The following is a 115,343-nucleotide window of genomic DNA, read 5'->3' as shown; positions in this document are numbered from 1 at the left end:
CTGGAATCTAACGACACACTTAAATATCCTTTATTTATAAGTGCTATTATAGACCTCATACCTTGAGTTATGGAAATATACACTACAAATATCCCAGATATGATTAAAAATACATAAAATGATATATAGTAAAGGCTGTAAAATCTTCTGTTTACAAATTCTATTACTCCAAATATTATAAAGAGTACTCCCATGGCTCCAAGCATAACCCACCTTTTAACTTTTATGCCAGGTCTAAGCCAATCTACAATCTTCATAATTTTTTACCACCTTTATTAACATCTTCTTCTATATCTCTATGATCAATATTAACCTTGTGTCCATTGTTTTTTAGTCTATTATAAATGGCATTTGCAATAAATACAGAACGATGCCTTCCCCCGGTGCATCCTATAGAGATAATCAGTTGTCTCTTTCCTTCTTTTAGATAATTTGGAATTAAAAATTCTAACATGTTTTCCAGTTTATTTATAAATTCATTAGTTTCCTTAAAACTCATTATATATTTCATTACAGAGGTATCCTTGCCCGAATATTCTTTTAACTCAGGTATATAGAAAGGATTTGGTAAAAATCTCACATCAAATACTAGATCTGAATCAACAGGTATGCCATATTTAAATCCAAAAGAGAGTACAGTAATCATAAGCTCTGTTTCCATCTGTCCTTCTTCTGAATATATCTTAGTTATCTCTTCTCTAAGTTCCCTAGTTACTAAGTTAGATGTATCTATTATGTTGTCTGCCCTGTCTTTCAATTCCCTAAGTTTGTTTCTTTCCATAATTATACCATTTAAAATTCTTCCGTCAGGTGCTAGGGGATGTTTTCTCCTGGATTCTTTGAATCTTTTAATAAGTACTTCCTCTGAAGCATCTAAAAACAATATTTCATATTTATAACCCTGCTTCTTTAGATAATTCAAGCTTTCAAATATGTCATTAAAAAATTGACCTCCTCTTATATCTATTACCAGGGCTATTTTATCTATTTTCCCATCAGTTTTATAGCATGCTTCCGCAAATTTCGGTATTAGTGTAGGAGGAAGATTATCTACACAAAAGTACCCTAAATCTTCTAAACTTCTTATAGCCTGAGTTTTTCCCGCTCCAGATAATCCTGTCACTATAACAAATCTCATAGTCACATCCCTCCATTTAAAAATATTTTTACTTTTTCTAATTATATCACAACAAACTACAACAATAAATATAACCTAAAAAGGGGAACCAGTGCAATACACAGCACCAATTCTCCGCTCTCTACTCTTCCCCTATAACTCTAACTTCAGTATACAAGTCTACATTAAATTTTTCCTTAACTTTATGCTGTACAATAGCTATTAAATCTAAAATATCTTTTGCTGTTGCACTCCCTTTATTTATTATAAATCCTGAATGCTTTTCAGATACTTGAGCGTCACCTACACTCTTCCCCTTTAATCCACTGTCTTCTATAAGTTTTGCAGCAAAATAACCTTCTGGCCTTTTAAAGGTGCTTCCTGCAGATGGATATTCTAGAGGTTGTTTTTCATTTCTCCTTCTATTCAAATCTTCTACACGGTTTTTTATCTTCTCATAATCTCCATGCTCCAAATTAAAGGTTACTTCTAGGACAGTATATTTGTATTTTAAAATGGAACTGCTTCTATATTCTAACTCTAATTGTTTTCTATCTAATACTTTGATTTTTCCTTCACTATCTATAACTTTTGCACCTTCTACAACATGTGAAATTTCACCATTATAAGCACCTGCATTCATTGTAACTGCCCCACCTACGCTTCCAGGTATACCACAGGCAAATTCAAAACCTGATAATTTGTTATTAAGAGCAGTAGCTGAAATATCCTTCAGCGATACGCCGCTTCCTGTAATAATCTTATTGTCCTCAACTTTAACTTCATTTAGTTTTATAAGTTTAATCATTATGCCTCTTATTCCGCCATCTTTAACAAGTAAATTAGAACCATTTCCCATTATATAATAAGGTATATTATGTTCTTTACATAACGTTATAACATCTACTACTTCCTGAAATTTTTTAGGAGTAACTAATATATCTACAGGACCTCCTACTCTAAAAGAAGTATGTTCCTTCATAGGTTCGTCTATTTTTATGTCTTCTTTATCTAATATTTTCTCTAAATTTGTAGCAAAATCTTTAAACTTATTCATTATAAATATTCTCCTTGAAAATTAAAATTAAGCGTTACACTATGTAATTATAATATACAATGCAATTACAAATTGTATCATATTTTCTTTTATCTATCAAACTAAATTTTTTATTTAAAATAAAGTTAAAAATATAGGATTTAATTTTCACTCTTTTTAAAATATGAAATTATACTTTCGGCAGTACGTCTATCTATTGAAGGCGTATCCATAAGTTCATTCATGGCAGCCTTTTTTATATTCTCTATACTCTCAAATTTTTTTAACAATTCTTTTCTTCTCTTGTTACCTACATTAGGTATGTCTTCTAATACAGAATGAAGTACTCTTTTGTTTCTCAAACTCCTATGATAGGTTATTGCAAACCTATGAACTTCATCCTGTATTCTAGCAATGAGTTTAATTACATTGGAATGAGGAGATATCAAAACTTCCTCATTTTTATATATAAGTCCCCTAGTCCTATGTCTATCATCTTTTACCATTCCACACACAGGTATGCCTATATTAAATTTTCTTAACACCTCTAAGGCCGCATTTACCTGGCCCTTTCCACCATCCATAAGAATTAAATCTGGAAAGGCACAAAACTTTCCTGCACTAAACTTCAAATTTTTTTTCTTTATTCTCTCTATTTCATCAAAGCCATGCTTAAATCTTCTAGTCAGTATTTCCCTCATACTATCGTAGTCGTTGGCTCCTTTTACAGAATTTATTTTGAATCTTCTATAATCACTGTTTTTAGCTCTTCCATCTTCAAACACTACCATAGTGCCTACTGAGTCCACGCCCTGAATGTTAGATATATCATATGCTTCTATTCTGTGGGGTATATCTTCCATATCTAATACTTCTGTAAGTTCTTCGAGAGAAGTATTATACATCTTCTTATCTTGAATTAATTTCAATTTAAAATTTTTTAAAGTTGTCCTGGCATTTTCCTCCACCATATTTAAAGTAGCCCTTTTTTCTCCTTTTTGAGGTATTTTAATATATACCCGGGCATCTTTTTTCATACTAAGCCAATTCTGGAGAAGTTCAATTTCATCAGCTTCAGGCACATATATTGTTTTTGCTATATATGCAGTTCCCCCATAAAATCCCTCTATAAAATTTGACACTATTTCGCCCTTAGGCAAATCCTGTGTATTTTCTAAAATAAAATGCTCTCTTCCTACTATTTTTCCAGATCTAGAGAAAAATACTTGAACACAGCTGTCCACATTATCTGAATACATATTTATAAAATCTTCATCTTCAAATCCTCCAGTGGTTATCTTTTGTTTTTCAATTATCTTTTGCACTGCTATAATTTTATCTCTCAGTTCTGCAGCTTTTTCAAATTCAAGTTTTTTCGAGGCAATTTCCATATCTTCTTTAAGCTTTTTACTTATGTCTCTATTTTTTCCTGATAAAAAATCCATAACTCCACTTACGATTTTTCCGTATTCTTGTTTAGTAATGTATCCAGTACAAGGAGCTTTACACAATCCTATATAGTAGTTTAAGCAAGGCCTTCCCTTCATTTCTCCTTCTTTTATTGATAGTCTACAAGTCCTAATTGGAAATATCTTTTTTATAATTTCCATAGTTTCATATACAGCAGAAGGACTAATATAAGGTCCAAAGTATTTACAGCCATCCTTTACCATATTTCTAGCAGATATTATTCTCGGGAAATCCTCATTTACTGTTATTTTTATAAGAGGATATCCTTTATCATCTTTTAAAAGGATATTATACCTAGGTCTATATTTTTTAATTAGGTTACATTCTAAAATAAGAGCTTCCATTTCTGAATCTGTAACTATATATTCAAATTCAGCAATATGCTTCACCATAGCCTTTACCTTTTCAGAATGATTCTTAGAATTTTGAAAGTACTGCCTAACTCTATTCTTTAAAATTTTTGCCTTTCCAACGTATATTACCTCACCTAAAGAGTTTTTCATTAAATATACTCCCGGTTTATCCGGTAATACCTTTAATTGATATTCAAAATCAAACACTACATCCACTCCTAAAACTACTTACAAAATATAATTGGAAGCTTATATATTGTAAATAAAAGTCCAAATATCATTAAAAAATCCTCTATTACACAACCAATTTTAGAATTAGTATTATAAGTTAACGGCAGTTTAAATTTTTTATTCTTAAAAGGGTAAAAAAGGGGTACCCCTCTATTCGTAACCATGTCACAAAGTAGATGCATTCCATATCCTATCATAAAATAGTACACCAAATAGTGTATATTATACATGTTTCCTAAATATCCTATAATAAAAGAAAACAATATCATCCCCATCAAGCTGTGAGTCAATCCATTTCTATGAGAAGATACAGCTATTATTATAAACGATATACCAATAGCTTTAATAATAGGTGCATTAGTATGAAGATAATCGTACCAAAGTAGTCCTATCCCTAAAGAGCTATACACCATAATCTTACTTGTCTTATTCCTAAATGGAAGTATATATTTGTTTATTATACTTTTAGGGTGATCCACATCTGGAAGTATTGATGAAAACGCTACTATTAAAAGGCCAATATAATTAAATTTCCCCGGAAGTACGTTGTAAACGGACAAAAAAGTAACTATTCCCACTTCTGCATGAGTTTTCCCCTTCATATTTTCTCCTTTTTATCTTGTCATAATGTTAAATATTTTTGCATATAATTCGATAATCCGCTTATTGCCTATATTATAACATTAAATTTACAACAAATTTACTTTTTACAACAAAATTTCCCGGGGAATTTTAAAATTTCAATTATTTTCGTAATGCTGTTCTTATAACTTCCGAAGCTATAGAAGCTGCTAACTTTCCTCCCTGTCCTCCATTTTCTACAATTACCGCCACAGCTATCTGTGGATCATCATAAGGTGCAAAACCTATAAACCAGGAATGAGGTGGTGAACCAGGTCCTTCTGTCTGATTATCTGCTGTTCCCGTTTTTCCTGCTACTTCTACACCTTCCACAGAAGCATTAGTTCCTGTTCCAGATTCTACAACAGATTTCATAAGGTCTTTCATAGTATTTGCTGTATTTGAAGAAATTATTTGGCCCACTTGTTCTGCTTGTATGTTCTTTACTTCTTCACCTGTACTTGTAAGTACATCGCTTACCAAATGAGGTTTCATCAAGACACCACCATTGGCTATAGTGCTTGTAACTACTGCCATTTGAAGTGGACTTGCCAAATCACTGCTCTGCCCTATAGCACTCTGGGCTATACTTCCCTTTTCATAGGATTTTAGCACTGGAAATTTGCTAGGTTCTACAGGTATTCCGTCTGTAGGTATTTCCTTGTTAAAGAAAAACTTTTCAGCAGTTTGTTTTAACCTGTCATTTCCAAGCTCAATTCCAAGTGATCCAAAATAAACATTACTGGAATGAGTATATGCTTGTTTAAAATTAATACTTCCAAAAACCTCTCCTTCAAAATTGTGCAGAGAATATCCTCCGCCTAAAGGAAGTTCACCATTATCCTGAAAATATCTATTTTCAATTCCTGATATATTTTCTAATCCACTTACAGCAGTTACAGTTTTAAAAGTAGATCCAGGTGGATAAAGTCCTGCCGTAGCTCTATTTAAAAGAGGTTTATTTTTATCCTGATTTAACTGCTGCCACGTATTTGCAAGGTCATTAGGATCAAAAGAAGGTCTTGACACAAGTGCTATTACTTCACCAGTCTTAGGGTTTAACGCCACAACTGCCCCCTTGTTTCCATCAAGCAAGTCATAAGCCATTTTTTGAGTTTCCAAATCCAAAGTTGTTTTTAAACTATTTCCCACTTTTTTTTGAGATTTCCCCTTATTCTGAATAAGGCTCTTTATACTATCCTGAATATTACTGGACATTAACTGTTCATCATATTTCTTCTCAAGCCCTGTAATTCCATATTTTTGATCCACATAACCAAGTACATGGGCAAACATTGCACCCCCTGTGTATTCTCTTTTCTGAGTTTCAGAATTTATAGGATCGCTCTTAGTAAGTGCATTACCATTTCTATCATATATCGTTCCCCTAAGCACCTCATTTCTCTTTATCCATAATCTTCTATTATAAGGACTATTCTCTATCTTAGGTCCCACTACCATTTCAAAATAAGTCATATAAGAAATAAGTGCTATAAAACATATTAAGAAGACCATCATCACTTTCTTTATATTGTTCACTATGTTATTCATAATGCTACCTACCCTCTTCTGATATCTTCTGAATTATACCCAGCGAAAAAAATGTTATTAGCATAGAACTTCCTCCCCTACTTACAAGAGGTAATGTTATACCTGTAAGTGGGATAGCATTCATAACACCACCAACTATAACTAAAACCTGCGATGCAATCATTGCACTATAGCCTACTGCCAAAAGTCTTGAGAATTTATCACTTCCATACACAGCAGCTCTCATACATCTATAAAACAACAAAAAATACAATATTATTATGGCAAATCCTATAAGTATTCCAAGTTCTTCGCACAACACCGCAAATATAAAATCCGTAGTATTAATAGGCACATATTCCGGATGTCCTAGTCCTAGTCCCGTTCCGGTAAGTCCTCCAGATGCTATAGAAAACATAGATTGAACAATTTGATAACTCTGATTATTAGCATAAGGCCAAGGATTTTTCCATATCATAACCCTTGTTCTAACGTGATTAAACAATCTATAGCTTATTACTGACCCTGCAGCTGAAAGCAAAAAACATATAGCTACATACCTAAATTTAGAGGTAGCTATATACAGCATGGTCACAGATATGCCAAAAAATATAAGAGCAGATCCAAGATCCCTCTGAATTACCATAAATACTAAGGACATCATTACTACTGCACAAGGTATTATTAAATTTTTAAAATTTTTATAATCCTTTAATTCCGCCGCCAGGTAGGCTACCAAAAATAGTTTTCCAAATTCAGATGGCTGAAACTGAATTCCACCCAGGCTAACCCAGTTTTTTGAACCATTAATTTCAGTACCTGAAAAAGTACCCATTGCCATAAATATTAATGTAACTACCAAATATATATATTTATACTTGCTGAATCCACTAGTATCCGGCATTAATACAACAATGAGTATGAATCCAGTAACTCCGATTGCAAACCAAATTATTTGTTTAATAGAGGCTGCAGTATCTATTCTATATATCATTACCATACCTATAACTGACAGTATACTAGAAAAAATAAATATATATTTATCTCCGTCGGAGAAAAATTTTCTTATTACAAAGTAAGAATATCCTATAAGAAGACAAGTTACCAGTGCCATTATCATAGCACCTTTATCAAAAGGCTGCTTTATAATTGCCAAATTCAAGAAACATACAAAACATAAAAAATATGTATATCTTAATAACTTTTTTTCATCTCTAGTAGTATCCAATATTCCACCACCCACTTATTTATGATAGTTTTTAAAAACTAATTATATTTAATCATCCTATAACTTTAAAGGATGTGTTTCCAATTTTAATTTCATCGCCAGAAGCCAAATAATGCTTGCCTCTTAATTTTTTACCATTTAAAAGAGTACCATTAGTACTTCCCATGTCCTCTAATATACACTCTTTTCCATTTTTTACGTAAATTCTTGCATGATGTCCCGAGGTATATGGATCCTCTAGCATAAGTTGATTATCGCCTTTTCTTCCTATGGTTATCTCCCTTCGCACTGGAATTACAGCACCTCTCCTAAGATTTGCATTTTCACCTGGATTAACTACTTCAAGCCCAAAGGATTTCCTATTGATATTTCTACCTTTCTTGCTTCCATTTTTAACATCCTTGTACATTATTTTCAGTGCCCAAAATATTATAATATATACTATGCCTATGATAACAATTTTAAAAACTATACTCAATTTACTAAGATCCATTTAAATATCCTCCCTTAATACATGGAAAGACTAGCATTATAGGTGTGGTTATGCTAGTCTTTATGTAAATTATAACATCTTTTTTAAGTATTGTCCTGTGTAAGAACCCTTATTTTCAGATATTTGTTCTGGAGTACCCATGCAGAGAATGTTTCCCCCTTTTTCTCCACCTTCAGGTCCAAGATCAATGATATAATCCGCACACTTTATAACATCTAAGTTGTGTTCTATAACCACAATTGTATTACCTACATCTACAATTCTCTGAAGTATATTTATAAGTTTGTTTACATCATCTATGTGAAGTCCTGTAGTAGGTTCGTCAAGTATATACATTGTCTTTCCCGTACTTCTTTTAGATAATTCATGGGCAAGCTTTATTCTCTGTGCCTCTCCACCAGATAATTGTGTGGAAGGTTGACCTAATCTGATATATCCTAGTCCTACATCCATAAGAGTTTGCAGCTTATTTTTTATTCTTGGTATATTTTCAAAGAATTTTAATGCTTCTTCTACAGTCATATTTAGCACATCATCAATATTTCTATTTTTATACTTTACTTGGAGAGTTTCTCTATTGTATCTTTTGCCCTTGCAGACTTCACAAGGCACGTATACATCTGATAAAAATTGCATTTCTATTTTTATTATTCCATCTCCACTGCAAGCCTCGCATCTTCCTCCTTTTACATTAAAACTGAATCGTCCAGGTTTGTATCCTCTCACCTTGGATTCAGAAGTACTTGCAAACACTTCTCTTATTATATCAAATACTCCTGTATAAGTTGCAGGATTGGATCTTGGAGTCCTTCCTATAGGACTTTGGTCTATATTTATAATTTTATCTACATTTTCTGTTCCCAAAATATTTTTATAATGTCCCGGCCTATCTTTTGAATTGTTTAATTCTTTATGTAGTGCTTTGTATAATATTTCATTTACCAAAGTACTTTTTCCAGATCCAGATACACCGGTAACACAAGTAAATATCCCTAAGGGGAAGGAAACATCTATATTTTTCAAATTGTTCTCTGCAGCACCTATTACTTTTATATATTTTCCGCTGCATTCTCTTCTATGTTCAGGTATTTCTATTTTTTTCTTTCCGCTTAAATACTGTCCTGTTATGGATCTATCACATTTTATAATATCCGAAATAGGCCCTGCAGCTACTACCTCTCCACCATGTTCTCCTGCTCCCGGTCCTATATCTACTATAAAATCTGACTGTTTCATTGTATCCTCATCATGTTCTACTACTATCAATGTATTTCCAATGTCTCTTAAATGTTTTAAAGTAGCTATAAGTCTGTCGTTATCTCTTTGGTGAAGCCCTATACTTGGCTCATCCAATATATAAAGCACTCCAACCAAACTTGAACCTATTTGGGTTGCAAGTCTTATTCTTTGGGACTCTCCTCCGGATAAAGTTCCGGCAGTTCTGGACAATGTCAAATAGTCCAATCCTACATCTATTAAAAATTGCAACCTACCACTTATTTCTTTCAATACTTGGTCACTTATAATCTTATCTTTTTCCGAAAGCTGTATCTCCTTAAAAAATTTCAATTCATCTTTTATAGACATGTTACACAGCTCAAATATGTTTTTTTCTCCTACTGTAATTGCTAATACCTCAGGCTTTAATCTGGCGCCCTTACATTTTGGACATGGATTATCACTCATATAATTTTCTATTTCTTTTTTTATATAGTCGGAATTTGTCTCCATATACCTTCTCTTCAAAGTATTGACTATTCCTTCATAAGAATGATTAAATTCCATCATTCTGTTTTCTTTTCTGTATTTAACTCTTATTTTTCCACCTCTTAATCCATAAAGTAATATGTCTACTACTTTAGGATCTAATTTTTCTATAGGTGTATCCAATTTGAATTTAAATGTACTCGAAAGAGCCTTCAGTATACTAAAAGTCCAGGAACCTTCCTTTAAACTTCCTTCTCCCCAAGCCGTAATAGCACCTTCTAATATACTCTTTTTTCTATCAGGTATTACTAAATTCTCATCTATCTCAAGCAAGGTACCAAGCCCATCACAAGTATCACATTTTCCAAAAGGTGAATTGAAAGAAAAAGTTCTAGGAGTAATCTCTCCTATACTTATACCACATTCCGGACATGCAAATTTCTCACTGAAAAGTATATCCTCTCCACCCAATATATTTACAATAAGTATCCCATCGGACAATTTTAAGGAGGTTTCTATAGAATCTGCAAGTCTGCTCCTTATTTCACTTTTAATTACCAACCTATCTACTACTATTTCAATAGTATGCTTTTTATTTTTTTCTAATTTTATCTCTTCATCTTGAAGATCTACTATCTCTCCATCAATTCTAGCTCTTACAAACCCATTTTTGACTATACTCTCCAGTATCTTTATGTGTTCTCCTTTTTTCCCCTTTATTACAGGTGAAAGTATCTGTATCTTAGTTCTCTCTGGCATCTCCATAATTTTATCTACCATTTGATCCACTGTCTGCTGGGTTATTTCCTTGCCGCACTTTGGACAATGTGGCACCCCTATACGTGCATACAATAGCCTCAAATAATCATATATCTCTGTAACTGTTCCTACTGTAGAACGTGGATTTCTACTTGTAGTTTTCTGATCTATAGATATAGCAGGTGATAAGCCTTCAATATATTCCACATCTGGTTTATCCATCTGACCCAAGAATTGCCTTGCATATGCAGATAATGATTCAACGTATCTTCTCTGACCTTCTGCATAAAGAGTATCAAATGCTAATGAAGATTTTCCCGAACCTGAAAGCCCAGTAAAAACTATTAACTTATCTCTTGGTATAGTCAAACTTATATTTTTTAAATTGTGAACTTTAGCACCTTTTATTACTATGCTATCTTTCATAAACTTAACTCCTTAGTTATCTAATTCTTTTATCCATATTATTTATTTTTCTGTTTTTTTAACTTAAGTATTGCATCTCTGAGTTTAGCAGCTTCTTCAAATCTAAGCTCTTTTGCTGCCTTTTTCATTTGTCTTTCATGAGCTTCAATGAGTTCATCTATTTTTTCATTGTCCGCCTTTACTGCTTCTTCTAGACTATTATATTCTTCTTTTTCTTCTAAAACCATAGTTGACTCTATAACTTCTCTAATTGCCTTATTAATTGTTTTTGGAACTATTCCATTCTTCTTATTATACTCAATTTGTATTTTTCTTCTTCTTTTAGTTTCACTTATAGCTTTATCCATAGATTTTGTAATAACATCAGCATACATTATAACTTTGCTTTCAGAGTTTCTTGCAGCCCTTCCTATAGTTTGAATAAGAGATCTCTCTGACCTTAAAAATCCCTCCTTATCTGCATCTAAGATTGCAACTAATGCAACTTCGGGTATATCAAGTCCCTCTCTTAGAAGATTAATTCCCACTAAGACATCAAATTCTCCTTTTCTCAAATCCCTTATTATCTTCATCCTATCTATAGTAGCTATACTGGAATGAAGATATCTCGCCTTGACATTCATGTCTTTAAAATAATCTGTTAAATCTTCTGCCATCTTTTTAGTAAGCGTAGTAACAAGTATCCTATATCCTCTTGATATAGTTTTTTGTATACTATTATACAAATCATCTATTTGTCTTTTAATTGGTTTCACTACAATTTCAGGATCTAAAAGTCCTGTAGGTCTTAATATTTGTTCTGCCACATTTTCAGAATGTTCCAATTCATAGTCTGCTGGTGTAGCACTTACAAATACAACCTGATTTATCTTTTTTTCAAATTCTTGAAATTTTAAAGGTCTGTTATCGTAGGCAGAAGGAAGTCTAAAACCATACTCCACTAATGAATCTTTCCTGGATTTGTCTCCTGCATACATGGCTTTTACCTGAGGAAGAGTAACATGACTTTCGTCTATAAAAAGCAAAAAATCATCTGGAAAATAATCAATAAGGGTTTGTGGAGGACTTCCCTTAGCTCTTCCATCCATTATTCTAGAATAATTTTCAATTCCACTGCAATATCCTACTTCTCTCATCATTTCTATATCAAAATTAGTTCTCTGTTTTAATCTCTGTGCTTCAAGCAATTTATCCTGAGATGTAAGTTCTTTAAGTCTGTATTCTAACTCTTCTTCTATCTTTTCTATAGCTAATTCCATTTTTTCTCTTGAAGTGGCAAAATGAGATGCTGGAAATATATTTGCATGTTTTCTAAGTCCAATGGTATCTCCTGTGAGCACATCAAATTCCCTTATCTTATCAATTTCATCTCCAAAAAACTCTACCCTTATAGCATGATCTGTAGATGCCGCTGGAAATATGTCCACTATATCCCCTTTTACCCTAAAGGTCCCTCTTACAAAATTTATATCATTTCTTTCATACTGTATTTCTACTAACTTTTTTAGGACTTCATCTCTATTTTTTATCATCCCCGGCCTTAGAGACAAAGTTAATTTTTTATATTCTTCAGGGTTTCCAAGTCCATAAATGCAAGATACTGATGCCACTACAACTACATCTTTTCTTTCCAGGAGTGCAGAAGTAGCAGAATGCCTTAATTTATCAATTTCATCATTTATGGATGCATCTTTTTCTATGTACGTATCTGTCTGAGGTATATATGCTTCTGGTTGATAATAATCATAATATGATACAAAATATTCTACAGAATTATTCGGAAAGAAATCTCTGAATTCTGAACATAACTGTGCTGCCAAAGTTTTATTATGTGCAAGCACCAGTGTAGGCTTTTGTACTTTTTCTATTATGTTGGCCATGGTAAACGTCTTACCTGATCCAGTTACTCCTAGTAATGTTTGAAATTTATTTCCTTTTAAAACACCACCCGCTATACTATCTATAGCTTTTGGTTGATCTCCAGTAGGTTTAAATTTAGAATGTATTTTAAAAACTCCCATTTCCTAATCATCCTTATCTTTATCTTTATCCTTATTTTTCATATCATTTAGCATTTGAGAAAATCGGCTTTTATCAAACTTTACAACCATACTGTCCTTAGGCACCTCTCTGGGTACAAAAACTATTCCAAGCCTCTTATCTTTGTTCATCTTGTTATAACTAACCTGTTCTAAAGCTCCAGATACATCTTTTACTTTAAAGCAAATAAAATTTGAATATTCCTTTACTATTTCAGTTATTCTATCTTCACTTTCAACTTTTTCACCATTCACTTCCACCAACAAATCTCCAGTTTTTATTCCCATTTCACTTGCAGGTGAATTAGGTGCCACAGCAAGTACCATAATCCCTTCACTGCTGCTTATGTATTTAGGTGCCCCTTTATTTTCCAAATACCTCTGCAGGATAATAATTCCTTCATGAGCTAAAGGTGCAAATATAACTACAAAGAATTTCAACACAATATTTAAAACTGCCAATTGTGCTACCCCAAATAAAATAATACCGTATAGCATTACAATAACACCAGATATTCGACTCTTTTCCTTTACACTTTTAGTAAAAGTCACACTATTGTATCCCACTACAGCATAAAATGGCATTAATGTAAGAACTGCATTTTTTAAAATATTAAACGGTATAGAAGTTTTTACTATAGGCCACCATCCAGGAAGAGACACCTGCCATGAACTTGCTATTGCAGATTTATCATGAATCATAAAAAATATAGCAACTGGAACTATCCAATATCTTCGCAGGGCAAATCCACCTATTATACTGCCACCTTTACTTGTAAAAACCGGAATAGATCCTGTCTTTCCGTCCAATATAATTAAAATTCCCTCTACAAAATGTATTACAGCTACCATACTCATGAGGGCAACTACATCTATCTTTAAGAAATCCAAATTTGGAAGGTTAAACCTTGAAGATAATATAGCCATCGTAAGACTTAAAAATCCAAGTACTGCACCAGAGTAAGAAAAACATATGAACCTTGGATTAAAAAACATAAATATTATAGATGCTAAAAATACTAAATCTACAGAGGAACTTTCATCAAAAACTATTCCTAAATAGGACATAATAGTAGTAATGAGAACCCCTGCAAAAATTCCTATTACGATTTGTGATATTGTAAGTTCAAAAGGAGAGTTAATTCTTTCTCCAATTATCATCTTTTGCATTACAGTTATCTGTTTATTTTTTCTGTATAACATAAGTGCAAGAACAGCTAAAATAATTATTAAATACGGTTCTGTCAATGCAAAAGCTATGGACTTCAATGTATACAATAATATCATTAAGATTAGTTCCCCTCTCCATAAATTAAGTTAGACAGAACCAATCTGTCTAACTTAAAACTTCAAATACAATTATATTCGCTTAAGGCATTTTCAAAGAAATAACTAGTCAGTATGCTAGCCTATTTTCTTTCAAATGCCTAAATGTTTTCCTAGTTCGTCAGAATTTAAATCTATTTTATTTTGCTTTTTGCTATTTCAAGCGCTTTGCTAAATTGAGGATCTTTGTTCCTATCATAAGCAGCTTTCTTAAGTTCTTCAGGATATATCACTTCTACATTAGGTTTTATCCCTTTCTTGTGTATGTTTTCTCCATTTGGAGTATAATATTTTGATATAGTAACTTTGAGTGCAGTGCCACTTCCTGTATCAAGTATAGTTTGAACTACTCCTTTTCCATAGGTTTTTTCTCCAACTAAAGTCCCAATTTTATAATCTCTAATGGCTCCTGAAAATATTTCCGATGCACTGGCACTATTTCCATTAGTCAATACTGTCAAAGGCAAATTAGTAAAATCCCCACCTTTTGATTTATACTCTTTTTTATTGCTGTATTTATCAACTGTAGAAACTATAACCTTACCACTAGGTACAAAATTAGACACCATATCAACACATTGATCTAAAAGTCCACCTGGATTATCTCTTAAATCTATAATTAATGATTTCATACCCTGATTCTTCAATTTATTCAACTGATCTTTAAAGTTTTTTGCAGTATTTTCGTCAAACATACTTACCTGAATATATCCTACATTATCCTGCAGCATTTCACCTTTTACAGTGGCAATGTCTATTTTCTGTCTTTTAACTTTTACATCGAAATTTCCTTTGCTCTCTCTATATAATGTCAGCGTAACTTCCGTATTCTCTTGACCTTTCATTAAAGATACAGCTTTATCTAGATCTTTTCCACTAACACTGGTTCCATTTACTTTCTCAATTATATCATTTTTTATTATTCCCGCTTTTTTTGAAGGGGAATTATCAAATACATCCATTACAACAATATTATTGTCTTTTGCTGCAACCTGAATTCCAACACCACTATAATTTCCCTGAGTTTGAACATTAAACTCTTCAAATTCTTTTTTATTCATAAATACAGTATAAGGATCATTCAGCGATGAAGTCATTCCCTTAATGGCACCTTCAACTAAAGTTGAATCATTTATAGGTCCATCATAATATTTATATAATTGACTTCTAATTTCAAATAGCTTTCCAAAATTTCCTACAGTATTTCCCTGAGCACTTGTTATAAAACTAGTAGTTCCAAACATTGTAAGGATATTTGTTATAAGTACAATTGCTATAGTCCATAATATCCATTTTCTCTTATTATTCAATTTGCTCACCTCATTTTTTGAAACATTCACTATTATAGTATTTATGTAAATCTTAAATAATTATAACACTAAAAAAAATAAATTTGTAAAACTATTATAAAACTAGCATGCAAAAATAAAATTTCTGCATGCTATATATAGCTTTAAAATTTAATTAATTATCCTACTAATTTAAACTTCTAAGAATTTTCTAATGGATAGTGCACTTCCTACAGCACCTATAATAACACCCACCAAGACAAATATTCCCAAAATACTAGTAATTACATAAGTAGGACTAATTAACTGCATTATTACAAGGGCAGACGCCGCTTTAACGTATACTATTTTATACAGATAATAAAGTATTATATCTGAAACTATTCCCCCTGCAACGCCTATTATAATACCTTCTATAATAAAAGGCCATCTTATAAACCAGTCTGTAGCTCCAATGTATTTCATTATTTCTATTTCTTTTCTTCTAGAATAAACAGTTATCTTTATTGTATTTCCTATTAAAAATAGTGAAACTCCTATTAATATTATAAATATAATAGTTCCTACCCATTTTATAGTTCTAGTTATAGCTATAATTTTATCCACAATTTCTCTGGCATCTTGTACACTATATATTCCGGGCATTCCCTGTACATTTTTAACTACCCGGGACACAACTTGGGGATCTGAAACCTTCACTATGTATGCACTTGGAATTGGATTGTCCTTCTCAAGTCCCTCTACTAAAGATTTATTTTCCTTTCCCAACTGATTTCTAAACTTATCTAGTGCCTGAGATTTTGTTTCGTAACTTACATCCACTACTCCAGCTGTAGTATTTATTTTATCCTCGATATTTCTCTTCTGAATTCTAGTTATATTGTCCTGAAGATATATCTTTACCTCTACTTTAGATTGCACTTCCAATATACCTTGTTTGATATTTATCATAGCAAGTAGATATATACCGAAAATAAAAAGCGTAGCTGCTACCGTAGTTGCAGATGCTATACTTATAGTTTTATTTCTATTTAAATTTCTAAATGCATCCTTAATAGAAAAACTTACAGTACTAATCCTCATATCCGTATGCACCCCTTTGCTCATCTCTTACTATAATACCTTTTTCCAGTGCTATAACTCTTTTTCTCATAGAATCAACTATATCGCTTGCATGAGTTGCCATTAGTACTGTTGTTCCAGCCTCATTTATATCATTTATTGTTTCCATTATGTCCATAGAAGTATCCGGATCCAAGTTTCCTGTAGGTTCATCAGCTATTAATATAGATGGGTTGTTTACTATAGCCCTTGCCAGTGAAATTCTCTGCTGTTCTCCTCCTGAAAGTTCATGTGGAAACGACTTGTATTTATCTGCCAGCCCAACTAAAGAAAGTACAACAGGTACTTTTTTTCTTATTTCTTTTGGATTAGCTTCAATAACCCTCATTGCAAATGCTACATTTTCATAAACATTTAAAGTAGGTATCAGTCTAAAGTCTTGAAAAACTACTCCTAATTTTCTTCTATATAAAGGTATCTTACTCCTTTTTAATTTTGTAATATTGAGATTGTTAACTATAATGTCTCCTGATGTAGGTTGAACTTCTTTCAAAAGTGCCTTTACAAAAGTAGTTTTTCCCGCTCCACTAGGTCCAACTAAAAAAACAAATTCCCCTTTTTCAATTTTTAAATTTATATTTGACAGTGCGAATATGTTATTATTGTAAACCTTGCTTACGTTTTTGAACTGTATCATTTAAATCTCTCCTTATATTTAACAAGTTTTTCAGCTTGCTACATTACAAAATTCATTATATCATACCGAAGGATGAAACCAAGAATTAAATATATGAAATTATTATTAACAAACTAAGGCTTAAAGTTTACTTTATTAAAAAGACGATGTTATATGAAATCATAACATCGTCTTCTACAAATTGCTATTTTAAAGCTATACACTTCTTAACAGCTTTCACTATATCCTCTGCTGTAAGTTTATAGGCTTTTAAGAGTTCTGCAGGCTTTCCACTTTGACCAAAAGTATCTTTTATGCCCACCCTTACTACTGGAGTAGGTAAATTTTCACTTAAAACTTCACATACAGCTGATCCAAGTCCCCCAATAACACTGTGTTCTTCTGCAGTTATAACCGCACCAGTTTGTCTTGCTGCATTTATTATTGCTTCCTTGTCTATAGGTTTTATTGTATGTATGTTTAAGACTGATACTTTAATACCTTCTTCTGCTAGATTATTATATGCTTCCAGTGCTGCATCAACCATTATACCAGTTGCAATAATAACTGCATTTTTTCCTTCTCTAAGCTGTACTGCTTTTCCTATTTCAAATTTATAATCTACATTGTCATTTATAACAGATACTCCTGACCTGCCCAGTCTTACATAACAAGGTCCATCCATTTCAGCTACAGCTTTAACTGCAGCTTCTGCTTCTACTGCATCACTTGGACATATAACTGTCATATTAGGTATGCTTCTCATAAGCGATATATCTTCTACAGACTGATGAGATGCTCCATCTTCCCCTACTGTAATACCAGCATGAGTAGCACATATTTTAACATTTAATTTAGGATAGCATATAGAATTTCTTACCTGCTCAAATGCTCTTCCCGTTGCAAACATAGCAAAAGTACTTACAAAAGGTATCTTATCACAAGTAGATAAACCTGCCGCTACTGCCATCATATTACCTTCTGCTATTCCCATGTCCATAAATCTATCTGGATATGCATCCTTAAACTTAGCAGTCTTAGTAGATTTTGAAAGGTCCGCATCAAGGACTACTACTTTTTTATTTTCAGCTCCTAATTCCACTAATGCTTTTCCGTAAGCTTCTCTAGTTGCTATTTTATTTGACATTACTCCTCACCTCCAAGTTCAGCTAATGCTTTCTCACATTGTTCTATATTTGGTGCTGAACCATGCCAGCCAACTTCATTTTCCATGAAAGAAACTCCCTTACCTTTAATAGTCTTACATACTATCATAGTTGGTTTGTTTCTAACTGTTTTTGCTTTTTCAATAGCATCTATTAGTTCTTCAAAACTATGTCCATTTACTTCTATAACATTCCACTTAAATGCCTTAAACTTATCCCCAATTGGGTATGCTGACATTACTTCTTCGCAAGGTCCGTCTATTTGAAGTCCATTAGCATCTACAAAAGCTGTAAGATTATCTAGTTTATAATGTCCTGCAGCCATAGCTGCTTCCCAAACTTCACCTTCTTCAAGTTCTCCATCACCTAGTAAAGTATAAACTCTGTAATCCTTTTTATCTATTTTCCCAGCTAATGCCATTCCTACAGCTGCAGATATGCCCTGTCCTAAAGAACCTGTAGACATATCTATTCCTGGTACTTCATTCATATTAGGATGTCCTTGAAGCATTGATCCAATCTTTCTAAGTGACTTTAACTCCTCTACATTAAAATATCCTTTTCTTGCAAGGGTACTATATAATGCAGGTGCTGCGTGTCCTTTTGATAATACAAATCTATCCCTATTTAAATCTCTAGGTTGCTCTGGATTAATATTCATTTCATAAAAATATAAAGTGGTTAAAACCTCTACTGCAGATAATGAACCACCTGGATGACCTGAACTAGATTCGGTTAACATTTTTATTATGTCTTTTCTTATAGTTACAGCAATCTTCTTAAGTTCTTCTATATTTCTTTTCACACCCTTAACCTCCTAAACTATATAAACAGAATTCTTGGCATCAGATATAGTTTTAACTCCATCTGATGCTTATTAACAAGCTTCTTAGTGCTTCAGCACTTAGAAGCCGTTATCCTTTAGGGAAAATCGTTATCCAGGGACGTACCTGCTCTTTACTTCCACTTGGAGACGTGAGAGTATTAGAGCAGGTAGTCATCGGATAAACAAAAACTATACTTATTATTTTAACACAAAATTTTATTTTTATATATAATCCTGGACATAAAATTTCACCCCTACATTTAAGATGCAGGGGCCCATAGTTCACAATATTAACTATAAAATTCATAAAATATTAGATGAAATTGGAATACTTACTGTAGTCCTACACTCACTAGAAGTGCACCATCTACCTTTTTCATATCTACATCTGTCATATGCCCAATTTTTTCCTTTAATCTTCTTTTATCTAAAGTTCTTATTTGTTCAAGCAGCACTACCGAATCTTTATTTAGCCCATAGGCTTCTGAAGAAATTTCAACATGAGTAGGTAGTTTTGCTTTATTTATCTGAGAAGTAATAGCCGCAACAATTACAGTGGGACTGTACTTATTACCTACATCATTTTGTAGAATAATAACCGGCCTTACCCCTCCTTGTTCAGACCCAACTACAGGGCTCAAATCAGCATAAAATATATCTCCTCTTTTCACTACTGTTGTCATCTGACAAATCACTCTCCGAAAGCTTCGCTTCATATTCTTTTAATTCCTTTATGTCACTTGCAAAGCCCATTTCTGCGAATTCAAGATTAAGCTGCGCCATTTCCCTATATCCTTTTTCCATTTCTGATATTCTATTTAACCTTTTTTTCTCATTAATATATAATATGATAACTTCCCTAATAAATTCACTTCTTTTTTTGCAATCTTCTTTAAGTGCTTTGTTAAATTCATTGTATAGTGTTTCTGAGAGGTTTACCACCAATCTTTTAGAATTTGACATATACAAATTAATACCTCCTATTACCCTAAGCGAAAGATATATACAACGTAATTATATTACCAAATCCACAAGTGTGTCAAAGAAATTATCTTTAATTTCAACATTTTTCTACTTGTATTTTTTACATAGGGCTTTTCATATCTATATTGATTTAATATAACTTTTCCCATATTTCTATTTAAGTCTATTATAATTTTATATGTAACAATTTCAGATATTAATTAAATATATATGTAATAATTCATTGTAGTTATTTGCATATTGTATAATTTACTTTTTACACTCAATTACTAACTTTATGTTAATCATCTGTAATGCAAATCAACTTTATGAATAAAATTTTCATTCATTAACCTTATTATTATCCTATACCAATTTCTAAGCTTATATTCATAATTTTCTGGTGTGTATATGTCTATATATCGGATTGGAAAATATGTTTTAAGAAATGTTTCAGTCTTTTCATATACATAATTATTGAAAACGCAGTTTGTTAAAAGCCATATGCAAGTATCCCTTTCTAAATATGTAATTAATTTAATTCTATGATTTTATTTATTAAAATTTATTTACAATTAAGATATAACCGCTGCATATAGCAATTATCCTAACTTAAAAAACAGAATACATATGACAGTTTTAAAAAATATATATATGAACTTGTTATCTTCTGTAATTTTAACTACTTTACTATCTTTTGTATTAAACTTCAATCAATTTTTCAATCATGAGCATGAGTTTATTGCCTGCATTTCCTTTATAATCATTTGAACTTTTGTGATTAATCAGCTCTTGTCCACATCATCTGATTGAAGATACCTATTATATACGACATCACTTTAAATTAACTTTTACTATAAATGCCTATAATGCTTAACTATAAATATATCACCCCCCAAATACACTAAGCACCTGTATACGTTCCTCAATAAAATTATGAGATTATTGATTAAAAATGTTACTTATATGTTCTTATGCTAGAACTAGTTTATCTTAAACATATCCTCTTTTAATTCCACATTGGCTTTAAAATCGGTATATTTAATTTCTATCCGTTTTTTATATTTAGAATCATATATTATGACATATGCAGGAACATTATCTTTTATATTTACATACAACTGGGCTTTATACATATTTTTATTATTGCCAGGTATATCTAAATTTATAACTTGATATTCCTCATTCCCAACCTTTTTAAATGAATTTTCAATCTTTTCATTCGTATAAAGGAGAGAGATGTATTCTTTTATAAAACTAAACTTAAATAAGCTTTGAAAATTTTTATCTATATTATAGGAATTTCCTCGCTTAATATCCTTAACATATATCTTGCTTTCTTTATAAATAATTATTCTATTGTTGTCTAAATCAAATCTCTCTCCATATCTACTATCATAAAATTGCTTTCCATTGTAATTTATCTGCTGTTTGTCATTTTTTATTAAAATATTTACATTGCAGCTGTAGCTGTTCAAATTCTTTAAATAATAAATTATTTTTTCTGTATTTTGAGGGTCTTTACCACAAGATGAAAAAATTACACTTAAAATAAAAAACATAATTCCTAATATCAGTAGTCTTTTTCTCACTTCATTCCTCCAGTTTTCACAACTTTTTACTACTAATCTATTCTATTATGTTTTTCTATATTACTTTTTTATGAAATAATTATATGAAAATAAGATTATTTTGTTAATTTTTTTATTGAAAAAGGCAATTGATGCAAAACATGACTGGCATTTACAGAATACATATCTTTCGATAATTCTTCTCCCACATATCCATGTATAAATGCAGCAATAGAAGCTGCTTCAAAAGGACCTTGTTTTTGTGCAGAAAAAGAAGCTATGATTCCCGTTAGACAATCTCCCATGCCACCTGAAGCCATAGCTGAATTTCCTGTAGAATTTATGGCAACTGAGTTTCCATCTGTAATAACCGTGTTATATCCTTTTAAAAGTACAATTACATTATACTCCTTCGCAAAGTCTTTGGCTACTTTAATTCTATTTTCGCTTATATATTCAATTCCTAAACCGGTAATTTTAGACATCTCTCCCAAATGAGGTGTTAAAATTATATCACATTTTTTCTCTCTTAAAATGTGAAGATTTCCACTTAAAACATTGATCCCATCTGCATCTATTACTACCGTTTTTCTGAAAGTAGTAATAACTTTCTTCACCAAGTTTAAAGTACTATCATTAACCCCCATACCTGGTCCTATGGCAATAGCATCGCTTTTTTCTATAGTCTTTTCTAATTTTAGATTTTCTTCCAAATCTATAGTCATACCTTCAACAAGTTTTTCACTAAGTATAGGTTGTATATCTTTATAACATCCTAAAGTGACAAGTCCTGCGCCACTTCTTACTGCTCCCTGAGTACATATATAAGCTGCTCCTGTAAATCCTCTAGATCCAGCTATAACAAGTACCCTTCCATAATCTCCTTTATGACTAAACTTATCTCTAACTTTTAGTTTTCCTTTTATAAAATTTTGATCCACTATAAATTCAGATCCAGAAAATTTTTCAACAGCTAAATTTGGAATTCCTATGTTCTCTACTATCACTTCACCTGTAAATTTATCACTTCCATATTTTAAAAACCCTATTTTATATAGCTGAAAAGTAATAGTTTTATTAGCTCTCACGCAATTACCCATAACATTTCCAGTATCACCATTAAGCCCTGAGGGAATATCTATAGAAATAACATAGCTGCTATACTCATTAATAAGGGTTATTACCGAATCTTGTATTCCCAGTATATTTCTAGAAATTCCTGTTCCAAACAAAGCATCTATAGTAACATCACTTTCCTTTATACACTCTTTAAGTTGTACAAGACTTTCTTCTGAATCCACTACATTCAAATTAATCTTTAAATTTTTTAAAATATTGTAATTTATGCTGCAATCTTCACTCATTCCGCTTTCTTTTCCAACTAAAAATACATGAACCTTTTTGTTTAAATTATAAAGATGTCTTGCTACTGCAAAGCCATCTCCACCATTATTTCCCTTTGTACAAATTACACAAAAAGAATCACATTTTTTTAAATCTATATTTTTCACTACCTTTAGTGCTGCATTTTCCATAAGTACAATCCCTGGTATTTTTAATTCATTTATACTATACCCATCTACATCCCTAGCTGTTTTTACAGTCGCTATCTTCAACTCCATCTACCTCCATTACGGCATAAGCTATAGCATTATCCATTCCATGAGATATACTGAGATGAATCTTGTAATTCCCACATTTATTAGCTATTAACTTTGCCTTTCCCTTTAATACTACAATTGGTTTACCCAAAGCAGTTCTATCTACTTCTATATCTCTAAAATCAAAACCACTAAATCCAGTTCCTAGTGCCTTTACTATTGCTTCTTTAGCAGCAAACCTTCCTGCTATAAATTCAGGTCTTAAATTTTTATTTTTAAGATATTCTACTTCATTTTTGCTAAAAATTCTATCTATAAAATTTGAATGTTTACTAACAGCCTGTTCTATTCTCCTGATTTCAACTATATCAACCCCAACCCCAAATATCAAAATATAACACCTCCAATTTTAATACCTTTAATTATATACCTATTATACCTATATTATATTAATTTTTTAATATAATATAGGTATAATAGGTATATAATTTTTTATATAAAAAAAGAGGATTTCTCCCCTCTTCTATAAAATTAATATGCTGCATAATTTTTTTGGTTGTCAAAGTCCATAATGTAGTCATCTACATAATCACCTATTACATCAACCAAGTGAATAGGTGAAACTTTATTGTCATATAGTAATTTCAGTAAATTATGTACTTTATACCTTTCAGGACTTATATTTTGAATACTATTTCTTTGCACATTTATCAATTTTCCATCTAATATGTCCTGTCTCTCAACTTCAATTCCATAAGCCTGCACCTCTTCAACATCCTTATGGGAATATGAAATAGCTATTTTCCCTTTAAGTAATCTATAAAAGTATACATACTTAATTTGTTCTACTTTCTCATTACTAATAAAATTCTCTATTATCATAAATTCTTTCCCCCCATAACATAGCTCATTATTGTCTTAAAAATATATTAGCACACACAGGGAAAAAAATGTGTCACTTCCTGATTAGCTTTTCTTAGAAATTATCCCTTATATATGACAATAAAAATCTATTGCTCACTTATCTTAAAAGCATATATATTTTTATCCTATTTACTAACAATTTTTATTAAATGATTCTGTCGAAAGCTCATTTATTTTGACTATCTATTTTTAAACTATCTGCAAAATCTATGTTTACCTATAATTTTAATAAGAGGTCTCGACCATATCCATGAGCTTGTTGCTGTAGAGGGATTAAAATAGTATATTGCTCCTCCTGAAGGATCCCATCCATTTAAAGCATCTCTTGCTGCGTTTATAGAGCTCTGTTTCATATTTGCATGTATTTGTCCATCCACCACAGCAGTAAAAGCTCCTGGCTGATATATAACTCCTGCTACAGTAGATGGGAACCTAGGATCCCTAGTTCTATTTAGTATTACAGCTCCTACTGCTACCTGTCCTTCATAAGGTTCTCCCCTAGCCTCTCCATTTATCAATCTAGCTATTAATGTTACATTTTGGCTATTTCCACCAGTATTGTTTCCGGTATTTATTGCAAGGGCTGCTAAAGTTGCATCTCCAACTATACCATCAGATTTTAGTCCATTTTTTGATTGAAAATATTTTACTGCAGTATAAGTTTGATACCCGTATACTCCATCTACGCTGCCATTGTAATACCCCCAACTTCTGAGTTTTTGCTGTATTTGTATTACCATATTTCCTCTTGAGCCATAGTAGTATGTCACAGCTTTTACTGCATTATTATAGGGGAGCAAGAATAGAGAAGTTGATGCATATGTAACCACTATAGCAAGTATTAATACTAATTCTCTTTTAAATCTCATAATTTTCTTACCCATATGACCATCTCCTTTTTAAGGTTCGTTCTCCTAAATGTAGTCTGTACACAAACGAAGTAAAAAATACATAAAAAAAATTCTATCAATTCCACTTATTCAAAGTGAAATTGATAGAATTTCTTACCCTACTTTTCTTAACCTTTTTCTCCAATTTGGTATTAATATGTCTTCTACTAAGTCATTCATTATAACTATGCCACACAGCTTTTCTTCATCATCTATTACAGGTAATGAAATAAGATTATATTTTGAACACATCTCTATGGCCTCATCTATATTTTCATTATGATTTATACTTACTACATCCTTGATCATTATCGCCTTTAATGTATCTTCAAGATCTGACAATATCAAGTCTTTCAGGGACACCACACCTTCAAGCTGCTTTTGATCATTGATAATATATATATAGTGTGATACCTCATCTTCCGGATTAATTTCTTTTAAAAACTCAATAGTATCTTTAACGGTTATATTTATATTAAAACAGATAAAATCCTTATTCATTATACTTCCTACAGTTTCTTCCTTATATTCCATAAGTGATCTTACTTCATCCGCATCATTTTTTTCATATTTATAAGTATTTTTTCTGCAGTATCTTTATCTACTTCATCTAAAATGTCTGCTATTTCATCATTAGGCATATTGTATAATACTTCGTCCCTTTTAGACTGACTCAAATTTTCCAGAATATCTAGCTGTACTTCTGGATCTATTTCCTCTAATGTATCCGCTGCTAGATCCTCATCTAAACTTTCAAAAACTTTTTTTCTGTAGTTTACATCCATATCTTCTAATATATCTGCTAAATCAGCAGGATGAAGCTTAGATAATTTTTTATATGGTACGGAAAGTTTTAAATTGTTATTTACCATTTCTAGTGATTCTACATTATCCCAAATTATAAGGCTATCTTCAGGTTTTTTGTTAAATAAATCATAAAACTTTTTTATGATTTTTTCTATACCAAGCCTTCTTCCTAAAGCAAGAACTCCTGTATCTACTGCTACAACCCGATACTCTCCTGCCATTTCTGCAATTCTGAGGTCATTAACTCTTACAAGTTTTTTCCCATTTATATCCACTATCTGTCTATCTAAAAGATGTTTTGATAAAAGATAGGAATAACTTTGAAGTATTATTTCCCTTATGCCTTCTCCTTTAATTATAACCTTGTCGTTATCGTCATAAAAGTTTATGTTCCTACACTCACAATTAAGTATTTCTTTGCCCTTTTTTATCTTATATCCTATGGCTCTTGGCATTCCATGATCAGAAGATACATAAACGTCCCAAAGTTTCCCTACATATTCGTTAAATTCATTATAAACCTTTTTATAAAGAACTTTACTCAACAAGAAACTAGATAACTTTTTCATAAATATTCCTCCTTATATGCAGAGAAATATTTATAGAATCTACATCAACGTTTTAAAAGTTATCAATAGCATTGCCATCACCAATTAGATCTAATACTTCCCTGCATTCCTTCTATTAAATTTTCTTCTAAGATGCACCGACCTCCATAAGGTCCGTTTTCCATTTAACACACCACCTAAATTAAAAAATTTAAACATATGCAAACAACTAAAAAAAGCCCATAGGGCTCTTAAACTAAAACTTTTTAAATCGTACGAGTTTTAGCACTATATAGCTTTAGATTTTCATCCAGCTGCATTAAGTAAAACCTTACTACGGTAATACCTGTTCACCCATTGGCATCTCTCGATGTTTCGGGGCAGCAGCATATGTCTATATAGGAGCCTCACCTAACATAATTAAACATAAACATTTACTTTCATATTATAATTATATTACAAATTCACTATAATGCAACTAGTAAATATTAAATTTATTTATATTTACCTGTTACAATACTTTAATTTCATTTTGCTCATTTTAATGTAAAATATCATAATTTATCTTTGCATATTTATATTATTTAGTGTGTGTCCTATTCTTCTTATCACCATTCAAAATCTACATATTCCTAAATATTTATCTCATAATATAATATGTTATACTAAAAATAAGTGAAACTAAATCTGAAATATAAGAACGGAGAATGTAAATTGAATTTAAATACTACTTTTTTACCTATATGTAAAAATGACATGAACGCAAGAAATATAAACCAGTTAGATTTTGTCCTTATAACAGGAGATGCTTACGTAGATCATCCTTCTTTCGGCTCAGCTATAATATCAAGAGTTTTGGAAAAAGAAGGCTTTAAAGTAGGAATAATAGCTCAGCCTAACTGGAAAAATGCAAATGATTTTATGAAACTTGGAAAACCTAAATTGGCTTTTTTAATAAACTCTGGAAATATAGATTCCATGGTTAATCACTACACCGCGTCAAAGAAAAAAAGACATGATGATCTTTACTCCCCAGGAGGTAAATCTGGTTACAGACCCGACAGGGCTGTAATAGTATACTGCAACAGGGCAAGAGAAGCCTATAAGGATGTTCCAATAGTGATTGGTGGAATAGAAGCCAGCTTAAGGAGATTTGCACATTATGATTACTGGAGCGATAACGTAAGAAGAAGTATACTTTTAGATTCAAAAGCAGATCTACTCATATATGGTATGGGAGAAAAAACCATAGTACAAGTGGCAAACCTATTAAAATACGGAATGGATATCCATAAAATTACAGATGTAAGAGGTACAGTGTACCCTTGTAAAAATAAATCGCTCATAAAGGATTATGTGGAAGTACCTTCTTTTGAAAAAGTAACACAAGAAAAAAACGCTTATGCCGAAAGCTATAAACTAGAATATTACGAACAAGACGCATTAAGGGGAAAAACCTTAATACAAAAACATGGAGATCATTATATTGTTCAAAACCCACCACAATTTCCATTAACAGAAGAGGAAATGGATATAGTATATGATTTACCCTACATGAGAACATACCACCCTATATACGAAAAATTTGGTGGAATACCTGCTATAAAAGAAGTAAGTTTCTCCATTACAAGTCATAGGGGTTGTTATGGAGGCTGCTCTTTTTGCGCTCTTACTTTTCACCAAGGTAGAACTATCCAAAATAGGAGCCAAAAGTCTATAATTGATGAGGCCAAATTATTAACTACTTTAGATGACTTTAAAGGATACATACATGATGTAGGAGGTCCTACTGCAAATTTTAGGCATAAGGCGTGCAAAATACAAGAAAAAGTGGGGGTGTGTAAAAATAGACAATGTCTCTTCCCTTCTCCCTGCAAAAACTTAATTATAGATCATAGTGAATACTTAAATCTATTGAGAAAAATAAGAAAAATCCCTGGTATAAAAAAGGTATTTATACGTTCAGGAATAAGATATGACTATCTAATAAATGATAAAAATACGGATTTTTTTGAAGACTTATGTAAATATCACATAAGTGGACAATTAAAAGTAGCTCCAGAACATATAAGTGGCAGGGTTCTAAATCAAATGGGAAAACCTAAGATGGACGTATACAATAAATTTGTAAAAAAATATTTTGAAATAAACAAAAAAATAAATAAAAAACAATATCTAGTTCCTTACCTCATGTCCAGTCACCCAGGAAGTGACTTAAATGCAGCTATAGAACTAGCTGAGTATATAAAAAGCATGGGATATACTCCTGAACAAGTCCAGGACTTTTATCCTACACCTGGTAGTTTATCTACAACTATGTACTATACAGGCATTAATCCTTTAAGTGGTGAGAAAGTATATGTACCTAAATCACAAAAAGAGAAAAATGAGCAAAGAGCACTTTTACAATTTTCTGTTCCGAAAAATTACAATTTAGTAAAAGAGGCTTTAATCAAATGTGGTCGTGAAGATCTAATTGGATCTGGTCCTCACTGCTTAATACCGAAAAATCCTCCAAAAAGGCGTCATCGTAAAATCAGTCATAAGAGTTCTAAGTAAGAAATTTCATAGAATTTTTCGATTAGAAGTCAAACTTATACCAAACTATATAATAACAAATTTCACCACGTAAAAAACTTTTACTAAGTCTAAAGCTCGGTATTTTGAAAATCTAAGAACCTTAGCTAAACTCATACCTCAAACATATCTAAGCTTCTAAGATTTTCTAAAATACCTCGCTAAGACTTATGGAAAAGTTTTTTAATGTGCCTTCAATTTTGTTATTATATGTTATGTATAAGATGAAACTTCTATTAGAATAATTACATATAAAATTTCTAGCTTAAAAAATAACTTATGCGCAGAAACATTTTTACAATAATGAAGCACTTTTAAATATTTTGCATATAAGTCTTAGTAAAAAATTTCTAAAAAAATCTTAGAACTTTCGAATTGTTTGAGGTACGAGTTTTCAAAAGTTCTTAGATTTTTAGGATTTTTTGCTTAGACTTATCAAAATATTTAACGTACTGAATGTTGTAAAAATGTTCGGAGCATAAGTTATTTTTTATCTAGATACTTTACTAGGAGCTTTATAATTAAGTCTGTCAGCTGTTTTTTTCACTTTATTCAAAGCATATATAAAAACAACAATCCAACTTACATCTCCAAGTATATTTTCTGCTAAAACTCTAATACCCATAAGCCACGCTATGAGCTCTGATATAGTTATGCAAGCTGCCAACAATACCATGTATATACCAAGTTTATTGGCATTATTTTTATTAACAAATCCCAAAACAAAAAATATTACTAAAGTATTAAATACCAAATACCCCCAGTATATATATTGATTTGATAAAGCAAGAGTATATCCTAAAATAAACTTGTACTCCTCTAAGTTTTGCAGTACAGCCTCACACTTATACATCATCATAGCATATGCAGCACAAAGTACTGCAGTTATTATAAATATGTAATAAAATTTAACATTATCTTTTCTTACAAAAATATAAAGCACTGTAAAAACTATAATTGGAACTGATAGTAAATTCAAGAAAAAAGGCACTTTCAGCAAATATAAATATTTCATACTGCTTGAAAAGTACATAATAAAAATAGAAATGTACCTTAACAACATAGCCCCTATAATAATAAACGCTATAACTTTTATTTTATCTGATAAAAATCTAATTAAAATAGCTCCTCTAAAGAGCATTATAAACATGATAAGTAATAAAAAAACATAAACGTAGAATGCCATATATTCTCCTTCTTTATTAATAGTATTCTAATTATATTTATTAATATTGCTTATCTTATATTACTGTTTTAAATAAATTTATAATTTTATCTCATCTTTTAATCCTAAAACTTCCATTCCGCCTTTAATACACTCTATAACAAGTGGAAAATCCGGTCCCCTTTCACCATCTATATCAGTGACTATATCTTCATCACAATACACTTCTATTTTATTTGATTTAAAGTATATAAGTCCAGAAGTATCTTCCAAGTGATCTCCTTTTAACATTTTTATAAATAGTGATATAATGTCCTTTATCATTCCTGCTTTTATTATAATTACATCTAAAAGTCCATCTTGAATTTCAGCTTTATATGCAAACTTAAAATTTCCTGCCATCTGTCCATTAAATATGAGCATAAGGTACATGTCCCCATCAAAAATTGCATTTTCAGACTTGACTTTCACCTTAATTTTTCTTAAATTTGGAAGTTGTTCTAATCCTTTAACATAATAAGCTAACTTTCCCATAGTATTTTTCAAATTTACATCTGTTTTTTGAGATACATCCGTAAACAGTCCCGTACTAGCAACATTTATGAAATATTTGTCGTTTACCTTTCCTAAATCTAATTTTTTAGGAACACTATTTAATATCTGTTGACATGCCTTTTTAATGTTTTGCGACATTCCTATAAATTTAGCAAAATCATTGGCAGTTCCTACTGGAAGTATAGCTATAGGCATATCTATATTTAACTTTTTCATACAGTTTACAACATTGTCTACTGTTCCATCCCCTCCAGCTATCAGTATGTATTTGTAAGTTTCATCTATATCTTCAAATGCCTTTTTTATGTCAAATTCAAAACTTATTCTAAAAGGAACTATTTCATAACCATATTTTTGATGTATCATAATAACTTTATCTATATTTGATATTATTGTATTTTCTCCTGAATATGGATTATAAATAAATTTCACTTTATTCATGTTAAACTCCTCTAATTATATAAATTACAAACCTAGATTCTTTATTTAAATATGTCACCTGATATTATATCACCTAAAGTAATAAATCCACAAGATTACTTGTAAATCTTGTGGATTTATTTACAAATTATTAAATTCTAAAATGCTGAGTAGTTATTTTCCGATATACTACTCAAGGCATCTCCTGCCTGAGTATTTGACTTAGGATTTACTGCTAGATCTCCTAAAGATACCATTCCAACTACATTTTTATTTTCAACAATAGGTAACCTTCTTATTTGCTTATCACTCATTATTCTAGATGCATCTTCTAAATTCATATCAGGTGATCCGGTTACAGGATTTGCCGACATAATATCTCTTACAAATTTGGATTCAGTGCCTCCACTCTGAGATGCTGATCTTATAGCTATATCCCTATCTGTGACAATTCCTATAACTTTCCCATTTTTACAAACTGGAACAGCTCCTACATTATTTTGCTGCATAATTTGTGCTGCTTTTTCCACAGTATCGTCATCATTTAAACTTATTACAGATTTAGTCATTATATCTTTAACTTTCATTTCAAACACCCCTTTAGGCATCTTCAAAGAAATAACTAGTTAGTATGCTAGCCTATTTTCTTTCAAATACCTTAGATTTAATTTCATATTTATTATGTCCTAATCTAAAGATTATGTTACTTATAAATTATTGGTATCTTTAGACTTTTTTTTATGCATATATATAGAAATACATGCTATAATAAATAAAACTATTATGGGCAATATAAATTTAAATGAAAACGGCTTTGTCAAATTTCCTCCTATTAAGGAATAAGTCACCATTTCAGGTAAAATTCCTACTAAAGTGCCAAAAATAAAATCTCTATATTTAATTTTTGTAAGTCCTGCAGCATAACTAAGTGGATCATAGGGGAATACAAAACTTAATCTCATTGCAGTCATAATCCTAAATCCATACTTTTCTATATTGTCATTTAATGTTAAAGCTTTCCCTTTAAGAATTTTATTTACAAAAGATCGTCCTAAAAATCTAGATAAAAAGAAAGCTAGTGTAGCTGATCCAAAGCAGCCAATCATACTGAGGAAAAGAGCCATATATAAATTAAATATGCTCCCTGCAATTATTGACATAAGAGATGCGGGCAATATAAGCACTACAGGCCTTATAGTATAAATTAAAATAAAAATAATATCTGAAAATTTCCCATAACTCTGTATATAACTTCTAATACTATCCATACTTATCTTATACAAACTTCCTTTATATTTGTATAGAATAAATACAATAGTAAAAATCAAAAAAGATACTATCAAACACTTAAAAATACTTTCTTTACTATTTCTCATAAATTCACAACTATCCTTTTTTTTAATTTTAAAAGACAAATTAAATTACTAAATATATAATAAAATAAAGAGTAAATTCTGTATATAGTTTTTAGCATTATAACTTATATATGTAATATTTACATATTTTTGATGAATATTCAATAGAAAATATATGACCTATTTATTACATTAAACGCTTTTCCAAAATGATTTTAGTTGTGAATTGAAATTTCTTGTATGTTTTTAACAGAAAATTTACAAGTTTGTCATAGAAAAGACACAGACTATGTACTTAACTATTTTCATAAAATGAGGTATAATTAACTTATGCAATTATATACTTTTTAGTAAATTAGGGGAGTATAATTTAATTTTGTTATTTTTAAGGAGTGGTCACAGTGGCTAAAATAGCTAGAAGTTCAGTGCCTAATGCGTTTACATTTGCTAATCTTAGTTGTGGTGTAATGTCTCTAATGATGTCCTTTCAGGAAAATTATTTATGGGCCAGTATATTTATATTACTTGCATGTTTAGCTGATAGATATGATGGAAGAGTTGCTAGATTTTTAAAAGTATCCAGTGAATTAGGTAAACAGCTAGATTCGCTTGCAGATTTAGTTTCTTTTGGAGTTGCCCCATCAGTTCTTACATTTAATATCTATAATTTTTCTACTTTTGGACTATTAGGTTATATGTTAGTATTGTTATTACCAATATGCGGAGCATATAGACTGGCAAGATTTAATATTACTGATTTTGATGGACAATTTTTTGGTATTCCAATAACTTTTGCAGGTATGTTTATGGCTTTATATTGTCTGATTACATTTAGACATCCTGTTCCTGCAGAATTTACTATTTTACTTGTAATAATACTTTCTTACCTTATGATTTGTAAATATAGGTTTAAGAAGTTCTAATTTTAGTAAATAACTACATTTTATAAAGGAGATTAAGTAAAAATATATTTTACTTAATCTCCTTTTGTATCATCGTCTTCATCCATATCATCTAAATCATTTAGAAACAATTCTTCATCTATTTCTGTTTCCACATATTTAATTTGCATTTTTTCTTTTATAACTTCAGTAGTAAGTTTACAGTATTCTGAGTATACTTCAGTAGACTCCTTTAATGTATCTACAACTTTATCAATTGCATTTCCAAGCTTATACACTCTTTTTAAAGAATCTTTAACTTCACCTTTATGCACTCCTGATATAGAATTTAATTCTCCAGCTCCACCTATTAGCAGTCTGTAGGAATTAGTTAATTTAGATAATAGCTCTGCTAAATTATTTACATCACAATAATAATCTTCAATTATTTTTCTATGGGACAATATTTATCACCCTGCCTCAAATTTAAGATTTTCGCAACATGGTGAAGAAAAATCTCATTCATTTTGGTCTTTAACTATTAGTTATTGACTCAGCCTTCGCAGTTTAAAAATAATGGGATCTATATTAAATCCAACCTCCACTTAGGAAACCTATAGTATACTATATTATTATTTAATAAAATTAATGCACTAATTATAAAAATTTATAATTTTAGTTAAAACTAATTTTACTCTTACATATATCAATTTAACAATATTGAATTTATTGTAAACATATTCATTTAATTCTTATTAGTGAAATTAAATACAATATAGCTTTAAAAAAACATATACTTATTGTATCATTAGAGTATATCATTTATATTGGTAATATTCAGTACCATAATTTTGAAAAATCATTTTTATTATTTAGTGTGTACAGAGGTGGTATACTTTGAACTATAAATCAGGAGAAAGTGAACTTTATCACAAAGAAACACTTTACCCAGATAGTTTAAAACGCTTTGCTAAACGTAAGGCAAATAAAGAAAATTATAACTTATGGATATTAGAAGGAGTCTTAAAAGGTATTACTGATATTATAAAGGTGTTTGACTCCAATGGTAGGATTCTATTTTTTAATGAAGCTGGATGTAAGTTTTATAAAAAAACTAAAGATGAAGTTAAAGGTAAAAGGTGTTTTGAAATTTTAAATATGAAAGGGAACTGCAAAGACTGCGGTGTAAAAGAAGCCCTTAGAACCAAAAAACTAATAAAAATGGAAAAGTATTTTCCAGAGCATAACAAATTTATGGATTGTACTTATAACCCTGTCATGGACAATTTAGGAGAAGTAGCATTTATTGTAGAACAGCAAAAAGATATTACCAAGAAAAAAATATTGGCAAATACAATTAGAGAAAGTGAAGAAAGATATCGCAAAATTATTAATCTTTCACCAGAAGCAATCATTATAACAGTAGATAGTAAAATCGTACTGGCAAATCACAAAGCTTGTAATTTAGTTGGTACAGACTATGATAAAATCATTGGAGAAAATATTTATAAATATATATCAAAGGAATTTATAAAAACTGCTCACAGGCGGATGAAACAGATATTAGAAGGTAAAAAGTCTAAATCCATATCTGACTATAAAATTGTACGTTATGGTAATACTCTAATGGATGTAGAAATATCAGCAAGTTATTTAATGTATAAAGGCAGCCCTGCGATTCAAGCAATAATTAGAAATATTTCCGATATGAAAAGGAGACTAAATGAAGCCTCTAAACTTCAAAGAAAATACATCGAAGATGTATCTCCTATACCTGAAAAACTTCAATTAGAAAGTTTGTACATGCCTGCTAAGACAGTAAGTGGAGACTTTTTTAGGTTATACAAAGTAAATGAAGACTTAATTCTTGGAATAATTGGAGATGTTAGCGGCAAAGGAATTACAGCAGCTCTTAACGTACTAGCATTTTTTGTTTTATTTCGCGAAGCAATTTTAATAAGCTGTGATCCACTTGAAATAGTTAAGATTTTAAATAAAAAAATTGCTGACTATTTAAGTGATAACCACTGCATTGCTGCTTGCTGTTTTAGTTTAGATTTTAAGAAAAATGAAGCAAGAGTAGCAGGTGCTGGGATAAGCCAGTTTATGTTTCAAAAAAGCAACTGCAATCCACAAGAATTTATAGTTAAAGGTCCTTTTCTAGGTATGTTTCAAGATGCAGTATTTGATGAAGATGTGATTTTATTTAAAGAAGGTGATAGATTTTATTTTCCCACGGATGGGTTGGACTTCATATTTGATGATAATGAAATTAGAAAAAGTTATCTTAAATCACACACATTAACTGAATTTATAACTTACTTGAAAGCTAAATTAAATAACATAATCAATGAAACCGGAGCATTAAAAGATGACAGTACAGTAATCGCTTTGGAAATAAAATGATTTTGGAGGATAGATATGAAAAGTAATGAATTTATTTTATATGGTTTGTCCAAGCACAAACAGATTATCGATAAAATCACTGCTGAGTTAAATGCTTCAAAGTACAATTTTGATATTAAGCTAATACTTACAGAAGCTTTAACCAATGCCTTTAAGCATGGTAACAATATGAGCATGGACAAACCTATTTATTTAAAATATGTATATGATGATTCAAATGTTCAATTTGAAATTAAGGATTGCGGTACTGGATTTAAAGATACAATAATTAACAAACAATTAGATAATGAAAATATACTAGAAGATGAAGGAAGAGGATTATTTCTCATTAAAAATCTTTCAGATCATATTGAATTAAAACAAAATACTCTAATTATAGAAAAATCCTTGGCTAGCTAGGAAATAACAATAATATTCATTATTATAACTATTTTAAAAACTTACTCAAGTACAAAATTTATTTATCTCCCATTTTTATAGAAGATGGGAGTTTTAGCGATTAAACAAGAATATGAAAGTTTGGAGGCATTTTAATGAAAAAAAGTTTAAAAAATAAATTAGGTTTAATGTTCTTTATATTTATAACTGTTCCTCTTATTATTTTAGGAAGTTTCTCTTATATTAGGACTTCTAGTTTATTGCAAAATACAATTAAAAACCAATTGGAAAGTACTTCAAGTCAAACAGTGCAGTCTATAAATGAAAAAATAGATTCGGTAGACGAGTATATTAAAATTTTAAGTTCTGATGAGCGTATGGCAAAAATCGCCTCAGGCGATACCACTTACAATAATGAAGTCTATAATTATCTACAAAAAATACAAAAAGAAAACAATAGTACAATAGAAAGTTTAGTTATCGCAAATACGTCAGCTAAAGGAATTGTTAGTAACTCAAGTGAAAATTATAACGTTGACTATAGTGACAGAGACTACGTGAAAGACGCCTTAGAAGGCTCTAAAAACACTAATAAAAAAACTGTTTTAATATCAAAAGTTACAGGTAAACCTGTAATAGGAATTGCACATCCTTTAAAAATTGATAATAAAATTGTAGGCACATTAATCGGAATAATACCTTTTAAAGGAGTATCTAACGTCAAATTGGGTAACTTTGGATATGCATATATGATTAATAAAGATGGGCTTATTATCTCCCATCCTAAAACAGACAAAGTATTTAAAGAAAATCTTTTAAATAGCACTAATAACCAATTAAAATCTTTAATAAATGAAGCTAAATCAAGTGGAACTTCTGAAGGATACTATAGCTATAACGGATCACGTAAGTTTGGGAAATTTGTTTCCACTAATAATTGGATTATAGCAGTAGAAGCTGACTATGACACATATATGTCTCCTGCTTCAAGTATTAGAAATTTTACAATTATAATAGCTATATTATCTTTACTTATTACAATATTTTTAGCCTATAGATTTTCTATAAGAGATATAATAAATCCAATTAAACAATTGGAAAGTTTAATGACCAAGGCTGGTGAGGGTAATTTAACTGTAAGGTCTAAAATAAGTACAGAAGACGAATTGCAGACATTAGGTGAATACTTTAATAAAATGATTGAACATCAGCATAATACAATACGTAATGTCAGAGATGCATCAGAAAATTTGGCTGCTTCTTCAGAAGAACTAGCCTCTTCTAATGAGGAAATAAGTTCTACAACAGAACAAATGACCGGCACTATAGAAAAAGTTGCAAAGGATGCTGAAACTCAGAATAGCTCTATTGTAGAAGTATCAGAAGTTTTGGTTCAACTATCAAGCTTGGTTCAAATATCTCAAAATAGGGCACTCACAGCTAAAAAGAATTCCAAACATACCATGGACACTGCAGAAGAAGGAAGAAATAAAATCGAAAATACAGTTGATGCTATTGAAAATATCCGTAAATCATCAACGGCAACAGAAACTACTTTAAAAGTTCTGCAGGAACTTTCCAAAAAAGTAAGTGGAATCATTGATACCATAAACAGTATTTCATCTCAAACTAACTTACTAGCACTAAACGCAGCTATTGAAGCAGCAAGAGCCGGAGAACATGGGAAAGGCTTTACCGTGGTGGCAGAAGAAGTTCGTAAGCTTTCAGAAGAAACTAACACTGGAGCAAATGAAATATCTTCATTAGTAAGCGAAATGGTAAATGAAATAAGCAAAGCTGTAAAAAACATGAATTCAAGCAAAGATGCCGTTGAATCTGGTGTAGTAATAGCAAAAGATGCCGATAAATCTTTTGTAAGTATCATAGACGCCGTAAATCAAATATCAAGCAGTGTAAATGAAATAGTGGATGTTACAAAAGATGAAGTTGCTACTTCTGATAAAATAGTAAATCTTATTAATACAGTTGCTACTATTACTGAAAACACTGCAGCTAGCAGTGAAGAAGTTGCCGCATCTGCTGAAGAACAAAACTCAGCAATTGAAAATGTGGCAGCTAGTGCTGAGGAATCTAGTGCATTAGCCGTATCCTTAAACAATCTTGTGGAAAAATTTACAATTTGAGGTGATTTAAAATGAAGGATCTAAATATCGAAATACCAGAAAACTTTGCTGTTGACGAAGCAGATGATCTTAGACAAAAACTTAATTCTCTAATAGATAAAGGTGAAAAAAATTTTTCATTGGATTTTAGCAAGTGTACCTTTATTGATAGTACTGGACTTGGAGTTTTAGTCTCAATTTATAAAAAGTGTAAGAACATGAACGGAAGCTTTAAACTTTATTCAGTTAGAAATGCAGATGTTATGAAAATTTTTAATATGACACGATTAGATAAGGTATTTGAAATAAATAATTAACTAAAAAGGGCCTGTTACATAGACTAGTTTCTTAGTGCAACAGGCCCTTTTTAACTTATATCCACAAAATATAATAAGCAAACTTTTACTAAAGCTTGTTTATAATACTAGCAATATATCCTGCTCCAAATCCATTATCAATATTTACTACACTTACTCCGCTAGCACAACTATTAAGCATTGAAAGAAGAGCAGCTACTCCTCCAAAACTTGCTCCATATCCCACACTTGTAGGTACTGCAATAACAGGTTTGTCAACAAGGCCTCCTATGACACTAGCAAGTGCACCTTCCATACCTGCAACTACTATAATTACTTTAGCTTTTCTTATAATATCTAATTTACTAAACATTCTGTGTATTCCCGCTACGCCTACATCAAAAATCTTTTCTACTCTATTTCCAAAAATATTAGCAGTTTCAAAAGCCTCTTCTGCTACAGGTATATCTGATGTTCCTGCTGTAACTATAGCTATATATGATTCTGTCTTCTCTTTAGAGTTTTTTACTATAGTTATAGTTCTCCCTGATTCATTATACTTTGCATAAGGGCAAATTTCTTTTACAGCTTTATACATTTCTTTACTAGCTCTAGTTCCCAATATATTATTATCCTTGGTAAGCATAAACTCAACAATTCCCTTTACCTGATCTACAGTCTTACCTTCACAATATATTACTTCAGGGTAACCAACTCGTATCTCCCTATGGTTGTCTACCATAGCATATCCTAAATCTTTAAACGGAAGATCCTTCAGTTTTTCAATTCCCTCTTCAACTCCTATTTTGTTGTCTTTAACATCTTTTAACAAATTTCTAAGTTCTAATTCATCCATTTTTCCACCTCATAAAGTAAAGTTATTTATGCCATAATAATTATCAACTATAGAAACAACTTCCCCCTATAAATTCTCTTAAAATGGAATTATCAGGAACAAACTTAACATTCACTGATTTAAAGAAGTGGAGGAAGCTTTTAAGCCTCAATGCTTCATAATATACAGAACTGGAGTTATCTATATCATCCAATTCTTTAAGTGCATAATCCTTTAACACGCATAGCTCGTACACTAATGTAGAATTGAACATAACATCTGCATTTTCCTGAAATACAAATATATTTTTTTCTTCTCCATTTTTTATAGAAGGCCACATCTTTAGAGTATCTTCCGCACTATAACCTCTAAAAAGAGAATCTCTAACTATTCTCCTTATAATTCTCACATCAGTAGTAGCTATTCTATTGTGATTATCCAAGTTTAATTGAGTAAGAGCACTTATATATATTTTAAACTTATTTTCTTTTGAAATAGCAGAAGTAAGAAGTTCGTTCAATCCATGTATTCCTTCAATTACAATTACACCTTTTTCCGGCAATCTCAACTTATTGCCAACCCATTTTCTACATCCTGTTTTAAAATCAAATGTAGGCACTTCAATTTCTTCTCCCCTCATAAGTGCTTCCAGATCATCATTAAAAAGTTTTAAATCAAGGGCATATATAGATTCAAAATCATAATTTCCATTTTCATCTTTGGGAGTATGATCCCTATCTACAAAGTAATCATCCAGTGAAATTGGAACTGGTATTATTCCATTGACTCTTAACTGTATTGAAAGTCTTTTTGAAAAAGTAGTTTTTCCAGAAGAACTTGGTCCTGCAATCAACACAACTTTTACATTTTTTCTTTCGCTTATCATATCAGATATATAGGCAATCTTCTTTTCATGAAGTGCTTCCGCTACTCTTATCATGTATGCAATCTCTTTGTTTTCAACCTTATGATTTAGAGATCCTACATCTCCTACTTCAAGTATATTTCCCCATTTTTCAGTTTCATAAAATATCTTACTTAATTTTTTATATTCTACAAATTTAGGCAAATTATAAGGATCAGATTCCACAGGATGCCTTAATATAAATCCTGGCTCATAATACATTAAATCAAACACCTTCAATACTCCCGTAGAAAATGCCATGGAGCCATAAAAATAGTCGTATCTACCATCTAATTCATATAATTTTACTTCATCTGTATTTACATAATTTAAAAGTCTTACTTTGTCTTCCATACCATAGTTTCTAAAAATTTCTATTGCATGTTCTTTAGTCATCCCTATTTTTTTTATAGGTATATCCTGTTTTATTATCTCTTCCATTTTCTTTTTTATCTTCTTTATATCCTCTTCACAAAGGGGAGTATCTTTATGAATTTCCCCAAATATACCTTTACTTAAAGAATGCTCTATAGTAACTTTTGCCCCCTTAAATAAATCATATACAGATTTAATAAGAACAAATTGAAGTGTTCTTGCATAGGTTTTATTTCCTAACTTGTCCCTTATATCTACTACCTTAAAAGTCCCAGATTTCTCTAATGAATTAGTAAGTTCAAAATATTCTTCATTAACTTTTGCAAGTACCACAGGTATATCCTGTACAGGATAATTGTCCTTAAATATTTTATACAAACTGGTTCCCTTTTTAACCAATATATCTTTCTGACCAACTTTAAGATTTAATACATCTTTTCTGTCTTTCTCTTGTATTTCACAAATATCTTTGTATATCAATTTAGTACTTACCTTCCCCATATAATTCATCCCCTTTGACTTAAATATTCTACTAAATTAAGTGCTACTATCATTATACTTCATATTTATTCTAAAATGTTCTCGTTTTTACTTATATTTTTTTGTATTAATGTAAATATATAAATAGATATATATTTTCAATATATAATTTGCGACTTGAAGGGTGGTATTTTATGTTTATAGTACTTTTTAGAACTATTATCTTATATTTACTAGTTGTAATATCCATGAGGCTTATGGGGAAAAAACAGATAGGTGAAATGGAACCTTTTGAATTAGCTGTAGCAATAATGATATCCGAATTGGCTTCTCTTCCAATGCAAGATACTAGAATTTCTATAATTCACGGTATAATTCCAATAATAACTCTCTTGACTTTACAAACTCTTTTAGCACTGCTCCAACTTAAGAGTGAAAAAATAAGATTGTTTTTTAGTGGAAAGCCAACCATATTAATTGATAAGGGAAAGCTGGACTTAAAAAAATTAAAGGATGAAAAGTTCAATATAAATGATTTAATGGAAGAATTGAGAATGCAGGGATATTATAACTTATCCGACGTAGAATATGCCATACTTGAAACCAGTGGCCAACTTTCTGTTATACCTAAAACCGAACTTACCCCTGTAACTAAAACAGATTTAAAAATAAAACCTTCTCAAGATGTACTACCCATAACACTCATAATGGATGGTAAAATAAACTTTAAAAACTTGATTATAGCAAAAAAAGATGAAGCCTGGCTCAAACAAATGATGAAGAAAAACAGCATAGTTTCCACAAAAAACATATTAATAGCTTTACTGGATTCAAAAGGGAAATTTTATTACCAACTAAAAGAAAAAAATACACAGGATGTGATTAAATGAAAAGTTCTATAACATCTTTTACCCTATTTATATTAATGATGTTATCTATACTATTTTCAATACAATATTTAAATATGATATGTAATAAATTAGAAAGCTCCAACATAAAAATAGAAAAATCTATTAGATCAAATTCTTGGGATGAAGCCCGTAAAAATTATGAGAATTTCATGATTCAGTGGGAAAAATATTCACCAAAGGTATCGATTTTTTCAAATCATAACGAAATAGACAATATAAATGGTGAGCTATGGAAATTAGCACAACATATAACATATAGAAATGGAGAAGAATCCCTAGCCTCTATAAATGTGATAAAAAATTTGCTGCATCATATACTGAAAATGGAGCAATTAAACATCCAAAATCTATTTTGAATGCAACTTTCTATTTAAATTCCATATATTCGATATTGTATTTATGGTAAAAACAATTTACTTCTGATATACTGTAATTGTACGTTTAGTACCTTTAGGATTAACTAGCGAATATTGTAAAAATGTTCAAAAAATAAGTTTGTCCCTGACTTTAAAAACTTTATATAGGGTTTATAATTTAAACTTATAGATTTATACATAAAAATAATTTATTTTTGTACAAATAAAATATAAGAATAAATTGAATTACTAGTAATCTATCCATATGTATAAATCTAGATTTCACTTAGGAATCCTATATTATAGCTATAAAATATTATATTGGAAGGTGGAATAACAATGGCATTAGTTACTACTAAAAATATGTTCAAAAAAGCTTATGAAGGAAAATATTCAATAGGCGCTTTTAATATTAATAATATGGAGATAATTCAAGGTGTAGTTAATGGAGCAAAAGCTAAAAACTCTGCTGTTATTTTGCAATGTTCAGCAGGTGCAATAAAGTATGCAGGTCCTAAATATTTAAAAGCTATGGTAGACGCTGCAATAGAAGAAACAGGTATTGATCTTGCCCTTCACTTAGATCATGGTCCTGATTTTGAAACTGTAAAGCTATGTGTAGAAAATGGCTTTACTTCAGTAATGTTTGATGGTTCTCACTTTGATTATGAAGAAAATGTATCAAAGACTCAAGAGGTTGTAAAATATGCTCATGACCACGGCGTAGTAGTAGAAGCAGAACTTGGTGTACTTGCAGGGGTAGAAGATGATGTATCTGCCGCAGAACATATATATACCGATCCAGATCAAGCAAAAGACTTTGTAAACAGAACTGGTATAGATTCCCTAGCTATAGCTATAGGTACTTCCCATGGTGCATTCAAATTTCCACCAAATTTCAAACCTAAATTAAGATTTGATATACTTGAAAAAGTTCAAGAAAAACTTCCAAACTTCCCTATAGTGCTTCACGGTGCTTCAGCCGTAGATCAAGAAGCAGTAGCAACTTGTAACAAATATGGGGGAAATTTAGCTGGTGCTAAAGGAATACCAATAGATATGCTTAGAAAAGCTTCTTCAATGGCTGTATGCAAAATAAACATGGATACTGACTTGAGATTATCTATGACTGCTGCTGTGAGAAAAACTTTTGGAGATAAACCAGAAGTTTTTGATCCAAGAAAATACTTAGGCGCAGGAAGAGATGCAATACAAAAAGTAGTGGAATACAAAATAGATAATGTTCTTGGTTCTGCAAATTCCTTAAAATAAAAAATAAGAGGCTTCCTTATTAGGTTTAAGGAGGCCTCTTATTAAATTTTTATTAATTTAACCTTTAGATATTAACTTTTATGGTATAATTCAAAATAACAATAGTTTTTTCATAGGGAGTGAATTCTTTGGAAGAATGTGAAACAAGAATAATAAAAATAGATCCTGATCATATAAGATTAAAACTAAAACAGATGAAATCTATAAAGGTTAAAATGGAAAATCAAACAAATTATATATACGACTTTAAAGATGGACGTCTTATAAAAAATAAAGGTTATGCTAGAATAAGAGTTGTAGAAGATCTCCTCCACAATTCAACCCATTTTTACATGACTACTAAAAAACTTTTAAGTCAGGGAAAATATAAAGTAATGGAAGAAAATGAAACTGAAATACTTGACGCAGAAGCAGGTAAAAAAATATTTAAATCACTTGGACTAAACTTACTTCAATCTATAAAAAAGTATCGGGAAAGTTACAAATATAAAAACAGCTTAATTGAAATAGATATAAATGATATATCCTTCTGTCCTTTTCCATATATAGAAATAGAAACTAAAAGTGATGGTGAATTAAATGAGCTGGTAGAGTTGCTTGGATATTCCATAAAAGATACTACATCCAAAACTATATATGAAATATTAAATGAAAAATAGGAGAATCTATGTTTGGTTATGTAACTCCATACAAAATGGAGCTTAAAATAAAAGATTATGAAAAATTTAAAGCTTATTATTGCGGATTATGTAGGTCTATAAAATATAACATTGGTAATGTTCCCAGGATCTCTCTAAATTATGACATGACTTTTCTTGCACTGCTTTTAGACTCTTTAGGAACTGGTGAACAAACTTACGTAAAAAAAAGATGTATCCTTCATCCCCTGCAAGAAAAAGTTTTTTTAAAGGACAATGATTCTCTGAAATATGCAGCTTTTTGCAATATATACCTAAGTTATTTCAAACTTTTAGATGACACAGTCGACGACCATTCTTTGAAAAGCAAGATATTTTCGATTTGTCTCAAAACATACTTTAACAAAACAGATGAAAATTATAAAAAAGTTTTTATACATATAAAGGAAAATTTGAGCAGCCTTTATGAACTTGAAAAGGAAACTAATAATAAATCCATAGATATGATATCTCATCCTTTTGCACACCTTACTGGATTTATATTAAGTTCTTTTAAGTATGAAAAAATTAAAGAGGAACTGTACTTTCTTGGATATAACCTTGGCAAATGGATATATATTATAGATGCTTTAGATGATTTACATAGTGATATGTCAAAGGGTAAGTTTAATGTTATAAATAAATGCTTTAACGTGGAAAATCTAAGCTATGAAAAATTTTTTAAAGAAATAGAAACTAGAATTGATTTCATTTTAGGTACTTGTGCTGCACAGTGCATGAATATTTTCGAAAAACTTCCTATAAAAAAGAATGAAGAATTACTACACAATATATTACAATATGGACTTTTAGATAAGATGGATAAAGTTTTTAAAAGGGGTGTTTACAAAGATGAAAAATCCATATGAAGTACTTGAAATAAATGAAAATGCTTCAAAAGATGAAATAAAAAAGGCTTATAGAACCTTAGCTAAGAAATATCATCCTGATCAGTATGGTAACAATCCACTTAAGGATTTAGCCGAGGATAAAATGAGAGACATAAATGAAGCCTATGATTATTTGATGAAAAATGAAGGGACAAATACATATAATAATGGAAGCAGTAATACCTATACTGGCAGCAATTCTAGCGCATATCAGTCTATAGAAAATGATATTTATAATGGAAATTTAAGCAGTGCAGAATCAAAACTCATGGGAATAAATACAAGAGACGCAGAATGGCACTACCTCATGGGGATTTTAAATACTAGAAAGGGCTGGTATGACCAGGCTAGCACTAATTTAAGCACCGCCTGCAGCCTTGATCCAAATAATTTTAAATATCAAGAGGCATTAAACAAGTTAAGAGGCATGAATAATTCCTATAGACAGCCTTATTATGACAACAGGAGAAGAGACCCTGACATATGTAACATCTGTGCTACATTATATTGTTTGGATTGCTTCTGTGGAGGTGGAAATTGCTAAAACTATCAATCTAAAAAAGAGGTGGGTATTAATGACAAAAGCTCAAAATAAAACCTCCAATATAACCAAAGGAGGTTTTTTAACTACCTTAGGAGTCATTTTAATATACTTAAGTGGCATAGTGCCAATAAATAAAGCTTTTCTTCTGGCTTTGGCTTCTTTTATCATACCATTATCAGTGCTCGTTACAGGTTACAAAAATGCTATTACTATTTATGCAGCTACTTCCTTACTATCTCTTATAATATGCGGGTTTAAAATTACAGTGCTTTCCTATATAGTATTTTTTGGTCTCTATGGATTAATAAAATATTTTGTTGAAAAGCTCAGAAAATTACCTCTTGAAATTATAATAAAACTTGCTTTTTTTAATATATGTTTACTAATACTATTTTTAGTTTACAGTCTATTTTTTCCTGGTCTTTTAAAAATAAAAATAGGTCCTTATTTAATTGTATTAAGCGCACAAATAGCTTTTCTAATATATGACTATCTGTTAACCTTATTTATAAATTATGTTAACAGATATATTTTAAAAATAATAAAATAGTATTGTATTTAATAATAAACTATTGACATATGAATTTGTGGTGATATAATGTTTATTGTTGAGATTTACATAACAGTGCCCATTCGCCAAATGGTAAGGCACCTGTCTCTGGAACAGGTATGTGTTGGTTCGAGTCCAGCATGGGCAGCCAAGAGAGAACTCTTTATTTTAGGAGTTCTTTTTTAAAATAAAATTTAAAAATAAATTCTTGACATAGAACTGTTTAATATTATAGAATGAGAAATAAACTAATATTTAGCTTTGAAAAAGGAACAGTAGTATTTGTATCACTAAAGAGAGCTGTTGTTAGGTGAAAAACAGTGTGAACAGAATACGAAACTCACCTTAGGAGCTTATCTGAAGAAAATCAGATACGGTATGAACCGTTATTTTTTGAGTGAAACCAATTTATTGGTTTAATTAGAGTGGTACCGCGGAAGCCAAATCTTTCGTCTCTTGATTTTAAGAGATGAGAGATTTTTTTATATTCTAGCAACAAATAAACACCACAATTTTACTAGACTTCTTTAGCTTACAAAAGCGTAAAGGCTATATTAAATTACAAATAAAGGAGAAGATATTATGTACAGTATCGAAACTGACAAAAAATGGCAAACAAAATGGGAAGAAACATCACTTTATAAATTTGACGATAACAATTTAGATAAAAAATTATATGTACTGGAGATGTTCTCCTACCCTTCAGGTAGTAAGCTTCATGCAGGACACTGGTTTAACTATGCTCCTGTAGATTCCTGGGCAAGACTTAAGAAAATGCAGGGGTATAATGTATTCCAACCTATGGGTTTTGATTCTTTTGGCCTTCCTGCAGAAAACTATGCTATTAAAACTGGAATACACCCAAGTGATTCTACAGAAAAAAATATAGCTACTATGGAAAAACAACTTAAATCTATGGGTGCAATGTTCAACTGGGAAAATGAAGTAATTACCTGTCGTCCTGAATATTACAAGTGGAATCAGTGGTTATTTTTACAACTATATAAACATGGTTTAGCTTACAGGAAAAATGCCCCTGTAAACTGGTGCCCTAGCTGTAAAACAGTACTTGCAAACGAGCAGGTACAAGATGGATTTTGTGAAAGATGTGGTACCGAGGCAACTAAGAAGGATTTAACTCAATGGTTCTTCAAGATTACAGATTATTCAGAAGAACTTCTTCAGTGCCTAGATAAACTAGATTGGCCAGAAAAAACAAAGGCTATGCAAAGACATTGGATAGGTAAATCCACCGGTACAAATGTAACTTTTAAAGTAGCAGATTCTGATATTGAGTTCAGTGTATTTACTACAAGAGTTGATACCTTATTTGGTGTTACCTATGTAGTTTTATCACCTGAAAATACCTTAGTTGATAAATTGACCAAAGATGAATACAAAGATGAAGTAGAAAAATATAAAGAATCAGCTAAGAAGCAAAGTGAAATCGAAAGACAGTCAATTACAAGAGAAAAAACTGGTGTATTCAGTGGTTCTTATGCTATAAATCCTATAAATGGCAGAAAGGTTCCTATATGGATAGGCGATTATGTACTAAATACTTATGGTACCGGTGCCGTAATGGCAGTTCCTGCCCACGATGAAAGAGACTTTGCATTTGCAACAAAATATAAGCTTCCTATTGAAAGAGTTATAGAAGGTGGAGACTCCTTACCTTATGTAGAACATGGCGAAATGATAAATAGCGGTGAATTCGATGGTCTAACTACAAAAGAAGGCAAAGAAGCTGTAACTAAGAAGCTTGAAAGTATGGGATTGGGCTCTGGAAAAGTAAACTACAGACTAAGAGACTGGTTAATTTCAAGACAGAGATATTGGGGAACTCCTATTCCTATAGTATATTGCGAAAAATGTGGGACAGTTCCTGTACCAGAAGATCAACTTCCAGTTGAACTCCCATATAATGTAGAATTTTCTCCTGATGGTAAGTCTCCTCTTTTAAAATCAGAAGAATTCATGAATACTACATGCCCTTGCTGCGGGGGTCCTGCGAAAAGAGAAGCTGATACTTTAGACACATTTGTATGTTCTTCCTGGTATTATTTAAGGTATGTTGATAATAAAAATAGCGAAAACCCTTTTGATAAAGCTAAAATAGATAAAATGCTCCCTGTAGATATGTACGTAGGTGGTCCTGAACATGCTTGCATGCACCTTCTGTATGCCCGATTTATTACTAAAGCTCTTAGGGATATGGGTTTCTTAGACTTTGACGAACCTTTCCTATCTCTTAGACATCAAGGCATAATACTTGGTCCTGATGGTCAAAAAATGAGTAAATCAAAGGGAAATACCATATCTCCAGATGACTGCATACAAGAATATGGTTCTGACGTATTTAGAATGTATCTGATGTTTGGATTTGACTACAGTGAAGGTGGGGCTTGGAACGATGACGGAATTAAATCCATAAGTAAATTTGTAGATAGAATTGAAAGAACTATCTCTTCTGTAAAAGAAATTATAGAAAGTGGAGATGCCGGAAAAACTTCTATGGATGCTGACGAAAAAGAACTTAACTATACAAGGAACTTTTCAATCAAATCTGTATCAGAGGATGCTAATAAATTTCAGTTTAATACATCTATCGCTAGAATTATGGAATTTACAAATGCACTTTCGAAGTACATTCAGCAAAAAGATAAAAATATATCGCTGCTAAAAGATACTGTAATTGATTTTGTAAAAATCATAGCACCTTTTGCACCTCACTTTGCAGAAGAGCAATGGGAATCTCTAGGAAAAAGCTATTCCATATTTAATGAAAAATGGCCTGATTTTGAACCCAATGCACTTATAAGAGATGAGGCAGAAATAGCCATTCAGATAAATGGTAAAATCAAAGCTAAAATAAATGTATCCACGAACTTGAAAGAAGACCAGATAAAAGAGTTATCTCTTTCTAATGAACATATTAAATCCCTTTTAAACGGTAAAGATGTAAAGAAAGTCATAGTGGTAAAAGGCAGGCTTGTAAATATAGTAGCCAAATAACAATATGTAGATAGCTGTCATTACTAATTTCAGTTGCTAGTTTTGGTTAAAACCTGCAACTGAATTGTAACATGACAGCTATTTGTACATTTGAAGTAACTTTTCTGTTGAACGGAGTAAGCTCACAAGCTCAGACACTTCTCCCTCTTCAAGTAAATTATTTAATTGGACTTGATATCTAGTTGATTCGCTTAACTTTCCCATAGAAGACATAGTAAGTATATTGTTCATTATATCAGAAACCAAGCTTGACTTTACTTCAAATAACTTTTGGGCATCTTTTATTTCATCCTTGATCTCAAGCATCTGTTGATCAAGCTGGAAAGCTGCATCTGCCGCACTCTTAAGTTTTAATTTTATTCCACCAGGTATGTCCTGCTTATATTTGTAGTTCAGCGAGTGCTCTATAGTAGCCCAAAAATTCATGGCAAGAGTCCTTATCTGAAACTCAGCTAGTATTTCTTTCTCACCCTCTGCCATATTAACAGGGTATTTAATTATTACATGGTAACTCCTATATCCACTTTCCTTCACATTAGATATATAATCTTTTTCATACATTATATTCATATCTTTCCTATTTCTTATTATCTCAACTACCTTTTCTATATCATCTACAAACTGGCACATAACTCTAATACCAGCTATATCTTCCATCTCATAACCTATTCTGTCAAGAGGTATATTGAACTTATTGGCTTTCTCTAATATGCTAGATATCTCCTTTACTCTTCCAGTAACAAATTCTATTGGTGAGTATTCATTCCTTTTTCTATATTCTTTTCTTATACTTTTAAATTTTACTTTTAACTCTTCAACAGCTTGACTATATGGTATTAAAAATGTTTTCCATTCCCCTATTGCCACATAAATCACCCCCAACGAATTATATAAGTACATTATTATTATATCAAAAATTTAAATTATTCAATATAGTATATATGTTTCATATATACTTAATAGTATAATTTAAATAATTTTTTTGATATAATAATATTATAACTTAATAATCAATACAAAAAATATATTATTCATAATGAAGGTGGCTACAGATATGTCTAAAAAAACCTCTTTGAGTCTAGAAAATTTAAATGAAGATGAAGGCTTAAGTGAAGAAGAAAAGCAAAAACTGTTACTTTACAATAAAAAAGTAGTATGTCCTGTTTGTGATAATACTTTTAATGCAAGAGCTATTAAGAAATCTTCTTATAGAATACAAAAAAAAGATTCTGACTTTTTTATAAGATATTCTATTATAAATCCCTATTTTTATGACGTATGGGTATGTGATGAATGTGGTTATTCAGCTATGAAAAGTGACTTTGAACACCTGAGTGATTATGACGCAAACATAATTAGGGAAAAAATCTCTCCTAAGTGGAAAAGTAAGAATTATCCTGAGGTATATGATATAGATTTAGCTATAACAAGATACAAGTTATCTCTTTTAAATTATTACATTATAAATGCTAGATCTAGTAAAAAAGCAATGAATTCTTTAAAAATTGCCTGGATGTACAGACTTAAAGAAGATGAAAAAAAGGAAATGGAATTTCTAAATCAGGCATTAGAAAATCTTCAAAATGCATATTACAATGAGCCTTCTCCTATATACGGTATGGACAAGTTTACTACAATGTATCTTATAGGAGAACTTATGAGACGTACAGGTAGAGAAGAAGACTCCCTAATCTGGTTCAGTGAAGTAACATCCTCTACTATAGCATCACAAAAAATTAAAAATTTAGCTAGAGATCAGAAAGATCTTATAAAGGATGTAATAACTGAAACTGAAGATAACAATCCTACAGATGGCTCAGATGATAATAAAAAACATGGACTTTTTTCTAAATTTCACAAATAGCCTGTCCATTCATTTTTAGAGTAAGCTTATTTTCAAGTTTACTCTACATTATTCTTATAGGATTAAATTTTACATAATCTGCAGAAGCTAGTATATACTCTACTCCATTTAAGTTTCCCGTTACAGCCTTGGATAAAGATTCTCCATGAAGATGTCCATATATAACCTTCTCTACAGCATATTCCCTAAATATATCCGTAAATCCCGAGGACATGAACTTTTCACTTATAGGCGGATAATGTATCATTACTATAAATTTTTTATATCCTGCCTTTACTGCACAGTCCAAAGAATTTTTCATTCTTAAAAGTTCTCTTTTATATATTTTTTCATCATGAGCAGAAAAGTTATCACTTTCTGGACAATTCCAGCCTCTTGTACCACATATTCCATAATCCTTATAGGTAAAAAAATTATTCTGTATAAAACCCATGTCTTCATACATATTATTTAGTTTAGTAATACTGTTCCACCAATAGTCATGATTTCCCTTTATCATCAATTTTGTTCCTGGAAGTTGGTGCACCCACTCTAAATCACAAGCTCCTCCTTCCATGTTCATGGACCAAGATATATCTCCTGATATCAATACCTTGTCTTCACTAGTTATCTTGCTGCTCCAATTTTTTTTAATTTTTTCATCATGATTAGTCCAGTTATTTCCAAAAACATCCATAGGCTTACTGCCAGTTAAGTCCAAATGCAAATCTGATATTGCAAATAAAGCCAAATAATCACCTTCTACTTCTACTTATATTTTTATCTATATCTACCACATAAGCTATTACTTTAGCTACCGCATCATATAACTCAAAAGGTACATTATCCCCTATGTCCACATTACTCAAAAGATTGGCAAGCTCTTTATCATAAACTATAGGAACGCCGCTCTCTTTTGCCTTATTCAATATATTATCTGCTATTTGTCCTATGCCTGCTGCAGTAACTATAGGTGCTTCATAATTATATTCATATTTTAAAGCCGCCGCTTTCTTTTTCTTATCCATAATATTCCCCTTTAATGAGAGTTCAGTAATGAGTTCATAATAACCAGTAAGGCATTTGAAAGAAAATGCCTTAAGTTATGCCTTTGTATTTATAACACCAATATCGCTATCCTGAAAAAACTCCCTACAAGTTGATATATTCATCTCTTCTTTCTTTTCATCAAATCTAACATATACATTATACCCTATATCAGATAAGCTCTCCAATACCCTTTTTTCAGTTTTCTTGAATAAATTAAGCCATTCCTTATTACATTTGATATCTATATCCATATTACTGTTTTTAACGCTTAAATATGCATCTACTGTACCCATATTTTCAGTACTTACAGAAGTTACTACTTTTACATTAGTAGAATCTATTTTTTTCCCTTTTTTCCTTTCATCCTTAATCATCAGTTTGCATTGATAATCTTGTTGATTTAGATTTATAGGGACATCCATATAATAGTATGAATTAGAAACAGTATTAAATACCTTAAAATCGTTCATGTTATTGTTAAGCACTTGTGCAATATTTCCACTAAGTTGATTTTTGCCATCTCCTTTTTGATCTAAAACTGTTCTTATGATATCCTTCATCTCACTGGTCTTTATGTTTATCTGTTCTTTAATCTGACTTACAATGTCATCCATACCATTTTGCTTTACAAAATTATTATGGTGAGAGCTTTCAACTTTACTTCCTTCCTTTTCGGAAAACTTTAAAACCGTATTTGAAGTATCTTTTTGTTCTAAATTCTCTATATCTTTGGAAGAAATGCCTTTATCTATACCTGTCTGCTGTTCTATGCCTTTAGAGGAAATATCTTCTTTTACATTAGATGATTGTTCTACATTTGGAGATTGAGTTTTTTCTTCACCTACTGAATTTTTGATTTTATTTAAAATTTCATTTAGCTTACTTACATCCAATCCCTCACTATTTAAAACAGTTTTATTTTCTACACCAGCCCTTTCTGTACCTGCTCTACTAGCAATGTCCTTTTCACTCTGTGTAGAAACAATATTGTCCTTAGTAGGTATATTTATTGCTTTATTGTCACTATTCTCACTTCTATATACTTCAGTTTGAACTTTTGGGGAAATAACTTTTAGATTGTCTTTTGTACCTTCAACTTGGTTTTGGGGTTGTACATTATTGGATTTCTGTCCAGATAGAGTTTCTCCCAAGAATTTTATTTCGTTGTATATGGTGCCATCTTTTTTAAATACATTGTTAAAACTTTTTATATTATCTTCACTTAGTTCCATATTGTTTTCCAAGAAAGTAAGCAAATCATCACCACTTATCTGTTTTAGTTGACTAAAAAAATTTTTTAATGTACTGGTGGTAAATTTACCTTCTGTGCTTTCAGGGGATATGCCTCTACTATCTAGATATTTACCTATAAACTCATCCTCTTCATTAGGATCATTTTTTATTTTGTCTATAAAATCCAGGGTAGTTTTTATATTAGAAATATTACTTTTAGTAAGTGGTATTTCGTGCTTAAGCATGCTTTTTACAAGCTGGTAGTCATCACTACTTAAATTAAGATCACCGGATTCTCTAATAAAGCTATCTATAGAATCTTTTCCTCCGCTTTGTTCTCCATCTTGTGAGTTAACAATTTTTAATTTAAGCTTTCCATCTTCGAACCCTTGCACTTCTAGCCTTACAAGCTTATTTGGCAAAAAATCTACTGGGTTTTCTATCTCTGCAGAAAATTGCCATCCATCTAAAAGTTTTAAAAGTATTTCTCCCGTAGATTTTTTTAAATCTAAAATTCTAGCAGAAAATTTTTCACCTACTTCAAAAGATAACTTAGTAGATATACGCTTATTATCTACATTATAACTACTGTTTACATTCCATATACCTGGCAAATTCATCACCCTTTATAATTTATTCTCTTTTTAAGTTATGTATAAATTATCGTACAAAAATGTTTTTTCATAAAGATAAAATAAAAAAATCTGGGATAAACCCAGATTTTTTTCTAATTGTTATGTTCTGCCAAACCCCTACTTTTACTCTGCTCTTGTTTCAGTATCGGTGATACACTCTTATACAAAACTAGTGTAAGTGCTGTAAGTACTAATCCTTTTAATAAATTAAAAGGTACAATAGCAAATAATATCAAGGTATTTATATCTGTTATACTTCCATTTACTTTTCCTGCTGCTGCTACCATTGCGCTTATAGGGAAATTAAGTAGTTTTTCATAAAGTGGCAGTAATACGAAATAATTTAACACTGCAGCAGATACTGACATAGCAATAGTTGCCACCCCAAGACTAATTGCTGCTGTCTTTTTAGTTTTATGTCTGTTATATAAATATCCTGCTGTAAATACTAAAACTGAACCAACTGCAAAATTTGCGAATTCTCCTATAAATGCTGTTTTTCCATCAAATATTCCATGGAGTATATTTTTCAAAAGTTCTATGGCAACTCCAGCTCCAGGTCCAAGTGCAAAAGTACCTATTAAAGCTGGTAAATCACTTATATCAATCTGTAAAAACGATGGGAACACAGGAATTGCAACTTCTATGAACATAAGTAAAAATCCAATTACACCTAACAATGATATCTTTACTAGCCTGTTTAACTTATTGCTTCTCATATCTAACATCCCCCTAAAATATTGTGTATAACCTTCTAAGGTAAGTAAAAAAAGCCCTGATAAAATATCAGGGCTAATAAACACTGCATTTTACCTTCTTTCATCCAGACTCTACTGTCGGCCTCGGAATCTCACCGAATCATACCAATTATGGCTCGCGGGCTATACCGCCGGTGGGGAATCACACCCCGCCCTGAAGATTATATTTTAAATTTTCAAATTTATTATAATACTTTTACCAGCATATTTCAACATATTCTTAAAATAATTTTTACCCAATGATTACCTTCTGTAACAGTCCTATAGCACTCTGTTTATTTCATGCTAAGTGATATTCTCTTTCTCTTTTCATCCACTTCAAGTACAGTTACCTGAACTATATCTCCTACTTGAACTACATCAAGTGGGTGCTTTACAAATTTATCTGACAACTGGCTTATATGAACAAGTCCATCCTGATGAACTCCAATATCTACAAAAGCTCCAAAATCTGCTACATTTCTAACTGTACCTGTAAGAACCATGCCTGGTTTTAATTGATTAATATCTATTATTCCAGTCTTAAGTATAGGTTTAGGAAGCTCTTCTCTTGGATCTCTTCCCGGCTTTTTTATCTCTTTTATTATATCTTTTAAAGTTGGCTCACCTACATTAAGCTTTTTTGAAAGAACATCTATTCCTATTTTATCAACTCTATTATCTATACCTGAAAGTTCTCCATTTTTTAAATTTTCCATATCGTATCCAATAATTTTCAGAAGTCCCTTTGCTGCATCATAAGATTCAGGATGAACAGAAGTATTGTCAAGGGGCTCCCCACTTTCCATTACCCTTAAAAATCCTGCACACTGTTCAAAAGCTTTAGCTCCCAATCTTTTAACCTTTAAAAGCTCTTTTCTGTTTTTAAATTTACCATTTTCTTCTCTATAAGCTACAATATTTGATGCTATAGCAGTATTTATTCCGGATATATAGGCCAGAAGAGACGGCGTTGCTATATTTAAGTCTACACCTACACTATTTACACAATCTTCTACAATTCCTTTTAAAGATTCATCTAATTTTTTTGGTGCAACATCATGTTGGTACTGTCCTACCCCTATGGATTTAGGATCTATTTTAACAAGCTCTGCTAAAGGATCTTGAAGTCTTCTTCCTATAGATATAGCTCCCCTCAAAGATACATTTATATCTGGATATTCCTTTGCTGCAAGTTCCGATGCAGAATAAATTGAAGCTCCTGCTTCAGATACAATTACATAGTACAAGTCTTTTCCTTTTTCTTCCTTTACTTCTTTTATAAGTTTTCCAATGAGTTCTTCAGATTCCCTGCTAGCAGTTCCGTTTCCAAGGGATACAACATTTACATCATATTTATATACCAGCTCCTTTAGTTTCTTTATAGATCCTTGCACATCATTTTGAGGTGCAGTAGCATATACTATTGCGGTATCTAACAATTTACCCGTATCATCCAGTACTGCAATTTTGCATCCATTCCTAAAACCAGGGTCATAGCCAAGTACATTCTTTCCCTTTATAGGTGATTGCATCAAGAGTGCCTTCAAATTAGCTTTAAATATTTTTATGGCACCTTCTTCTCCCATATCTGTAAGTTCTGATCTTATTTCTCTTTCGATAGATGGGTAAATTAATCTCTTGAGTGAATCCTCTGCACTTTTTTCTATATAAGTATCTGTTATATTATTTCCTTTAAGAGATTGATTTTTTAAATAAATTTCTATATTCTCCATATCACAGGTTATCTTTACAGATAAAACTTTTTCCTTTTCCCCTCTATTTATAGCTAGTATTCTATGAGGTGGAATAGACTTAACTGCTTCTCTATAATCATAGTACATTTCATAAGGAGTTGGTTCTTTGCTTTCACCCTTCGTTTCAATTATTCCATTTTCCCAAACAAATTTTCTTATCCATTTTCTATACTTTGCTTCATCAGAAATAACCTCACTTATTATGTCAACTGCACCTGCTAGTGCATCTTCTGAAGATTCAACGCCCTTTTCCTCATCTATAAATTTTTCTGCATACTTTTCTATATCATCTTGAAAGTTTCCAGCTAAAATAACTTCTGAAATAGGCTTCAATCCTTTTTCCTGTGCAATAGTTGCTCTGGTTCTCTTCTTTGGTTTATATGGTCTATATATGTCTTCTACTTCTGTTAAAGTGCTGCTGTGTTCTATAGAATTCTTTAGTTCTTCCGTAAGTTTTCCCTGTTCTTCTATTATCCTTATTACATCTTCTTTTCTAGATTTAAGATTTCTAAGATATGTAAGCCTTTCTGCCAGTTTTCTTAAAGTTACATCACTCATGCTTCCTGTAAGCTCTTTTCTATATCTGGCTATAAAAGGTACTGTATTACCTGAATCTAAAAGTTCAATTACACTATTTATATATTTTTTATTTACACTAAGCTCTTCAGCTAATGTATCTATTATATTATTCATTCTTACCTCCTGGTCAATTTTATTTATCATAAATCTCTAAGTTAAAAGTAGGATTAAACATATCGAAAAAGTAAATCAGCTAAAAATATATTACAACAGTTATATACACTTTGGCAAATTAATATATATTTAGAAACACATTATTTTAGAGGTTATTATTAATGAAAAAATTTATGTTTATGCTACCATTAACTATATTTTGTATTATTTGTTCGTTGAGTTTTCAATATTATTATTTTGTACATCCGCTAAATTCCTCAAAAGTTAAAAATACTATTTCCTATCTATCTTCAGATAATTTTAAAGGAAGGCTTACTGGAACTTTGGAAAATTATGAAACAGCAGCTTTTATAAAACATTATTTTAAATCAGAAAATTTAAGTTCTTATAATAAGGATTATTTACAATCCTTTAATGTAGTTTACCCTGAAAAAATAGATGCTGCTCCATATCTCATAGTAAAGGATAAAAATGGCTTTATAGTAAAACAGTATACGTATGCTGCAGATTATAAGGAAGATATGCTAAACTTTAAAAATAGCAGTGTATCTTTTAAAAAAGATGATGTTATTTCACTATCAAAAAACAGCTTTCAAGTACAGACATCAAACCAATATTTTTTGTTTTATACTCCCAAAAATGATAACTTAGATTTTAGGAGTTCCTTTATTGCAAATTCTCGGGGAAGCATGTACATTATGATAAAAGAACAAACTGCCAAAGAAATAAAAAATTACTTGAATTCAGATTGTGAAATAAGCTGTTTCATACCTTTTCATAATAAATTAACTTCTGCTTATAACGTAATAGGATACATAAAAGGTAAAAATCCTGCCCTACCACCCCTTGTTCTATCTGCCCATTTTGATCACCTTGGTTCTGACCTTTCTGGCACAGTATACAGTGGCGCCCTAGACAATGCTTCTGGTACTTCTTTTTTGCTTGGTCTTATAAAATATATAAATTCTCTCGGAAAACCAGAGAGGAATATAGTAATTGCAGCTTTTAATGCAGAAGAATTTGGATGCTTAGGATCAAAAAATTTTGCACAGCAATATAAAGACACCCTAAGAGGAGGAAAAGTTATAAATTTTGACATGTTAGGCAGTGATAAAAACGTTCCTCTTTCCATAATGGCAGGAAAATGGGACTCAAAGAATTTACCTTTTGTAAAAGAAATAGCACAATTATGTACTAATAGCAAGATAAACTTTAAGTACACTTTTGAAAATTCCAGTGATCATCAATATTTTAGAGCTTATAACATAGATGCCCTAACTTTATCAGATGCAGATACATCCAAAATCCACACACCTATGGACAAATCTCAATATATAAATACAAAATCCATAGATAGATGCTTTAATGTAGTCTCAAAAGAAATTGACAGCTATGCCTTCAATAATAACCCTTTTATTTTATACTATAAGTACTTATTTTCTATATCATTTTGTGGAATACTTATAATTGTTAGTTTATATTTGCATCAATTTTGACTTTTTCACTTAAACTCATCAAAATATTTAACTATATAATTTCAACTAAGAAATTGTTGCAATAGAAATTTTGTAGATAAGTCTACTTAAAAGTTTAGGATTAACAATGGACAGTTGAAAGAGGATTTTTCTTTAAAAAATCCTCCATAACTTCCAAGCTTCTCTATAGACTTAAATTATACCCTGGGCCATCATAGCCTCAGCAACTTTTAAAAATCCAGCAATATTGGCTCCTACAACTATATTTCCTTCATTTCCATATTCTTTTGCTGCATTTTTAGAATTATTATAAATATTAATCATTATATTTTTTATCTTGTTATTTACTTCTTCAAATGTCCATGAATACCTTATACTATTCTGAGACATTTCAATAGCAGAACACGCAACTCCTCCTGCATTAGCTGCCTTAGAAGGTCCAAAAAGAATCTCATTACTTAAAAATACATTTATTGCATCTAAAGTTGAAGGCATATTTGCTCCTTCTGATACAGCTATAACACCATTTTCTACAAGAGCTTTAGCTGATTTTTCATTTATTTCGCCTTGAGTTGCACAAGGAAGAGCTATGTCACACTTAACATTCCAAATTTCTCTAAAATCTGGTACATACTTAGCAGTAGGCACACTTTTTAAATATTCTTTTATTCTTCCTCTTCTAACTTCTTTAATTTCTTTTACTACATCTAGATCAATTCCATTTTCATCCAAAATATATCCATTAGAATCAGAGCAAGTAATAACCTTAGCTCCAAGTTCAGTTGCTTTTTCAATAGCATAAATAGCCACATTTCCTGAACCTGAAACTACTACTTTTTTATCTTTGAAACTCAAATTATGATCTTTTAGCATTTCTTCAGTAAAATAAACTAATCCATATCCAGTTGCTTCTGTTCTAGCAAGACTTCCTCCATAAGTCAGTCCCTTTCCTGTCAAAGTCCCCTGTTCACTTACACTTCTAAGTTTATTGTAATATCCATATAAATATCCAATCTCTCTTCCACCAACACCTATGTCTCCTGCAGGTACATCTCTATTAGAACCTATGTATTTGTACAGCTCAGACATAAAAGCTTGGCAAAATCTCATAACTTCGTTATCAGATTTCCCTTTTGGATCAAAATCTGAACCGCCTTTTGCTCCTCCAATGGGTAAACCTGTTAAGGAATTCTTAAATATTTGCTCAAATCCTAAAAACTTTACAATACTTTGATTTACAGACGGATGAAATCTTAACCCGCCCTTATAAGGTCCTATAGCCGAATTAAACTGAATTCTAAAACCCCTGTTTACTTGAACCTCTCCATTATCATCAACCCATGGAACTCTAAAACTTATAGCTCTTTCTGGTTCAGTTAATCTTTCAAGTAATCCTGCTTTAATAAAATCAGGTCTTTTATCAAATACAGGTACTAAAGAAGTTAAAACTTCTTTTACAGCATCAAGGAATTCATTTTCACCTGGGTTTCTTTTTTGTACAGTGCTTAAAACTTTTTGAACATACTCTTTGCCATCCATATTATTACTCCTTCATAAAATAATTGTAGCTATCTTTACTATTTTACTTATAATTATATCAAAATTAGCATAACTTAAAAGCACATTCTATCATCTTATAGAAATTCTGCACAAATTTGAATTACTATTCATCCATATCTATATTATCCGATATATGTAATATAATTAATTGTACTTAAAATTTCTATTCTTTAATTCTACAAAGAATACAGTAATAAGCGTAAATAAAAGCATTATTAATCCACAGCTAAAGAATCCAAATTTGCCACCGAATTTTTCCATAACTACACCTACAAAAGCACTTCCGAAAGGTGTACTCCCAATATTTAAAAGGGCATATATACTCATTACCCTTCCCCTATATTCATCTTCTGTATTAAACTGCAGTGTAGCATTTGCTCTATTCAAAAAAGTAAGTCCGAAGAAGCCTACACACACAAACAGCATACCTACTAATAAATAACTACTTGTAAATAAAGTTACTATCTGTAAAATAGCCAATATAAAAGAATTTATTATTAGGAAGTGCTTACTTCTAAGTCCTCTGCCTATCCCTGCCATAAAAATGGCTCCTAAAAATGATCCTGCACCTGAAAGGCTTAAAAGAAGACTATACTCTTTTGCTCCGCCATTCATGACTTGCTTTGCAAATACAGGTATGATTACATTGCTATTAAATGCAAAAGTGCATACTATAGCCATCATAAACATTACAGATAGGAGTATTTTCTTATTTATAGTATATATAATCCCACCTTTTAAGTCCTGAATTAGACTGAAATTTTTGGACTTCAATGTTGGGTTACCTTTTGCCTTTATTTGAAATACGCCATATATAACAGGTATAAAACTAATTGTATTGATAAGAAAGCACTGAAATACTCCTACTTTATTCATTATTATCCCTGCAAATGCAGGTCCAACTATACGGGATATATTAAAAACAGTTGAATTTAAAGATATAGCATTTGGAAGATCCTTTTTTCCTACAAGTTCAATAAAGAAGGACTGCCTTGTAGGCATGTCCAAACTTGTTATAATTCCATTAATAACAGACAATATAGCTAATATCCAATACTTACTATATCCAACATAAACAACAAAAGTCAATATAAAGGACTGTATCATGTAAGAAAACTGAGTTATTAAAATAATTTTTCTTTTGGGATATCTTTCTGCTATAACACCTGCGATAAGAGTAATCAAAAATACCGGTGCATATTGAAATACTGATATAAGTCCAAGAAGAAAAGGAGAATTTGTTATCTTATACACATACCAACTGAGCGCAGTATTTTGAATCATAGTCCCCATTAGTGACAAAAGCTGTCCTGACAAAAAATATCTAAAATCTCTATGTTTTAGGGATGAAAAGACATCCCCCACTGTACTTTTAAAACTCAAGCTAAATCCTTCTTTCAATTATGAGTTAGAAATCATTATCCAGGAACATATCTGCTCTAATATTCCCACTTTTCCAAGTTGGAATATTAGAGCAGATAGTCATCGGACAAATGCAAATAAATGCTATCAGATTATACGCCTGATAGCACTTTATTTACTTTGCCTGCTGTCTTAAATAAGCTAATATAAAATTATCAATTTCTCCATCCATTACTGAAGACACATTTCCATTCTCTACTCCAGTTCTATGATCTTTTACAAGAGTATATGGATGGAATGCATAGGATCTTATCTGACTTCCCCATCCCATGTCCTTAAGTTCTCCTGCAAGATCTTCTATCTTTTCCTTATGTGCTCTTTCTTTAAGTTCCACAAGTTTTGATTTTAACATGAGCATTGCAGTTTCTCTATTATAATGCTGACTTCTTTCATTCTGGCACTGTACAACTATACCTGTAGGTATATGAGTTATCCTAACTGCAGATTCCGTTTTATTTACGTGCTGTCCGCCTGCACCAGAAGACCTATAGGTATCTACCCTTAAATCTTCTGGCCTTATGTCTATATCTTGGCTTTTAGTAAGTTCCGGTAAAACCTCTACAGATGCAAAAGAAGTCTGTCTTTTCCCATTAGCATTGAAAGGTGATATTCTAACCAATCTATGGATACCCTTTTCGGCTTTCAAATACCCATAAGCAAATTCCCCTATTATCCTTAATGATACACTTTTTATTCCAGCATCATCTGCAGGAAGGATGTCTAAAGTCTCAACTTTATATCCAGATTTTTCTGCCCATCTGGTATACATCCTCAAAAGCATTTCCGTCCAGTCTTGGGCATCTGTGCCACCAACTCCCACATGTAAATTCAATATGGCATTGTTTTTATCATATTGTCCTGATAAAAGTATTTCTATTTTAAGTTTATCAATTATATTTTCGATATCTTCAACTTCAGATAATATATCTTTGCAGCCAGAAATATCTTCCTCTTCTTCCGCAATATGAGCTAGAATTTCTGCATCATTTATTCTACTCTCCAACTTATTATACATATCCAGCTTTTCATTTAAAAACTTTTCCTCAGAAGTTACTTCCTGTGCCCTTTCCAAGTGATCCCAGAAATTAGGCTCCTGCATTTTCATCTGCAATTCTTCTATCCTATTCTTATAGTTACCTAGGTCAAAGAGACTCCTTTATTTTATTTAATGTTTTTTTTAATATGCTCAATTTTGATAGGGATTCTTCCAAATCAATTATCATACAACCACCTCAATGTCATCTTAGTTATTTGCAAGCTTTCCACAACAATTTTTATATTTTTTGCCGCTGCCACAAGGGCAAGGATCATTTCTTCCTACAGTTTTTTCTTTCTTTATAGGTTTTTTCTTCATTGCAGTTTCTTCACCTTGATTAGTAACTACATTCTTAGCTACTCTTTCTCTCTCAGGTGCTTTTTCAATTTGTACATGAAGAAGATACTTAACAGTATCCAATTTAATATTATATATCATTTCCTCAAACATTTCGCTGCCTTCAAACTGATATGCTTGCGCTGGTTCCTGCTGCCTGTAGGCTCTAAGTCCAATAGCTCTCTTTAAGTGCTCCATATCATCTATATGATCCATCCATTTTGTATCAACAACTCTAAGTAAGATAACTCTCTCAATTTCTCTCATCTGCTCTGGAGTACACTCTTCTTCTTTTTCTTCATAAATTTTTTGACCTATATCTATATATTTCTGCTTAATTTCCTCATTGGAAAGATTTATAATATCCTCTTTCTTTATGGAATCTTTTTGTACATAAACTTCTTCCATATATTTTATTAGCTTTTCTACTTCATCTTCAAAATCTTCTTCTATACCGGATATATGAGAATCTACAATAGAAGATACTAAACTCTTTATCATATCAACCATGTATTCTCTAAGATCTTCACCTTCAAGCACTTGTGATCTCTGTTTGTATATAATTTCCCTCTGCTTATTTATTACATCGTCATATTGAAGTAAAGTTTTTCTTATATCAAAGTTATTTCCTTCTACTTTCTTCTGCGCACCTTCTATAGCATTTGTAACCATTCTACTTTCTATGGCCTCATCTTCTTTGAGACCTAATTTTTCAACTATTCCCTGAAGTCTATCTGAACCAAATATTCTCATCAGATCATCTTCTAGTGATACATAAAATCTTGATGTACCAGGATCTCCTTGACGTCCTGAACGCCCTCTAAGTTGGTTATCAATTCTCCTTGACTCATGTCTTTCAGTTCCTATTATTTTAAGTCCGCCAAGAGCAACTACATCCTTTCCTAGCTTTATATCAGTACCACGACCTGCCATATTAGTTGCTATAGTAATTGTTCCCTTTTCTCCTGCATGAGAAATTATTTCTGCTTCCATTTCATGAAACTTAGCATTTAAAACTTGATGAGGTACTCCTCTTTTCTTTAACATATCTGAAAGTAACTCAGATTTTTCTATACTTACTGTACCTACAAGTACAGGCTGACCTTTTTTATAGGTTTCATATATTTCATCTGCTATAGCTTTAAATTTTCCTTTTGCACTTTTATAAACTACATCAGGGTAATCTGTTCTTGCTATAGGCTTATGGGTAGGTATTACTATTACATCAAGTCCGTATATTTCTCTAAATTCATTTTCCTCTGTCAGTGCAGTACCTGTCATACCTGATAATTTATTAAACATCCTAAAATAATTTTGATAAGTAATAGTTGCAAGTGTCTTTGATTCTCTCTCTACTTTTACATTTTCCTTAGCTTCTATAGCTTGATGTAACCCATCGCTGTATCTTCTGCCTTCCATCATTCTTCCTGTAAATTCATCTACAATGAGCACTTCTCCATTTTTCACCATATAATCTTTATCTCTTCTCATTATATAGTTAGCCTTCAAAGATTGAACTACATAATGCTGTATCTCCATATTCTCTGGATCCGCATAGTTTGCCAATTGAAAGAAGTTTTCAGCCTTTTTTACACCTGTATCTGTAAGTATTACCGAATTTGCCTTTTCATCTACATCATAATCCTCTTTTTGTAAGGATTTTGCAAAGCTATCCGCAATATTATAAAATTCAGTTGATTTTTCTCCTTCACCTGAAATAATAAGAGGTGTTCTTGCTTCATCGATTAAAATAGAGTCAACCTCATCCACTATAACAAAGTTAAGCCCTCTTTGTACTCTTTCTTCTTTGTAAATAACCATATTATCTCTCAAATAGTCAAATCCAAATTCACTATTAGTACCGTAAGTTATATCACAATTGTACGCTTCTTGTCTCTGGGTTTGATCCAAATCATGTAGTATTACACCTACTTTAAGTCCTAGTGCTTCATATATAGGTGCCATGGTATCTCTATCTCTTTTTGCCAGATAGTCATTTACTGTAACTATATGAACTCCTTTTCCTGTAAGTGCATTTAAATATGCAGGTGCGGTAGCAACAAGTGTTTTACCTTCACCAGTTTTCATCTCTGATATTCTTCCTTGATGGAGCACTACTCCACCTATTAACTGCTCCCTATATTGCTTTAAGCCTATAGTTCTATATCCTACCTCTCTAACAACAGCAAAAGCTTCAGGTAATATTTCATCTAAAGATTCACCCTTAGAAAGTCTATCTTTAAATTCATCTGTCTTTGCTCTAAGTTCTCCACTCGTCAATCCCTGCATTTTTGAATCTAAACTATCTATTTTATCTACTATAGGGATAACTCTTTTTACTTCCCGTTCACTATATGAACCGAATATTTTCTGAAAAAGTTTCATTATTTTCATCCTCACCATGTTAAATTTGTTTACAAAAGTATACACCTTATAAATTATATCATCTAATTATTAGGTGTTCAACTTATTAAATAATAGTTTACTTTAGTTTAATAATATGCTGTCTATTTTTAAAGTATAAAAAGAGGAAGCTTTATGCTCCCCCTTTATTGCATCTAACTTTTAAAATTCAGGCTCTATTAATCCGTAATTTCCATCCCGCCTCTTATATACTACATTTACTTCTCCATTTTCAGCATCCTGATATACAAAGAAACTATGACCTAAAAGTTCCATTTGAAGAACTGCTTCTTCAGATGACATTGGTTTTATTGCAAATTTCTTGGTTCTAACTATTTTTTGTTCTTGTTCGTCTTTTTCTGACTCATCTGGTATGCATTGAAATCTCAAAGATTCCGAATTGTTTCTTCTTAACAACTTTGTCTTTTGCTTTCTTATCTGTCTCTCTAATTTATCCACAACTAAATCAATTGAAGCATACATATCTGAATTTCCTTCTTCTCCTCTTAGTATAACTCCTCCAAAAGGAATAGTGACTTCAATTATTTGTCTAGTTTTTTGTACGCTTAATGTAGCATGCGCTACTACATCAGGGTTGAAATATTTTTCTAGCTTACATAGCTTCTTCTCCACCGCATTTTTCAATGCATCAGTTACCACGATATTTTTCCCTTTTACAGTTATTTTCATATTTCCAGCCCCTTCCTATTGTAATCCTAAACATATGTAAAGGATTAATCTATGTTTTGTTAGTTATATTTTAATACTGTTTATCATAAATTACAATAGCTATTAATGACACATTTATACTACTTTTTTATTAATACCAAAAACTAATAATAAATAATCTTTTAGAATTAATATAGCAGCCTTAAAAAAGGCTGCTATATTGCACTGTTAGTGCATTTGCAAGTTAGCTGACCTGGTCTTTGCCCCCACACTCGCCTGCTGGAACTTTCGCTACCGGGAATTAACCTCTCACTACTAATCCTCTCGTATTTTACGGCAGGACTTACTTCTAAGCCGCACCATGCTCATTAAATATTTTATCTAACTTACGTGGATCGTTTTGCCTGCGACTGGCATCGACTTTCAACCACAAACCTAACTTGACTAATAAAATTATACTCTACTTTTTGCTCCAGTCAATACGTTAATTTTTTTTGCTCCATTTTTCAAAAGTTCTGAACAGCATCCAAAAGCTGTAGCACCAGTAGTTAAAACGTCGTCTATTAACAAAATTTTTTTATTTTTTATAATTTTTTTATTGCATACCTGAAAGCTTTCTGACATATTACTCCATCTCTCTGTTTTATCCAATCCTATTTGATCCTTTGTTTCCTTTATTTTGTCTAGACAGCATATAACAGGCTTATTAGTATAATTCCCCAAACTGTTCGCCAAATATTCAGCTTGATTATATCCTCTCTTTTTCAATGCTTTCTTAGTCATAGGTACGTATGTAAAAACATCGAAATCAATGTGATTATTAGCTATAATATTTCTCATACACTTTGCTATAACATCTCCAGCTTTAAAAGAACTCTTATACTTTAATTTTATTATAAGTTCCATCATCGCTCCAGAATAATAAGCACTACTATAGCATTGAATTTTTTTATCATCATATCCAATCTCAAAACTGTCTTTACAAACTTTTATATTGCTTTCACAAGCTTCACATATGTTTCTATCATTATATATATCTTTTTTACATAGTATACATCTTTCATCTCCACAATATATAAGCCCTAGTACACAATCTAATAAAAATTTTAAATTTTTAGTAATCCCATGTTCCATGCTTCCCTATTAAAATTGCTAGTTATACTCTTTGCTTTCTCAATCTCTTCTGTCTCTATATTGGAAACCAGTATAACCTCCTCTTTTAAATCTTTTTCACCTCTTCCAACACTTCCACACAAGTAAACAAATTCTTTATAAGTAAAGTTAACATCATCTGCAAAATATACTATTAATTCTGAATTTTTTGCATTTAATGCAGTTTCTTCAAAACAGTTAGTTATTAATATTGAGTTTTTTGTCTGTAAAAACTTATAGATCAATTTCTTATTCGATTCCCCTTTAGCAAAACATACCACATCCTGTGCTAAACTTTTACAATATTTATGCATATATAAAGCTACCTTATCTATTTTATATTTGCTAGGTACATATATTATTGTCTTCTTGCCTATACTTATTGACCATTTTAAATAATCGTATACCAAAAAAGGCATTTCTTTATTCATATTCAGTCTAGTAAGTATACTCCTCGGTTCAATTATTAATCCTTCATTTTTAGCAGGCAAAAATACCTTTTTACTATTTTCAACTATACTTTCTATAGAATATATTATAACTTTACTATCCTCATGAGTTAATTTGCTAATTAATTTGCATATCTCGTACTTATTGTATAATGAAAAACTACTTATATCATCATATATGACTAATTCAAACTTATCTTCCAACTTTGATGCATTTTCAAAATTACATATCTGTAATTTACAATTTGAATTACTTTTACATCCTTTCACATAGCAATAATCCGTAAAATGCGTATACTTTTTTATATTTTTTATTATATCCACATTACCCATTTTTTCATTAGTAATATAAATAATATTTTCATTTTGTCTTATGTATTTTTCAATAATCTCCAGGAAAATCTCAGTAGAATTATAAGGAACTGAGATACAGTTTAAAAAAATATCTTTAGTACCGCTCCATTTTACTATATTCTCACTTATTTTTTTTCTCTCATTAATAAGACATGATTCATTCCACAGTAGCATTTGTTTCACTCTCCATTATATCCATTATTCTATATTTTAATAACGAATACCTTTCAAAGCTTTTATTATTATTTATCATAAAGTTCAAAGCTTTCAAACTCCCAACAAGTATTACCATCTGTTTTGCTCTAGTTATAGCTGTATACAATAAATTTCTATTCATAAGCAGCGGCGGACCCATAAACATAGGTATAATAATTACTGGGAATTCACTACCTTGACTTTTATGTATGGTTATTGCATAAGATAAATCCAGCTCATCTAAGTACATACTATCATATACAACTCTTTTTTCTTCATCAAACACAACTACCACTCTATTTTTTTCTTCATCTATGTCTTCTATATATCCAAAATCGCCATTAAAAACACCCATACCGCTTTCCTTGTTTTCTTCTGAAATGCCTTGCCATTTTAAAGTATAATTATTTTTAATCTGCATCACTTTATCTCCTACCCTAAAAGTCATGTCTCTAAACTTTTTTTCTCTCTTATTGGGACTTTTAGGATTTAGAACTTGCTGAAGTTTTCTATTTAAATTTGATACTCCTAAAACTCCCTTTCTCATAGGAGATAGTATTTGAATATCCTCTATTTTATTCCAACTACTATTAAAACTTGGCAACCTTTTATCTATTAATCCTACCAATGTATCTAATATATCCGAAGGATCCTGACACTTTATAAAATAAAAATCTTTATTCTTTTTATTTAAAATAGGCATCTCTCCAGAATTTATCTTATGAGCATTAACTATAATCATACTCTCTTTTGATTGCCTAAATATCTCTTTTAATCTAACTACTTTAATACATTTGCTGTCTATAAAGTCTCTTAGCACATTTCCAGGTCCTACAGATGGAAGCTGCTCTGCATCCCCTACTATTATTAACCTAGTTCCCATAGAGACAGCCTTCAATAAGTTATTCATGAGCACTATATCTATCATAGAAGCCTCATCTATAATAACCACATCGCATTGTAGTGGTGATTGCTCTCCTCTTGAAAAAAATAAAGCTTCTTCATCGCTTCCCACTCCCATTTCAAGAAGCCTATGTATGGTCTTTGATTCTCGTTTTGTAGATTCTGACATTCTCTTTGCTGCTCTTCCCGTGGGAGCACCCATTAAAACTTTAAGCTTTGCCTTTTCAAATAATCTAATTATGCAATTAATTATAGTTGTTTTACCTGTTCCAGGACCTCCTGTTATTATCTCCACTCCATTTTCAATTGCCCCTCTAATAGCTTCTTTTTGAGAAACAGCAAAATTCATATTATTTTCCTTCTCAAAATCTTCTATCTCTTTATCTATATTAAAATTCATGTCCTTATATTTAGTGAAAGCTAACATCAATATTTTTCTAGTTACACTCAATTCGCAATAATAATAGGTCATAGAAAATACACATACTTTATCTTCCCACTTCTCCAATTTTATTTTTCCATTTACAGAACTTTCATATATGTTTTCTTCCAGTTCTTTTTGAGTTATATGGAGTATGTCAACACCTTCTTTTATAAGGTTATCTATAGGCATATACGTATTTCCCAAGCTGCAAAACTTATTCACCAAATACCTTATTCCACTTTGTATCCTAAATGGAGAATTATTCTCTATTCCAAGGCTTCTTGCTATCTTATCTGCCGTTTTAAAACCTATACCACTTATTTCTTCTGTAAGGGTATATGGATTTTCTTTCACAATACTTATAGAATCTGCTCCAAATTTTTTATGTATTTTAACACACTGACTAGGAGTTATTCCATAAGTTTGCAGAAATATCATTATATTTCTCACTTCATTTTGTTTAGAATAGGATTCCTCTATTAAAGCTATTTTTTTTGCTCCTATACCTTCTATTTCTTTTAATCTTCCTATGTTATTATCCAATATTTGAAGGGTATTTTCACCAAACTTCTCTACTATTTTCTTTGCTGTTACTGGACCTATGCCCGATATTATTCCAGAGGCCAAATATCTCTCTATGCCAATAGTAGTACTAGGTATTATCTCTTCAGAAGCCTGAACCTTAAATTGATTCCCAAACTGAGGATGAAGAACCCATTCCCCTACAGCCTTCAAATTTTGTCCTTCAATTATATTAGGTATACATCCTACTATAGTTACTTCATCTTTATTTTCTCTTATTTTAGCAACTACATACCCATTATCTTTATTTTGAAATATTATACTTTCTACAATTCCTTGTAATTCTTGCATAGAATCTCTCCTACCCTTATTTGCAAACAAAATCATATATTTATAAATAATTATACCACATTAAACTTTGTCTTAATCCACCATACTAAAAAAGCCCTATATCATTTTACAATATAGAGCTTTTCATTATTTACATATATTTTTTTATTTCTTCAACTTTATCTAATCTTTCCCAAGGTACATCAATATCAGTTCTTCCAAAATGTCCATAAGCCGCAACTTGCCTGTATATAGGTCTTCTAAGATTTAAATCTTTTATTATAGCAGCTGGTCTCAGATCAAATACCTTGTTTACTATATCTACTATTTTTTCTTCCGGTATATTTCCTGTACCAAAAGTATCTACAGTTATAGATACAGGCTTTGCTACACCAATGGCATAAGCAAGTTGTATTTCCAACTTATCTGCAATACCTGCAGCTACTAAATTTTTTGCTACCCATCTTGCAGCATAAGCAGCAGATCTATCAACCTTGGTTGGGTCTTTACCAGAAAAAGCACCGCCGCCATGTCTTCCATAACCACCATAGGTATCTACTATTATCTTTCTTCCTGTAAGTCCAGAATCTCCCTGGGGACCTCCAACAACAAATCTTCCTGTTGGATTTATGAAATACTTAGTTTTATAATCTAAAAACTCTCGTGGTACAACAGGTCTTATTACATTGTTTATTATATCTGTTTCAATTTGTTTTCTAGTTACCATTTCATCATGCTGAGTAGATACTACTATGGTATCAACTCTAACTGGCTTATTATCTTCATATTCTATAGTAACTTGAGTTTTTCCATCCGGTCTTAGATAATCTAAAACTTTATCTTTTCTAACCTGTGCTAATCTCTTTGCAAGTTTGTGAGCAAGACTTATTGGCATAGGCATATATTCTGGAGTTTCATTTGTAGCAAATCCGAACATCATACCCTGATCTCCAGCACCTATAGCTTCTATGGCCTCCATTTCGCCTTCCTTAGCTTCTAAAGCTTTATCGACTCCCATAGCTATATCAGATGATTGTTCATCAATTGAACTTATTACTGAACAAGTCTGGCAGTCAAATCCATATTTAGCTCTAGTATATCCTATTTCTCTTACAGTATTTCTAACTATTTTTGAAATGTCAATATAACAATTGGTTGATATCTCACCCATAACCAAAACCATACCTGTAGTAGTTGCAGTTTCACACGCTACTCTTCCATAAGGATCTTGTTCCAGTATGGCATCTAAGATAGCATCTGAAATCTGATCACACATTTTATCTGGATGGCCTTCTGTAACTGATTCAGATGTAAATAGTTTTCTCATTTTCTATACCTCCCATGTAAAAATATACTTTTCTTACAATAAGTGAATTAATTCTATTGCATTAAATGCTAATTTAAATCCTATATTCACAATATAAACTGAAATACCTAAAGTGGCATGTCAATTAAAAAAACCTCTTCGATAAGAAGAGGTTAAATAACTTAACTACTCTCTTATCTTGCAGAATACTGCAGGAATTGGCACCTTGGTGATTTTCACTGGTTGCCGGGTTTCATAGGGCCTTGTTCCCTCCGCCTCTCTTGATAAGAGCTATAATATAATTTTTTGATTTATTAAGATTATAAAATTTTTATAAAATAAAAAACACCTAAAAGTGCCTTTATATTTATGGTGGAGGAAGATGGATTCGAACCATCGAAGTCACTGACAACAGATTTACAGTCTGCCCCCTTTGGCCACTCGGGAATTCCTCCGCATTTGGTGCTGGCAGTAGGAATCGAACCCACGACCTACTGATTACAAGTCAGTTGCTCTACCTGCTGAGCCATGCCAGCTTATTCTATTATTATTCTAAATGGTGGGCACAATAGGGCTCGAACCTATGACCCTCTGCTTGTAAGGCAGATGCTCTCCCAGCTGAGCTATGCGCCCTTATATTTATGGTGGAGGAAGATGGATTCGAACCATCGAAGTCACTGACAACAGATTTACAGTCTGCCCCCTTTGGCCACTCGGGAATTCCTCCATGTTTGGTGCTGGCAGTAGGAATCGAACCCACGACCTACTGATTACAAGTCAGTTGCTCTACCTGCTGAGCCATGCCAGCTTATTTTATTACCCTACGCTCTTTAAAACAAGAACGTACTCAACGTAAATTAGTATACAGTTTTATTAACTTATTATCAAATTTAATATATGATTAAATTTTAATATTATATATATCTTTCTCCATATTTCTCTATATTTCTTTCAAAATCATATTCACTTAATTTAACTTTAATAATTTGTATAAACTCATCATATAAATTATATATAGTGTTCTTCACAAGTACATACATAAAAGAAGGTGAATATATTGAATAAAGCAAAAACTAATTATAAAGATCCCTTAGCATATTACAAGCTTGCCTATTTTTTAAAAAATTACATTAATAACGATACCATAATTGTATGCATTGGTACAGATAGATATATAGGGGACTGTCTGGGTCCCTTAGTAGGTACACTTTTAAAGTGCAAGCATTTTCCTCTACCTGTCTACGGTACAATCTCAGATCCTATACATGCTTTAAACATTGAAAGCAAACTGAATAAAATAAATTTACTTCACCCGCATAAAAACATTATAGGAATAGATGCTTGCTTAGGTGATCTAGAAACTATAGGCGATATTCAAGTAAGAGACTTTCCAGTTCATCCTGGCAAAGGTGTAGGGAAATCTCTCCCGGATGTAGGGAATTCCTCAATAATAGGTATAGTTGATTCAAATAGCAGTGAAGATTTATTTAATAATTCCAGCAGCAATATACGTCTTAATTTAGTTTTAAGTATGGCTGAAGTAATACTTTATTCATTAATTCATTCATATTATTTATATTACAACAACATATTTATTGATATTTAACTATGTCTAACATTTTAGTGTATATAAGAAAATTAAAATCTAACTTATTAAAAAATACATAATACTAAATAAGTTAGATTTTTTCTTTGTTTTAATCTATTAACGTTATATCATCGCCGCTAAAAACTACTTCCATTTTGTCTAAATATTCAAGTACTTTACCTGTACCCAGTGCTACACATGATACTGGTTCTTCTGCAACATAAACAGGTACGTTAGTTACTTTTTGTATTAAATTACTCAATCCATTTAAAAGTGCACCTCCACCAGTCATAAAAATACCTTTATCAGCTATATCAGCTGATAATTCTGGTGGTGTTTTTTCCAGTACTGCACGAGTTGTATCTGCTATAGAATTTACAGTTTCTTTTAGTGCTATTCTCATTTCCGCAGAAGATACCGTTATATTTTTAGGAAGTCCTGTAATTAAATCACGACCTCTTATTTCCATACTTACTTCTTCATCTCTATCAAAAGCAGATCCTATTTTTATTTTTAAATCTTCCGAGGTTCTTTCACCAATCATCAACTTATGTTCTTTTCTCACATATTTCATTATGGCTTCATCGAACTTATCACCTGCAACTTTAATAGAAGACCTTACAACTATTCCTCCAAGTGAAATTACTGCTACATCAGTGGTTCCTCCACCTATATCTATTACCATATTTCCACTTGCCTTAGTTATATCAATACCAGCTCCTATAGCTGCTGCCAGTGGTTCTTCAATTAAAAATACCTTTTTTGCGCCTGCATTTTTAGCCGCATCAATTACAGCTCTTTTTTCAACTTCAGTAGCTTCACATGGAACGCAAACAACTATTCTTGGTGAAGATATTCTATTTTTACCACAAGCCTTGCTTATAAAATACTTCAACATTTTTTCCGTTACATCATAATCAGATATAACTCCATCTTTTAATGGACGAATGGCAACGATATTACCAGGTGTTCTACCTATCATCTGCCATGCTTCTTCTCCTACAGCTAGTACTCTATTTTTTATCTTATCTATAGCAACAACTGAAGGTTCCTTTAAAATTACCCCCCTGCCTTTAATATAAACAAGTACGGTTGCTGTACCTAGATCTATTCCCATATCTGTTCCTATGCTAAAAAACATTCCCTTTTCACTCCTAATCTCCTTTGCTTTTGAAACTAAAAGGTAAATTTATTTACCTTTATTATCATATCATATTCTAATTATAATAGGAATGTTTTTAGCCTTCAATAGCTTTATATTTCATTTTAGTAGCTTTACCACCTCTTATATGTCTCTCTGCCTTATTATAATCTAATATACTCTTAGCTTCCTGAGCGATCTGAGGATTTATTTTAGGCAACCTTTCTGTCATATCCTTGTGTATAGTACTTTTACTTACCCCAAAAACTTTAGCCGTTTTCCTTATTGTGGCCTTAGATCCTATTATATATTTGGCAACTTCCAAAACCCTTTCTTCAATATAATCTTTCAATTTTATTCAACTCCTTTTTACAGTTACCGTTTTACAATCAACAATTGATGATGAAACTTTACATTATATATCCATAAACGTATTTACTCGTATTTATCATTAAACTAAATAATCTCTGCCAATTATACTTGTTCCTATATATTTATAAATATGCTGATTAATATTTTAAAATTCATTGTGTATGGGCCATTTCTCCATAAAATTCTAAGAAATGGCCAAATATTAGTATTTTATATATTTACCTGGGTCAACAAATTCTTTTCCTTTCAAAACAGCAAAGTGTAAGTGATCTCCGTATTTTTCATAAGCTGATCTCAGTGTACTTTTCCCAACTACTCCAATAACTGCTCCTTTTTTTATGGTTTGACCTGTGCTAACTTTCACACTCGGATCTAGATTAGAATAAACTGTTTTTAATCCATTTTGATGATCTATAATGACTTCTACTCCATCCTGTGTTGCTGTATTTACTGATTCTACCTTTCCATCCATAGCTGCAAACACGGGTTTGCCAAGTGGAGTTTGTATATCATATCCTAAGTTTGGTCTATAAGTTGCTGTAGAATCCCAATATACTGGATTCTCTGAATAACCTCTTGCAATATTACCCTCTACTGGCTTTTGAAAGGAAGTGCTTACTGAGTTAGATACTCCCTTCGATGCTTCATTATTAGATACATTGGATTTTGCCTTATTATCCTTTTTTACTTGAAGAGCATTGTTATAATTGGAAGAAGGCTTTTCATTTGCCTTTGCAGTTTCCTTAATTTTTTTCTGCTCTACAGCCTGACTTTTTTGAAGCTGTGCACTTTGATTTTTATTATTTCTTGCTGTTATTACTGCCGCTGTTACTGCAATGCATAAACATATAAACAGTATTACATAAAAGCTCTCCTTTTTTAAAAAGTTGAATGCTTTGTTAAAAGATTTTTTGTTCATAATAACACCTCCTTTTTGTAGTTTGTCCAGAGAATAGAAAAAAATACATATTTTATGAAATTTTTTTACAAAAAAAGAGGAAATTTCCCTCTTTTTTACTTAATATTTATTTAATGTATTCTATTAACATACAATTAGCCGATATAATTATTACTTTTTAAATAAGTTTACATTTTCTAGACTAGTTCCCTCATAATAATGAGACAATATATTTTTATAATTTTTTCCGTTTTTGCCCATATAATTAGCTCCCCACTGGCTCATTCCAACTCCATGTCCATATCCAATGCATTGAATATACACACCATCTTTAAAATCTATACTAAAGTTTGCCGAATTCAATCCCATAATAGTTCTAAATTTCGTACCAGATATAGTAACAGCACCAAGTTTAATTTCTTTTACAGAGCCACTTTCATTTTTACTTTTTATAACTATCTGATTGGATAAGTTTTCTGAAGATAACCCTGAATTAGCATAACTTGAGTTTACCTTATTTATAAAATCTGCATATGACATTTTCACCGAAGTTTTATATTTTCGTGCACTTTCTTCTCCTGGACTTTCTACGCTCTTTAAATATCCTTCTGCTTCTCCAAATACATCTTCTGAATTTTCAGTTTTTCCTGCACTTACTGCAAAATAGTAAGGTTCCATCACCAATTTATTTTTGTACGTCAATACCTGTCCTGAAGTAGCTTGTACTGCATCTACAATTTTGCTCCAATATTTATCTCCATCATTCTTAGACCAGTTTTTCATCCTATCTTCTTTATTAACAAACACCTGGCACTTAACTGTATCACATACATCTGCACCTGTATTGCTCTTGTATTTTTTGCCTCCATACACTTCCATATGTGCAGCTGCAAAAGTTCTAGACGCCACAGCCTGTGCTTTAAGCGCTTCTTCTGAAAATTCGGCAGGCATTTCAGCAGCTACTACTCCTGTTACATATTGCTCTAAATTGATTTCTTTTACTGTATTTTCTTTAGTTATGTACACCTTTATTTTTTCTGAATTGGTATCCTGTTTTTTTAATATTATATTTTTTGATTTTATTAGGAATTGGGGTAAGTTATCATATTTTTGGTTTCCCATTCCCACCATAAATAAGGAGAGTCCAATTATAAATGATGTACCCATAAACACTAAAATAATAAATTTTTTTAAAAAGTCTAATATATCACCCTTCATATTTTTCTCCTGTTAGGCGCTTGAAAGAAAATATCAATTCATTTCTTTGAAAATGCCTTATATATATTTTGAACTACAATATTATATTTTTATTGCCGCATCTTATAAAATATTCCAATAAAAAAACAAAGAAAAAATTTTGTTCTAATCTTCTCTTTGTCTAATAATATATATAATAGGAGTATTATTCATTTATTCTCTTAATATCAGCTCCTAGTGCTTTTAATTTTTTTTCAATATCTACATAGCCTCTATCTACATGGTATATATCTGCAATTTCTGTTTCACCTTCTGCTACTAGCCCACAAAGTATAAGGCTTGCACCAGCTCTTAAGTCCGTTGCTTTAACTTCTGCTCCAGTAAGTTTTTTTACACCTTCTATAACGGCGCTTCTTCCATCTATCTTTATGTTTGCTCCCATCCTTTTCATCTCTGCTACGTGCATAAATCTATTTTCAAAAATAGTTTCTGTTATTATACTTGTACCCATAACAGTACATAAAAGTCCTGTCATCTGTGACTGCATATCAGTTGGGAATCCAGGATAAGGCATAGTTTTAATATCTACAGGTCTTAATTCATCACTTCCATCTACAATCAAACTACTTCCTTGTGAGCTTATATGAACCCCAACTTCAGTTAACTTAGCGATTATAGGTTTTAAGTATTCTTCATTAGCACCATTTATTTTAATCTTGCTTCTAGTTATAGCAGCTGCCACCATAAAAGTACCAGATTCTATCCTATCAAATATTGGCCTATGGGTACTTCCCTTTAAGCTTTTTACTCCTAGTATTCTAATAGTACCTGACCCTGCACCAATAATATTTGCCCCCATGCTATTTAAAAATTTTGCCAGATCCCTTATTTCGGGTTCTTCTGCTGCATTCTCTATTATAGTTTCTCCTTCTGCCATTACTGATGCCATCATTATATTTTCTGTAGCTCCCACTGAAGGAAAATCTAGATATATTTTATCTCCTATCAATTTCTTAGCGCTTGCTTCTACATATCCATGACCTACATTCACCTCTGCTCCCAGGGCACTTAATCCCTTCAAGTGAAGATCTATAGGTCTAGTTCCAATATTGCATCCACCTGGAAGACATAATCTGAACTTTCCAAATCTGGCTATCATAGGACCCATTATTAAAAATGATGCCCTCATTTTTTTTACCAATTCGCTGCATGGGTTGCAATCTTTTATATTAGATGCATCTATTATGACTTTATTTGTATCTTTGTCTATATTTATATCTGCAGATATGCTCCTCAATATGTCACTTATTACAAAAACATCTTCAAGCATTGGTACTTTTTCTATTACACATTTATCTCCGCTTAAAATACAAGCTGCTATAATAGGCAATACAGAATTTTTAGCAGTACTGATATTTACTTCCCCATGCAGTTTATTTCCTCCCTTAACTACTATTTTACTCATAATGTTCCTCCATTCTATAATTGCTAATATGTTACTTAATTTTTGTACCGCCTTATAAGTTACATTTAACAAAAACATCCATATTATATGATTCCTAATATGTCACCATTATTTCTGGAGTTCCCATAATTATATAAGTGCCTGTATCATATTTTACGACAGCATAGTTAAAATCTATTAAACCTGTGCCACTTTGTATTGGCTCATACTTATGGGTATAAGCAGTAGAACTGTATCCTTCCTCTAAAGCTATAGTTTTAATGTCAGATGTACCATAGCATTTTAAAATGTTTTTAACTTCACTATTTACACTACTTACATCTTGCTTCTGAGTTTTTGCCTTTACATATTCAAAATACTTACACTTTTCTTTTCTACCCCCTATAGATCTATCTACCATACTTTTCAAATCCTGCAATTTATACTGACTGGATTTTCTTATAATGTTAACTGTAATGATATTACAATTTTCATTTTCTACACCTTCTACATAGCCCTCTGCATAATATCCATTAAATTCTATACAATAAATTTTATTATTTCTCCACACTTTTTTGTTACATTCACTATATCTCATTAATACCTTTAATATTTCATCTACAACCTTTTCCTTATCACTAGAAGTATTAAAAGTAGCCATAATTCCATACTCCACTGGGGTACTGTTAGTCTTTTCTAGTATGTTTTTAAACATATCTGTTTCCTTTACATTAGAAACGGATTTTTGTAATGAGGTAGATTTTACACCTAAATTATTTCCTGAAGCACAAACATAATATTGAAAAAAAAATACAAGAACCAATAAGTAGCTTAACATTTTTAGCCTTTTCATGTATATTTAGTTCTGCATAAAATTAAACAGAACATTTTCACCCCCTTCTATTTCTCTTTAAAAATTATGGACAACTTTTCCTTTTAATATTCAATAAATATATACTTAGTTTAAGCTGCTAAATTTTATCTGATAGTCTTTTTTTATACTAGAGAACTGACATTAGTATTTCAAAAAATAAAGATTCCATAGGAGGGACCTATATTAGTATATAATTCTAAATAACAAAATGTGAATATTTTTAGGTATAAAAAAAGCACTATCCAAAATCATTATGTTAATGATTTTAGGTAGTGCTTTTTTATCTTCAATTAAAATACAGCAAATTATCAAAAGCTCCATTATTTCAGATTAATTCTAGCCAGTGCCCTAGCCAATGCCATTTCTGCTCTTTTTACATCGACTCCGTCTTTCTGATTAGCTAATCTTTTTTCAGCTCTATCTTTAGCAGCTTTTGCTCTATCTATGTCTATTTCATCTGGCCATTCACAAGAATCACATAAAATTTTTAGCTCATTATTTATTACTTCCAGTACTCCGGTTGATGTAAATGCCTTTAATTTTTTGCCATCTTTTTGAACGATTTCGGTATTTGCAGGTTTTAAAGTGGTAACTAAAGGCATATGGTCTGGAAGAATTGCTATGTCGCCTTGAATACTTTCCGTTATTACTTCTACTACTTCTCCTTCATAGAATTCTCTATCGGGAGTAAGGATAGTTAATTTTAAAACTTCTGACATATTAATCTCCTTTAAAATTTACATTAAACAAAATTCTCTCAAACCAATTTTGCTTAATAAATCACTTTAATTTTTTCCCATATTTTTAGCTGCTTCAACCACTTCATCTATACTTCCTTTAAATAAGAAAGCAGTTTCTGGTAAATCATCATATTTACCTTCAAGAATTTCTTTAAAACCTCTTATAGTCTCCTTTATTTGAACATATTTACCCTGATATCCTGTAAATTGTTCTGCAACAGAAAATGGTTGTGATAAAAATCTTTGAATTCTTCTAGCTCTAATAACCACTAATCTATCATCTTCTGAAAGCTCATCTACACCAAGTATTGCTATAATATCTTGAAGTTCACTGTATCTTTCAAGTATATGTTTAACATCTGATGCTACTTTATAATGATCATCTCCTACAATCCTTGGATCCAATATCCTTGATGTGGATGCAAGTGGATCAACAGCAGGATATATACCAATTTCTGATATAGATCTAGAAAGAACTGTAGTTGCATCAAGATGCGTAAATGTTGTAGATGGTGCCGGATCAGTCAAGTCATCTGCTGGAACATATACTGCCTGAACAGATGTAATAGACCCCTGTTTTGTGGATGTTATTCTTTCTTGAAGAGCACCCATTTCAGTTGCAAGAGTTGGCTGGTAACCAACGGCACTAGGTATTCTACCAAGTAACGCTGAAACCTCGGATCCTGCCTGAGTAAATCTGAATATATTATCTATAAATAAAAGTACATCCTGACCTTTATCTCTAAAATATTCTGCCATAGTAAGTCCTGTAAGTGCAACTCTCATTCTTGCTCCAGGTGGCTCATTCATCTGACCAAATACCAAAGCAGTTTTCTTTATAACTCCTGATTCCTGCATTTCATAATATAGATCATTTCCTTCTCTTGTTCTTTCTCCAACACCTGTAAATACTGATAACCCGCCGTGTTCCTTTGCTATATTGTTTATAAGTTCCTGTATAAGAACTGTTTTACCAACACCAGCTCCACCAAACAGTCCTATCTTTCCGCCTCTTTGGTACGGTGCAAGAAGATCTATAACTTTAATACCAGTTTCAAACATTTCAGGCTTAACAGATTGATCTTCAAAACTTGGTGCCTGCCTATGAATAGGATAGTATTGTTCTGCCTTTACTTCTCCATTTTCATCAATTGGCTGTCCTAGCATATTAAAAAGTCTTCCTAAAACTGGCTCACCTACAGGTACAGATATAGGAGATCCTGTATCTACTGCATCCATACCTCTCATTAATCCATCTGTACTCTCCATAGATATAGTTCTTACTACATCATCGCCTAAATGTTGTGCAACTTCTGTAATAATTTTTTTATCACCTGATTTTATATCTATGGCATTATATATATTAGGAAGGTTTTCTGTATCAAACTTTATATCTACTACAGGTCCTATAACCTGAACAACTTTGCCTATATTTGGCATCAATGTCCCTCCTTACTTAAGAGCTTCTGCTCCTCCAACTATTTCAGTTATTTCCTGTGTAATAGCAGATTGTCTCTCTCTATTGTATTTAAGATTCAATTTATCCAGTAAATCATTTGCATTTTTAGTTGCCCCATCCATTGCTGTCATTCTGGAAGCCTGTTCACTTACTTTTGAATTTATCATACAGTTAAGTACTTTTTGCTTTAAGTGTAAAAGTACTACTTCATCCATCATTTCATCTATTGACGGTTCAAATTTAACAAGATAATTTGTTTTTTCTTTTTTCTCAGCTTCCAATGGAAGTAATTTTTCAACAACTACTTTTTGTCTAACTGTTGAAATAAACTTAGTATATACTATATTAACTTCTCCAACCTCGCCACTTCTATAAAGGTCTAGAGCCTTATATACTATGGTATTTGCTTCATTTATAGTAGGAACATCCGAAATATCCACATATTCTGCTTCTGTACTATACTTAAGCCTTTTAAAATACGTTCTTCCTTTTTGTCCCACAGATATCAAAAGGCAATTTTCTTTATTTTTTGACATTGCAGCATCTGCTTCATTTACTACACTGCCATTAAAGCCTCCGCATAATCCTGTATCTGAATTTAAAGCTATGTAGAGTTTCTTATTGCTTTTATTACCATGTATATAAATGTTTCTTCCCTCTGCTCCTAAAACAAATTCATTCATAAGGGAACTAAATAGTTCACAATATTTATTATTTGCCTCAAGCTTTTTTCTAACTTTTCTAAGTTTAGAGGTGGCAATGAGTCCCATGGCATTTGTTATTTTTTGAGTACTGGTTATTGATCTAATTCTTCTTTTTATTGTAACAAGTCCTGCCCCTGCCATATTTCACCTCCCGCAGAAGAAACTATGCCTCTGCTAAAAATATTTTTTTGAATTCCTCTATAGCATTTCCAAGTTTATCACTTAATTCATCGGATATAATTTTTTTATTTCTTATTTCCTCACCTATTTCTTTATGATGAGTATTCATATAATCAAGGAATTCTCCTTCAAATTCTACAACTTTTTCAACCGGTACATCCATTATATACTCTCTACCAGCTGCAAACAGTATCATTACCTGATTTTCTACAGGCATTGGTTTGTATTGAGGTTGTTTTAATATTTCTGTTAATCTCTTACCTTTTTCAAGTCTCTTCATAGACTCTTTATCAAGGTCTGATCCAAATTGAGCAAATGATGCAAGTTCTCTATACTGGGCTAAATCCAATCTAAGGGTACCTGCTACCTGCTTCATTGCCTTAATTTGTGCATTACCACCAACTCTGGATACAGATATACCTGCATTTATAGCTGGTCTTTGTCCTGCATAGAAAAGCTCTGATTCAAGGAATATCTGACCATCTGTTATAGAAATAACATTTGTTGGTATATATGCAGTAACATCTCCTGCCATAGTTTCTATTATAGGAAGTGCTGTAAGTGAGCCTCCACCTAACTTATCAGAAAGCTTTGCAGCTCTTTCAAGTAATCTTGAATGCAAATAGAATACATCCCCAGGATATGCTTCTCTTCCTGGCGGTCTACGGAGTAATAATGACATTTCTCTATAGGCAACCGCATGCTTAGATAAATCATCATACACTATAAGTACATCTTTTCCCTTATTCATAAAATATTCACCCATGGAACATCCTGCATAGGGAGCAATATACTGAAGTGGTGCTGACTCAGATGCTGATGCAGATACTATTATGGTATAGTCCATAGCACCTGTTTCTGTCAAGTCATTTACTATATGAGCTACAGTAGACTGTTTCTGACCTATAGCTACATATATGCATATTACATCTTTTCCTTTTTGATTTATTATAGTATCCATGGCAATGGCAGTCTTACCTGTTTGCCTGTCTCCTATTATTAATTCCCTTTGTCCTTTCCCAATTGGTATCATTGAATCTATAGCCTTTAACCCAGTTTGCAGTGGTTGTTTAACTGACTGTCTTGTTATAACTCCTGGAGCTACAAGATCTACAGGCCTAGTTTCTGATGTCTTTATAGGACCTTTTCCATCAATAGGCTGTCCAAGCGAATTTACAACTCTTCCAACAATAGCTTCACCTACTGGTACTTCTACAACTCTACCTGTTCTTTTAACTGTATCTCCTTCTTTTATTCCCTTCTGGGAACCCAAAAGAACACAACCTACATTATCCTGTTCAAGGTTTAAAGCCATACCATAAACATCATTTGGAAACTCTAAGAGTTCATTTGCCATACATTGATTAAGGCCATAAACTCTAGCAATACCATCACCGATTTGAATTATTGTACCTGAATCAACTGTTTCTATTTTCTTTTCATATTTCTGTATTTCATCTTTTATAATTGAAGTTATTTCTTCAGGTTTTATGTTCATAGGCTCACCTCTGTTCTCCCTTAAGCATTATTTTTTTCATTTCAGAAAGTTTTGATCTTATACTACCATCAATAACTTCACCGTCTACTTCAATACATACTCCACCTATTATACTTGGATCTATTTCTTCTTGTAATAAAATCTTTTTATCATACTTTTTTTCTAGTTTATGAACAAGATCTTCTTTTTCTTTATCTTCCAAAGATATAACTGTTTTAACCTTAGCTATAGCAGTTTTATTTTTTTCAAGATAAATCTTCTCCATTTGTTTAAGTTTACCTTCAAGTTCAAGAATCCTGCCTTTTTCTATAAGGACTAATAAAAAAGATAATACGTCTTCATCTATCTTCCCTTTAAAAACATCAATAAAAATCTTCTTTTTACTTGAATTACTGACTTGTGGGTGTTTTATTATTTCTATAAAGTCGTCATCTTTATTTATTAGAGCTACTACTTTCCTTAATTCATCTAAATACTGCTCTACTTTACCTTTTTCTTCTGCAATTTTATAAAGTGCGAGAGCGTATCTCCTATCTAAATACTCATACATAGTTAGATACCTACCTTAGCTATAAAATCCTTAATAAGTCTCCTATGTTGTTCTTCATCTATAGATCCTTCTAAAGCCCTTGAAGATACTAAAACAGCCAAATCTATAACCTGACCTTTTATTTCATCTGCTGCTTTTTCTTTTTCTCTTTCAGCTTCGACTTTTGCTCTCTTAACTATAGTCTGAGCTTCTTCATGAGCCTCTTTTAGTATATCTGAGGAAACTTTTCCAGCTTTTACTTTATAATCTTCTACTATATTTTTTCCCTCTTGTTTTGCTAAACTTAATTTATTTTTATTTTCTATTCTTAATTCTTCTGCTTTTTTCATATCTTCTTCTGTTTTATTTATCTTAGTTACTATTTCATTTTGCCTTTTATCAATAGTATCATTTACTGGTTTAAATAGAAAATGTCTAAGAATAAAATATAGTATTAGAAAGTTTATAATAGTAGCAATAATTTGAGAAACATGTATCTCCATCCTATTATAAAAGCCTCCCTTCAGGCATAGATTTTAATAATATGCTATGCACTATTTAGTAAATATTAGTAATAATGCAACTAATAATGCGTATATTGATGTTGCTTCTGAGAATGCAGCACCAACGACCATTGTGCTTATGATTTTACCACTTGCTTCTGGCTGTCTTGAAACACCTTCAACTGCTTTACCTGCAGCATTACCTGTTCCAATACCTCCTCCTAAACAACCTATAGCAGCTAAACCTGCACCTATTGCTGCCATACCTGATATAAATGAATGTGCATCTAAATTCATAATAAAAAACCTCCTTAAATAAGTATTAAAATAATTATATTTTATTTTACATCTTATTGATAATTAAATATTAATGTTCTGCTGTAATTTTAATGTTAATCATCGTTAACATCATAAATATAACCATTTGAATTGTACCATCAAATACATCAAAATATGCATGGAGTGGTACTGGAATACCAAGTTGTGCTACCCAAGCTATATTACCTAATGCATTATAAACCATATCCATTATAACAACAGCTGCAGTCATATTACCAAATAACCTCAATGTTAGAGATACAGGTAACATAAATCTTTCAATAAGATTTAAAGGCAACATTGCCGCATAAGGTTGAAAATAAGCTGAGAAATAATGACCTAAACCTATCTTTATAATACCATTTGCTTGCACAAGAACAAAGGTTATTAATGCTAGACCCGCAACTACACTAAGGTCAAGCGTTGGTGGTTTTAAACCTACTAAACCTGCTAAGTTCATAAGTAAAAGGAACATTGCAAGTGTACCTATGTATGGAACATAAGCAGCATATCCCTCTCCCATATTTTCTTTTACAAGCTTATTAAAAGTTTCTACCAGTATTTCTACAACATTTTGCTTTTTGTTAGGAATCTTCTTCAAGTCTCTTGTGAATACAATAGCCAGTATAGTTAGTATTACAATTATTACCCACTGAATAAGCAAACTTGAGGTAACCCCAAATTTATATCCAAACAAATTTAGGTAAAATAAAGGCACAAATTTCTCCAAATAATCACTTCCCTCCCATAATTTATTTGTCTGTTATATTATTCCATATAACGTTAAAGATATAAACTGTAAACTATATCCTAACATATAAGCAACCATATTAAATTTATTAATCTTAAAAAGTACTAATGCTATAACACACACTATTACTACTCTAGCTATGAAACTTATAAAAGCTATAATTTTATATTTTATAGTTTTATTTAAAAGTGCATATTCTGTTATTATTCCGTTTGCTATAAAATTTATAAAAGCTATACCCAGTCCAAGCAATACTACTAATGAATAGTTTCTAAACAACCATTGAGTTACAATAACTAAAGTTATTCCTATTACTACATCAAAAATCAAAACTTTCTTGAACATACATCGAAGATCATTTTGCACTTTCATTTCCTCCATTACTTTATTGGAAACCTATTATATTTTTTGTGCTTAAATACCCAATATCCTATTCCTGCTGCCATTACAACTCGTATAATAAAACTTATTATATACAAAGATGCTGATGAATTTCTAAGTCTTTCTGATATGAGGACACCTACAATACTATTTATAAAAAATTAAATATTGCTATGGAAACACCTAATAATATAAATAATCCATAACTTTTACTTTCTTTACCATGTCCAAAATATGTCTATTCATCAAGTTCCCCCGATATAACTAAGATTATATACCTTAAAAAGATAAAAAGATACAACCTAAAAGTCTTAATTTCTCCATTTTTACTCAACTTTAGCCAGTCTATATTACACTTTTTTATGATTTCTCATTAAATCTATGTATTTCCTTAATAAGGATTCTGATAATTTACAATTTAGAATTTATTTAACTAATTAATTGTACCAAATATTTTTTAAATATACAATACACTCAATATAATATTATAGTACAAATAATGAAAATAGGAAAAAATACACTACTTTTTAACAATATATTGACATTTTAACATCATATATTAATATATTGTCTGTACAATTATGATAAATATGTATACTCATTTCCTTTAAAAAGGATAAATATTCTGGATGAAAATTCAAAATTATAACTTTCTAATTTGATTTAAATTCACTATATGTACCTTTTGCTAAATTAAAGTATTGTAAAATAGCTTCTGTTATTCTATAAGCTGCCTTACCATCTCCATAAGGATTTATAGCTTTACTCATTACATCATATTCCTTAGGATTTCTTATAAGCTCATTAGCTAACTTTATTATCTTTCCTTCATCTGTTCCCACAAGTCTTACTGTACCTGCCTCTACAGCCTCTGGTCTTTCAGTCACATTTCTAAGCACCAATACAGGCTTTCCAAGATGGGGTGCTTCCTCCTGAAGTCCACCCGAATCAGTCATAACCATAAAACATTTATTCATTAAATTGTGTGTTTCCTTAGTATCTAGTGGAGGCAGTAAATGAACCCTAGAAACATTTCCAAGTACTTTATATACCATATCCTTTACTACAGGATTCAAGTGTACCAGATAAACAATTTCTGTATCTTTATTTTCATCTATAATCCTTTTTAATGCACTACAAATATTCTTGATACCCTCTCCCCAATTTTCTCGCCTATGAGCGGTTACCATTATAACTTTTTTATTATCATAATCTATGGTATTTAATTCCTCATTACTAAATTTATAATTCTTCTCTACTGTAAACCTCATAGCATCAATTACTGTATTTCCAGTTACAAATATTTGATTTTCAGACACACCTTCTTTTAATAAATTAGACTTTGATCCAGCAGTTGGTGCAAAATGAAGGTCAGCTATAGCACCTGTAAGCTTTCTATTCATTTCTTCTGGAAATGGGAAATATTTATCATATGTCCTAAGCCCTGCTTCCACATGTCCAACCCTTATTTTTTTATAGAAAGCAGCTAGTGCTCCTGCAAAAGTAGTAGTCGTATCTCCATGAACAAGTACTAAATCTGGTTTTTCATCTTCAAATATTTCCTCAAGTCCCTGAAGTACTCTATTAGTTATACCTGTCAATGTCTGTTTAGTTTTCATTATATTTAAATCAAAATTGGGAACAATATTAAAAAGCTGTAAAACCTGATCAAGCATCTCCCTATGTTGAGCAGTAACACATATTTTATTATCTATTTCTTTTCTCTTCTCAAGTTCCTTAACTAAAGGAGCCATTTTTATTGCTTCTGGTCTTGTGCCAAATATAGTAACACATTTAATTTTGTTCATATTAAAAACCTCCTTTTTTACTCTCTATGTTTAAAAAATCCAGCCTTCCAAGCCATAAGAACCAAAATAACCATAACTATTATTAGAAGGAAGTATGATCTTTGTGCATTTATCTCCATGGCTATTATAGAAATACTCCCCAATACTGCACTTATACTATACATTATCATAACAACCTGTTTTTGTGTAAGCCCCATATCAAGAAGTCTATGATGCAAATGTCCTCTATCTGCTTGCATAATAGGTCTTCCATTTATTTTTCTTCTTATCATTGCAAATAAAGTATCATATATTGGTATCCCAAGTGCTAAAATAGGTACGGCTACAGAAAAAGCTGCAGCAGATTTTATTGCACCCTCCATAGATATAGCTGCAAGTAAAAAGCCAAGCAACTGTGCCCCAGTATCTCCCATAAATATAGAGGCTGGATTAAAATTGTAAGGTAAAAATCCAAGTATAGCTCCAGATAATATACTAGTAAGAACCGCTGCCTCATATCTATTATTCAACAATGCTATAATAAACATAGTTATAGAAGATATAAATGCAATACCTGCTGCCAACCCATCTAGACCATCAATTAAATTGAGTGCATTAGTAATTCCAATTACCCATATTATAGTTAAAGGAATGGATATTACTCCTATATTTATAAACTGGTATACACCATCAAATGGATTCGTAATTATTTCTATTTTTATTCCATAAATTATCAAAACCCCTGCTGCTGCTAATTGAAATAATAGTTTGCACCAAGGCTTTATATCAAATTTATCATCTAAAAGTCCTCCTATTACTATAATAGTAGCTCCCAGTATAAGTCCCGTTTCAGATTCTGTAAGCTTACCCGTTTTCAAAAATAGAGTAATTATAAACGAAAAGTATATAGCCAATCCACCTATAAGTGGTATAGGCTTATTATGTATTCTTCTATTATCCTTAGGCACATCCATAATATCTAGTTTAATGGCGAGCTTTTTAATGAAGGGGGTAAGTATAACTGAAAATATTATTGAAACTATTGCAAATAAATACAAATTATTCATAATAACCTTCCTTAATCACATCTTATGTTTTCTACACATTCTGTTATTCTCATCTCTTTATGCATATTAATTCAATTCCCGATGCTTTTTCAAACCAATTAATTTCTGGAGTATACTCCTCACAATATACAACTCTTTTAATTCCACAGGTAATTATTAATTTTTGACATTCAGGACAAGGCATATGAGTAACATATAGCGTTGAGCTTTCTCTATCATCAGGAGCTACCTCTAGTAGACAGTTTACTTCTGCATGAATTGTTCTTACACAATGATTATTCTTCATGTAACACCCTACATCCTCACAATGCTCTAAGCCTCTGGGACTTCCATTATATCCAGTTCCCTTTATCCTTCTGTTTTTAACAAGGACTGCCCCTACATGCAGCCTAGGACATGTGCTTCTTTCCGCAACTTTAAATGCGATGTCTATAAAATAATTATCCCAATCTTTTCTCATAATAAATATCTCCTTGATATATAATTATTACAACCTATATTATAAACTATTAATCAAAGTTTTAAAACAATCCACAAAGGTTTAATTCTAAAGTAAAGAGTTCACTTAATTATAAGTGAACTCACTCCTACACTTAGTGGTATTATTTTGTTCCGTATAACCTGTCTCCAGCATCTCCAAGTCCTGGTACTATATATCCATTTTCATTTAATTTTTCATCAATTGATGCTATGTATACATCTACATCTGGATGAGTTTCTGTTACTGTTTTTATTCCCTCCGGTGCAGCTATTAAACACATAAGTCTTATATTCTTAGCACCTTTTTTCTTCAATATAGTTATGGCATCGGATGCAGATCCTCCTGTAGCAAGCATTGGATCTGTAACAATTACTTCTCTTTCTCCTATATCCTGTGGTAACTTGCAAAAATATTCTACTGGCTTTAATGTAACTTCATCTCTATATAACCCTATATGTCCTACTTTTGCTGCAGGAATAAGTTTTATCATTCCTCCTACCATTCCAAGACCTGCTCTTAGTATAGGTATTATAGCAACTTTTTTACCTGAAAGCATTTTACAAGTTGTTTTACATATAGGTGTCTCTATTTCTACATCCTCTGTTTGAAGATTTCTTGTAACTTCATATGCCATAAGCATGGCTACCTCTTCTACAAGTTCTCTAAAATCCTTAGATCCCGTATGCTTATCCCTTATTAACGCTAATTTATGCAGTATAAGTGGATGTGTTATTTGTGTTACTTTACTCATATATATTCCTCCTATTTTTCATTTCATAAGGTATTTGAAAGAAAATAACAAGTCAAAGATGCTAGCATACTGACTAGTTATTTCTTTGAAAACGCCTAATATCAACTTTAACTATATAATATTTATTTACTATATTTTTTCTCTATTTCTGTAATTTTATCTATCCTTCTTTGGTGCCTGTCTCCTTGAAATTTAGCAGATAGAAAAGTATCAACTATATCAATAGCAAGTCCTACTCCCACAACTCTCTGTCCCATAGTTAGTATATTAGCATTATTATGTTCTCTACACGCATGGGCACTAAAAGTATCACTGCAAAGTGCTGCCCTTACACCAGGTATCTTGTTTGCAGCTATACTTATACCAATACCAGTTCCACATATAAGTATCCCAACGTCATAATTCTTGCTCACAACCTCTTCCCCAACTTTTAGTGCATAATCAGGATAATCACAGGAGGATTCTGAAAAAGTTCCAAAATCTTTGAATTCTATATTTTTATCCTGTAAGTGCTCCATCACTTCTTTTTTTAAAGGAAATCCAGCATGGTCACTGCCTAAAGCAATTTTCATAAAAAATACCTCCAAAGTTATAATATTTTATTTAAATCATATATTATTAAGTTAAATCAATTTTTCAAAGGCAATTCCGCAAAAAAAGAAGATACTAACATCTAATTAATGTCTCTATCTTCCTTTAATTTGTTAATTAATAATAAAATACCATTTTTTAATTGTTTATAAGTATATCTGTATTCTTCTATATCTTTTCCAAAAGGATCCGTTATATCCTGCTCTAAAGAAACAAATTCATTTAAAGTATATACCTTATTCTTAAATTCAGGAAAATCCTTCTTTATGATATCTCTTATATAACCTGTCATAGTTAAAACAAGCATTGATTTTCTTACCACATCTTCATTTATCTGAACGGCTTTCCTGCTGCTTATATCCAAGTTAATATTTTGTTTGACTACCTCTGCAGAATTTTTAGAAGTTACGCTGTCCTCTACTACTGCAACTCCTGCTGAAATAGCTTTTATATGTTCTATATCACATAAATAATTAAATATTGCCTCTGCCATACAACTTCTACAGGTATTACCTGTACAAACAAATAATATATTTTTCATAGATTAAAAAGCCTCCTAAAAATCCTGCGTTTAAACTTTCACATTTTAAAAATTACACCATTATAATATCAAATCCAGCAGATTTATTTAATCTATTCATCACAGCTGTCCCTATTCCATTCTCATCAAAAGCTTCAGCTATTATAATATCTACATTTTTGTCGTCAAAGCTTCTTAATGTCTCAAATAAATTTTTAGATACACTAATCATATTATTTCTACTTCCCAGTGATATTACTAATCCATTTTTATAAAAATCTTTTGTTTCATCTGTAGCAAGTATACCTACTACTTTATTTTCACCTATATAATTTTGCACCATTTCGTTGATTTTTTCAATAGTTTTTTTTAAATCTCCCTTAACTATTTTGAGGGGTGCCTTTGGAGCATAGTGCCTATACTTCATTCCTGGAGCTTTAGGTCTTAAATTTTTATCTGGCTTTTTCATTACTGCAGGATCAATATATATACTATCATCTATCTCTTTTAATGCCTCTAGAGTTATTCCTCCAGGTCTAAGTACACAAGCAGGAGTTACTGTACAGTCTATTATTGTTGATTCTACTCCAACTTCACACATATCCCCGCCTAATATAAAATCAATTTTTCCATTTAAATCTTCTATACATCTTTCTACATCCGTAGGACTAGGCCTTCCAGATATATTTGCGGAAGGTGCCGCAATTGGAACTTTTGATGTTCTTATTAGCTCTCTAGCTATTATATTAGATGGCATTCTAATTCCTATACTTGGAAGAGATGCACTGGTGATATCTGGTATAATTTGTGATTTAGGAAGAATTATAGTCATGGGACCTGGCCAAAATTTCTTCATAAGTTTCTTAGCTATTTCAGGGACATCAACTACCAGCTCTTTTATGTCTTCTATATCAGATATATGTACAATCAAAGGATTATCCTGTGGTCTTCCCTTAGCTTCAAATATTTTCTTTACTGCAGCAGGATTGAGGGCATTTGCTCCAAGACCATATACAGTTTCAGTAGGGAAAGCCACAAGTCCACCATCTTTTATGACTTTCCCTGCTTCTTCAACAATACCCCTATCTAAGTTTTCTTTATCTACGATTTTCACTTTTGTGTTCATATAACATTCCACCTTTACATTAAGGCATTTCCAAAAAAATATCCGTCGTATTTTTGACTTGTTATTTTCTTTCAAATACCTAAAAACAATAATTCATATTTTAAATTATATGAATCTAAAATGCCTGTACTATTACAAGTCCTAAAACAATTCCACATAAAGTTCCAAGTGTACTTGTAATACCATCCCATAGTTTTGAGGATTCTGGTATCATCTCTCCGCATACCACATACAGCATTATTCCAGATGCAACAGATAAACATGCTCCCAATACATTTTTAGAAATATTAGCTATGTAAACACCTGCAAAAGTACCTATGGCAGTCGGAAAAGCTGTAATGAAAGCATATAAAAGTATCCTTGAAACTTTTACCTTAGATGCCATAAGTGGTGCTGACACAGCAATTCCCTCTGGTATATCATGAATTGCAATTATGATGCTCATCTTTATTCCAAGAGTTCCTCCTGCTGCAAACCCGCATCCCATTATTATGCCTTCTGGAAAATTGTGAATCATAAGCCCCAAAGAAGCCATAAACGCAATTTTTAGATGTTTGTTAGTGCTGCCTATGTCTACCTTAGAATCAATTATGGCAATAAGACCAGCTCCTAAAACTACAAATACTATAGTAAAAATAAAACTCCATTTGTTCATAGATTCAGGAATCAAGTCAAATACTACTACAGACAGCATAATTCCACCTGCAAATCCTATTATAGCACCTAGTAACTTATTAGAGGGTTCTCTCACTATTACACCAAGGGAAGCTCCTATCATTGTTCCTACAAGTGACACTATGCTTCCTATTATAACTATACAAGTTATATTTGCATTCAAAAAAATCACCTTATATTATTATTTATATATCATGTTTATTTTAAGACTCTTCAATATATGAATACATTTTATTTTTTCTTATTATCAATGTAATTTTCTGAGTTTTCTCTATAATATTTTATTCTTTCAATGGTTTCCTCAGTAAAGTGGGCATAAACACAACTCTTATAAATAGTGTCCAGAAGAGGATATTTGTTCAATTCCCCTCTTTTTATTATAGTATAGTAAAAGGTATTTTCAGGATGCAAAATTTTCATTTTATTATACTGATGTGCTACATAAGAATGTCTTTTCAAAAATTCTTTATGTACCAATATCATCCTGTCATTTCTAAACTTGGAAGTTGATAAAATGATTATTCTAAAATTGGGGTTGTCTCTGTACTTTGAAATATAATTTTCTACATGTACCAAAACAATTTTGTCACATATTATACTTAATTTAGCCCTTCTAATCCCCATTTTTAATTTTAACTTATATCCATCATAACTAAATTTTAAAAATTCATTATTGATTCTAATAACAACAGCTAGAAAAATAAGCATTTCTAGGACTATTAAGTAAATTATATAAAATATATTAAATTTTCTGGCTAAAATAAGAGCTGTAGGCATTACACAAAAAATAAAGCACATAGACAGCATAAATATCTTGTAAGATTTTTTTTGCTTTCTAATGGCTTTATCTATGTTCATACTTCCCCGTTAGATAGCACTTAACGGTTTTTCAACTCCTCTCTCATTTTCATTACACTTACTATCAATCGTTTCCCATTTCCTTCATTTTTTCTGCCTGATCTGCAGTTATAAGTGCATCTATTACTTCATCTATATTTCCATCTAAAAATGAATCTAATTTATATAAAGTTAATCCTATTCTATGATCTGTAACCCTACCCTGTGGATAGTTATAAGTCCTTATTCTCTCACTTCTATCTCCTGTTCCAACCTGACTTTTTCTATCCTCAGCTATACTGGCACTTCTTTCTTTCTCTGCCCTTTCATAAAGTCTGGATTTCAACACTTTCATGCCTTTTTCCTTATTTTTAAGTTGGGATTTTTCGTCCTGACAGGATACTACAAGCCCCGTAGGTAAATGGGTAATTCTAACTGCTGAGTCAGTAGTATTTACACATTGTCCTCCATGGCCTGATGCTCTAAATACATCTATTCTTATATCATTTGGATTTATAACTACATCTACATCATCAACTTCCGGTAGTACCGCTACTGTAGCCGTTGAAGTGTGAATTCTTCCACTTGACTCGGTATCTGGCACTCTCTGTACTCTATGAGTCCCACTTTCATACTTTAATCTGCTATAGGCTCCCTTTCCCTTTACCATGAATACAATTTCTTTAAATCCACCTATATCTGTGGCATTTATACTCATAGTCTCTATATTCCATGCCTGGCGTTCTGCATATCTTGTATACATTCTAGTGAGATTTGAAGCAAATAAAGCCGCTTCTTCTCCTCCTGCTCCTGCTCTAATTTCCACAAATACATTTTTATCATCATTTGGGTCTCTAGGAAGAAGGAGTACTCTTAGATCATTTTCACTTTCTTCTATAACTTCTGTAAGCCTTTTTATTTCTTCTTGTTCCATTTCCTTCATTTCCCTATCTGTTTCTTCCTTAAGCATTTCTTTGTTGTCTTCCAGCTCCTGCTGAGCTTTTTTATATTCTCTGTATTTTGTAACTATTTCCTCTAACTCTGCATTTTCTTTGCATAACTTTTGCCACTCTTTTTGGTCTGCCATAACTTGCGGGTCACTTATCTTAATAGATAACTCTTCATACTTATTTTCTATAAAATTAAGTCTTTCTAACATAATTTTTATCACTCCGTATAAATATTTTCACAATATATTATTATATCATAACATTTTTATTTATAACACTCCTTTAATCACCCTATCTTTCCCTGCTAAATCTTTTATACACATTATATTTTTAAATCCGTTTTGCGCTAATATGTCTGAAACTGACTCTCTTTGGTCATAGCCTATTTCAAACATAATAATTCCATTGCTTTCTAAAACCTTCAAACTCTCTTTAGTTATTTTTCTATAAAATTCTAATCCATCTTTGCCTCCAGAAAGTGCTTCCCTAGGTTCATAGTTTTTCACATCTTCCATTAACGTAGGTATACTGCTTTCTTTTATATATGGTGGATTAGATACAATCATATGAAATTTTACCTCATTTTGAATATAATATTCCATTAAATTACTCTTAATTACCTGAACTTTTTCCTCTAAGGAAAATCTTCTTATATTTTCTGTCGTAACCTCACAAGCTGTAGAGGATATATCGCAGCATTTTACATTTATACCTTCTATAAGTTTAGCAATAGATATTCCAATAATCCCTGTTCCACAACATACATCACATATATTATGAAAATTATTATGCTTTATTTGAATCAATGCTTGCTCTACTAAAGTCTCAGTATCAGGCCTAGGGATTAACACCCCAGGTTTCACTATGAAATCAATGCCCATAAATTCACAATGCCCTAATATATATTTTACAGGCATTTTATTCTCTCTTAATTTTAAGTACTTATAGTATTCTTCAGTTTCTTTTTCTGTGACTTCATAATCACCGTTTATAAGCATAAATAATCTGTCCTTGTTTAGTACTTTTCCCAAAAGGAGTTGTGCATCCAAAGCATAGCTTTCTATTTCTCTATTTTTTAAAACTTCATACCCTTTTGCTAAAAGCTCTCTTATACTTCTTCCTCTACTTTTCATAAGAATTCTCTGCTTTCATTAAGTTTTCTTCACAATCTTCATTGTGTTCGCCTTTTACTATTTCGTTTCCATCCTTATCCAATTCCACAACTCTCTTTATCTCTCCACTTTCACTATATCTGCTTTCTTCTCTTTCTTTTTCAATTCCTTCCGCATACTTTAGAGCTATAATTGCTACTTCCAGTTGGCTATAATCCGGCTCTCTTGTGGTAAGCTTTTGCAGCATGAGTCCGGGATAGGCAAGCACATTTGAAAAATAACTATTGCTTCTACCCATCCACCTTATAATTTCATAGGTGACTCCAGAAACCAAAGGCAGTAGAATTACCCTGTATAAAATTCTTTGCAAAATATTACCCCAGCCAGTTAAAGAAAAAAGTATTATACTGACTATCATAACTAAGAACAAAAAATTTGTGCCGCACCTTGGATGAAGCCTTTTAAATTTTTTAGCCTTCTCAGGAGTAAGTTCCTCTTCATTTTCATAACAGAAAATAGTCTTGTGTTCTGCACCATGATACTGAAATACTCTACTTATATCAGACATATTACCTATTAAGAATATATAACCTAAAAATATAATTACCCTGATTATACCTTCAATCATATTGAGCTGTACACTTCCATGCACTCCAAACTTTTTAAATATATTTGCTGCAAAAGTAGGAAATATGAAAAATAGGAGTACAGCTATTCCAAGCGATATAAAAATAGTAACTCCCATAAGTACATTATCACTTTTTTCCTTAAATATATTTCTAAAACACTTGTCAAACTTAGTAGGCTCCTCTTCATCATCAAAAAAGGAAGCAGAATAATTAAGTGTACTTATCCCCATTACCATAGCTTCTATTAAAGATACAAATCCCCTTATCACCGGCAGTCCTAAAAATCTATTTCTTTTAGTATAAGATATACTGTCCTCTCTATTTACAACAATCTCGCCATCTGGTTTTCTAACAGCAGTAGCCATGCCATGACTTCCCCTCATCATAACACCTTCTATCACAGCCTGACCTCCAACTGATGTTTTTCTTGACATTGTATCACCTCGTATTAAATGGAATAAATACATTTTAACATAAGCTATACATTAAATCACATTATTCTATATTGTAAAAAATTGGACTTTATTGACTTACCCATATGCCTATGTTATAATACAGAAGTTAAAATTAGAGTTTTGTTATTTAAATTTGAAAGAGGTGACTAATATGAAAAACGGCATACATCCAGAATACTATCATGATGCGGTAGTTAAGTGTGCATGTGGAAACACTTTTACAACTGGTTCAACACAAAAAGAGTTAAAAGTGGAAATATGTTCTAAATGCCATCCATTCTACACTGGTAAACAAAAAGCTATTGATGCTGGTGGAAGAGTAGATAAATTCTTAAAGAAATTTAATTTAAAAATCGAAGAATAGACATATTTTTCTAAATTGTTATTATAAAACCTGTCTTTTAAATAAAAGACAGGTTTTTAATTTTTTACTTTTCTCCTAGTTTGTTCATATTCATCTTACTTACAATATTCATAAATTCATAATTGTTCCTAGTTTTTGAAAGTAAATTTATCAATTGTTCTGTAACATTTTGAGTATTATTCTCATCATATATAACTTTTCTTATATTAAAAGCTGCTTCTTTCTCTAACTGGCTTTTAAATAGTAAATCATCTCTTCTTGTTCCAGACTTGTATACATCTATAGCAGGGAATATTCTCCTTTCTTGAAGTTTTCTATCCAAATGTATTTCCATATTTCCAGTGCCTTTAAATTCCTCAAATATCATGTCATCCATTCTACTTCCAGTTTCAATAAGTGCAGTAGCAAGTATAGTAAGACTCCCACCTTCTTCTATATTTCTAGCCGCACCGAAAAACTTTTTAGGCATTACTAATGCTCCAGGATCTAATCCTCCTGAAAGAGTCCTCCCTGTAGGAGTTATAGTCAAATTATATGCTCTAGAAAGTCTAGTAATACTATCTAATAATATTACCACATCCTGTCCTTGTTCTACCATTCTCTTAGTACGTTCAAGTACCATATATGCAACTTTAGTATGATGTTCTGGTTCTTCATCAAAAGTTGAATAAATAACTTCTCCATTTATGGACCTTTGCATATCCGTAACTTCTTCCGGTCTTTCATCTATAAGCACAACTATTAATTGTATTCCTGGATGGTTTTTTGAAATACTTTGGGCTATCTTTTTTAGAAGAGTAGTTTTACCTGCTTTAGGTGGGGCAACTATAATTCCTCTTTGTCCTTTTCCTATGGGCGAGATTATATCCATAAGTCTTGTAGATAAATCAGCACTATTGGTTTCTAACTTTATCCTTTCATCAGGATAAACAGGGGTGAGTGTTTCAAAAGGTTTTCTTCCCACTGCTCTTTCTGGATTCTCCCCATTTACTTTTTCAACATACAATAATGCCTTAAATTTTTCCCCTTCTTTAGGAATCCTAACTTTACCGCAAACTTCATCTCCTGTTTTTAAATTAAATCTTCTTATCTGAGATGGAGACACATATATATCATCAGGTCCTGTTAAATAGTTCTTTCCTCTTAAAAATCCATAATTATTATTTTCTATTATTTCAAGTACTCCCCTTGCACTATCTGATTCACTTATCATTTCTTTAAGTTTTTCTCTTTTTTCGCTGCCATTTGTCTTTTGTTCTTCATTTCTATCTTCCTGTGCTTTATTCTCACTATGCCTTACAGTATGTTCTACTTCTTTATGCTTATTTGCAGCTTCATCTTTAGGGCTTATTTTTTCTCTAAGTATAACACCACCCTTTTTGATATGGGCAGGAGATACTTTTTTTATTTCCTCAATCAATTGGCTTTTTTTATATTTTGATATATTTTTTATTTCCAAAGTTTTTGCAATTTGTTTTAATTGCAAAACTGTCATACTATCTATATCTTTATCATCCAAAAGGTAACACCTCACAATTGTCTAATTTTATATTACAATTAAATTTAGGGAAACATTTAAAATATAATTGAAAATATCATTACTAATTAAGAAAATTCCATATAGAAATGCTTATATACATATAACATTATACCCTTTTTCTATATTTTAATCTATATTATTTTTGATAATTACAAAAAATTTATATCATAGCATATATTTTTTTATTAGCTCGAGTATACCTTAATATTTTTTCTTCTACGCTCTTACGATTTCCTACACAAAATATAGGAAACCCTAGCGACTCGCATCCTCCAATTATAATATTTTTTTTAACTACTTTATTTATATTATATTTATAATAGTGAATGTTCCCACAAAGTCCACATTTCATTTTTAAGGATAATACCCCATTACTTATAGAATTTACCTTTAAAGAGGTGAAACTTTCATTAATTTTGTTAGTATCAAATATAGAGAAATCCTTGATACAGCATTTCCCTTCTGGACTTATAACCGCAATACTTATATTCGTTTGAAATATCATAAACCTCACCCCCTTATAAAATTAGTATTTCATAATAAAGTATATTATTTTTTCTAAAATACCTTAATACTATATACATTAATATTTCTATAAATATTACTAAAATCCTTCATAAAAGTTGTTTATATTACTTTTATTTATATTATTTTTTCGACAAAAATTGGTATATGTAGTTTTCACTAACACATACCAATTTCTTAATTTAAAAATATACTAATTTTTATTATTCAAAGAAGCTTTTATGAAATCCCTAAATAATGGATGTGGTCTATTAGGTCTTGATTTAAGTTCTGGGTGAAATTGTACGCCTACAAACCATGGATGGTCTTTTATTTCTATAATTTCTACTAACCTTGAATCAGGGCTCGTTCCTGAAAGAACAAGACCTGCTTGTGATAAATTTTTTCTATAATAATTATTAAATTCATATCTATGTCTATGTCTCTCATATATAACTTCTTCTTCATAAGCTTTAAAACAATTACTATCCTTTAAAAGCTTACATGGATATATTCCAAGCCTCATAGTACCACCTTTTTCATCTATATCCTTTTGATCTGGCATTAAATCTATAACAGGGTATTTAGTGTCTGGATCTATTTCTGAGCTATGAGCTCCGTCATATCCAAGTACATTTCTGGCAAACTCTATTACAGCACACTGCATGCCAAGACATATTCCGAAAAAAGGAATCTTATTTTTTCTAGCCCAACCTGCAGCTAATATTTTACCTTCTATTCCTCTATCACCAAATCCTCCCGGAATCAACACTCCATCCATGTCTTTTAAGTGTTCTCCTACATTTTTACTAGTGACATCTTCAGAGTTTATCCACTTTATATTTACATTAGCATCGTTAGCATATCCTCCATGATTTAATGCCTCAACTACAGATATATATGCATCATGAAGTTCTACATATTTTCCAACTAAAGCTATATTTACATTCTTAGATAATTTCTTAATATTATTTACCATTTTAATCCATTCGGAATTATCTATTTCACTGCATTCTAATTTCAACTTCTTACATACCAATTCATCTAGTCCTTCTTTATGAAGCATCAATGGAACTTCATATAAGTTTTCAGCATCTAAGTTTTGAATAACAGAATCTCTCTCTACATTGCAAAATAAAGCTATCTTTTCCTTTAAGTCATTAGATATAGATGCCTCCGAACGACATACTATTATATCTGGTTGTATTCCTATACCCCTAAGTTCCTTAACTGAATGTTGAGTAGGTTTTGTTTTCAATTCTCCTGACTTTTGCAAATAAGGTACTAGAGTAACGTGTATAAAACATACATTTTCCATTCCAACCTCATATTTTATCTGTCTTATGGCTTCCAGAAAAGGCTGGGATTCTATATCTCCTACAGTACCACCTATTTCAGTTATAACTACATCAATATCTTTTTCTTTGGCAACCCTATATACTCTTGACTTTATTTCATTTGTTATGTGTGGAATTACTTGAACTGTACTTCCTAGATATTCCCCTTTTCTCTCTTTTGATATTACTGACCAATATATTTTTCCTGTAGTAACATTATTATTTTTACTTAAATTTTCATCTATAAATCTTTCATAATGTCCTAAATCCAAATCCGTCTCTGCTCCATCATCTGTAACAAAAACCTCACCATGCTGATATGGACTCATAGTACCTGGATCTACATTTATATATGGGTCAAATTTTTGAATTGAAACCTTTAATCCTCTATTCTTTAGAAGTCTTCCTAATGAAGCTGCGGTTATTCCTTTTCCTAGTGAAGATACTACTCCTCCGGTTACAAATATATATTTTGTATTCATAAAATTTCTGCTTTTAAAAGCAGTGTCACCCCCTGTTTTTTATCCTATAAAGTTTTAGTATTACAATTTTTAATTTAACTATTTAAAAATATAAATAACATTATAAAACTAATTAATTATTGACAAACTAATTAATTAGTTTTATAATAACAATTACCTTCATAAATAGTAAAATGGTGTGTTTTCGTTCAAAACATATTTACTATGATATCACACTTTCTATTTATATTCCATATTTTTTTATTCTTTTCTACAAATATTTATTTTACTTTATTTATTATATCTTCTGCTTCAAAATACATTTCTCTTATTTTTTTATCAAACAATAATTTTTCTTCTGCTCTTTTTATATTCCTTTTTACATTTTTACTGTTCACAGAGGGAAAATCTTTTTTCAATAATTCCATATCACAGCATTCATATTTTTTAATAAGCAAAAAAAATAAGTATCTACAAGATTCGTTTTTTAATATCTTAAACATGTCTTTTCTACTAAATCCCTTGTATTCACATAATATTTTAATTATTTTAGTATATACTTCTTCTTTATTTCTAAAATATTTCATTGGAATCAACCTTCTCTTTTCATTACTATATATTTAATTAATTGCCATATGTGAATACTTTAATCAAGACTACCCAAAAAATTTATTCATTAACTTTTATATTTACTTTTAGCTTGGTATTTTTTAATGCTTGTCCTGCAGTACTAATTTTATAATTTATCATTATATCCCCACCTTGTTCATCTACGTTTATATTCAAACTATTTGTTTCTATTCTCAGCTCTATAGTTCCATAAGGTGTTTTATACATGGACACATTTTTTTATCCTCATCAAAATCCATTTTAGTACTAGTACTCCCCATTCTTATAAGAGAAAACTTATCCTGTTTTATCTTCAATGTAGTAGTAGTTCCTTCCATTCCGGATAATTCAGTTTCTTTATAAACAGCATAATAGGAATCATTTTTTTTATAAAAACTTCCTGGAGTAACAACTTCTATAGGTTCTTCCTCATCAGTTTGTTTACTGGATACAGATATAATAGCCTTCTTTTTCATAATTTCGTTATTAAAACTTTATCAAAACCTATGGATTTTAGTAAAGTTATAACGTGCTTCGCCTCCCTTTTAGTCTAAAATAACTAATATATACATTATATCAGACTAATTTTAATATTAAAATCTATTCCAATCCTAAAATACTTTTTCATACTTTGGAAACCTTGCCAAATAAGTAAGGTTTCCATCAATCTAAGATAGACATTTGAAAGAAAATAACAATGCTTTACATAGCAAGTTTGCCATTAGGCGTGTCAATTATTTGAATTATTCTCTCCTCATATCCCGTACTTGTATTTACATAAACTTTAAAATAATCACCTTTATAATTCCCGGAAAATTCATAACATAGCACTTCCTTATTAGTTTCCGTAGGAATTATAGTAAGCCTCTTACTTGTTACATTAAGCCTCTTGCTAACTCTCTTCTCAGCTTCCCCATAGCTTAATTTAGGAGTTTCTATTTTTCTATTTTCTTCATGAGATATTAAATACTTTTCTGCTTCCACACCTATAATTTCTCCATTATCTAAAGCTATCTTTAGTTTAATCTGATCAGGATAAACAAGTATACCATTTTGACTATACACATAGTTTATAACTGCCACATTATTATATCTTAGGGAATACGTAATAATCATGTTTTTATAACCTAAATCATTTAAATATTTCAGTCCAATTTCAGAAGCCTTTTTGACATCCATAGAGCTGTTATTTATACTCTTATCATTTATTAAGTAGTATACCTTACCTCCATTTTTACTTATTTCACATACAACCCTACTATCTTTTTTAGCTCTTCCCTTTAATGCTGCAGTAAATCTATATACACCTATATTAGATTTTTCATTAACAGAAGATACATCCATATTTTCTATCTTATCTTTTCCAATAACCTGCCTAGCAGTTTTTTCTGCCTCACTTTGAGAAACTTCTTTTTGTAACTTTATTTTAGGGTTTATCTGAAGTGTATTATCTGAAAATGGTCCATCGTAAATTAATGTAGGATATTGAAGAACCTGTTTTTGTATCCCCTTAAATTGTTCAGATATTGATGCATCGTTACTTTGGGCAAAAACACCTGTAATCTTTTTTCTTATTTCTCCCCATTTTACTTCCCCCTGATTTATATTGTTAGATACTAATTCTAACTGATTTTCCAGTACATTGGATTGCTTTTTTAATCTTTCTATATCATTATAATCTTTTTCACTTAACTGTTTTCCTTCTGTAGATGACCTGCCTAAACTATAGCAGAAATCTCCTACCTGAGTTAAAAACTTACTAGTATCCGATATAGTAGATTGGTCCACTGGAAGTGAATGCAACTTATCACTAGCTATAGCAGAATACCTAAATATTTCGTCAAAAACTACTATCTGTTGCTCCCTTGACCCAACTATAGCCGCTTTGGTTAAATTGGTTCTTATATTTTGCACTGCATCTATTAATTCATACATACTCTTACCATACTCACCCTGCAAATAATTTCTATAATCATTTCTTTCAAGCGTCATTAATACGGCAAATGTACTAGAAAACACTACAATTAAAGTTACTATAGCAGTATATATTATCCTTCTTTTAGAAAACTTCATAAATTTCCACCTCTTTTATATTGTTCGCATTTACCTAATTGTTATGTATTATTTGTTTAATATAAAATTTAAAAGCCAATACTATATTTATTGCTTATTATTAATTTTTTCTTAAATGTTAGTTAAATGAGTTTATTATTTTCCGTACATTTTATATAATTAAGTTACATACTTAACCAGAAGGTGATTAAATGAAAGTTTTAATTCTTTCAATTTCTGCAGGAGGCGGACATGGTAACGCTGCAGAAGCTATAAAAAGTTACATAGCCTTAAAAGCTCCAAAATCAGAAGTAAAGATTATTGATACCATTAAATATATAAATCCTATAATAGACAAAGTAGTAATTGGAAGTTATTTAAAATCCCTAAAAGTATCCCCTTATTTATATGGGAAATTATACACTTACTCAGAAGATGATTACACTATTACAAACACTATAAGTTCTAAGCTTATTGAAGCTATGACTTGTAAATTGATTCCACTTATTCGTGAATTTAAACCTAATATATTAATAGCCACCCATTCATTCTCTACAGAAATGCTGTCGGTGCTAAAGTCAAAATACAATATGAACATACCGTGTATGTCCATAATCACTGATTATTACTCTCATAGTTCTTGGCTTCATCCTTATATTGACGCTTATGTGGTTTCTAATGAAGATATGATAAGCAAAATGATTTTTAAAGGGATATCCAACGACACTATTTATAACTTAGGAATACCTGTTAAACCAGATTTTAATATAAATTATGATAGGGGAGACACATTAGAATCATTAGATCTATGTGAATCCAAATTTACCATTCTAGTTATGGGTGGAAGTCTGGGACTTGGAAAAATAGTAGATATATATAAACAGCTGACCAATATAAATGAAGATATCCAGATAATCATAATAACAGGGAAAAATAAAAAACTTTATGCAGAGCTTTCAAAAATTAAAGATTCTTCTTCAAAGGAAACCCGAATTATAGGTTTTACTGACCATGTAAATAAGTATATGCAGGCTTGTGACCTTCTTTTAACAAAACCGGGAGGGCTTACTATTACTGAGGCCTTAATATGCAAAATACCCCTTGGTCTATTTTCACCAATACCAGGTCAAGAAGAAAAAAATGCTCAATTTCTACTAAGACATAATTTGGCTGTAAATTTAACTGACATAGAAAAGTGCGGTGAAAACATAGAAAAACTTCTTCACTCTAAAGACGAACTAAAAAGCATGGTAGAAAATTGCAGTAAGTTTTCTAAACCTTATGCTGGGAATGATATATTTAATTTAATAAATTGGCTTGTACAAAATAAATCAAATAAAAGCTCCTTTACAGAAGAAGATAAAATTTATGAAAAGAACAATCCTAAAACTTTTTTTAAATCTGCAGAAAAGTACTTTTTGAAAACAGCTTTAAAATTATTTGAATTATAAATTAACTTGTGTTAAATATAGATTTCTATTCATATATTACAAGTTAGGGCTAATTGAAGGTATGAAATTCTCAAATTTTGAGAACTTACCATATCCAGCCCACTTGTACACTAGATTTATATTCCCAGCTTATTTAACACTTCTATTATTTTAAATCTAACTTTTATATTATTTTTGTCACTTATGTCAAATTTATTGTTATTTACCATCTTATACTCCTCCGGTGTCAAAACCTTTTTCATTTCTTTCTCTGTCTTTTTATAGGATACTTGTCCTTTTGTAATATCTACGAAACATAATGGAGGAAACATAACACACCACCAGTTTTGACCTTGTCCTTTACCTATAATCACCCTATAAGCCTCATACCTTCCCTGAGGGAGAGTTATATTTCCATAAGTCTTTATAGGAAAATTTACTTTGGATAAAGTACTTTTAACTTCATAGTTATAACCCTGTTCACTTATTACTCTGCGGGCTACTTTCAATACATTCTTATCATTTTCCCTTAAAACTTTTCTTGATTCCTCTATATTTTTACAGTCCTTTAGTTTAGGTTGTATATATTTCAATATTTCGTCTCTTACCTTTAGTTTAAGTGCCTGATCACTTTTTGAATCACTATTTGCTATAACATGAAATCTTATGATCCTAGATGCCATATCATCCTGTATGTTGTCACTTTTTACTTCAAATAAATAGGAGCATACAGTAAATATGCTTAAAATACATATAATAAATACTAATAAAAATTTTTTCATGATCTCATCCCCGCTTTTTAATAAATATTAATTATTTTATTAGTAATTATTTACATATATTTCAATTATATTCACTGAATGTTATTATTTTACTACGCCAATTCTCCTTATCTTAGTATCTACATTTACATTTACAACTGCATCCTTATAAGAATCCTCCCATTTATCTTTTACTTGCCTCCACATAAGTGGATGATATCTTTTTATATAATCCTTAAATCCTATAGGATCAATTTTAAGATCCCTTTGAGTAACTTTTATAGAATCTTTACATTCCTGTGATATGGCCTTATTAAAGCTTTGTTCAATATAACTTAATTTATCTACTGATAAAACCTTATCGCTAGTATAATAATTTTTTATCTCACTTTCAATATTTAGTTTTATATTAAATACTAAATTTCCTTTTTCTTGGGACACTTTTATTCTTCTATTACTATCATTTATTCTTATATCTACAGGATGACCTTCCAAATATATCATTCTTTTGCCGCTTTTCAATTTACCTTGTAATAGTTCTATATTAGAAGTCTGAACTTGATTTAAATCACCATCATATTTAAAATTTTTTATAGCTGCAGTACCTGCTATCTTTATATTCTTTTTGTCCTTATCCATTTCAATTTTGGGTATTATGCTATTTCCATTTTCACTCATACTAACTAGGAAATCATTTAAAGTTACAGTTTTAACTTCATTGTCTTTAACATCTCCCTGAACTAATCCCAATATATAACCCTCTGTACTTTTTCCCATGGGCGTTTTTATTTTTATATATTTATCTGAACTGCCACTAGATATAACTATATACATATTTCTGTTTAGTGAAGGTTCTCTCTGTAAGTAATCTATGACTTCTTTTACTACATCAGGATATTCCATTAAACTTTTACCTAAGACGAGCAGTTTAGTTTGACTAAATTTCACAGTTCTACTGCTTTTAGACATTGCTGTATTTACAGCATCCTCCATTGAATATCCATCTACATCTACATATTTGTCTCCAGATACACCTCCCTTACCAGGTTCTAATTTACTCAAATCTGGTATTCCAAAAGTTACATGAATTTTTTTTAGATTTACGGACGTCAGAGGATCTGTTGACTTTACATTTTTTAATTCTTTGGTCTTACCTATATCCTCTCCTGCATCCACTCCTATTACAGATACTAATTGGGTTCTTTCTATTTCAACTTTATCCCAGCATCCAGTTAGTACAGTACAAACTAAAAATATGCATATAAACTTACTTGCATTTAAGTTTCTTCTAGGTTTGCTGAATAAAAATATAATTAATGGAAGCAATATTAAGCTGTATGCAGCTGCCACAGGCATTACTGTGTTAATTATATGATATAGCTCTGCTATATTTTCAGGATACATAGCTGTCAAATATATAAAAGGGGCTATTAAAGCTGAAGAAATCTTTATATCATCTAATCTAAATACGTCTTTCACTATATCTGAAGACAAGTAATATACATTGGAAAAATTACAAAAGTAAAACATAATCCATATAGCCATTGCTATGCCTTCCCATCTCTCTATAAAAGCTCCTCTTATATCCACAGATTTTATCATTGTTATAGTAGGCCATAATAAAGTTTTAGTTTGTTCTTCAGAAAAAATAGCTAGAGACAGTATAACTGTAACAGCATAAAATAACGTTACAAACAAGATGCTTTTCAAAGCTATTTTTCTTATACTTACTTTATTTTTTGCAAAAGGACCAACTAAATATATTATCTCTATGCCAATAAAACTATATATTGTATTTTTAAACGCTTTTAAATAATCATAAACATCACTGTTAACAAAGTTAGGAATACTGTTGTTAAAGTTCGTTTTGTTTAAAGTAAACAAAAATATTAATCCCATTGATACAAACATTATCCAAAAAGAAATTTCATTAAATTTTATCAAATCTCCCAGTTCATTTCTTATAAGATAGATCCCTGTAAATATCATTACAATTATTAGAAATTCCGAAGGAGTTTTTTCCAGTAAGTACATTTTTATAACTTCTATAAATATCCTCATACCCATAGATATAAAAAATATACTATATGCAACAAATATAAGTGCCAAAATACCTCCAAATATCTTTCCAAAGCTATTTTGTAATATTATAGATAACTTGTTATATCCATTTAATTTTATAACTTTATAGGCAATGTAAATTAAGAAATAAACTAATATTCCTTCTACTATGGTTCCAATCCATCCATTTGAGCCTAAATAATTTACTACTTCTCCGGGATATGAAAATGCTCCTACACCTATCATAGTTATTACTATAGTACTGAACATTCCAAATTCAGTTATAAAATTTTTTTGTGTCATGTAATAACCATCTCCTTACCAATTCACCGTTCATAGTTCATAATTTACAGTATATATAAATTTCAATCTCCAAGCCTATATTTATCTTTGTCTTATTTTATCTTGAGTTTTCATATAACGTGGTCTTCTTTTAAAAAAACTAAAAGGCAGTCTCAGGTACATATCCTTAAAGTCATTAATGTTTTCATTTACCATTGGAGACAGATAAGGTACTCCAAAACTCTTCAGTTTAACTAAATGTATCAACGTTAATATAAGTCCAATCATAATTCCATAAAGTCCAGCAATTGCAGATGCAATTATGAGTAAAAATCTAATAAGCCTAAATGCAGCTGTCATCTCATAATTAGGTGTAGTAAAACTCGTTATAGCTGTAATTGATACTATTATTATCATTATTGGGCTCACTATCCCAGCCTGAACTGCTGCCTGGCCTATAATAAGTCCTCCTACTATACCAGTAGTTGCCCCTATGGCCTTTGGCAGCCTAGCTATAGACTCTAAAAGCAGTGCCAAACTTGCCTCCATAATTATGGCCTCTACAAAAGCTGGAAAAGGTACTCCTTCTCTTGAAGCTGCAATAAAATATGCTAGTTTAGTAGGTATTATTCCTGTATGAAAAGAAGTAACAGCAACATAAAGAGCAGGCAGTATAAGTGAAAGAATAATGGATATAAACCTTATTATTCTAATGGTAGATCCATATATCCACCTTTCATAATAATCATCTGGTGACTGAAACAAATTGGGCATTGTAGTTGGAACTATAATTACAAAAGGTGAATTATCTACTATAATGGCAATTCTACCTTCATAAAGTGCAGCTGCCACTACATCCGGCCTCTCGGTACTTTGAATTTGTGGAAAAAGAGACCACTTATTGTCTTCAATAAACTGTTCAACATATCCGCTATCTAAAATTGCATCTATTTCAATCTTAGATAACCTTTCTTTAAGCTCATTTAAAGCATTTGTATTTACTATATCGCTTATGTACATTATTGCCAGATCAGTTTTAGATCTTACTCCAAATTCTTTTAACTCAATTTTAAATCTAGTATCTCGTATTCTCCTCCTTACAAGAGCTGTATTAAATCTTAAAGTTTCCGTAAATCCATCTCTTGATCCTCTTATTGCAGTTTCTCCAGAAGGCTCCGTTACTGATCTTGCAGGCCACAGCCTGGTAGATATTATATAAAAATTTTTTAATTCTTCAACGAACATTATAGTTTCCCCAGACAAAACCAAATCAATTCCTTTTTTTAAGTCATCTAAATCCTTCATATCAGATACACTCATCATTCTATCTTTTATGCTGTCTACATGTCTCACGTATTTAGATCTTGTCATCAATCCCCTAAGTAAATCATTTAAAAGCATCTTATCCGCCATTCCGTCTATATATACTATTGCACATTTCACAGATCCTATATAAAATTTTCTGAAAATTATATCCGCATCATCTTTAAATAAGTCCTTTAAATATTTTATATTCTCGTCTACACTAGGAGATATCTTACTTTTTACCTCTTCTTTCACTTTTATCACTTCCTTAAAAAGAATATATAGAAAAGGCGTATAGCACAACTGAAAAGACTATTAAAATTACGCCAATTATCTTAGATTTAAAAGCAGTTTTTATTAACCTATTTCTTTTAAACTTTTTTGAATCAATGAATGCCAAAATGATTCCTTCAATTACCATGAGTATAAAAAAGTACTTGTCAAACAGGTGAACTATTCTCACTTTTTTCCCTCTTCCCTTTTGTCAACTTTGTATGAAGTAATTTTAAGTTATTTTTCACCTAATAAAACTTATTTATTCATAAAATTGATTTTGCTAATTTATTTCAAATCCATATAAAAAATTCCTGTTTAGTTATAAGTTTTGTAACCAAACAGGAATTTTTACTAAGATATGAAATTTTCAAGAAAAAAATCTTAAAATTTATTTTCACCTAATATAAAAAGATTACGATGCAATTAATTCACAATGAACGATGCACAATTCACAATTAAGGATGATTTTCTTACGTTAAAACTTCAGAAAATCTAAAATATAGCACTATTGAATCAAAGCTTCAATAATCTTCAAATTTAAAATTTTTCGTAGCACAGCGGAGAAAAATCTACCGAAATTGTGCATTGTGAACTGTGAATTCATTTAGATCGCAATTTTTTAAACTGCAAAAGTTGAGTTCTTAACTTTTAAATGGTTCTTGTAATGAAGACTTCTTTATACCTAGTTTTCATATTATCATAACATTTCTGTGCTTTTAACATATCATCAAAAAAAGCAAAAATGCTTGGACCACTTCCACTCATAAGTGAACCCACTGCTCCAAAATTTATCAAATCAGCTTTTATTTTTCTAAGCATTGGATACTTTTTTAAAGTTACATTTTCCAAAACATTTTTCATGTTTTTACTCAGCATCTCCAATTTTGATTTATTAACCGCATCTATTAGAATTCCTGTATCAGGATGTTTTCTTATTTTACTTATGTCTAAAGCCTTATATACCTCTGCTGTACTCACTCCAAAAGGCGGTTTAATCAATATGAGTATATGGTTTCTAAACGGCATGAGTGGTGTAACCTTCTCGCCTATCCCCTCACACAGAGCTGTACCTCCTATTATACAATAAGGAACATCTGCCCCTATATTTAAACCTAATTCACTCAATTCTTTATCACTTACTTCAGGAGTATAAATATTTCTCATAATCTTTAGTATAGCTGCAGCATCCGAACTTCCACCAGCAAGTCCAGCCGATACAGGTATATTTTTATCTATGTTTATACTAATTCCATTCTTTATATTATATTTATCAATAAACAATTTTGCTGCTTTATAAACTAAATTTTTCTTATCGCAGGGAATATATCTATTATTAGAACATATCTGTATTCCAGTTTTAATCTCATCTATTTTTAAAACATCATATAGGTCTATATTCTGCATTATCATTTTCAAAAGATGATAACCATCTTTTCTTTTTCCCACTACGTCTAATGAGAGATTTATTTTAGCATAAGCTTTTACTAACATCTCAATCCTCCAAAGTAACTTAATAATATTATGGCATTTTAAGATAGTATAATACTATTTTAAAATTAAAGCTATACTTTTAAAATTTAAAAGTATAGCTTTTTCCTATATCATAGCTAGTGAATTTAAATTTAGTTTTTCTTTATTTAGCCTCTCATTTAACAGTTTTATTAGAGGATCTAATTCTTCAAAGAATATTATTATGAGATCTCCTTGTTTTGCAGTCTCTATTGCTTTTTCTAATGCTTCTTTTTCGTCTAAAATAGTTTCCACCTTGCTCATGTCAAAACCCGACTTCGTAACACCTGCTTTTAGTATACTTGCTATAGCTCCAACTTCTCTACCTCTTCTATCTTTATCTTCTTTAATGTATACATAATCGAAGTTCTTTCCCGCAATGCTTCCTATTTTTTCAACACTCTCATCTGTTCTGTCACCTGGTACCCCGATTATTCCAACTAATCTATTATATTTTAAATTTTTAGCACCTCTTATAACAGCTTTATAACCTTCTATATTGTGCCCATAATCTAAAACTACTTTTACTCCATTTAAATCATACATATTAAATCTACCTGGATTAAAAGAAAAATCTCCATAAAAAGTTTTAAAACCTTTCCTTATAATAGAATAGTCTATATTAAGTCCTACTGCAGCTGCACAAGCGGCCATAGCATTTTCTACGTTGTAAGTTAACTTTCCATCTAATGATATTCTTATATCTTCTACTTTAGCAATAGGTACTACCTTTTCCGTCTTTTCTACATACATAATATTATCCCTAATATATACTCCATATCCTCCGCTATTTACGTTCTTTCTCAAAACTGGATTATCCTTATTTTTCGAAAACATAATTATAGTACTTTTTATTCTATTAATTATACTTATGCTTACTGAGTCATCTGCATTTAAAACTACATACCCATCTTTTTTTACAGCCTCTCCTACAAGAGATTTCACATAAGCTAAATCCTTCATGGTATGTATTCCATCTATACCTAGGTGATCTTCCGTTATATTAGTTATAACTGCTACATCTGCCAGATCATAAGCAAGGCCCTTTTTTATTATTCCTCCCCTCGCTGTTTCTAATACTGCTGCCTCTACATCCCTATTTGCCAAAATAGTTTTAGCACTATAATATCCTGTAGTATCACCTTTACATATGCATTTATTATTTACATATATTCCACCTGTAGTAGTCATTCCAACATTATATCCAGATTTTCCTAAAATATGTGCTATAAGTCTTGTAGTCGTAGTTTTGCCATTAGTTCCTGTAACTGAAACTACAGGTATTGGCTTATATTTATCAAACATCATATCCACTATAGCACTTGCTACATTTCTGCTCTTACCTTGGCTAGGATAATGATGCATTCTAATTCCTGGTGCTGCATTAACTTCTAATATAGCACCCCCACTTTTGTCTATAGGTTTACCTATGTCTTCGCAGCATATGTCTATACCACACACATCAAGTCCTATAGCCTTTGCTGCTCTTTCACAAATATTTATATTATCTTGACATATTATATCAGTACAATCTACCGCTTTACCTCCTGTAGATAAATTGCCATTTTCCCTTATTATCAACTTTTTGCCTTCAGGTAATATACTATCTAACCTATAGCTGCGTTTACTTACACAAGACCTTAATTCTTCATCTATTTTTATTGTAGTCAAAGGCTTCTCATGTCCCTCTCCTCTCGCTGCATCTTTATTTACATTTTTTATTAATTCAACTACAGTGCTTACTCCATCTCCTACAACGTAAGGAGGTATTTTTTCCGAAACAGCTATTACCTTTCCATTTATCACACATATCCTAAAATCTTTCCCTGTTATATTTTTTTCTATCATTATATTGTCATATTTTTTTGATAATATATTATAAGCATTTATAGCTTCCTTTTCATTTTTTATATTTATAAATACACCTTTTCCTTGATTACCATAGCAGGGTTTTAAAACTATAGGATACCCTATCTCTTTAGCTTCTATAAACAATTCTAAAGGGCTTCTTACAATTCCACCTTCTGCTACAGGAAGACATTGATTTTTAAGTATCTCTTTAGTCAATATTTTGTCACAGGATATGTCTACAGCTACAGCTTTTGTATTATAGGATATGGTGGCTTCTATAATTTTACTATACTTTCCATACCCCAATTGAAATATACTGTTGTCTCCAATTCTAGTTACAGGTATTCCTCTCTTTTTAGCCTCCGATATTACAGCTAAAGTACTTGATCCTATTTCTTCTCGTCTTAATACTTTCTTTAGATCTTCTATAGCTTCATTAAAATTATAATCTTTTCCTTTTATAAGAGAATTTATTAAATTTACAGCTATCTTTCCTGCTGCTACCCCTGTATTTTTGTATAAATACTCATATATTATATAATATTTGTCACCACTTATTTCTCTAGCTTTTCCATAGCAAGCATCTACTCCCAAACTATTTTCAATGGAAAGTATAATATGTTCGCATACATGAGCTAAGTAAGTGCCCTCTTCTAATCTTTTTCTAAAACCATGCTCTTCATCAATTCCACACCTGTGTTCATTTAACTCAGGTATGATCTTTAACAATTTATAATTAAAGCCAGATATGTCTTTAGTAGGGATTTCACTGTACCCTTCTAAATCTACAGACATTTTTATGCATTTTTTATGAGCAAATATATTTCTTCCCTGAAAAATTCTAAAATTATCTATTCTCATCTTCGTATATATTGCCCGTTACGCAAGCATAGAACTTTTAAATTTATTTAAAGACTCTGCTTACTTCCCTATTCATAGTATCCGATTTTGCTTATTTGCTACTTTCGTTTGGTCCGATACTCCAAGGGCTTAAAATCCCGTTTAACTATAACGGTATCATCAGCAATTATCTTTATGTTATTACTGATTTAACGGTCTATTCGGACTCCTCCCTTTATATCTATTTGACCTTTTATTGGTTTTTATTATTTCATTAGGAATGACAAAAATCAAAATTTACTAGATATTGTAGGCTGATTTATTTAGTAAATTAAAATTATCTCCACATTTAAGAACATGCAATTTTACATCAAACATGGATAGCACTTCATCTGGATGTTGTTCTGAAACATTACTGTAAGTTATATTAGAACCATCTATTATATATACTGCTCCAGAACCAACTACTGTAAATTCCCCATTTTTCTTAACTAT

General features: G+C 31.1%; 104 protein-coding genes, 6 tRNA genes, 2 pseudogenes, 3 riboswitches and 1 other annotated feature (2 of these 116 cut by a window edge). Of the genes and pseudogenes, 20 read left to right on the top strand and 92 right to left on the bottom strand.

The window, feature by feature from the left end; genetic code table 11:
- The 24 genes and pseudogenes from WY13_RS10555 to WY13_RS10440 all read right to left on the bottom strand — a co-directional run.
- Positions 1 to 257 carry the start of a gluconeogenesis factor YvcK family protein gene (locus WY13_RS10555; RefSeq protein ID WP_063555622.1) on the bottom strand. The gene continues 1,072 nt to the left of window position 1, outside the view, so 257 of the gene's 1,329 nt are visible here — the first part of the coding sequence; the start codon lies at positions 255 to 257; its stop codon lies off the left edge, out of view.
- Positions 254 to 1,138, bottom strand: a complete 885-nt coding sequence (gene rapZ, locus WY13_RS10550; RefSeq protein ID WP_063555621.1) for an RNase adapter RapZ — start codon at positions 1,136 to 1,138, stop codon at positions 254 to 256. Before rapZ ends, WY13_RS10555 begins: the two co-directional genes overlap by 4 nt.
- 121 nt (positions 1,139 to 1,259) lie before the next feature.
- Entirely contained in the window at positions 1,260 to 2,174 is a 915-nt protein-coding gene (murB, locus tag WY13_RS10545) for a UDP-N-acetylmuramate dehydrogenase (protein WP_063555620.1), read from the bottom strand.
- A gap of 140 nt (positions 2,175 to 2,314) precedes the next feature.
- Positions 2,315 to 4,183, bottom strand: coding sequence for an excinuclease ABC subunit UvrC (gene uvrC, locus WY13_RS10540; protein WP_063555619.1), 1,869 nt, complete (start codon positions 4,181 to 4,183; stop codon positions 2,315 to 2,317).
- 17 nt (positions 4,184 to 4,200) lie between these two features.
- Positions 4,201 to 4,809, bottom strand: coding sequence for a metal-dependent hydrolase (locus tag WY13_RS10535; protein WP_063555618.1), 609 nt, complete (start codon positions 4,807 to 4,809; stop codon positions 4,201 to 4,203).
- Positions 4,810 to 4,951: 142 nt separating this feature from the next.
- The gene (locus WY13_RS10530) at positions 4,952 to 6,379 is read right to left on the bottom strand and encodes a peptidoglycan D,D-transpeptidase FtsI family protein (RefSeq protein WP_063555617.1); all 1,428 of its coding nucleotides are present in this window, start codon (positions 6,377 to 6,379) and stop codon (positions 4,952 to 4,954) included.
- 4 nt (positions 6,380 to 6,383) lie between these two features.
- Positions 6,384 to 7,586 (bottom strand): FtsW/RodA/SpoVE family cell cycle protein, encoded by a 1,203-nt coding sequence (locus WY13_RS10525; protein WP_063555616.1) that lies wholly within the window; start codon positions 7,584 to 7,586, stop codon positions 6,384 to 6,386.
- Positions 7,587 to 7,638: 52 nt separating this feature from the next.
- Positions 7,639 to 8,079, bottom strand: a complete 441-nt coding sequence (locus tag WY13_RS10520; protein WP_063555615.1) for an FHA domain-containing protein — start codon at positions 8,077 to 8,079, stop codon at positions 7,639 to 7,641.
- 69 nt (positions 8,080 to 8,148) lie between these two features.
- Positions 8,149 to 10,971 (bottom strand): excinuclease ABC subunit UvrA, encoded by a 2,823-nt coding sequence (uvrA, locus tag WY13_RS10515; protein ID WP_063555614.1) that lies wholly within the window; start codon positions 10,969 to 10,971, stop codon positions 8,149 to 8,151.
- Positions 10,972 to 11,009: 38 nt separating this feature from the next.
- Entirely contained in the window at positions 11,010 to 12,992 is a 1,983-nt protein-coding gene (gene uvrB, locus WY13_RS10510) for an excinuclease ABC subunit UvrB (RefSeq protein WP_063555613.1), read from the bottom strand.
- Between the two features lie 3 nt (positions 12,993 to 12,995).
- On the bottom strand, positions 12,996 to 14,297 hold the full coding sequence (locus tag WY13_RS10505; protein WP_063555612.1) for a PDZ domain-containing protein: 1,302 nt from the start codon (positions 14,295 to 14,297) through the stop codon (positions 12,996 to 12,998).
- A 173-nt stretch (positions 14,298 to 14,470) separates the two neighbouring features.
- Positions 14,471 to 15,646 (bottom strand): S41 family peptidase, encoded by a 1,176-nt coding sequence (locus WY13_RS10500; protein ID WP_063555611.1) that lies wholly within the window; start codon positions 15,644 to 15,646, stop codon positions 14,471 to 14,473.
- A 171-nt stretch (positions 15,647 to 15,817) separates the two neighbouring features.
- A complete protein-coding gene (ftsX, locus tag WY13_RS10495) occupies positions 15,818 to 16,708 on the bottom strand; it encodes a permease-like cell division protein FtsX (protein WP_063555610.1) in 891 nt (296 codons plus the stop codon).
- Positions 16,698 to 17,384, bottom strand: coding sequence for a cell division ATP-binding protein FtsE (gene ftsE / locus WY13_RS10490; protein ID WP_063555609.1), 687 nt, complete (start codon positions 17,382 to 17,384; stop codon positions 16,698 to 16,700). The genes ftsX and ftsE overlap by 11 nt, the downstream gene beginning before the upstream one ends.
- Positions 17,385 to 17,568: 184 nt before the next feature.
- On the bottom strand, positions 17,569 to 18,510 hold the full coding sequence (locus WY13_RS10485) for a transketolase family protein (RefSeq protein WP_063555608.1): 942 nt from the start codon (positions 18,508 to 18,510) through the stop codon (positions 17,569 to 17,571).
- On the bottom strand, positions 18,510 to 19,334 hold the full coding sequence (locus tag WY13_RS10480; RefSeq protein ID WP_063555607.1) for a transketolase: 825 nt from the start codon (positions 19,332 to 19,334) through the stop codon (positions 18,510 to 18,512). The genes WY13_RS10485 and WY13_RS10480 overlap by 1 nt, the downstream gene beginning before the upstream one ends.
- A gap of 353 nt (positions 19,335 to 19,687) precedes the next feature.
- Positions 19,688 to 20,038 carry a type II toxin-antitoxin system PemK/MazF family toxin gene (locus WY13_RS10475; protein WP_013236988.1) on the bottom strand — a complete coding sequence of 117 codons (351 nt, stop codon included), beginning with the start codon at positions 20,036 to 20,038 and terminating at the stop codon, positions 19,688 to 19,690.
- Positions 19,998 to 20,318, bottom strand: a complete 321-nt coding sequence (locus WY13_RS10470; protein ID WP_029170139.1) for a CopG family ribbon-helix-helix protein — start codon at positions 20,316 to 20,318, stop codon at positions 19,998 to 20,000. Before WY13_RS10470 ends, WY13_RS10475 begins: the two co-directional genes overlap by 41 nt.
- A gap of 983 nt (positions 20,319 to 21,301) precedes the next feature.
- Positions 21,302 to 21,910 (bottom strand): germination lipoprotein GerS-related protein, encoded by a 609-nt coding sequence (locus tag WY13_RS10465; RefSeq protein WP_063555606.1) that lies wholly within the window; start codon positions 21,908 to 21,910, stop codon positions 21,302 to 21,304.
- 95 nt (positions 21,911 to 22,005) lie between these two features.
- Positions 22,006 to 23,505 carry a bifunctional ADP-dependent NAD(P)H-hydrate dehydratase/NAD(P)H-hydrate epimerase gene (locus WY13_RS10460; protein WP_063555605.1) on the bottom strand — a complete coding sequence of 500 codons (1,500 nt, stop codon included), beginning with the start codon at positions 23,503 to 23,505 and terminating at the stop codon, positions 22,006 to 22,008.
- On the bottom strand, positions 23,477 to 23,881 hold the full coding sequence (acpS, locus tag WY13_RS10455; RefSeq protein WP_063555604.1) for a holo-ACP synthase: 405 nt from the start codon (positions 23,879 to 23,881) through the stop codon (positions 23,477 to 23,479). Before acpS ends, WY13_RS10460 begins: the two co-directional genes overlap by 29 nt.
- 140 nt (positions 23,882 to 24,021) lie before the next feature.
- Positions 24,022 to 24,372, bottom strand: coding sequence for a DUF6514 family protein (locus WY13_RS10450; RefSeq protein WP_063555603.1), 351 nt, complete (start codon positions 24,370 to 24,372; stop codon positions 24,022 to 24,024).
- Between the two features lie 236 nt (positions 24,373 to 24,608).
- Complete coding sequence (gene sleB / locus WY13_RS10445; RefSeq protein WP_063555602.1) at positions 24,609 to 25,298, bottom strand: spore cortex-lytic enzyme; 690 nt, start codon at positions 25,296 to 25,298, stop codon at positions 24,609 to 24,611.
- A gap of 120 nt (positions 25,299 to 25,418) precedes the next feature.
- Positions 25,419 to 26,680, bottom strand: a pseudogene (locus WY13_RS10440) (magnesium transporter).
- A gap of 239 nt (positions 26,681 to 26,919) precedes the next feature.
- Positions 26,920 to 27,085: riboswitch (M-box (ykoK) riboswitch) on the bottom strand.
- Positions 27,086 to 27,373: 288 nt separating this feature from the next.
- Here WY13_RS10440 and WY13_RS10435 point away from each other — a divergent pair.
- Positions 27,374 to 29,218, top strand: coding sequence for a YgiQ family radical SAM protein (locus WY13_RS10435; RefSeq protein WP_063555601.1), 1,845 nt, complete (start codon positions 27,374 to 27,376; stop codon positions 29,216 to 29,218).
- Between the two features lie 508 nt (positions 29,219 to 29,726).
- Here WY13_RS10435 and WY13_RS10430 read toward each other — a convergent pair.
- From WY13_RS10430 to WY13_RS10415, 4 genes are all read right to left on the bottom strand, one after another.
- Entirely contained in the window at positions 29,727 to 30,422 is a 696-nt protein-coding gene (locus WY13_RS10430; protein WP_063555600.1) for a hypothetical protein, read from the bottom strand.
- A gap of 78 nt (positions 30,423 to 30,500) precedes the next feature.
- Positions 30,501 to 31,397, bottom strand: a complete 897-nt coding sequence (locus tag WY13_RS10425) for a YegS/Rv2252/BmrU family lipid kinase (protein WP_063555599.1) — start codon at positions 31,395 to 31,397, stop codon at positions 30,501 to 30,503.
- A 137-nt stretch (positions 31,398 to 31,534) separates the two neighbouring features.
- Entirely contained in the window at positions 31,535 to 31,963 is a 429-nt protein-coding gene (locus tag WY13_RS10420) for a CBS domain-containing protein (RefSeq protein WP_063555598.1), read from the bottom strand.
- Positions 31,964 to 32,083: 120 nt separating this feature from the next.
- Positions 32,084 to 32,752, bottom strand: a complete 669-nt coding sequence (locus tag WY13_RS10415) for a TVP38/TMEM64 family protein (protein WP_063555597.1) — start codon at positions 32,750 to 32,752, stop codon at positions 32,084 to 32,086.
- A 380-nt stretch (positions 32,753 to 33,132) separates the two neighbouring features.
- Between WY13_RS10415 and pssA the strand changes: the two genes are divergently transcribed.
- The gene (gene pssA, locus WY13_RS10410) at positions 33,133 to 33,654 is read left to right on the top strand and encodes a CDP-diacylglycerol--serine O-phosphatidyltransferase (RefSeq protein ID WP_156499018.1); all 522 of its coding nucleotides are present in this window, start codon (positions 33,133 to 33,135) and stop codon (positions 33,652 to 33,654) included.
- 53 nt (positions 33,655 to 33,707) lie between these two features.
- Here pssA and WY13_RS10405 read toward each other — a convergent pair whose 3' ends face one another.
- Complete coding sequence (locus WY13_RS10405) at positions 33,708 to 34,076, bottom strand: hypothetical protein (protein ID WP_063555596.1); 369 nt, start codon at positions 34,074 to 34,076, stop codon at positions 33,708 to 33,710.
- Between the two features lie 433 nt (positions 34,077 to 34,509).
- On the opposite strand from WY13_RS10405, the gene WY13_RS10400 reads away from it, so the two are divergent.
- The 4 genes from WY13_RS10400 (at position 34,510) to WY13_RS10385 (ending at position 38,836) form a co-directional block, all read left to right on the top strand.
- Positions 34,510 to 36,018, top strand: coding sequence for a PAS domain S-box protein (locus tag WY13_RS10400; RefSeq protein ID WP_082848464.1), 1,509 nt, complete (start codon positions 34,510 to 34,512; stop codon positions 36,016 to 36,018).
- 15 nt (positions 36,019 to 36,033) lie between these two features.
- On the top strand, positions 36,034 to 36,417 hold the full coding sequence (locus tag WY13_RS10395) for an ATP-binding protein (protein ID WP_013236972.1): 384 nt from the start codon (positions 36,034 to 36,036) through the stop codon (positions 36,415 to 36,417).
- Positions 36,418 to 36,551: 134 nt separating this feature from the next.
- Positions 36,552 to 38,540 carry a methyl-accepting chemotaxis protein gene (locus WY13_RS10390; protein WP_063555595.1) on the top strand — a complete coding sequence of 663 codons (1,989 nt, stop codon included), beginning with the start codon at positions 36,552 to 36,554 and terminating at the stop codon, positions 38,538 to 38,540.
- Between the two features lie 11 nt (positions 38,541 to 38,551).
- Positions 38,552 to 38,836: an STAS domain-containing protein gene (locus WY13_RS10385; RefSeq protein ID WP_063555594.1), complete on the top strand. Its 285-nt coding sequence runs from the start codon at positions 38,552 to 38,554 to the stop codon at positions 38,834 to 38,836.
- Positions 38,837 to 38,924: 88 nt separating this feature from the next.
- Here the strand turns inward: WY13_RS10385 and larB are convergent, their stop codons facing one another.
- Positions 38,925 to 39,671, bottom strand: a complete 747-nt coding sequence (gene larB, locus WY13_RS10380) for a nickel pincer cofactor biosynthesis protein LarB (RefSeq protein WP_063555593.1) — start codon at positions 39,669 to 39,671, stop codon at positions 38,925 to 38,927.
- Positions 39,672 to 39,714: 43 nt separating this feature from the next.
- Positions 39,715 to 41,430, bottom strand: a complete 1,716-nt coding sequence (locus WY13_RS10375; RefSeq protein WP_063555592.1) for a nucleoside kinase — start codon at positions 41,428 to 41,430, stop codon at positions 39,715 to 39,717.
- Positions 41,431 to 41,603: 173 nt separating this feature from the next.
- On the opposite strand from WY13_RS10375, the gene WY13_RS10370 reads away from it, so the two are divergent.
- From WY13_RS10370 to leuS, 9 genes are all read left to right on the top strand, one after another.
- On the top strand, positions 41,604 to 42,299 hold the full coding sequence (locus WY13_RS10370; protein ID WP_023162573.1) for a DUF421 domain-containing protein: 696 nt from the start codon (positions 41,604 to 41,606) through the stop codon (positions 42,297 to 42,299).
- On the top strand, positions 42,296 to 42,676 hold the full coding sequence (locus tag WY13_RS10365; protein WP_063555591.1) for a DUF4363 family protein: 381 nt from the start codon (positions 42,296 to 42,298) through the stop codon (positions 42,674 to 42,676). The genes WY13_RS10370 and WY13_RS10365 overlap by 4 nt, the downstream gene beginning before the upstream one ends.
- A 339-nt stretch (positions 42,677 to 43,015) precedes the next feature.
- The gene (gene fba / locus WY13_RS10360; RefSeq protein ID WP_063555590.1) at positions 43,016 to 43,948 is read left to right on the top strand and encodes a class II fructose-1,6-bisphosphate aldolase; all 933 of its coding nucleotides are present in this window, start codon (positions 43,016 to 43,018) and stop codon (positions 43,946 to 43,948) included.
- A gap of 128 nt (positions 43,949 to 44,076) precedes the next feature.
- Entirely contained in the window at positions 44,077 to 44,607 is a 531-nt protein-coding gene (locus WY13_RS10355; RefSeq protein WP_063555589.1) for a class IV adenylate cyclase, read from the top strand.
- Positions 44,608 to 44,615: 8 nt separating this feature from the next.
- Positions 44,616 to 45,494 (top strand): DUF5685 family protein, encoded by an 879-nt coding sequence (locus WY13_RS10350; protein ID WP_063555588.1) that lies wholly within the window; start codon positions 44,616 to 44,618, stop codon positions 45,492 to 45,494.
- The gene (locus tag WY13_RS10345; RefSeq protein WP_063555587.1) at positions 45,478 to 46,059 is read left to right on the top strand and encodes a J domain-containing protein; all 582 of its coding nucleotides are present in this window, start codon (positions 45,478 to 45,480) and stop codon (positions 46,057 to 46,059) included. The genes WY13_RS10350 and WY13_RS10345 overlap by 17 nt, the downstream gene beginning before the upstream one ends.
- Positions 46,060 to 46,090: 31 nt before the next feature.
- Complete coding sequence (locus tag WY13_RS10340; protein ID WP_063555586.1) at positions 46,091 to 46,609, top strand: hypothetical protein; 519 nt, start codon at positions 46,091 to 46,093, stop codon at positions 46,607 to 46,609.
- A gap of 76 nt (positions 46,610 to 46,685) precedes the next feature.
- Positions 46,686 to 46,760, top strand: a tRNA-Gln gene (locus WY13_RS10335).
- A gap of 101 nt (positions 46,761 to 46,861) precedes the next feature.
- Positions 46,862 to 47,069 (top strand) — a binding site (T-box leader).
- 122 nt (positions 47,070 to 47,191) lie between these two features.
- The gene (leuS, locus tag WY13_RS10330; protein ID WP_063555585.1) at positions 47,192 to 49,624 is read left to right on the top strand and encodes a leucine--tRNA ligase; all 2,433 of its coding nucleotides are present in this window, start codon (positions 47,192 to 47,194) and stop codon (positions 49,622 to 49,624) included.
- Between the two features lie 78 nt (positions 49,625 to 49,702).
- On the opposite strand, the gene WY13_RS10325 is transcribed toward leuS, so the two are convergent.
- On the bottom strand, positions 49,703 to 50,491 hold the full coding sequence (locus WY13_RS10325; protein WP_063555584.1) for a GTP pyrophosphokinase: 789 nt from the start codon (positions 50,489 to 50,491) through the stop codon (positions 49,703 to 49,705).
- 187 nt (positions 50,492 to 50,678) lie between these two features.
- Here WY13_RS10325 and WY13_RS10320 point away from each other — a divergent pair, with 187 nt between their 5' ends.
- Positions 50,679 to 51,488, top strand: coding sequence for a DUF2225 domain-containing protein (locus WY13_RS10320; protein WP_063555583.1), 810 nt, complete (start codon positions 50,679 to 50,681; stop codon positions 51,486 to 51,488).
- A 43-nt stretch (positions 51,489 to 51,531) separates the two neighbouring features.
- Here WY13_RS10320 and WY13_RS10315 read toward each other — a convergent pair whose 3' ends face one another.
- The 5 genes from WY13_RS10315 to WY13_RS10295 all read right to left on the bottom strand — a co-directional run bounded on the left by WY13_RS10315 (position 51,532) and on the right by WY13_RS10295 (position 57,572).
- Entirely contained in the window at positions 51,532 to 52,218 is a 687-nt protein-coding gene (locus WY13_RS10315; RefSeq protein ID WP_063555582.1) for a metallophosphoesterase, read from the bottom strand.
- Between the two features lie 4 nt (positions 52,219 to 52,222).
- The gene (locus WY13_RS10310) at positions 52,223 to 52,495 is read right to left on the bottom strand and encodes an EscU/YscU/HrcU family type III secretion system export apparatus switch protein (protein WP_063555581.1); all 273 of its coding nucleotides are present in this window, start codon (positions 52,493 to 52,495) and stop codon (positions 52,223 to 52,225) included.
- A 75-nt stretch (positions 52,496 to 52,570) separates the two neighbouring features.
- Positions 52,571 to 54,370: a hypothetical protein gene (locus WY13_RS10305; RefSeq protein ID WP_242866440.1), complete on the bottom strand. Its 1,800-nt coding sequence runs from the start codon at positions 54,368 to 54,370 to the stop codon at positions 52,571 to 52,573.
- A 107-nt stretch (positions 54,371 to 54,477) separates the two neighbouring features.
- The gene (locus WY13_RS10300) at positions 54,478 to 55,104 is read right to left on the bottom strand and encodes an ECF transporter S component (RefSeq protein ID WP_063555813.1); all 627 of its coding nucleotides are present in this window, start codon (positions 55,102 to 55,104) and stop codon (positions 54,478 to 54,480) included.
- Positions 55,105 to 55,192: 88 nt separating this feature from the next.
- A riboswitch (FMN riboswitch) is annotated at positions 55,193 to 55,309 on the bottom strand.
- Between the two features lie 109 nt (positions 55,310 to 55,418).
- Positions 55,419 to 57,572, bottom strand: coding sequence for a Tex family protein (locus WY13_RS10295; protein WP_063555579.1), 2,154 nt, complete (start codon positions 57,570 to 57,572; stop codon positions 55,419 to 55,421).
- Between the two features lie 161 nt (positions 57,573 to 57,733).
- Between WY13_RS10295 and WY13_RS10290 the strand changes: the two genes are divergently transcribed.
- Positions 57,734 to 59,068 carry a M28 family metallopeptidase gene (locus WY13_RS10290; RefSeq protein ID WP_063555578.1) on the top strand — a complete coding sequence of 445 codons (1,335 nt, stop codon included), beginning with the start codon at positions 57,734 to 57,736 and terminating at the stop codon, positions 59,066 to 59,068.
- Positions 59,069 to 59,239: 171 nt separating this feature from the next.
- Here the strand turns inward: WY13_RS10290 and gdhA are convergent, their stop codons facing one another.
- The 15 genes from gdhA to WY13_RS22090 all read right to left on the bottom strand — a co-directional run bounded on the left by gdhA (position 59,240) and on the right by WY13_RS22090 (position 73,148).
- The gene (gene gdhA / locus WY13_RS10285) at positions 59,240 to 60,586 is read right to left on the bottom strand and encodes an NADP-specific glutamate dehydrogenase (RefSeq protein WP_063555577.1); all 1,347 of its coding nucleotides are present in this window, start codon (positions 60,584 to 60,586) and stop codon (positions 59,240 to 59,242) included.
- A 165-nt stretch (positions 60,587 to 60,751) separates the two neighbouring features.
- Positions 60,752 to 62,008 (bottom strand): MFS transporter, encoded by a 1,257-nt coding sequence (locus WY13_RS10280; RefSeq protein ID WP_242866438.1) that lies wholly within the window; start codon positions 62,006 to 62,008, stop codon positions 60,752 to 60,754.
- Between the two features lie 136 nt (positions 62,009 to 62,144).
- Positions 62,145 to 63,252, bottom strand: a protein-coding gene (gene prfB / locus WY13_RS10275; RefSeq protein ID WP_156499017.1) for a peptide chain release factor 2 whose coding sequence is annotated in 2 segments (ribosomal slippage) — positions 62,145 to 63,173 and positions 63,175 to 63,252 — 1,107 coding nt in all. Because the reading frame shifts where the segments join, the coding sequence is not laid out codon by codon here.
- A 20-nt stretch (positions 63,253 to 63,272) separates the two neighbouring features.
- Positions 63,273 to 65,786: a preprotein translocase subunit SecA gene (gene secA / locus WY13_RS10270; RefSeq protein WP_063555575.1), complete on the bottom strand. Its 2,514-nt coding sequence runs from the start codon at positions 65,784 to 65,786 to the stop codon at positions 63,273 to 63,275.
- Between the two features lie 180 nt (positions 65,787 to 65,966).
- The gene (gene hpf / locus WY13_RS10265) at positions 65,967 to 66,494 is read right to left on the bottom strand and encodes a ribosome hibernation-promoting factor, HPF/YfiA family (RefSeq protein WP_013236947.1); all 528 of its coding nucleotides are present in this window, start codon (positions 66,492 to 66,494) and stop codon (positions 65,967 to 65,969) included.
- A 432-nt stretch (positions 66,495 to 66,926) separates the two neighbouring features.
- Complete coding sequence (locus WY13_RS10260) at positions 66,927 to 67,607, bottom strand: ComF family protein (protein ID WP_063555574.1); 681 nt, start codon at positions 67,605 to 67,607, stop codon at positions 66,927 to 66,929.
- Positions 67,580 to 68,602: a hypothetical protein gene (locus WY13_RS10255; protein WP_063555573.1), complete on the bottom strand. Its 1,023-nt coding sequence runs from the start codon at positions 68,600 to 68,602 to the stop codon at positions 67,580 to 67,582. Before WY13_RS10255 ends, WY13_RS10260 begins: the two co-directional genes overlap by 28 nt.
- Positions 68,586 to 70,823, bottom strand: coding sequence for an SF1B family DNA helicase RecD2 (gene recD2, locus WY13_RS10250; RefSeq protein WP_063555572.1), 2,238 nt, complete (start codon positions 70,821 to 70,823; stop codon positions 68,586 to 68,588). The genes WY13_RS10255 and recD2 overlap by 17 nt, the downstream gene beginning before the upstream one ends.
- A 130-nt stretch (positions 70,824 to 70,953) precedes the next feature.
- Positions 70,954 to 72,129, bottom strand: a complete 1,176-nt coding sequence (metK, locus tag WY13_RS10245) for a methionine adenosyltransferase (RefSeq protein ID WP_013236943.1) — start codon at positions 72,127 to 72,129, stop codon at positions 70,954 to 70,956.
- A 170-nt stretch (positions 72,130 to 72,299) separates the two neighbouring features.
- Positions 72,300 to 72,399: riboswitch (SAM riboswitch) on the bottom strand.
- Between the two features lie 79 nt (positions 72,400 to 72,478).
- A tRNA-Tyr gene (locus WY13_RS10240) sits at positions 72,479 to 72,563 on the bottom strand.
- A gap of 5 nt (positions 72,564 to 72,568) precedes the next feature.
- A tRNA-Thr gene (locus WY13_RS10235) sits at positions 72,569 to 72,644 on the bottom strand.
- A gap of 21 nt (positions 72,645 to 72,665) precedes the next feature.
- Positions 72,666 to 72,741: transfer RNA gene (locus WY13_RS10230), tRNA-Val, on the bottom strand.
- A gap of 9 nt (positions 72,742 to 72,750) precedes the next feature.
- Positions 72,751 to 72,835 (bottom strand) — tRNA-Tyr (locus WY13_RS10225).
- A gap of 5 nt (positions 72,836 to 72,840) precedes the next feature.
- A tRNA-Thr gene (locus tag WY13_RS10220) sits at positions 72,841 to 72,916 on the bottom strand.
- Between the two features lie 106 nt (positions 72,917 to 73,022).
- Positions 73,023 to 73,148: a hypothetical protein gene (locus WY13_RS22090; RefSeq protein ID WP_278321784.1), complete on the bottom strand. Its 126-nt coding sequence runs from the start codon at positions 73,146 to 73,148 to the stop codon at positions 73,023 to 73,025.
- A 17-nt stretch (positions 73,149 to 73,165) separates the two neighbouring features.
- Between WY13_RS22090 and yyaC the strand changes: the two genes are divergently transcribed.
- Entirely contained in the window at positions 73,166 to 73,714 is a 549-nt protein-coding gene (gene yyaC / locus WY13_RS10215; protein ID WP_013236942.1) for a spore protease YyaC, read from the top strand.
- A 91-nt stretch (positions 73,715 to 73,805) separates the two neighbouring features.
- Here yyaC and WY13_RS10210 read toward each other — a convergent pair whose 3' ends face one another.
- The 27 genes from WY13_RS10210 to WY13_RS10080 all read right to left on the bottom strand — a co-directional run bounded on the left by WY13_RS10210 (position 73,806) and on the right by WY13_RS10080 (position 97,645).
- On the bottom strand, positions 73,806 to 74,837 hold the full coding sequence (locus WY13_RS10210) for a rod shape-determining protein (RefSeq protein WP_013236940.1): 1,032 nt from the start codon (positions 74,835 to 74,837) through the stop codon (positions 73,806 to 73,808).
- Between the two features lie 97 nt (positions 74,838 to 74,934).
- Complete coding sequence (gene spoIIID / locus WY13_RS10205; protein ID WP_013236939.1) at positions 74,935 to 75,189, bottom strand: sporulation transcriptional regulator SpoIIID; 255 nt, start codon at positions 75,187 to 75,189, stop codon at positions 74,935 to 74,937.
- A gap of 222 nt (positions 75,190 to 75,411) precedes the next feature.
- A complete protein-coding gene (locus WY13_RS10200; protein WP_063555571.1) occupies positions 75,412 to 76,128 on the bottom strand; it encodes a M23 family metallopeptidase in 717 nt (238 codons plus the stop codon).
- A 150-nt stretch (positions 76,129 to 76,278) separates the two neighbouring features.
- A complete protein-coding gene (gene spoIID, locus WY13_RS10195) occupies positions 76,279 to 77,325 on the bottom strand; it encodes a stage II sporulation protein D (RefSeq protein ID WP_063555570.1) in 1,047 nt (348 codons plus the stop codon).
- A gap of 184 nt (positions 77,326 to 77,509) precedes the next feature.
- A complete protein-coding gene (murA, locus tag WY13_RS10190) occupies positions 77,510 to 78,769 on the bottom strand; it encodes a UDP-N-acetylglucosamine 1-carboxyvinyltransferase (RefSeq protein WP_063555569.1) in 1,260 nt (419 codons plus the stop codon).
- A gap of 94 nt (positions 78,770 to 78,863) precedes the next feature.
- Positions 78,864 to 79,601, bottom strand: coding sequence for a hypothetical protein (locus WY13_RS10185; RefSeq protein WP_063555568.1), 738 nt, complete (start codon positions 79,599 to 79,601; stop codon positions 78,864 to 78,866).
- A 341-nt stretch (positions 79,602 to 79,942) separates the two neighbouring features.
- Positions 79,943 to 80,341: a F0F1 ATP synthase subunit epsilon gene (locus tag WY13_RS10180; RefSeq protein WP_063555567.1), complete on the bottom strand. Its 399-nt coding sequence runs from the start codon at positions 80,339 to 80,341 to the stop codon at positions 79,943 to 79,945.
- A gap of 66 nt (positions 80,342 to 80,407) precedes the next feature.
- Positions 80,408 to 81,802: a F0F1 ATP synthase subunit beta gene (gene atpD, locus WY13_RS10175; RefSeq protein ID WP_063555566.1), complete on the bottom strand. Its 1,395-nt coding sequence runs from the start codon at positions 81,800 to 81,802 to the stop codon at positions 80,408 to 80,410.
- Positions 81,803 to 81,814: 12 nt separating this feature from the next.
- A complete protein-coding gene (atpG, locus tag WY13_RS10170) occupies positions 81,815 to 82,666 on the bottom strand; it encodes an ATP synthase F1 subunit gamma (protein WP_063555565.1) in 852 nt (283 codons plus the stop codon).
- A 22-nt stretch (positions 82,667 to 82,688) separates the two neighbouring features.
- Positions 82,689 to 84,203, bottom strand: coding sequence for a F0F1 ATP synthase subunit alpha (gene atpA, locus WY13_RS10165; RefSeq protein WP_063555564.1), 1,515 nt, complete (start codon positions 84,201 to 84,203; stop codon positions 82,689 to 82,691).
- Positions 84,204 to 84,207: 4 nt separating this feature from the next.
- Entirely contained in the window at positions 84,208 to 84,753 is a 546-nt protein-coding gene (locus WY13_RS10160; protein WP_063555563.1) for a F0F1 ATP synthase subunit delta, read from the bottom strand.
- A 2-nt stretch (positions 84,754 to 84,755) separates the two neighbouring features.
- Complete coding sequence (locus tag WY13_RS10155; protein ID WP_063555562.1) at positions 84,756 to 85,235, bottom strand: F0F1 ATP synthase subunit B; 480 nt, start codon at positions 85,233 to 85,235, stop codon at positions 84,756 to 84,758.
- Between the two features lie 51 nt (positions 85,236 to 85,286).
- Positions 85,287 to 85,532, bottom strand: a complete 246-nt coding sequence (gene atpE / locus WY13_RS10150; protein ID WP_063555561.1) for an ATP synthase F0 subunit C — start codon at positions 85,530 to 85,532, stop codon at positions 85,287 to 85,289.
- 70 nt (positions 85,533 to 85,602) lie between these two features.
- Positions 85,603 to 86,283 (bottom strand): F0F1 ATP synthase subunit A, encoded by a 681-nt coding sequence (locus WY13_RS10145; protein WP_063555560.1) that lies wholly within the window; start codon positions 86,281 to 86,283, stop codon positions 85,603 to 85,605.
- Positions 86,284 to 86,316: 33 nt separating this feature from the next.
- Positions 86,317 to 86,670: a hypothetical protein gene (locus WY13_RS10140; RefSeq protein ID WP_063555559.1), complete on the bottom strand. Its 354-nt coding sequence runs from the start codon at positions 86,668 to 86,670 to the stop codon at positions 86,317 to 86,319.
- Between the two features lie 668 nt (positions 86,671 to 87,338).
- Entirely contained in the window at positions 87,339 to 88,493 is a 1,155-nt protein-coding gene (gene wecB / locus WY13_RS10135; RefSeq protein ID WP_063555558.1) for a non-hydrolyzing UDP-N-acetylglucosamine 2-epimerase, read from the bottom strand.
- A 17-nt stretch (positions 88,494 to 88,510) separates the two neighbouring features.
- The gene (locus tag WY13_RS10130) at positions 88,511 to 89,539 is read right to left on the bottom strand and encodes an MraY family glycosyltransferase (protein WP_063555557.1); all 1,029 of its coding nucleotides are present in this window, start codon (positions 89,537 to 89,539) and stop codon (positions 88,511 to 88,513) included.
- A gap of 49 nt (positions 89,540 to 89,588) precedes the next feature.
- Positions 89,589 to 89,999: a deoxycytidylate deaminase gene (locus WY13_RS10125; protein ID WP_063555556.1), complete on the bottom strand. Its 411-nt coding sequence runs from the start codon at positions 89,997 to 89,999 to the stop codon at positions 89,589 to 89,591.
- 142 nt (positions 90,000 to 90,141) lie between these two features.
- Positions 90,142 to 90,771, bottom strand: coding sequence for a uracil phosphoribosyltransferase (gene upp / locus WY13_RS10120; RefSeq protein ID WP_063555555.1), 630 nt, complete (start codon positions 90,769 to 90,771; stop codon positions 90,142 to 90,144).
- Positions 90,772 to 90,893: 122 nt separating this feature from the next.
- Complete coding sequence (rpiB, locus tag WY13_RS10115; protein WP_063555554.1) at positions 90,894 to 91,343, bottom strand: ribose 5-phosphate isomerase B; 450 nt, start codon at positions 91,341 to 91,343, stop codon at positions 90,894 to 90,896.
- A gap of 101 nt (positions 91,344 to 91,444) precedes the next feature.
- Complete coding sequence (locus WY13_RS10110; RefSeq protein WP_063555553.1) at positions 91,445 to 91,903, bottom strand: low molecular weight protein arginine phosphatase; 459 nt, start codon at positions 91,901 to 91,903, stop codon at positions 91,445 to 91,447.
- Between the two features lie 52 nt (positions 91,904 to 91,955).
- Positions 91,956 to 93,008, bottom strand: a complete 1,053-nt coding sequence (locus tag WY13_RS10105; RefSeq protein ID WP_063555552.1) for an L-threonylcarbamoyladenylate synthase — start codon at positions 93,006 to 93,008, stop codon at positions 91,956 to 91,958.
- Positions 93,009 to 93,123: 115 nt separating this feature from the next.
- Entirely contained in the window at positions 93,124 to 93,846 is a 723-nt protein-coding gene (locus WY13_RS10100) for a ZIP family metal transporter (RefSeq protein ID WP_063555551.1), read from the bottom strand.
- A gap of 68 nt (positions 93,847 to 93,914) precedes the next feature.
- Positions 93,915 to 94,541 (bottom strand): hypothetical protein, encoded by a 627-nt coding sequence (locus WY13_RS10095; RefSeq protein WP_063555550.1) that lies wholly within the window; start codon positions 94,539 to 94,541, stop codon positions 93,915 to 93,917.
- A gap of 64 nt (positions 94,542 to 94,605) precedes the next feature.
- Positions 94,606 to 95,679 (bottom strand): peptide chain release factor 1, encoded by a 1,074-nt coding sequence (gene prfA / locus WY13_RS10090; RefSeq protein ID WP_063555549.1) that lies wholly within the window; start codon positions 95,677 to 95,679, stop codon positions 94,606 to 94,608.
- Between the two features lie 60 nt (positions 95,680 to 95,739).
- Positions 95,740 to 96,603, bottom strand: a complete 864-nt coding sequence (prmC, locus tag WY13_RS10085) for a peptide chain release factor N(5)-glutamine methyltransferase (protein WP_063555548.1) — start codon at positions 96,601 to 96,603, stop codon at positions 95,740 to 95,742.
- A complete protein-coding gene (locus WY13_RS10080; protein WP_063555547.1) occupies positions 96,593 to 97,645 on the bottom strand; it encodes a DUF1385 domain-containing protein in 1,053 nt (350 codons plus the stop codon). Before WY13_RS10080 ends, prmC begins: the two co-directional genes overlap by 11 nt.
- A gap of 172 nt (positions 97,646 to 97,817) precedes the next feature.
- Between WY13_RS10080 and rpmE the strand changes: the two genes are divergently transcribed.
- Positions 97,818 to 98,030 carry a 50S ribosomal protein L31 gene (gene rpmE / locus WY13_RS10075; protein ID WP_013236913.1) on the top strand — a complete coding sequence of 71 codons (213 nt, stop codon included), beginning with the start codon at positions 97,818 to 97,820 and terminating at the stop codon, positions 98,028 to 98,030.
- A 64-nt stretch (positions 98,031 to 98,094) separates the two neighbouring features.
- On the opposite strand, the gene rho is transcribed toward rpmE, so the two are convergent.
- The 6 genes and pseudogenes from rho to ypeB all read right to left on the bottom strand — a co-directional run bounded on the left by rho (position 98,095) and on the right by ypeB (position 104,554).
- Positions 98,095 to 99,525, bottom strand: a complete 1,431-nt coding sequence (rho, locus tag WY13_RS10070; RefSeq protein WP_431602460.1) for a transcription termination factor Rho — start codon at positions 99,523 to 99,525, stop codon at positions 98,095 to 98,097.
- A 205-nt stretch (positions 99,526 to 99,730) separates the two neighbouring features.
- Positions 99,731 to 100,075 (bottom strand): hypothetical protein, encoded by a 345-nt coding sequence (locus WY13_RS10065; RefSeq protein WP_063555545.1) that lies wholly within the window; start codon positions 100,073 to 100,075, stop codon positions 99,731 to 99,733.
- 213 nt (positions 100,076 to 100,288) lie between these two features.
- Positions 100,289 to 101,893 (bottom strand): CTP synthase, encoded by a 1,605-nt coding sequence (locus tag WY13_RS10060; protein WP_063555544.1) that lies wholly within the window; start codon positions 101,891 to 101,893, stop codon positions 100,289 to 100,291.
- Between the two features lie 260 nt (positions 101,894 to 102,153).
- A complete protein-coding gene (locus WY13_RS10055) occupies positions 102,154 to 102,459 on the bottom strand; it encodes a hypothetical protein (protein WP_063555543.1) in 306 nt (101 codons plus the stop codon).
- Positions 102,460 to 102,541: 82 nt separating this feature from the next.
- Positions 102,542 to 102,957: pseudogene (locus tag WY13_RS10050) on the bottom strand (DUF1934 domain-containing protein).
- 226 nt (positions 102,958 to 103,183) lie between these two features.
- Positions 103,184 to 104,554: a germination protein YpeB gene (gene ypeB / locus WY13_RS10045; RefSeq protein WP_063555542.1), complete on the bottom strand. Its 1,371-nt coding sequence runs from the start codon at positions 104,552 to 104,554 to the stop codon at positions 103,184 to 103,186.
- Positions 104,555 to 104,745: 191 nt separating this feature from the next.
- On the opposite strand from ypeB, the gene WY13_RS10040 reads away from it, so the two are divergent.
- A complete protein-coding gene (locus WY13_RS10040) occupies positions 104,746 to 105,984 on the top strand; it encodes an MGDG synthase family glycosyltransferase (RefSeq protein ID WP_063555541.1) in 1,239 nt (412 codons plus the stop codon).
- A 116-nt stretch (positions 105,985 to 106,100) separates the two neighbouring features.
- Here the strand turns inward: WY13_RS10040 and spoIIR are convergent, their stop codons facing one another.
- From spoIIR to WY13_RS10005, 7 genes are all read right to left on the bottom strand, one after another.
- Positions 106,101 to 106,745 carry a stage II sporulation protein R gene (spoIIR, locus tag WY13_RS10035; protein ID WP_063555540.1) on the bottom strand — a complete coding sequence of 215 codons (645 nt, stop codon included), beginning with the start codon at positions 106,743 to 106,745 and terminating at the stop codon, positions 106,101 to 106,103.
- An 84-nt stretch (positions 106,746 to 106,829) separates the two neighbouring features.
- Complete coding sequence (locus WY13_RS10030) at positions 106,830 to 109,088, bottom strand: Ger(x)C family spore germination protein (protein ID WP_063555539.1); 2,259 nt, start codon at positions 109,086 to 109,088, stop codon at positions 106,830 to 106,832.
- 81 nt (positions 109,089 to 109,169) lie between these two features.
- On the bottom strand, positions 109,170 to 110,627 hold the full coding sequence (locus WY13_RS10025) for a spore germination protein (protein WP_063555538.1): 1,458 nt from the start codon (positions 110,625 to 110,627) through the stop codon (positions 109,170 to 109,172).
- A 13-nt stretch (positions 110,628 to 110,640) separates the two neighbouring features.
- Positions 110,641 to 110,835: a CLC_0170 family protein gene (locus WY13_RS22190; RefSeq protein ID WP_063555537.1), complete on the bottom strand. Its 195-nt coding sequence runs from the start codon at positions 110,833 to 110,835 to the stop codon at positions 110,641 to 110,643.
- A gap of 461 nt (positions 110,836 to 111,296) precedes the next feature.
- Positions 111,297 to 112,139 (bottom strand): 4-(cytidine 5'-diphospho)-2-C-methyl-D-erythritol kinase, encoded by an 843-nt coding sequence (gene ispE, locus WY13_RS10015; RefSeq protein ID WP_063555536.1) that lies wholly within the window; start codon positions 112,137 to 112,139, stop codon positions 111,297 to 111,299.
- 105 nt (positions 112,140 to 112,244) lie between these two features.
- Complete coding sequence (gene cphA, locus WY13_RS10010) at positions 112,245 to 114,869, bottom strand: cyanophycin synthetase (RefSeq protein WP_063555535.1); 2,625 nt, start codon at positions 114,867 to 114,869, stop codon at positions 112,245 to 112,247.
- Between the two features lie 279 nt (positions 114,870 to 115,148).
- Positions 115,149 to 115,343, bottom strand: partial view of a cyanophycinase gene (locus WY13_RS10005; RefSeq protein WP_063555534.1) — the 3' portion only. 612 nt of this gene lie beyond the right edge of the window; only the last 195 of its 807 coding nucleotides appear in the window; its start codon lies off the right edge, out of view; the stop codon is at positions 115,149 to 115,151.

Origin of the sequence: Clostridium ljungdahlii, from assembly GCF_001636845.1 — a bacterium.
Taxonomy (GTDB): domain Bacteria; phylum Bacillota; class Clostridia; order Clostridiales; family Clostridiaceae; genus Clostridium_B; species Clostridium_B ljungdahlii_A.
Note: the sequence above shows the minus strand (reverse complement) of the source record. Positions and strands in the feature narration are given on the sequence as shown.

What these genes read in the sequence shown, in the direction of transcription:
- rapZ (WP_063555621.1), bottom strand. Translation starts at nt 1,138, where the DNA reads ATGAGATTTGTTATAGTGACAGGATTATCTGGAGCGGGAAAAACTCAG.
- murB (WP_063555620.1), bottom strand. Translation starts at nt 2,174, where the DNA reads ATGAATAAGTTTAAAGATTTTGCTACAAATTTAGAGAAAATATTAGAT.
- WY13_RS10535 (WP_063555618.1), bottom strand. Translation starts at nt 4,809, where the DNA reads ATGAAGGGGAAAACTCATGCAGAAGTGGGAATAGTTACTTTTTTGTCC.
- WY13_RS10530 (WP_063555617.1), bottom strand. Translation starts at nt 6,379, where the DNA reads ATGAATAACATAGTGAACAATATAAAGAAAGTGATGATGGTCTTCTTA.
- WY13_RS10520 (WP_063555615.1), bottom strand. Translation starts at nt 8,079, where the DNA reads ATGGATCTTAGTAAATTGAGTATAGTTTTTAAAATTGTTATCATAGGC.
- uvrA (WP_063555614.1), bottom strand. Translation starts at nt 10,971, where the DNA reads ATGAAAGATAGCATAGTAATAAAAGGTGCTAAAGTTCACAATTTAAAA.
- uvrB (WP_063555613.1), bottom strand. Translation starts at nt 12,992, where the DNA reads ATGGGAGTTTTTAAAATACATTCTAAATTTAAACCTACTGGAGATCAA.
- WY13_RS10505 (WP_063555612.1), bottom strand. Translation starts at nt 14,297, where the DNA reads ATGATATTATTGTATACATTGAAGTCCATAGCTTTTGCATTGACAGAA.
- ftsX (WP_063555610.1), bottom strand. Translation starts at nt 16,708, where the DNA reads ATGAGGATTAGTACTGTAAGTTTTTCTATTAAGGATGCATTTAGAAAT.
- ftsE (WP_063555609.1), bottom strand. Translation starts at nt 17,384, where the DNA reads ATGATACAGTTCAAAAACGTAAGCAAGGTTTACAATAATAACATATTC.
- WY13_RS10485 (WP_063555608.1), bottom strand. Translation starts at nt 18,510, where the DNA reads ATGTCAAATAAAATAGCAACTAGAGAAGCTTACGGAAAAGCATTAGTG.
- WY13_RS10475 (WP_013236988.1), bottom strand. Translation starts at nt 20,038, where the DNA reads ATGACAACAGTAGTGAAAAGAGGAGATATATTTTATGCTGATTTGAGC.
- WY13_RS10470 (WP_029170139.1), bottom strand. Translation starts at nt 20,318, where the DNA reads ATGTCAAATTCTAAAAGATTGGTGGTAAACCTCTCAGAAACACTATAC.
- WY13_RS10450 (WP_063555603.1), bottom strand. Translation starts at nt 24,372, where the DNA reads ATGATAATAGAGAATTTTATTAGTAATGAGAAAGTAGAACAAATTAAG.
- sleB (WP_063555602.1), bottom strand. Translation starts at nt 25,298, where the DNA reads ATGGGTAAGAAAATTATGAGATTTAAAAGAGAATTAGTATTAATACTT.
- WY13_RS10430 (WP_063555600.1), bottom strand. Translation starts at nt 30,422, where the DNA reads ATGGCATTCTACGTTTATGTTTTTTTATTACTTATCATGTTTATAATG.
- WY13_RS10425 (WP_063555599.1), bottom strand. Translation starts at nt 31,397, where the DNA reads ATGAATAAAGTGAAATTTATTTATAATCCATATTCAGGAGAAAATACA.
- WY13_RS10420 (WP_063555598.1), bottom strand. Translation starts at nt 31,963, where the DNA reads ATGAAAGTTAAAGATATAATGACTAAATCTGTAATAAGTTTAAATGAT.
- WY13_RS10415 (WP_063555597.1), bottom strand. Translation starts at nt 32,752, where the DNA reads ATGAGAAATAGTAAAGAAAGTATTTTTAAGTGTTTGATAGTATCTTTT.
- WY13_RS10395 (WP_013236972.1), top strand. Translation starts at nt 36,034, where the DNA reads ATGAAAAGTAATGAATTTATTTTATATGGTTTGTCCAAGCACAAACAG.
- WY13_RS10390 (WP_063555595.1), top strand. Translation starts at nt 36,552, where the DNA reads ATGAAAAAAAGTTTAAAAAATAAATTAGGTTTAATGTTCTTTATATTT.
- WY13_RS10385 (WP_063555594.1), top strand. Translation starts at nt 38,552, where the DNA reads ATGAAGGATCTAAATATCGAAATACCAGAAAACTTTGCTGTTGACGAA.
- larB (WP_063555593.1), bottom strand. Translation starts at nt 39,671, where the DNA reads ATGGATGAATTAGAACTTAGAAATTTGTTAAAAGATGTTAAAGACAAC.
- WY13_RS10375 (WP_063555592.1), bottom strand. Translation starts at nt 41,430, where the DNA reads ATGGGGAAGGTAAGTACTAAATTGATATACAAAGATATTTGTGAAATA.
- WY13_RS10370 (WP_023162573.1), top strand. Translation starts at nt 41,604, where the DNA reads ATGTTTATAGTACTTTTTAGAACTATTATCTTATATTTACTAGTTGTA.
- WY13_RS10365 (WP_063555591.1), top strand. Translation starts at nt 42,296, where the DNA reads ATGAAAAGTTCTATAACATCTTTTACCCTATTTATATTAATGATGTTA.
- fba (WP_063555590.1), top strand. Translation starts at nt 43,016, where the DNA reads ATGGCATTAGTTACTACTAAAAATATGTTCAAAAAAGCTTATGAAGGA.
- WY13_RS10350 (WP_063555588.1), top strand. Translation starts at nt 44,616, where the DNA reads ATGTTTGGTTATGTAACTCCATACAAAATGGAGCTTAAAATAAAAGAT.
- WY13_RS10345 (WP_063555587.1), top strand. Translation starts at nt 45,478, where the DNA reads ATGAAAAATCCATATGAAGTACTTGAAATAAATGAAAATGCTTCAAAA.
- WY13_RS10340 (WP_063555586.1), top strand. Translation starts at nt 46,091, where the DNA reads ATGACAAAAGCTCAAAATAAAACCTCCAATATAACCAAAGGAGGTTTT.
- leuS (WP_063555585.1), top strand. Translation starts at nt 47,192, where the DNA reads ATGTACAGTATCGAAACTGACAAAAAATGGCAAACAAAATGGGAAGAA.
- WY13_RS10320 (WP_063555583.1), top strand. Translation starts at nt 50,679, where the DNA reads ATGTCTAAAAAAACCTCTTTGAGTCTAGAAAATTTAAATGAAGATGAA.
- WY13_RS10310 (WP_063555581.1), bottom strand. Translation starts at nt 52,495, where the DNA reads ATGGATAAGAAAAAGAAAGCGGCGGCTTTAAAATATGAATATAATTAT.
- WY13_RS10305 (WP_242866440.1), bottom strand. Translation starts at nt 54,370, where the DNA reads ATGAATTTGCCAGGTATATGGAATGTAAACAGTAGTTATAATGTAGAT.
- WY13_RS10300 (WP_063555813.1), bottom strand. Translation starts at nt 55,104, where the DNA reads ATGAGAAGCAATAAGTTAAACAGGCTAGTAAAGATATCATTGTTAGGT.
- WY13_RS10295 (WP_063555579.1), bottom strand. Translation starts at nt 57,572, where the DNA reads ATGAATAATATAATAGATACATTAGCTGAAGAGCTTAGTGTAAATAAA.
- WY13_RS10290 (WP_063555578.1), top strand. Translation starts at nt 57,734, where the DNA reads ATGAAAAAATTTATGTTTATGCTACCATTAACTATATTTTGTATTATT.
- gdhA (WP_063555577.1), bottom strand. Translation starts at nt 60,586, where the DNA reads ATGGATGGCAAAGAGTATGTTCAAAAAGTTTTAAGCACTGTACAAAAA.
- secA (WP_063555575.1), bottom strand. Translation starts at nt 65,786, where the DNA reads ATGAAACTTTTTCAGAAAATATTCGGTTCATATAGTGAACGGGAAGTA.
- hpf (WP_013236947.1), bottom strand. Translation starts at nt 66,494, where the DNA reads ATGAAAATAACTGTAAAAGGGAAAAATATCGTGGTAACTGATGCATTG.
- WY13_RS10260 (WP_063555574.1), bottom strand. Translation starts at nt 67,607, where the DNA reads ATGGAACATGGGATTACTAAAAATTTAAAATTTTTATTAGATTGTGTA.
- WY13_RS10255 (WP_063555573.1), bottom strand. Translation starts at nt 68,602, where the DNA reads ATGCTACTGTGGAATGAATCATGTCTTATTAATGAGAGAAAAAAAATA.
- recD2 (WP_063555572.1), bottom strand. Translation starts at nt 70,823, where the DNA reads ATGCAAGAATTACAAGGAATTGTAGAAAGTATAATATTTCAAAATAAA.
- metK (WP_013236943.1), bottom strand. Translation starts at nt 72,129, where the DNA reads ATGAGAAAACTATTTACATCTGAATCAGTTACAGAAGGCCATCCAGAT.
- WY13_RS22090 (WP_278321784.1), bottom strand. Translation starts at nt 73,148, where the DNA reads ATGTATGTACTTGTGAAGAACACTATATATAATTTATATGATGAGTTT.
- WY13_RS10210 (WP_013236940.1), bottom strand. Translation starts at nt 74,837, where the DNA reads ATGTTTTTTAGCATAGGAACAGATATGGGAATAGATCTAGGTACAGCA.
- WY13_RS10200 (WP_063555571.1), bottom strand. Translation starts at nt 76,128, where the DNA reads ATGAACAAAAAATCTTTTAACAAAGCATTCAACTTTTTAAAAAAGGAG.
- spoIID (WP_063555570.1), bottom strand. Translation starts at nt 77,325, where the DNA reads ATGAAGGGTGATATATTAGACTTTTTAAAAAAATTTATTATTTTAGTG.
- murA (WP_063555569.1), bottom strand. Translation starts at nt 78,769, where the DNA reads ATGAGTAAAATAGTAGTTAAGGGAGGAAATAAACTGCATGGGGAAGTA.
- WY13_RS10185 (WP_063555568.1), bottom strand. Translation starts at nt 79,601, where the DNA reads ATGAAAAGGCTAAAAATGTTAAGCTACTTATTGGTTCTTGTATTTTTT.
- WY13_RS10180 (WP_063555567.1), bottom strand. Translation starts at nt 80,341, where the DNA reads ATGTCAGAAGTTTTAAAATTAACTATCCTTACTCCCGATAGAGAATTC.
- atpD (WP_063555566.1), bottom strand. Translation starts at nt 81,802, where the DNA reads ATGCCAAATATAGGCAAAGTTGTTCAGGTTATAGGACCTGTAGTAGAT.
- atpG (WP_063555565.1), bottom strand. Translation starts at nt 82,666, where the DNA reads ATGGCAGGGGCAGGACTTGTTACAATAAAAAGAAGAATTAGATCAATA.
- atpA (WP_063555564.1), bottom strand. Translation starts at nt 84,203, where the DNA reads ATGAACATAAAACCTGAAGAAATAACTTCAATTATAAAAGATGAAATA.
- WY13_RS10160 (WP_063555563.1), bottom strand. Translation starts at nt 84,753, where the DNA reads ATGTATGAGTATTTAGATAGGAGATACGCTCTCGCACTTTATAAAATT.
- WY13_RS10155 (WP_063555562.1), bottom strand. Translation starts at nt 85,235, where the DNA reads ATGGAGATACATGTTTCTCAAATTATTGCTACTATTATAAACTTTCTA.
- atpE (WP_063555561.1), bottom strand. Translation starts at nt 85,532, where the DNA reads ATGAATTTAGATGCACATTCATTTATATCAGGTATGGCAGCAATAGGT.
- wecB (WP_063555558.1), bottom strand. Translation starts at nt 88,493, where the DNA reads ATGAACAAAATTAAATGTGTTACTATATTTGGCACAAGACCAGAAGCA.
- WY13_RS10130 (WP_063555557.1), bottom strand. Translation starts at nt 89,539, where the DNA reads ATGAATAATTTGTATTTATTTGCAATAGTTTCAATAATATTTTCAGTT.
- WY13_RS10125 (WP_063555556.1), bottom strand. Translation starts at nt 89,999, where the DNA reads ATGAGAAAAGATTGGGATAATTATTTTATAGACATCGCATTTAAAGTT.
- upp (WP_063555555.1), bottom strand. Translation starts at nt 90,771, where the DNA reads ATGAGTAAAGTAACACAAATAACACATCCACTTATACTGCATAAATTA.
- rpiB (WP_063555554.1), bottom strand. Translation starts at nt 91,343, where the DNA reads ATGAAAATTGCTTTAGGCAGTGACCATGCTGGATTTCCTTTAAAAAAA.
- WY13_RS10110 (WP_063555553.1), bottom strand. Translation starts at nt 91,903, where the DNA reads ATGAAAAATATATTATTTGTTTGTACAGGTAATACCTGTAGAAGTTGT.
- WY13_RS10105 (WP_063555552.1), bottom strand. Translation starts at nt 93,008, where the DNA reads ATGAACACAAAAGTGAAAATCGTAGATAAAGAAAACTTAGATAGGGGT.
- WY13_RS10095 (WP_063555550.1), bottom strand. Translation starts at nt 94,541, where the DNA reads ATGAACATAGATAAAGCCATTAGAAAGCAAAAAAAATCTTACAAGATA.
- prfA (WP_063555549.1), bottom strand. Translation starts at nt 95,679, where the DNA reads ATGTTAGAAAGACTTAATTTTATAGAAAATAAGTATGAAGAGTTATCT.
- prmC (WP_063555548.1), bottom strand. Translation starts at nt 96,603, where the DNA reads ATGAAAAGTAGAGGAAGAAGTATAAGAGAGCTTTTAGCAAAAGGGTAT.
- WY13_RS10080 (WP_063555547.1), bottom strand. Translation starts at nt 97,645, where the DNA reads ATGTCAAGAAAAACATCAGTTGGAGGTCAGGCTGTGATAGAAGGTGTT.
- rpmE (WP_013236913.1), top strand. Translation starts at nt 97,818, where the DNA reads ATGAAAAACGGCATACATCCAGAATACTATCATGATGCGGTAGTTAAG.
- rho (WP_431602460.1), bottom strand. Translation starts at nt 99,525, where the DNA reads ATGACAGTTTTGCAATTAAAACAAATTGCAAAAACTTTGGAAATAAAA.
- WY13_RS10065 (WP_063555545.1), bottom strand. Translation starts at nt 100,075, where the DNA reads ATGATATTTCAAACGAATATAAGTATTGCGGTTATAAGTCCAGAAGGG.
- WY13_RS10060 (WP_063555544.1), bottom strand. Translation starts at nt 101,893, where the DNA reads ATGAATACAAAATATATATTTGTAACCGGAGGAGTAGTATCTTCACTA.
- WY13_RS10055 (WP_063555543.1), bottom strand. Translation starts at nt 102,459, where the DNA reads ATGAAATATTTTAGAAATAAAGAAGAAGTATATACTAAAATAATTAAA.
- ypeB (WP_063555542.1), bottom strand. Translation starts at nt 104,554, where the DNA reads ATGAAGTTTTCTAAAAGAAGGATAATATATACTGCTATAGTAACTTTA.
- WY13_RS10040 (WP_063555541.1), top strand. Translation starts at nt 104,746, where the DNA reads ATGAAAGTTTTAATTCTTTCAATTTCTGCAGGAGGCGGACATGGTAAC.
- spoIIR (WP_063555540.1), bottom strand. Translation starts at nt 106,745, where the DNA reads ATGAAAAAATTTTTATTAGTATTTATTATATGTATTTTAAGCATATTT.
- WY13_RS10030 (WP_063555539.1), bottom strand. Translation starts at nt 109,088, where the DNA reads ATGACACAAAAAAATTTTATAACTGAATTTGGAATGTTCAGTACTATA.
- ispE (WP_063555536.1), bottom strand. Translation starts at nt 112,139, where the DNA reads ATGTTAGTAAAAGCTTATGCTAAAATAAATCTCTCATTAGACGTAGTG.
- cphA (WP_063555535.1), bottom strand. Translation starts at nt 114,869, where the DNA reads ATGAGAATAGATAATTTTAGAATTTTTCAGGGAAGAAATATATTTGCT.